The organism is Streptomyces aureoversilis (assembly GCF_042657885.1).
Lineage (GTDB): Bacteria > Actinomycetota > Actinomycetes > Streptomycetales > Streptomycetaceae > Streptomyces > Streptomyces aureoversilis.
In genome coordinates this window covers 172,000-285,700 of the sequence record NZ_JBHSKJ010000002.1, presented here as the reverse complement: position 1 = coordinate 285,700, position 113,701 = coordinate 172,000, and the positions used below count along the sequence as shown (strand labels likewise).

General features: G+C 72.7%; 97 protein-coding genes, 2 tRNA genes and 2 pseudogenes (1 of these 101 cut by a window edge). 31 read left to right on the top strand and 70 right to left on the bottom strand.

The window, feature by feature from the left end:
* Positions 1-586: 586 nt before the first annotated feature.
* Both ppdK and dusB read right to left on the bottom strand, forming a co-directional pair.
* Positions 587-3,331 (bottom strand): pyruvate, phosphate dikinase, encoded by a 2,745-nt coding sequence (gene ppdK, locus ACFPP6_RS04100; protein ID WP_382037303.1) that lies wholly within the window; start codon positions 3,329-3,331, stop codon positions 587-589.
* A 380-nt stretch (positions 3,332-3,711) separates the two neighbouring features.
* Complete coding sequence (gene dusB / locus ACFPP6_RS04095) at positions 3,712-4,854, bottom strand: tRNA dihydrouridine synthase DusB (protein ID WP_382037301.1); 1,143 nt, start codon at positions 4,852-4,854, stop codon at positions 3,712-3,714.
* 102 nt (positions 4,855-4,956) lie between these two features.
* Between dusB and ACFPP6_RS04090 the strand changes: the two genes are divergently transcribed.
* Both ACFPP6_RS04090 and ACFPP6_RS04085 read left to right on the top strand, forming a co-directional pair.
* Positions 4,957-6,375, top strand: a complete 1,419-nt coding sequence (locus ACFPP6_RS04090) for an MFS transporter (protein ID WP_382037299.1) — start codon at positions 4,957-4,959, stop codon at positions 6,373-6,375.
* Positions 6,372-6,821 carry a MarR family winged helix-turn-helix transcriptional regulator gene (locus ACFPP6_RS04085; RefSeq protein WP_382037297.1) on the top strand — a complete coding sequence of 150 codons (450 nt, stop codon included), beginning with the start codon at positions 6,372-6,374 and terminating at the stop codon, positions 6,819-6,821. Before ACFPP6_RS04090 ends, ACFPP6_RS04085 begins: the two co-directional genes overlap by 4 nt.
* 327 nt (positions 6,822-7,148) lie before the next feature.
* On the opposite strand, the gene ACFPP6_RS04080 is transcribed toward ACFPP6_RS04085, so the two are convergent.
* The gene (locus ACFPP6_RS04080) at positions 7,149-8,069 is read right to left on the bottom strand and encodes a helix-turn-helix transcriptional regulator (RefSeq protein ID WP_382037295.1); all 921 of its coding nucleotides are present in this window, start codon (positions 8,067-8,069) and stop codon (positions 7,149-7,151) included.
* A 101-nt stretch (positions 8,070-8,170) separates the two neighbouring features.
* Between ACFPP6_RS04080 and ACFPP6_RS04075 the strand changes: the two genes are divergently transcribed.
* The 3 genes from ACFPP6_RS04075 to ACFPP6_RS04065 all read left to right on the top strand — a co-directional run bounded on the left by ACFPP6_RS04075 (position 8,171) and on the right by ACFPP6_RS04065 (position 12,320).
* Positions 8,171-9,643, top strand: coding sequence for an MFS transporter (locus ACFPP6_RS04075; protein WP_382037293.1), 1,473 nt, complete (start codon positions 8,171-8,173; stop codon positions 9,641-9,643).
* A gap of 115 nt (positions 9,644-9,758) precedes the next feature.
* Positions 9,759-10,763 (top strand): aldo/keto reductase, encoded by a 1,005-nt coding sequence (locus tag ACFPP6_RS04070; RefSeq protein ID WP_382037291.1) that lies wholly within the window; start codon positions 9,759-9,761, stop codon positions 10,761-10,763.
* 975 nt (positions 10,764-11,738) lie between these two features.
* A complete protein-coding gene (locus ACFPP6_RS04065) occupies positions 11,739-12,320 on the top strand; it encodes a TetR/AcrR family transcriptional regulator (RefSeq protein ID WP_382037289.1) in 582 nt (193 codons plus the stop codon).
* Between the two features lie 38 nt (positions 12,321-12,358).
* Here the strand turns inward: ACFPP6_RS04065 and ACFPP6_RS04060 are convergent, their stop codons facing one another.
* The 3 genes from ACFPP6_RS04060 to ACFPP6_RS04050 all read right to left on the bottom strand — a co-directional run bounded on the left by ACFPP6_RS04060 (position 12,359) and on the right by ACFPP6_RS04050 (position 15,753).
* On the bottom strand, positions 12,359-13,003 hold the full coding sequence (locus ACFPP6_RS04060) for a response regulator transcription factor (protein ID WP_382037287.1): 645 nt from the start codon (positions 13,001-13,003) through the stop codon (positions 12,359-12,361).
* A complete protein-coding gene (locus ACFPP6_RS04055) occupies positions 12,991-14,193 on the bottom strand; it encodes a sensor histidine kinase (protein WP_382037285.1) in 1,203 nt (400 codons plus the stop codon). Before ACFPP6_RS04055 ends, ACFPP6_RS04060 begins: the two co-directional genes overlap by 13 nt.
* Before the next feature lie 177 nt (positions 14,194-14,370).
* Complete coding sequence (locus tag ACFPP6_RS04050; protein ID WP_058044533.1) at positions 14,371-15,753, bottom strand: glycine--tRNA ligase; 1,383 nt, start codon at positions 15,751-15,753, stop codon at positions 14,371-14,373.
* A gap of 164 nt (positions 15,754-15,917) precedes the next feature.
* Between ACFPP6_RS04050 and ACFPP6_RS04045 the strand changes: the two genes are divergently transcribed.
* The 4 genes from ACFPP6_RS04045 (at position 15,918) to ACFPP6_RS04030 (ending at position 19,157) form a co-directional block, all read left to right on the top strand.
* Positions 15,918-16,973: a metal ABC transporter substrate-binding protein gene (locus ACFPP6_RS04045; protein ID WP_382037283.1), complete on the top strand. Its 1,056-nt coding sequence runs from the start codon at positions 15,918-15,920 to the stop codon at positions 16,971-16,973.
* A 20-nt stretch (positions 16,974-16,993) separates the two neighbouring features.
* Positions 16,994-17,761, top strand: coding sequence for a metal ABC transporter ATP-binding protein (locus ACFPP6_RS04040; protein ID WP_382037281.1), 768 nt, complete (start codon positions 16,994-16,996; stop codon positions 17,759-17,761).
* A complete protein-coding gene (locus ACFPP6_RS04035) occupies positions 17,761-18,651 on the top strand; it encodes a metal ABC transporter permease (protein ID WP_382037279.1) in 891 nt (296 codons plus the stop codon). Before ACFPP6_RS04040 ends, ACFPP6_RS04035 begins: the two co-directional genes overlap by 1 nt.
* A gap of 95 nt (positions 18,652-18,746) precedes the next feature.
* On the top strand, positions 18,747-19,157 hold the full coding sequence (locus ACFPP6_RS04030) for a Fur family transcriptional regulator (protein ID WP_179080809.1): 411 nt from the start codon (positions 18,747-18,749) through the stop codon (positions 19,155-19,157).
* 68 nt (positions 19,158-19,225) lie between these two features.
* Here ACFPP6_RS04030 and ACFPP6_RS04025 read toward each other — a convergent pair whose 3' ends face one another.
* The 3 genes and pseudogenes from ACFPP6_RS04025 to ACFPP6_RS36560 form a co-directional block, all read right to left on the bottom strand.
* Positions 19,226-20,059: an isoprenyl transferase gene (locus ACFPP6_RS04025; RefSeq protein ID WP_382037277.1), complete on the bottom strand. Its 834-nt coding sequence runs from the start codon at positions 20,057-20,059 to the stop codon at positions 19,226-19,228.
* Between the two features lie 30 nt (positions 20,060-20,089).
* A complete protein-coding gene (recO, locus tag ACFPP6_RS04020) occupies positions 20,090-20,836 on the bottom strand; it encodes a DNA repair protein RecO (protein WP_168092173.1) in 747 nt (248 codons plus the stop codon).
* Between the two features lie 181 nt (positions 20,837-21,017).
* Positions 21,018-21,092 (bottom strand): annotated as a pseudogene (locus ACFPP6_RS36560) (DNA repair protein RecO); the annotation flags it as partial.
* Positions 21,093-21,189: 97 nt separating this feature from the next.
* Here ACFPP6_RS36560 and ACFPP6_RS04015 point away from each other — a divergent pair.
* Entirely contained in the window at positions 21,190-22,314 is a 1,125-nt protein-coding gene (locus ACFPP6_RS04015; RefSeq protein WP_382037275.1) for a hypothetical protein, read from the top strand.
* Between the two features lie 28 nt (positions 22,315-22,342).
* On the opposite strand, the gene ACFPP6_RS04010 is transcribed toward ACFPP6_RS04015, so the two are convergent.
* On the bottom strand, positions 22,343-23,080 hold the full coding sequence (locus ACFPP6_RS04010) for a tellurite resistance TerB family protein (RefSeq protein WP_382037711.1): 738 nt from the start codon (positions 23,078-23,080) through the stop codon (positions 22,343-22,345).
* Positions 23,081-23,300: 220 nt separating this feature from the next.
* Positions 23,301-25,070 (bottom strand): 2-isopropylmalate synthase, encoded by a 1,770-nt coding sequence (leuA, locus tag ACFPP6_RS04005; RefSeq protein WP_382037272.1) that lies wholly within the window; start codon positions 25,068-25,070, stop codon positions 23,301-23,303.
* Between the two features lie 329 nt (positions 25,071-25,399).
* On the opposite strand from leuA, the gene ACFPP6_RS04000 reads away from it, so the two are divergent.
* Together ACFPP6_RS04000 and ACFPP6_RS03995 are read left to right on the top strand one after the other, a co-directional pair.
* Positions 25,400-26,458, top strand: a complete 1,059-nt coding sequence (locus ACFPP6_RS04000; protein ID WP_382037269.1) for a M4 family metallopeptidase — start codon at positions 25,400-25,402, stop codon at positions 26,456-26,458.
* A gap of 29 nt (positions 26,459-26,487) precedes the next feature.
* A complete protein-coding gene (locus tag ACFPP6_RS03995) occupies positions 26,488-26,760 on the top strand; it encodes a protealysin inhibitor emfourin (protein ID WP_382037266.1) in 273 nt (90 codons plus the stop codon).
* Positions 26,761-26,929: 169 nt separating this feature from the next.
* Here the strand turns inward: ACFPP6_RS03995 and era are convergent, their stop codons facing one another.
* The 4 genes from era to ACFPP6_RS03975 form a co-directional block, all read right to left on the bottom strand.
* Entirely contained in the window at positions 26,930-27,871 is a 942-nt protein-coding gene (gene era / locus ACFPP6_RS03990) for a GTPase Era (protein ID WP_382037263.1), read from the bottom strand.
* 189 nt (positions 27,872-28,060) lie between these two features.
* Positions 28,061-28,411, bottom strand: coding sequence for a cytidine deaminase (locus ACFPP6_RS03985; protein WP_382037261.1), 351 nt, complete (start codon positions 28,409-28,411; stop codon positions 28,061-28,063).
* Between the two features lie 44 nt (positions 28,412-28,455).
* The gene (locus ACFPP6_RS03980) at positions 28,456-29,247 is read right to left on the bottom strand and encodes a hypothetical protein (RefSeq protein ID WP_382037258.1); all 792 of its coding nucleotides are present in this window, start codon (positions 29,245-29,247) and stop codon (positions 28,456-28,458) included.
* A gap of 90 nt (positions 29,248-29,337) precedes the next feature.
* Complete coding sequence (locus ACFPP6_RS03975; RefSeq protein WP_382037255.1) at positions 29,338-30,204, bottom strand: helix-turn-helix transcriptional regulator; 867 nt, start codon at positions 30,202-30,204, stop codon at positions 29,338-29,340.
* 81 nt (positions 30,205-30,285) lie between these two features.
* Here ACFPP6_RS03975 and ACFPP6_RS03970 point away from each other — a divergent pair, with 81 nt between their 5' ends.
* Positions 30,286-31,743 (top strand): MFS transporter, encoded by a 1,458-nt coding sequence (locus ACFPP6_RS03970; protein WP_382037252.1) that lies wholly within the window; start codon positions 30,286-30,288, stop codon positions 31,741-31,743.
* Between the two features lie 187 nt (positions 31,744-31,930).
* Here ACFPP6_RS03970 and ACFPP6_RS03965 read toward each other — a convergent pair whose 3' ends face one another.
* The 4 genes from ACFPP6_RS03965 to ACFPP6_RS03950 form a co-directional block, all read right to left on the bottom strand.
* Positions 31,931-33,226: a hemolysin family protein gene (locus tag ACFPP6_RS03965; RefSeq protein ID WP_382037250.1), complete on the bottom strand. Its 1,296-nt coding sequence runs from the start codon at positions 33,224-33,226 to the stop codon at positions 31,931-31,933.
* Complete coding sequence (ybeY, locus tag ACFPP6_RS03960) at positions 33,223-33,720, bottom strand: rRNA maturation RNase YbeY (RefSeq protein WP_030368892.1); 498 nt, start codon at positions 33,718-33,720, stop codon at positions 33,223-33,225. Before ybeY ends, ACFPP6_RS03965 begins: the two co-directional genes overlap by 4 nt.
* A 7-nt stretch (positions 33,721-33,727) precedes the next feature.
* A complete protein-coding gene (locus ACFPP6_RS03955; protein WP_168095636.1) occupies positions 33,728-34,729 on the bottom strand; it encodes a PhoH family protein in 1,002 nt (333 codons plus the stop codon).
* 151 nt (positions 34,730-34,880) lie between these two features.
* Positions 34,881-36,062: a carbohydrate kinase family protein gene (locus ACFPP6_RS03950; protein ID WP_382037247.1), complete on the bottom strand. Its 1,182-nt coding sequence runs from the start codon at positions 36,060-36,062 to the stop codon at positions 34,881-34,883.
* A gap of 71 nt (positions 36,063-36,133) precedes the next feature.
* Here ACFPP6_RS03950 and ACFPP6_RS03945 point away from each other — a divergent pair, with 71 nt between their 5' ends.
* Positions 36,134-37,501, top strand: coding sequence for a 6-phospho-beta-glucosidase (locus ACFPP6_RS03945; RefSeq protein ID WP_382037244.1), 1,368 nt, complete (start codon positions 36,134-36,136; stop codon positions 37,499-37,501).
* 87 nt (positions 37,502-37,588) lie between these two features.
* Positions 37,589-38,392, top strand: coding sequence for an HAD family acid phosphatase (locus ACFPP6_RS03940; protein ID WP_382037241.1), 804 nt, complete (start codon positions 37,589-37,591; stop codon positions 38,390-38,392).
* A 9-nt stretch (positions 38,393-38,401) separates the two neighbouring features.
* Here the strand turns inward: ACFPP6_RS03940 and ACFPP6_RS03935 are convergent, their stop codons facing one another.
* From ACFPP6_RS03935 to ACFPP6_RS03915, 5 genes are all read right to left on the bottom strand, one after another.
* The gene (locus ACFPP6_RS03935; protein ID WP_382037239.1) at positions 38,402-39,310 is read right to left on the bottom strand and encodes a ribonuclease Z; all 909 of its coding nucleotides are present in this window, start codon (positions 39,308-39,310) and stop codon (positions 38,402-38,404) included.
* A gap of 11 nt (positions 39,311-39,321) precedes the next feature.
* The gene (locus ACFPP6_RS03930) at positions 39,322-39,678 is read right to left on the bottom strand and encodes a histidine triad nucleotide-binding protein (protein WP_382037236.1); all 357 of its coding nucleotides are present in this window, start codon (positions 39,676-39,678) and stop codon (positions 39,322-39,324) included.
* 42 nt (positions 39,679-39,720) lie between these two features.
* On the bottom strand, positions 39,721-40,875 hold the full coding sequence (locus tag ACFPP6_RS03925) for a tetratricopeptide repeat protein (RefSeq protein WP_382037233.1): 1,155 nt from the start codon (positions 40,873-40,875) through the stop codon (positions 39,721-39,723).
* An 88-nt stretch (positions 40,876-40,963) separates the two neighbouring features.
* On the bottom strand, positions 40,964-42,325 hold the full coding sequence (locus ACFPP6_RS03920) for an ATP-binding protein (protein ID WP_382037230.1): 1,362 nt from the start codon (positions 42,323-42,325) through the stop codon (positions 40,964-40,966).
* 55 nt (positions 42,326-42,380) lie between these two features.
* The gene (locus tag ACFPP6_RS03915) at positions 42,381-42,893 is read right to left on the bottom strand and encodes a hypothetical protein (RefSeq protein ID WP_382037227.1); all 513 of its coding nucleotides are present in this window, start codon (positions 42,891-42,893) and stop codon (positions 42,381-42,383) included.
* A gap of 398 nt (positions 42,894-43,291) precedes the next feature.
* Between ACFPP6_RS03915 and ACFPP6_RS03910 the strand changes: the two genes are divergently transcribed.
* The 4 genes from ACFPP6_RS03910 to ACFPP6_RS03895 all read left to right on the top strand — a co-directional run bounded on the left by ACFPP6_RS03910 (position 43,292) and on the right by ACFPP6_RS03895 (position 49,924).
* Complete coding sequence (locus tag ACFPP6_RS03910; protein ID WP_206329644.1) at positions 43,292-44,500, top strand: glycosyltransferase; 1,209 nt, start codon at positions 43,292-43,294, stop codon at positions 44,498-44,500.
* Entirely contained in the window at positions 44,497-46,224 is a 1,728-nt protein-coding gene (locus ACFPP6_RS03905; protein WP_382037224.1) for an ArnT family glycosyltransferase, read from the top strand. The genes ACFPP6_RS03910 and ACFPP6_RS03905 overlap by 4 nt, the downstream gene beginning before the upstream one ends.
* 71 nt (positions 46,225-46,295) lie before the next feature.
* The gene (locus ACFPP6_RS03900; RefSeq protein ID WP_382037709.1) at positions 46,296-47,486 is read left to right on the top strand and encodes a glycosyltransferase; all 1,191 of its coding nucleotides are present in this window, start codon (positions 46,296-46,298) and stop codon (positions 47,484-47,486) included.
* Positions 47,477-49,924: a galactose oxidase-like domain-containing protein gene (locus tag ACFPP6_RS03895; protein WP_382037221.1), complete on the top strand. Its 2,448-nt coding sequence runs from the start codon at positions 47,477-47,479 to the stop codon at positions 49,922-49,924. The genes ACFPP6_RS03900 and ACFPP6_RS03895 overlap by 10 nt, the downstream gene beginning before the upstream one ends.
* An 84-nt stretch (positions 49,925-50,008) precedes the next feature.
* Here ACFPP6_RS03895 and ACFPP6_RS03890 read toward each other — a convergent pair whose 3' ends face one another.
* The 4 genes from ACFPP6_RS03890 to ACFPP6_RS03875 form a co-directional block, all read right to left on the bottom strand.
* Positions 50,009-50,386, bottom strand: coding sequence for a hypothetical protein (locus ACFPP6_RS03890; protein ID WP_382037219.1), 378 nt, complete (start codon positions 50,384-50,386; stop codon positions 50,009-50,011).
* Positions 50,386-51,372, bottom strand: coding sequence for a GlxA family transcriptional regulator (locus ACFPP6_RS03885; RefSeq protein ID WP_382037217.1), 987 nt, complete (start codon positions 51,370-51,372; stop codon positions 50,386-50,388). The genes ACFPP6_RS03890 and ACFPP6_RS03885 overlap by 1 nt, the downstream gene beginning before the upstream one ends.
* Positions 51,373-51,534: 162 nt before the next feature.
* The gene (locus ACFPP6_RS03880; protein WP_382037707.1) at positions 51,535-51,675 is read right to left on the bottom strand and encodes a DUF6255 family natural product biosynthesis protein; all 141 of its coding nucleotides are present in this window, start codon (positions 51,673-51,675) and stop codon (positions 51,535-51,537) included.
* A 23-nt stretch (positions 51,676-51,698) separates the two neighbouring features.
* On the bottom strand, positions 51,699-52,148 hold the full coding sequence (locus ACFPP6_RS03875) for a hypothetical protein (protein ID WP_382037214.1): 450 nt from the start codon (positions 52,146-52,148) through the stop codon (positions 51,699-51,701).
* Between the two features lie 161 nt (positions 52,149-52,309).
* Here ACFPP6_RS03875 and ACFPP6_RS03870 point away from each other — a divergent pair, with 161 nt between their 5' ends.
* Genes ACFPP6_RS03870 through ACFPP6_RS03860 form a run of 3 tightly spaced genes read left to right on the top strand, consistent with a single transcriptional unit; the run spans position 52,310 to position 53,573 of the window.
* The gene (locus tag ACFPP6_RS03870; RefSeq protein ID WP_382037211.1) at positions 52,310-53,161 is read left to right on the top strand and encodes a helix-turn-helix domain-containing protein; all 852 of its coding nucleotides are present in this window, start codon (positions 52,310-52,312) and stop codon (positions 53,159-53,161) included.
* An 11-nt stretch (positions 53,162-53,172) separates the two neighbouring features.
* Entirely contained in the window at positions 53,173-53,367 is a 195-nt protein-coding gene (locus tag ACFPP6_RS03865; RefSeq protein ID WP_382037208.1) for a DUF397 domain-containing protein, read from the top strand.
* A gap of 14 nt (positions 53,368-53,381) precedes the next feature.
* Positions 53,382-53,573 (top strand): DUF397 domain-containing protein, encoded by a 192-nt coding sequence (locus ACFPP6_RS03860; RefSeq protein ID WP_382037206.1) that lies wholly within the window; start codon positions 53,382-53,384, stop codon positions 53,571-53,573.
* Between the two features lie 123 nt (positions 53,574-53,696).
* Here the strand turns inward: ACFPP6_RS03860 and ACFPP6_RS03855 are convergent, their stop codons facing one another.
* The 5 genes from ACFPP6_RS03855 to hrcA form a co-directional block, all read right to left on the bottom strand.
* Positions 53,697-54,443: a helix-turn-helix transcriptional regulator gene (locus tag ACFPP6_RS03855; RefSeq protein WP_382037203.1), complete on the bottom strand. Its 747-nt coding sequence runs from the start codon at positions 54,441-54,443 to the stop codon at positions 53,697-53,699.
* A gap of 55 nt (positions 54,444-54,498) precedes the next feature.
* Positions 54,499-55,251: a 16S rRNA (uracil(1498)-N(3))-methyltransferase gene (locus ACFPP6_RS03850; protein WP_382037201.1), complete on the bottom strand. Its 753-nt coding sequence runs from the start codon at positions 55,249-55,251 to the stop codon at positions 54,499-54,501.
* A complete protein-coding gene (locus ACFPP6_RS03845; RefSeq protein WP_382037706.1) occupies positions 55,248-56,378 on the bottom strand; it encodes a nitronate monooxygenase in 1,131 nt (376 codons plus the stop codon). The genes ACFPP6_RS03850 and ACFPP6_RS03845 overlap by 4 nt, the downstream gene beginning before the upstream one ends.
* A 162-nt stretch (positions 56,379-56,540) precedes the next feature.
* Complete coding sequence (gene dnaJ, locus ACFPP6_RS03840) at positions 56,541-57,677, bottom strand: molecular chaperone DnaJ (protein ID WP_382037198.1); 1,137 nt, start codon at positions 57,675-57,677, stop codon at positions 56,541-56,543.
* Positions 57,678-58,694: a heat-inducible transcriptional repressor HrcA gene (hrcA, locus tag ACFPP6_RS03835; protein ID WP_058046900.1), complete on the bottom strand. Its 1,017-nt coding sequence runs from the start codon at positions 58,692-58,694 to the stop codon at positions 57,678-57,680.
* 196 nt (positions 58,695-58,890) lie between these two features.
* On the opposite strand from hrcA, the gene ACFPP6_RS03830 reads away from it, so the two are divergent.
* Both ACFPP6_RS03830 and ACFPP6_RS03825 read left to right on the top strand, forming a co-directional pair.
* Complete coding sequence (locus ACFPP6_RS03830) at positions 58,891-59,643, top strand: MBL fold metallo-hydrolase (protein WP_382037195.1); 753 nt, start codon at positions 58,891-58,893, stop codon at positions 59,641-59,643.
* Between the two features lie 5 nt (positions 59,644-59,648).
* Positions 59,649-60,479: a DUF3097 domain-containing protein gene (locus ACFPP6_RS03825; protein WP_382037193.1), complete on the top strand. Its 831-nt coding sequence runs from the start codon at positions 59,649-59,651 to the stop codon at positions 60,477-60,479.
* Between the two features lie 85 nt (positions 60,480-60,564).
* Here ACFPP6_RS03825 and hemW read toward each other — a convergent pair whose 3' ends face one another.
* The 3 genes from hemW to lepA all read right to left on the bottom strand — a co-directional run bounded on the left by hemW (position 60,565) and on the right by lepA (position 65,941).
* Positions 60,565-61,797, bottom strand: coding sequence for a radical SAM family heme chaperone HemW (hemW, locus tag ACFPP6_RS03820; protein WP_382037190.1), 1,233 nt, complete (start codon positions 61,795-61,797; stop codon positions 60,565-60,567).
* A gap of 128 nt (positions 61,798-61,925) precedes the next feature.
* Positions 61,926-63,815 (bottom strand): AMP-dependent synthetase/ligase, encoded by a 1,890-nt coding sequence (locus tag ACFPP6_RS03815; RefSeq protein ID WP_382037187.1) that lies wholly within the window; start codon positions 63,813-63,815, stop codon positions 61,926-61,928.
* Positions 63,816-64,078: 263 nt separating this feature from the next.
* Positions 64,079-65,941: a translation elongation factor 4 gene (gene lepA, locus ACFPP6_RS03810; RefSeq protein WP_382037185.1), complete on the bottom strand. Its 1,863-nt coding sequence runs from the start codon at positions 65,939-65,941 to the stop codon at positions 64,079-64,081.
* 213 nt (positions 65,942-66,154) lie between these two features.
* Between lepA and rpsT the strand changes: the two genes are divergently transcribed.
* Positions 66,155-66,421 (top strand): 30S ribosomal protein S20, encoded by a 267-nt coding sequence (gene rpsT, locus ACFPP6_RS03805; RefSeq protein ID WP_168097138.1) that lies wholly within the window; start codon positions 66,155-66,157, stop codon positions 66,419-66,421.
* Between the two features lie 300 nt (positions 66,422-66,721).
* On the opposite strand, the gene holA is transcribed toward rpsT, so the two are convergent.
* Positions 66,722-67,708: a DNA polymerase III subunit delta gene (gene holA, locus ACFPP6_RS03800; RefSeq protein ID WP_382037181.1), complete on the bottom strand. Its 987-nt coding sequence runs from the start codon at positions 67,706-67,708 to the stop codon at positions 66,722-66,724.
* 72 nt (positions 67,709-67,780) lie between these two features.
* Between holA and ACFPP6_RS03795 the strand changes: the two genes are divergently transcribed.
* Positions 67,781-68,053, top strand: coding sequence for a hypothetical protein (locus ACFPP6_RS03795; protein WP_079110497.1), 273 nt, complete (start codon positions 67,781-67,783; stop codon positions 68,051-68,053).
* 1 nt (position 68,054) lies between these two features.
* Here the strand turns inward: ACFPP6_RS03795 and ACFPP6_RS03790 are convergent, their stop codons facing one another.
* The 6 genes from ACFPP6_RS03790 to ACFPP6_RS03765 all read right to left on the bottom strand — a co-directional run bounded on the left by ACFPP6_RS03790 (position 68,055) and on the right by ACFPP6_RS03765 (position 77,646).
* Positions 68,055-68,924, bottom strand: a complete 870-nt coding sequence (locus ACFPP6_RS03790) for an arylamine N-acetyltransferase family protein (RefSeq protein WP_382037178.1) — start codon at positions 68,922-68,924, stop codon at positions 68,055-68,057.
* A gap of 7 nt (positions 68,925-68,931) precedes the next feature.
* Complete coding sequence (locus ACFPP6_RS03785) at positions 68,932-71,493, bottom strand: ComEC/Rec2 family competence protein (protein ID WP_382037704.1); 2,562 nt, start codon at positions 71,491-71,493, stop codon at positions 68,932-68,934.
* A 353-nt stretch (positions 71,494-71,846) separates the two neighbouring features.
* The gene (locus ACFPP6_RS03780; protein WP_382037175.1) at positions 71,847-72,578 is read right to left on the bottom strand and encodes a ComEA family DNA-binding protein; all 732 of its coding nucleotides are present in this window, start codon (positions 72,576-72,578) and stop codon (positions 71,847-71,849) included.
* Positions 72,579-72,829: 251 nt separating this feature from the next.
* Positions 72,830-73,675, bottom strand: coding sequence for a DegV family protein (locus ACFPP6_RS03775; protein ID WP_058044487.1), 846 nt, complete (start codon positions 73,673-73,675; stop codon positions 72,830-72,832).
* 165 nt (positions 73,676-73,840) lie between these two features.
* Positions 73,841-74,590 carry a hypothetical protein gene (locus ACFPP6_RS03770; protein WP_382037172.1) on the bottom strand — a complete coding sequence of 250 codons (750 nt, stop codon included), beginning with the start codon at positions 74,588-74,590 and terminating at the stop codon, positions 73,841-73,843.
* Between the two features lie 167 nt (positions 74,591-74,757).
* A complete protein-coding gene (locus tag ACFPP6_RS03765) occupies positions 74,758-77,646 on the bottom strand; it encodes a leucine--tRNA ligase (protein ID WP_382037169.1) in 2,889 nt (962 codons plus the stop codon).
* Positions 77,647-77,965: 319 nt separating this feature from the next.
* On the opposite strand from ACFPP6_RS03765, the gene ACFPP6_RS03760 reads away from it, so the two are divergent.
* Both ACFPP6_RS03760 and ACFPP6_RS03755 read left to right on the top strand, forming a co-directional pair.
* A complete protein-coding gene (locus ACFPP6_RS03760) occupies positions 77,966-78,094 on the top strand; it encodes a hypothetical protein (RefSeq protein ID WP_382037166.1) in 129 nt (42 codons plus the stop codon).
* Entirely contained in the window at positions 78,091-79,626 is a 1,536-nt protein-coding gene (locus ACFPP6_RS03755; RefSeq protein ID WP_382037164.1) for an NADH-ubiquinone oxidoreductase-F iron-sulfur binding region domain-containing protein, read from the top strand. Before ACFPP6_RS03760 ends, ACFPP6_RS03755 begins: the two co-directional genes overlap by 4 nt.
* A gap of 77 nt (positions 79,627-79,703) precedes the next feature.
* Here the strand turns inward: ACFPP6_RS03755 and ACFPP6_RS03750 are convergent.
* Positions 79,704-79,776, bottom strand: a tRNA-Ala gene (locus tag ACFPP6_RS03750).
* 183 nt (positions 79,777-79,959) lie between these two features.
* On the opposite strand from ACFPP6_RS03750, the gene ACFPP6_RS03745 reads away from it, so the two are divergent.
* Positions 79,960-81,384, top strand: coding sequence for a glycosyltransferase 87 family protein (locus tag ACFPP6_RS03745; RefSeq protein ID WP_382037161.1), 1,425 nt, complete (start codon positions 79,960-79,962; stop codon positions 81,382-81,384).
* Here the strand turns inward: ACFPP6_RS03745 and phsA are convergent.
* From phsA to ACFPP6_RS03700, 9 genes and pseudogenes are all read right to left on the bottom strand, one after another.
* Positions 81,350-82,966: pseudogene (gene phsA, locus ACFPP6_RS03740) on the bottom strand (O-aminophenol oxidase PhsA); the annotation flags it as partial. The gene ACFPP6_RS03745 and the pseudogene phsA overlap by 35 nt on opposite strands.
* Positions 82,967-83,303: 337 nt before the next feature.
* Positions 83,304-83,537, bottom strand: a complete 234-nt coding sequence (locus tag ACFPP6_RS03735) for a hypothetical protein (RefSeq protein ID WP_058044482.1) — start codon at positions 83,535-83,537, stop codon at positions 83,304-83,306.
* Between the two features lie 124 nt (positions 83,538-83,661).
* Positions 83,662-83,734, bottom strand: a tRNA-Ala gene (locus tag ACFPP6_RS03730).
* A gap of 111 nt (positions 83,735-83,845) precedes the next feature.
* Complete coding sequence (locus ACFPP6_RS03725; protein WP_382037703.1) at positions 83,846-84,502, bottom strand: histidine phosphatase family protein; 657 nt, start codon at positions 84,500-84,502, stop codon at positions 83,846-83,848.
* Complete coding sequence (rsfS, locus tag ACFPP6_RS03720; RefSeq protein ID WP_382037158.1) at positions 84,499-84,948, bottom strand: ribosome silencing factor; 450 nt, start codon at positions 84,946-84,948, stop codon at positions 84,499-84,501. The genes ACFPP6_RS03725 and rsfS overlap by 4 nt, the downstream gene beginning before the upstream one ends.
* A 145-nt stretch (positions 84,949-85,093) precedes the next feature.
* Entirely contained in the window at positions 85,094-86,776 is a 1,683-nt protein-coding gene (locus ACFPP6_RS03715; protein ID WP_382037155.1) for an LCP family protein, read from the bottom strand.
* 34 nt (positions 86,777-86,810) lie between these two features.
* The gene (nadD, locus tag ACFPP6_RS03710) at positions 86,811-87,416 is read right to left on the bottom strand and encodes a nicotinate-nucleotide adenylyltransferase (protein WP_179080859.1); all 606 of its coding nucleotides are present in this window, start codon (positions 87,414-87,416) and stop codon (positions 86,811-86,813) included.
* Between the two features lie 55 nt (positions 87,417-87,471).
* Entirely contained in the window at positions 87,472-87,636 is a 165-nt protein-coding gene (locus ACFPP6_RS03705) for a hypothetical protein (protein WP_173864780.1), read from the bottom strand.
* A 128-nt stretch (positions 87,637-87,764) separates the two neighbouring features.
* Positions 87,765-87,932 (bottom strand): hypothetical protein, encoded by a 168-nt coding sequence (locus ACFPP6_RS03700; RefSeq protein ID WP_382037151.1) that lies wholly within the window; start codon positions 87,930-87,932, stop codon positions 87,765-87,767.
* Positions 87,933-88,008: 76 nt separating this feature from the next.
* Between ACFPP6_RS03700 and ACFPP6_RS03695 the strand changes: the two genes are divergently transcribed.
* A complete protein-coding gene (locus ACFPP6_RS03695) occupies positions 88,009-89,133 on the top strand; it encodes a M48 family metallopeptidase (protein ID WP_382037149.1) in 1,125 nt (374 codons plus the stop codon).
* On the opposite strand, the gene ACFPP6_RS03690 is transcribed toward ACFPP6_RS03695, so the two are convergent.
* The 5 genes from ACFPP6_RS03690 to proB form a co-directional block, all read right to left on the bottom strand.
* Positions 89,130-90,224, bottom strand: coding sequence for an SCO2583 family membrane protein (locus tag ACFPP6_RS03690; RefSeq protein ID WP_382037145.1), 1,095 nt, complete (start codon positions 90,222-90,224; stop codon positions 89,130-89,132). The genes ACFPP6_RS03695 and ACFPP6_RS03690 overlap by 4 nt on opposite strands.
* A 155-nt stretch (positions 90,225-90,379) precedes the next feature.
* Positions 90,380-91,009: an SCO2584 family spore wall biosynthesis protein gene (locus tag ACFPP6_RS03685; RefSeq protein WP_382037143.1), complete on the bottom strand. Its 630-nt coding sequence runs from the start codon at positions 91,007-91,009 to the stop codon at positions 90,380-90,382.
* Positions 91,010-91,059: 50 nt separating this feature from the next.
* Complete coding sequence (locus ACFPP6_RS03680; RefSeq protein ID WP_382037140.1) at positions 91,060-92,379, bottom strand: glutamate-5-semialdehyde dehydrogenase; 1,320 nt, start codon at positions 92,377-92,379, stop codon at positions 91,060-91,062.
* Between the two features lie 106 nt (positions 92,380-92,485).
* On the bottom strand, positions 92,486-92,977 hold the full coding sequence (locus ACFPP6_RS03675; RefSeq protein WP_382037138.1) for a hypothetical protein: 492 nt from the start codon (positions 92,975-92,977) through the stop codon (positions 92,486-92,488).
* Positions 92,978-93,224: 247 nt separating this feature from the next.
* Positions 93,225-94,325 (bottom strand): glutamate 5-kinase, encoded by a 1,101-nt coding sequence (gene proB / locus ACFPP6_RS03670; protein WP_382037701.1) that lies wholly within the window; start codon positions 94,323-94,325, stop codon positions 93,225-93,227.
* Positions 94,326-94,595: 270 nt separating this feature from the next.
* Here proB and ACFPP6_RS03665 point away from each other — a divergent pair, with 270 nt between their 5' ends.
* Positions 94,596-96,632 (top strand): hypothetical protein, encoded by a 2,037-nt coding sequence (locus tag ACFPP6_RS03665; protein WP_382037135.1) that lies wholly within the window; start codon positions 94,596-94,598, stop codon positions 96,630-96,632.
* A 331-nt stretch (positions 96,633-96,963) separates the two neighbouring features.
* Here ACFPP6_RS03665 and obgE read toward each other — a convergent pair whose 3' ends face one another.
* From obgE to ACFPP6_RS03605, 12 genes are all read right to left on the bottom strand, one after another.
* A complete protein-coding gene (obgE, locus tag ACFPP6_RS03660) occupies positions 96,964-98,400 on the bottom strand; it encodes a GTPase ObgE (protein WP_382037133.1) in 1,437 nt (478 codons plus the stop codon).
* A gap of 150 nt (positions 98,401-98,550) precedes the next feature.
* A complete protein-coding gene (rpmA, locus tag ACFPP6_RS03655) occupies positions 98,551-98,805 on the bottom strand; it encodes a 50S ribosomal protein L27 (protein WP_030366504.1) in 255 nt (84 codons plus the stop codon).
* A 14-nt stretch (positions 98,806-98,819) separates the two neighbouring features.
* Entirely contained in the window at positions 98,820-99,140 is a 321-nt protein-coding gene (gene rplU / locus ACFPP6_RS03650) for a 50S ribosomal protein L21 (protein WP_030366503.1), read from the bottom strand.
* Between the two features lie 280 nt (positions 99,141-99,420).
* A complete protein-coding gene (locus ACFPP6_RS03645; RefSeq protein ID WP_382037129.1) occupies positions 99,421-103,659 on the bottom strand; it encodes an Rne/Rng family ribonuclease in 4,239 nt (1,412 codons plus the stop codon).
* Between the two features lie 221 nt (positions 103,660-103,880).
* Positions 103,881-104,666, bottom strand: a complete 786-nt coding sequence (locus ACFPP6_RS03640) for a TIGR03936 family radical SAM-associated protein (RefSeq protein ID WP_382037126.1) — start codon at positions 104,664-104,666, stop codon at positions 103,881-103,883.
* A gap of 140 nt (positions 104,667-104,806) precedes the next feature.
* Positions 104,807-106,732 carry a TIGR03960 family B12-binding radical SAM protein gene (locus ACFPP6_RS03635; protein WP_382037123.1) on the bottom strand — a complete coding sequence of 642 codons (1,926 nt, stop codon included), beginning with the start codon at positions 106,730-106,732 and terminating at the stop codon, positions 104,807-104,809.
* Between the two features lie 88 nt (positions 106,733-106,820).
* Positions 106,821-108,374 (bottom strand): CYTH and CHAD domain-containing protein, encoded by a 1,554-nt coding sequence (locus ACFPP6_RS03630; protein ID WP_382037120.1) that lies wholly within the window; start codon positions 108,372-108,374, stop codon positions 106,821-106,823.
* Between the two features lie 43 nt (positions 108,375-108,417).
* Positions 108,418-109,617 carry a rod shape-determining protein RodA gene (gene rodA, locus ACFPP6_RS03625; protein WP_382037117.1) on the bottom strand — a complete coding sequence of 400 codons (1,200 nt, stop codon included), beginning with the start codon at positions 109,615-109,617 and terminating at the stop codon, positions 108,418-108,420.
* Complete coding sequence (mrdA, locus tag ACFPP6_RS03620) at positions 109,614-111,746, bottom strand: penicillin-binding protein 2 (protein ID WP_382037699.1); 2,133 nt, start codon at positions 111,744-111,746, stop codon at positions 109,614-109,616. The genes rodA and mrdA overlap by 4 nt, the downstream gene beginning before the upstream one ends.
* Positions 111,747-111,751: 5 nt before the next feature.
* On the bottom strand, positions 111,752-112,381 hold the full coding sequence (gene mreD, locus ACFPP6_RS03615) for a rod shape-determining protein MreD (RefSeq protein ID WP_382037114.1): 630 nt from the start codon (positions 112,379-112,381) through the stop codon (positions 111,752-111,754).
* A gap of 2 nt (positions 112,382-112,383) precedes the next feature.
* The gene (mreC, locus tag ACFPP6_RS03610) at positions 112,384-113,316 is read right to left on the bottom strand and encodes a rod shape-determining protein MreC (RefSeq protein WP_382037112.1); all 933 of its coding nucleotides are present in this window, start codon (positions 113,314-113,316) and stop codon (positions 112,384-112,386) included.
* A gap of 215 nt (positions 113,317-113,531) precedes the next feature.
* Positions 113,532-113,701, bottom strand: the final stretch of a protein-coding gene (locus ACFPP6_RS03605; protein WP_058046895.1) for a rod shape-determining protein. Its footprint extends 850 nt past the window's final position; only the last 170 of its 1,020 coding nucleotides appear in the window; the start codon falls outside the window, past its right edge; the stop codon is at positions 113,532-113,534.

Here is a 113,701-nt window from a genome sequence, read left to right as displayed (position 1 = left end):
GGGGGTGGCGAGCGAAAAAGCGGCCGCTGAGTATGCGAGTTGCCGCCCGAGCCGATGCGGGCGGCAACAACTCCCGGTGGGGGAGTAAAGAGGGGCGGCGCTCCCGCACGGGCGCCGCCCCTTCGCCCTGTCCGGCTCCGGCATGACCACAGGTCAGCCACATGTCGGGCACATCTCGGGCGCAGGACCACCACAGGATGATCACCTGCCGGTAACCCCTGCGTCATGTGCCGGAGACACTGCCGCCCAGCCGCGCGCCCCGCGGGCGCCGGGCGAGGGGCGGTTTTCCGCCACCGCCCTTCGGGCCGAGGGGGCTTGGTACGTACCGACCGGTCAGTCCCGGCCCGCCTCCGGCGGTGCGCCGGGCCGTTCGCCCGGCCGTCCGCAAAGCCGTCCGGCGGCCCACCGGGCCACCGTTCACCCGTCCACCGTACGCAACCACCCCACAGGGGCGAAGGGGCGGCCCCCCGCACGGGTGCCGCCCCTCCATGGATCGGGAGCCGTCGCCGGGTTGAGGGTCGGGGTCGCCCCGGCGACGGCTCCGCCGCGCCGGCCCGGTTCGTGCCGGGCCGGCGCGGCCGCCGCATCAGCGGCTGTCGGAGCCCCCGTTGCCGAGCGCGGCGGCACGGCCCGCCTCAAGGCGCGCAACGGGGATGCGGAAGGGGGAGCAGGAGACGTAGTCCAGCCCCACCTCGTGGAAGAAGTGCACCGACTCGGGGTCGCCGCCGTGCTCGCCGCAGACGCCGAGCTTGAGGTCCGGGCGGGTGGCCCGGCCGGCCTGGGCGGCCGCGCGCACCAGCGAGCCGACGCCGTCCTTGTCGATGGTCTCGAAGGGGCTGACGCCGAAGATGCCCTTCTCCAGGTACGCGGTGAAGAAGCTCGCCTCCACGTCGTCGCGGGAGAAGCCCCACACCGTCTGGGTCAGGTCGTTGGTGCCGAAGGAGAAGAACTCGGCGGCCTCGGCGATCTGGCCCGCCGTGAGCGCGGCCCGCGGCAGCTCGATCATGGTGCCGAGGGTGAGCCGCAGGTCGGTGCCGGTGGCCTGCTCGACCTCGGCGATGACCCGCTCGGCCTCCTCGCGGACGATCTCCAGCTCCTGGACGGTGCCCACCAGCGGGATCATGATCTCGGCGCGCGGGTCGCCGCCGGCGGTGGCGCGCTCGGCGGCGGCCTCGGCGATGGCCCGCACCTGCATGGCGAACAGGCCCGGGATGACGAGGCCGAGGCGCACGCCGCGCAGGCCGAGCATCGGGTTCTGCTCGTGGAGCTTGTGCACGGCCTGCAGCAGGCGCAGCTCGTTCTCGTGCGGCTCGCGGCGGGCCTCGGCGAGCGCGACCCGCACCGACAGCTCGGTGATGTCGGGGAGGAACTCGTGCAGCGGCGGGTCGAGCAGGCGGACCGTGACCGGCAGCCCGTCCATGGCCTCGAAGAGCTCCACGAAGTCGGCCTTCTGCAGCGGCAGCAGGGCCCCGAGGGCCTCGTCCCGCTCGTCCTCGGTGTCGGCGAGGATCAGGCGCTCGACCATCTCGCGGCGCTCGCCGAGGAACATGTGCTCGGTGCGGCACAGGCCGATGCCCTGGGCGCCGAAGCGGCGGGCGCGGGCGGCGTCCTCGGCGTTGTCGGCGTTGGCCCGGACCTGCAGACGGCGCTTGCCGTCCGCGTAGGACATCATCCGGTGCACGGCCTGGACGAGCTCGTCGCCCGCCGCGGCAGCGGCTTCATCGGACACAGCGGCCGCGTCGGCCTGCATGCGGCCCTCGAAGTACTCGACGACCGGGGAGGGCACGACGGGCACCTCGCCGAGGTAGACCTTGCCGGTCGAGCCGTCGATGGAGACGACCTCGCCCTCCTCGATGACGACCCCGCCGGGGGCGGTCATGCGCCGGCGCTTGGTGTCGACCTCCAGCTCCTCGGCGCCGCAGACACAGGTCTTGCCCATGCCGCGGGCGACGACGGCCGCGTGCGAGGTCTTGCCGCCGCGCGAGGTGAGGATGCCCTCGGAGGCGATCATGCCGTCGAGGTCGTCGGGGTTGGTCTCGCGGCGGATGAGGATGACCTTCTCGCCCGAGCGCGACCACTTCACGGCGGTGTAGGAGTCGAAGACGGCCTTGCCGACGGCGGCGCCGGGCGAGGCGGCGATGCCGCGGCCCAGGAGCTCGGTCTTCGCCTTGTCGTCGAACCGCGGGAACATCAGCTGCGCGAGCTGCCCGCCGGTGACGCGCTGCAGCGCCTCGGCCTCGTCGATCAGGCCCTGGTCCACCAGCTGCGTGGCGATGCGGAAGGCCGCTCCCGCGGTGCGCTTGCCGATGCGGGTCTGCAGCATCCACAGCTTGCCGCGCTCGATGGTGAACTCGATGTCGCACAGGTCCTTGTAGTGCGTCTCGAGCGTCTCCATGATCTGCATCAGCTGGTCGTAGGACGCCTTGTCGATGCGCTCCAGGTCGGCCAGCGGCACGGTGTTGCGGATGCCCGCGACGACGTCCTCGCCCTGGGCGTTCTGCAGGTAGTCGCCGTAGACGCCCTGGTGGCCGCTGGCGGGGTCGCGGGTGAAGGCGACGCCGGTGCCGGAGTCGGGGCCGAGGTTGCCGAAGACCATGGAGCAGATGTTGACGGCGGTGCCGAGGTCGCCGGGGATGCGCTCCTGGCGGCGGTAGAGCTTGGCGCGGTCGCCGTTCCACGAGTCGAAGACCGCCCGGATGGCGAGGTCCATCTGCTCGCGCGGCTCCTGCGGGAAGTCCCGGCCGGTCTCCTTGGCGACGATGCCCTTGAACTCCTCGACCAGGCGCTGCAGGTCGGCGGCGTCGAGCTCGACGTCGGTGGTGACGCCCTTGGCGCGCTTGGCCTCGTCGAGGGCCTCCTCGAAGAGGTCGCCGTCGACGCCGAGGACGGTCTTGCCGAACATCTGGATGAGACGGCGGTAGGAGTCCCACGCGAACCGCTCGCCACCGGCCTGGGCGGCGAGCCCGGCCACGGAGGCGTCGGAGAGCCCGATGTTGAGGACGGTGTCCATCATGCCGGGCATGGAGAACTTGGCACCGGACCGGACCGAGACCAGCAGCGGGTCGTCCGCCTGCCCCAGCTTCTTGCCCATCTGCTTCTCGAGGGCGTCGAGGTGGGCGGAGACCTCGTCGCGCAGGGCGACGGGCTCGGTGCCGCTCTCGAGGTAGACCTTGCAGGCTTCGGTGGTGATGGTGAAGCCGGGGGGTACGGGCAGGCCGAGGTTGGTCATCTCGGCGAGGTTGGCGCCCTTCCCGCCGAGCAGGTCCTTCAGGTCCTTGTTGCCCTCGGTGAAGTCGTAGACGAACTTCTGCTGATCTGTGGTTTCCGGCACGGGACTCGACTCCTCACTGGGGTCCCCCCGTACACAGTTGGGGGAAGGCGTGCTCAAACGTGCTGACGGCGGGGAGCGTACCCAGATCGAAGGCTTATGAGGAGGTCCACCCCCCGGCCATATGGGCGTAACCGCCTGTCAGCCAGCAGATCGAAAGTCACGCCCCGGTAAAGGGCCCGAAAGTCGATCGTTCGACTTCTGAAGACAGAATGACAAAAAGAAGTCGGCAGATCACGCAGGGTCGACGAACGGCGAGGTGAGCCGTCGACTTGTGAAAGCAAGAGGGGTGGCACGCAGTGCCACCCCTCAAGAGATGCACCCCTGGATCAGACGCTCATCTGAGCGGACCCCTGATCAGGGGTGGCGAGAATCACGCCTTCTCAGCCGCCGGATGTGTCGAGTTCGGCATCCGCGCCGACGGCCGCGCAGTCGTACGGGTCGTCCAGCCAGCCGTCCGGGAGCACCACGCGGTTGCGGCCGGACGTACGGCCGCGGGGGCCGTCGGCGCCGACCGGCCAGGACTGGTCCAGATCCAGCTCGCTCAGATGAGCGTCCAGCTCGTCCAGGGACGAGGTGATCGCCAGCTTCTTGCGCATGTCCGAGCCGATGGAGAAGCCCTTGGTGTACCAGGCCACGTGCTTGCGGAAGTCGATGACGCCGCGCTCCTCGCTCTCCAGCCACTCGCCGAGGAGCGTGGCGTGGCGCAGCATCACGCGGGCCACCTCGCGCAGGGTGGGCGCGGTGAAGGCGTCGCCGCCCTCGAAGGCCGTGACCAGGTCGCCGAAGAGCCAGGGGCGCCCCAGGCAGCCGCGGCCGACGACGACGCCGTCGCAGCCGGTCTCGCGCATCATCCGCACGGCGTCGTCCGCCGACCAGATGTCGCCGTTCCCGAGCACGGGGATCTCCGGCACGGCCTCCTTGAGGCGGGCTATGGCCTCCCAGTCGGCGGTGCCGCCGTAGTGCTGGGCGGCCGTGCGGCCGTGCAGGGCGACGGCGGTGACGCCCTCCTCGACGGCGATCCGGCCGGCGTCGAGGAAGGTGATGTGGTCGTCGTCGATGCCCTTGCGCATCTTGATCGTCACCGGGAGGCTGCCGGCGTTGCCGACGGCCTCGCGCAGGATCGAGCGCAGCAGGTTGCGCTTGTAGGGCAGGGCCGAGCCGCCGCCCTTGCGGGTGACCTTGGGGACCGGGCAGCCGAAGTTGAGGTCGATGTGGTCGGCCAGGTCCTCGTCCACGATCATGCGGACGGCCTTGCCGACGGTGACCGGGTCGACGCCGTAGAGCTGGATCGAGCGGGGCTTCTCGGTGCCGTCGAAGTGGATCAGCCGCATGGTCTTGGCGTCGCGCTCGACCAGGGCGCGGGTGGTGATCATCTCGCTGACGAACAGCCCCTTGCCGCCGGAGAACTCGCGGCACAGCGTGCGGAAGGGCGCGTTGGTGATGCCCGCCATGGGGGCGAGGACCACCGGCGGCCACACGGTGTGCGGGCCGATCTGGAGCGGCGTGGCGGCGTCATTCGTCATGGCCCCATTGTCGCGTACCACGACCGGAAGTTTAGTTGTACTCTTAAAATCATTGGAGATGTACAACTATCTGTTGTGCGCCCACTCCCCAGGGGGTCCCCCGTGCCCGAGCCCTCCCGGCGCCGCCGGCTGCTGATCCTCGCCATCTGCTGCACGAGCCTGCTGATGGTGAGCCTCGACAACACGATCCTCAACGTGGCGCTGCCCTCCATGCAGCGGGAGCTCGGCGCCTCCGTCTCCGGGCTGCAGTGGACGATCGACGCCTACACCCTCGTCCTCGCCTCGCTGCTGATGCTCGCCGGCTCGACCGCCGACCGGCTGGGCCGCAGACGCGTCTTCCAGGCCGGCCTGGTCCTCTTCACCGCCGGCTCCGTGCTGTGCAGCCTGGCGCCGGGGCTCGGCTGGCTGGTCGTCTTCCGCATGGTGCAGGCCGTGGGCGGCTCCATGCTCAACCCCGTCGCCATGTCGATCATCACCAACACGTTCACCGACCCCCGGGAGCGGGCCCGCGCCATAGGCGTGTGGGGCGGCGTCGTCGGCATCAGCATGGCCGCCGGGCCGGTCATCGGCGGCGCGCTCGTCGAGACGACCGGCTGGCGGGCCATCTTCTGGATCAACCTGCCGGTCGGGCTGGCCGCGCTCGCCATGACCGCGCGGTACGTGCCCGAGTCCCGCGCCGCCACGGCCCGCCGGGCCGACCCCGTCGGCCAGCTGCTGGTGATCGCGCTGCTCGGCTCGCTCACGTACGGGATCATCGAGGGCGCCGCCGCGGGGTGGGGCTCGCCCCTCATCCTCGGCTGCTTCGCCGTCGCCGCCGCCTCCCTGGCCGCGCTCGTCCCCTACGAGCGGCGCCGCGCGGAACCCCTGATCGAGCCGCGGCTCTTCCGCAGCGCGCCCTTCAGCGGCGCCACCGTCACCGCGGTGTCCGCCTTCGCCGCGCTCGGCGGCTTCCTCTTCCTCAACACCCTGTACCTGCAGAACGAGCGCGGCCTCTCCGCCCTCGACGCCGGCCTCCACATGCTGCCCATGGCCCTCATGTGCCTGGTCTTCGCCCCGCTGTCCGGCCGGCTCGTCGGGGCCCGCGGGCCGCGGCTGCCCCTGCTGCTCGCCGGGGTGGCCATGACGGCGAGCGGCCTGCTCTTCGCCGCCTTCGGGGCGGGCTCCTCCGACGCCCTGCTGTTCACCGCCTACGTGCTCTTCGGCATCGGCTTCGGCCTGGTGAACGCGCCCATCACCAACACCGCCGTCTCCGGTCTGCCGCGCGCCCGGGCCGGGGTCGCCGCTGCGGTCGCCTCCACCAGCCGGCAGGTCGGCAGCTCGCTGGGCGTCGCCGTCATCGGCGCGGCCGTCGCCGCGGGGCTGCAGGAAACCGGCTGGTGGATCGTCTCCGGCTGCGGTGCGGCCGTCCTCCTGGTCGGTACGATCACCACCGGCCGCTGGGCCGCCCGGACCGCCGAGCGTGCCGCGGCCCGCCCCGACCCCCACGCCGAGCGGAGCAGGAACCCGGTGACGACACCATGACCGCGCACGACACGCACGACGAGACCGCGCAGCGCGCCTGGGGGCAGCTGCGGGAGATCGTCCTCGGCGGCAACGAGCGCCGCAAGGAGGTCGTCGAAGCGCTCGGCATGAGCTTCTTCCGTGTCAAGGCCCTGCGGCGGATCGCCCGGGGCCCGCTCACGCTCCGCGAACTGGCCGAACAGCTGCTCACCGACCGGCCCTACACCACGCTGGTCGTGGACGACCTCGCCGGGCGCGGCCTGGTGGAACGCACCGCGAACCCGGCCGACCGGCGCTCGAAGATCGTCTCCGCCACACCGGCGGGCCACGAGGCGGCGGCCCGGGCCGAAGCCATCCTCGGCACCCCGCCCCCGGCCCTCCTGGCCCTCCCCCCGGAAGACCTCGCGGCCTTGGACCGCATCACGGCCCGCTTGGCGGGAACGCGGGGGCGGCACCCTACGGGGTAAGGGCGCACGCCGGACGGAAGCCGTCCCGCCCCAGGCCCGAGGCCGGCTCGGCACCGCCGGACACCACCATGTCGGCTCACTCACCGCCCCGGCGAAAGAACTCCCGCCGCAACGGCGAGAACCCCGACGGCGCATCCCGGCGGTGCCGTGCAACCCAGGCCCGAGGCCGGCTCGGCACCGCCGGGCGCCACCGCGGGGGTTACTCGCCGCGGCGGCGGCACAAGAATGTCCGCCGTGTCGGCGAGACGTCGGACGCCCCGTTCCGCCGCGATGGGCGCTCGCCACGGCGGCGGCAAGAACATCCGCCGGGCCGGAGGCCATGTCGGCTCAGGGCGTTGCCCCGCGCGTCAGTGCCGCCAGGCGTTCGTGGGTGGTTTCGTCCGCGGGAGTGAACGTCACGAGGCGGCCGCCCGGGTGGGGGCCCGTCCAGAGGCTGGTGTGGTTCAGGCGGAGTTCGCCCGTGCGGGCGTGCCACAGGGTGCGTACGCGGTAGGCGGTGACGGGGGCGACCTCGTGCCGGGCCCACAGCACGCGGAACTCCGGTGACGCCCGCAGCAGCTTCGCCAGCAGGTGCTTCCACGCCGGATCGGCGAGGTGCTCGGCCATGGCCGCACGGAACTTCGCCGCCATGGCCCGGATCGTCTCCTCCCGGTCGACGAACGTGTCCCGCACCTCGGCATTGGTGAACGCGAGCCACATGCAGTTGCGCTCCTCGCGCGGCAGCTTGTCGAGGTCGCACATGAGCGCGCTGTAGGTGCGGTTGTAGGCGAGGATGTCGTAGCGCGAGTTCTGGATGCAGGCGGGGAAGGGCTCCAGCCGGTCCAGCATCATCCGCAGGTCCGCGGAGACCCCGGGGCAGTCGGTCTCCGGCAGCGGGTCGACCGCGTTGGCGAGGGCGAAGAGGTGGCTGCGCTCGCTGCGGTCGAGCTGGAGGGCGCGGGCGACGGCGTCGAGGACCTGCGGCGAGACCTTGATGTCGCGGGCCTGTTCGAGCCACGTGTACCAGGTGACGCCGACGGCGGCGAGGTGGGCGACCTCCTCCCGGCGCAGCCCGGGCGTGCGCCGCCGGGGCCCGCGCGGCAGCCCGGCCTGTTCGGGGGAGACGCGCTCGCGGCGGCTGCGCAGGAAGGCGGCGAGCTCCCCGCGGCGCACGTCGTCGGCGGTGGGCGCGGGCGGGGAGGCGGACGCGGGCGCGGGCGCGGACACAGGCGCGGCGACGGTCCGGGGTTCCTGCAGCATCGTGGTCATGTCTCCAGCGTGCGCGAGGCCGGCGGCCCGTTCCAGGTAGTACGGGTACCAGGATAAGAAGGCTCTGGTACCGGGCTGAACGGGCGGGCATCGTCGGGACGGTGAGCGATACCCGGATAACCTCCTCCACCGAAGCGGCCGTTGCCGCCGCTGCCCCGCATCCCTCCCCGCAGCCCTCCCCGCATCCCGTCCTGACCCCCTTGGGCCTGTTCACCGTGCTGGTCGGCGCGGCGCTGCCCATGCTCGACTTCTTCATCGTCAACGTCGCCCTGCCCGCCATCGACCACGACCTGCACGCGGGCCCGGCGCTCCTGGAGATGGTGGTCGGCGGCTACGGGGTCGCGTACGCCGTGCTGCTGGTGCTCGGCGGGCGGCTGGGCGACACGGTGGGGCGGCGCCGGCTGTTCCTGTGGGGCACGGCCGCGTTCGGGGTGACGTCGGTGGCGTGCGGGCTGGCGCCGGGCGCCTGGGAGCTGGTGATCGCACGGATCGCGCAGGGCGCGGCGTCCGCGCTGATGCTGCCGCAGGTGCTGGCGACGATCCAGGCCACGACGAGCGGGGCGGCCCGGGCCCGGGCGCTCAGCTTCTACAGCGGTACGTCCGGGGTCGCCGCCTCGGTCGGCCAGGTGCTGGGCGGGGTGCTGGTCGCCGCGGACGTCGCGGGCAGCGGCTGGCGGTCGATCTTCCTGGTGAACGCGCCGGTCGCGGCGGTCGCGCTGCTGCTGGCGGGCCGCGCGGTGCCCGAGACCCGCTCGGCGCGCCCGACGCGGGTGGACGGCCTGGGCACGGTGCTGCTGTCGCTGTCGCTGGTCTCCCTTCTGGTGCCGCTGACGGAGGGCCGGGCGACGGGCTGGCCGGTGTGGTCGTGGGTGCTGCTGGCGGTCTTCCCGTTCGCGGCGGTGGCGTTCGCCGTCACGGAGCGGCGCCTGGAGCGGTCCGGCGGTGAGGGGCGGACGCCGCTGGTGCCGCCGTCGCTGCTGCGGGTGCGGTCGGTGCGTACGGGGCTGGCAGTGCTGGTGCCGTTCTCGCTCGGCTGGGGCGGCTTCATGTTCGTCCTGGCGGTGGTGCTGCAGGAGGGGCTGCGGCTGGGGCCACTGGCGGCGGGGCTGTCGCTGGTGCCGATGTGCGTGACGTTCTTCGCGGCCTCGCTGGCCTGCCCCCGGCTGTTCAGCCGGTACGGGCGGCGGGCCGTGACGGCCGGGGCGCTGGTCCAGGGGGCGGGGCTGCTCGGTGTGGCGGCGGCCTTCTACTGGGGCTGGGACGCGGCGGGCCTGTGGGGCCCGTGCGTGGCGCTGGCCGTCCAGGGCCTGGGCCAGGGGCTGCTGCTGCCGCTGACGCTGCGGACGGTGCTGAGCGAGGTGCCGGTGGCGCAGGCGGGCGTGGGCAGCGGGGTCATGGTCACGACGCAGCAGTCGTTCATGGCGCTGGGCGTGGCCACGCTCGGGTCGCTCTTCCTGTCGCTGTCGGACGCGGTGGGGATGCGGGACGCGCTCGCGGTGACGCTGGGGGTGCAGCTGGTGACGGTGGTGGCGACGGTGCTGCTGACGCTGCGGCTGCCGCGCCCGAATGACTGACAGATATTGAAATCTGTCAGTCCATGTGTCACTCTTCAAGGGAGCCCGCAATCCGGCTTACCCGCTTCTGGGTGGATTGCCCCTTTCTGCCCACTTCCCTTTCGGAGGAGCTCCCGTGCAGCACCGCACCCTCGGCACCACCGGCCCCCGGGTCTCCGCCCTCGGCCTCGGCGCGATGGGCATGTCCGCCCTCTACGGCGAAGCCGACCGCGCCGAGTCGATCGCCACGATCCACGCCGCCCTCGACGCCGGCGTCACCCTGATCGACACCGGCGACTTCTACGGCATGGGCCACAACGAACTGCTCATCGGCGAAGCCCTGCGCACGACGAGCGAGGCCAACCGCGCCAAGGCGCTCACCAGCGTCAAGTTCGGCGCCCTGCGCGACCCGGACGGCGGCTGGGCCGGCTACGACGGCCGCCCCGCCGCGGTGAAGAACTTCGCCGCCTACTCCCTGCAGCGCCTGGGCACCGGCCACATCGACGTCTACCGCATCGCCCGCGTCGACCCCGACGTGCCGATCGAGGAGACGGTCGGCGCCATCGCCGAGCTCGTCGAAGCCGGCCACGTGCGCCACATCGGCCTCTCCGAGGTGGGCGCCGACACCCTGCGCCGGGCCGCGTCCGTGGCGACCGTTTCCGACCTGCAGATCGAGTACTCGCTGATCTCCCGCGGCATCGAGGAGGAGATCCTGCCCACCGCCCGCGAGCTGGGCATCGGCGTCACCGCGTACGGCGTGCTCTCGCGCGGCCTCATCAGCGGCCACTTCGGCCGGGACCGGCAGCTCGGCGCGGGTGACTTCCGCGGCATGAGCCCGCGCTTCCAGGGCGAGAACCTGCAGCGCAACCTCGACCTGGTCGACGCCCTGCGCAAGGTCGCCGAGAGCAAGGGCGCGAGCGTCGCGCAGACCGCCATCGCGTGGGTCCTCGCCCAGGGCGAGGACATCGTCCCCCTCGTCGGCGCCCGCCGCCGCGACCGCCTCGCGGAGGCGCTCGGCGCGCTCGACCTGACCCTGGACGCCACCGACCTCGCCGCCATCGAGGCGGCCGTCCCCGCCGGCGCCGCGGCCGGCGCGCGCTACCCGGAGTCCCAGATGGCCCACCTCGACAGCGAACGGTGAGCCCTGCGGGCGGCTCGCCCGACCCTCGGCGGGGGTGGTTCCGGCACCGCCGGACCGCGCCGTCGTGTCCGATCGCCGTCGCGGCGGAACAGAGAGGCACGGCCTCTCGACTCCTCCTGCCGCCGGGCAGGAGAGCCGCCGCGACGGCGGGAAGCCGGACGGCGCTTCCCGGCGGTGCCGGACAGCCCGGGCCACAGGCAAGCACGGCACCGCCGGACTCCACCGCGGTGGCTGCTCGCCGCGGCGGCGGAAGATGTGCCCGCCGCGGCGGAGCCGGGACGCACGGCCTCTCAGCCCTCCCCGCCCCGGCAGGAAAACCGCCGCGGCGGCGCGCAACCCCTACCGACGCGCCCGGCGGTGCCGAGTCGACCGGACCCAAGGCCGGCACGGCACCGCCGGACCCCACCACGGTGGTTGCTCGCCGTCGCGGCGGAAGATGTGCCCGCCGCCGCGGAGCCGGGACGCACGGCCTCTCAGCCCTCCCCGCCCCGGCAGGAAAACCGCCGCGGCGGCGCGCAACCCCTACCGACGCGCCCGGCGGTGCCGAGTCGACCGGACCCAAGGCCGGCACGGCACCGCCGGACCCCACCACGGTGGTTGCTCGCCGTCGCGGCGGAAGATGTGCCCGCCGCCGCGGAGCCGGGACGCACGGCCTCTCGGCCCTCCCCGCCCCGGCAGGAAAACCCGCCGCGGCGGCGCGCAACCCCCACCGACGCACCCGGCGGTGCCGAGCAACCCGGACCCGGGGCCGGCACGGCACCGCCGGACTCCACCGCGGTGGTTGCTCGCCGTCGCGGCGGAATCGAGAGGCAGCGCCTCTCAGCACTCCCTGCCCCGGCAGGAAGAGCCGCCGCCGCGGCGGAAGGATGCGCCCGGCTCCGCCGGAGGGATGCGGTCCGCGCCGGGCAGGTACCGTCCATCTGGGCGTACGTCATTTCCGGACCGCCCGTCCCCAGCCGAAAGGTACGAGCCCGTATGACGCCCGCGCCGCTGACCCCCGAGCGCATCCTCGAAGCCACCGAGGACGTGCTGCGCCGCTTCGGCCCCGCCAAGGCCACCGTGGTCGATGTCGCACGTGCGCTGGGCGTCAGCCACGGCAGCGTCTACCGGCACTTCGGCAGCAAGGCCGCCCTGCGGGAGGCGGTCACGCAGCGCTGGCTCGACCTCTCCCACGCGGAGCTGTCGGCCGTCGCGGACGCGGACGGCCCCGCCGGCCCGCGGCTGCGCTCCTGGCTCGCCGCGCTGTTCGCCGCGAAGCGGCGCAAGGCGGGGGACGACCCCGAGCTGTTCGCCACGTACATGGTCCTCGTGGGCGAGAACAGCGCCACGGTCGACCGGCACATCGAGACGATGATCGGGCAGCTGGCCCGCATCGTGGAGAGCGGCGTCCGCAGCGGCGAGTTCGCCGGAACCGACCCCGCGGCCACGGCACGCGCGCTCTGGGACGCCACGAACCGCTTCCACGACCCCGCGTACGCCGCGGACTGGTCGCTCCCGGGGATCGACGCCGCGTTCGACGCCGTCTGCGGCCTGCTGCTGCGCGGCCTGCAGGGCTGAGAAACCGTCAGCCCACGCCCCCGTCAGCCCACGCCCCGTCAGCCCACGCCGAGGAACCGCAGGACCGCCAGCACCCGCCGGTGGTCCGCGTCCGCCTTAGGCAGGTCCAGCTTCGCCAGGATCGAGTTGATGTGCTTGGCGACGGCGCTCTCGCTCACGACCAGCCCCTCCGCGATCCCCGCGTTCGACCGCCCGGACGCCATCAGCTCCAGCACGTCCCGCTCGCGCGGCGTGAGCCGGTCCAGCGGATCGCTGTGCCGGCGCAGCAGCAGCTGCGAGACGACCTGCGGGTCGAGCGCGGTGCCGCCGCCCGCGACGCGCCGCAGCGCGTCGATGAACTCCTCCACGTCGGCGACCCGCTCCTTGAGCAGGTAGCCGACGCCCCGCGTGTCCCCGGACAGCAGGTCGGCGGCGTAGCGCTCCTCCACGTACTGGGAGAGCAGCAGCACGGCCGTGTCCGGCCACTGCTTGCGGATGACGAGCGCGGCGCGCACGCCCTCGTCGGTGAAGCCCGGCGGCATGCGCACGTCGAGGACGGCGAGGCCGGGCCGGTGCTCCTCCACCGCCGCGAGCAGCGCCTCCGCGTCGCCGGTCTCCGCGACCACGTCGAACCCGGCCGTCTCCAGGACCTTCACCAGGCCGATCCGGAGCAGGACGGAATCCTCGGCGATCACAGCGCGCACGGCAGCTCCACGGTCACAACGGTCGGGCCCCCCACGGGGCTGCTGATCGAGAACGTGCCGTCGACCGACGCGACCCGCTTGGCCAGTCCGGCCAGCCCGCTGCCGCCCGTAGGGTCGGCCCCGCCCACGCCGTCGTCGGTGACGACGACGAGAAGTATCCCCCCTCGCCGCTCGACGCGGACGTCGGCCCGGGTCGCCCGCGCGTGCTTGACGACGTTGGCGAGCGCTTCGGAGACCACGAAGTAGGCGACGGCCTCGACGGTCGGGGCGGGCCGGTCGGCGAGGTCGACCGTCAGCCCCACGGGCAGCGGCGTCCGCTCGGCGATGCCGGACAGGGCGGCGTCGAGGCCGCGGTCCTCCAGCACGGCGGGGTGCAGGCCGCGTACGAGGTTGCCGATCTCGGCGATGGCCTCCTTGGCCTCGCGGTGCGCCTCGTCGATGACCTGGCGGGCCTCGTCGGGCAGGTCCTTGAGCGTCACCTTGGCCAGCCCCAGGTTGACCGCCATCGACACGAGCCGCTGCTGGGCCCCGTCGTGCAGGTCGCGCTCGATGCGGCGGCGCTCGGCGTCCGCGGCGTCCACGACGCCGGCGCGGCTCGCGGCGACCTCCTCGACGCGCTGCTCCAGCACCTCGGCGCGGCTGGGGCCGAGGCGGGCCGTGGCGGCGCGGGTGTCGAGCCGGGCGAGCGCGCGGGAGAGCCATGCCGCGCCGTAGATCCCGGCGAGTCCCGCGGCGGTGAGGTAGGCGGCCTGTACGGCGTAGCCCGCTTGCGCAAGCCGCGTCCCGGGTGGCAGCGCCCACACCCAGACGTAGACCGTGGCGGCCACCGCGGCCGCCGCCCACAGCAGCAGCGTCAGCGCGCCGCCGAGCGCGATCAGCGGCCCCGCCACCAGGTGGTAGCCCAGCTGCCGCCACGACCAGGACCGCCCCGCGACCGGTATCTCCACCCCGAGCCACGCCCGGAACCGCGCCCGCTGCGCCCGCGTCAGCACGGGGCAGGCGGCTCCGAGGACCCCCGTCATCACCGCGAGGGCGAGCAGACAGCTCGACGCCTTCGTCGGCCCACCGTCCAGCCACGGCACCGCCAGCACGAAGAGCGCCCCGAACTGGACGAGCCCGCCGACGGCGAGGAGGACGGCGGCACGGCCGGCCCCGTCGAAGGGACGGCGGAGGGGGGTGGGGATTCGCATGGTCACACGGTAAGTGCGCAGGTCAGGGGCGGGCGATGGTGCTGGTGTCCGACTCGGTGGTGCAGCTGGTGCCACCCTCGGACCGAGACCCTGAGGGAAGGGGGGAACGGGGAAAGGCCGAAGGCCCCGGCCCCCGCCGAGCGGGGAACCGGGGCCTTCGGCCGTTGCGCAAAGACGTCAGCAGCCCAGCAGACGCGAGCCCAGGTAGCCCTCGATCTGGTCGAGGGAGACGCGCTCCTGCTTCATCGTGTCGCGCTCGCGGACGGTCACGGCGTTGTCCTCGAGCGTGTCGAAGTCGACCGTGACGCAGAACGGCGTGCCGATCTCGTCCTGGCGGCGGTAGCGGCGGCCGATCGCGCCCGCGTCGTCGAACTCGATGTTCCAGTTCTTGCGCAGGTCCGTGGCGAGGCCCTTGGCCTTCGGGGACAGCTGCGGGTTGCGGGACAGCGGGAGGACGGCGACCTTGACCGGGGCCAGGCGCGGGTCGAGGCGCATCACGACGCGCTTCTCCATGACGCCCTTGGCGTTGGGGGCCTCGTCCTCGTTGTACGCGTCGAGCATGAAGGCGAGCATGGCGCGGTTCAGGCCGGCCGCCGGCTCGATGACGTACGGGAACCAGCGCTCGCCGGCCTCCTGGTCGAAGAAGGTCAGGTCCTGGCCGGAGGCCTGGGAGTGGGCCTTCAGGTCGTAGTCCGTGCGGTTGGCGATGCCTTCCAGCTCGGAGAACTCGGTGCCGCCGAAGTTGAAGCGGTACTCGATGTCAGTGGTGCGCTTGGAGTAGTGGGAGAGCTTCTCCGCGGCGTGCTCGTACCACCGCATGTTCTCCTCGCGCATGCCGAGGCCGGTGTACCAGCTCCAGCGCTGCTCCATCCAGTACTCGTGCCAGGTCTCGTCCTCGCCCGGCTTGACGAAGAACTCCATCTCCATCTGCTCGAACTCGCGGGTGCGGAAGATGAAGTTGCCCGGCGTGATCTCGTTGCGGAAGGACTTGCCGGTCTGGGCGATGCCGAACGGCGGCTTCTTCCGCGAGGTCTGCTGGACCTGGGCGAAGTTGGTGAAGATGCCCTGCGCGGTCTCGGGGCGCAGGTAGCTGACCGAACCGGAGTCCTGGGTCGGGCCCAGGTGGGTGGACAGCAGGCCGGAGAACAGCTTGGGCTCGGTGAAGGCGCCCTTGGTGCCGCAGTGCGCGCAGTTGAGGTCGGCGAGGCCGTTCTCGGGCAGCTTGCCGTGCTTGGCCTCGTACGCCTCCTCCAGGTGGTCGGCGCGGTAGCGCTTGTGGCAGGAGGTGCACTCGGTCAGCGGGTCGGTGAAGGTCGCGACGTGGCCGGACGCCTCCCAGACCTCACGGGCCAGGATCACCGACGAGTCGAGACCGACGACGTCGTCGCGCGAGGTGACCATGGAGCGCCACCACTGGCGCTTGATGTTCTCCTTGAGCTCCACGCCCAGCGGACCGTAATCCCAGGCGGCACGCTGTCCGCCATAGATCTCACTGCACGGATAGACGAAGCCACGGCGCTTGCTCAGGCTGACGATGGTGTCGATCTTGTCGGCGGCCACGGTGCTCTCTTCATTGCGACGACGAACAGCGAATGACTCAGGTTACCGGCGCTGCCACCCTCCTAATCAAATCGGCTCTGGCCTTGGCTTGACCATGCCCCTCCGCACCCCGCCCCGACCCCCCTTGTTGACAATCGTTTCCATTTTTGTTGAAAATGACTGTCATGAACGTAAGCCGCCCCCACCAGCTCCGCGCCCCCCGAATACGCACCGCCGTCGTCGCCGCGGCCGCCGCACTCGGAGTGCTCGGCCTCTCCGCCTGTTCCCCGGACGAGTCCGCGGGCAAGGCGGCCGACGGCAAGCTCGCCGTGGTGGCGTCGTTCTACCCGATGCAGTACCTCGCCGAGCAGATCGGCGGCGAGCACGTCAGCGTCACCAACCTGACCAAGCCCGGCGTCGAACCCCACGACCTGGAGCTCAAGCCCCGCCAGATCGGCTCCCTCGCCGACGCGGGCGCGATCGTCTACCTCAAGGGCGTCCAGCCCGCCGTGGACGAGGCGATCAAGCAGTCGAAGAACAAGCACGCCGTGGACGTGGCCACCCTCACCCGCCTGGAGGCGCACGGCACCGAGGTCGACGGCAAGCACCACACCACCGGCGACAACCACTCCCGCTCCGAGGAGCCGGAGGAGGCCGGGCACGACGAGCACGGCCACGACGAGCACGGGCACGAGGGCCACGACCACGGGCACGAGGGCGGCGAGGACCCCCACATCTGGCTCGACCCCGTGAAGTACGCCGAGGCCGCCAAGGGCGTCGCGAAGACCCTCGCCGAGGCCGACCCCGAGCACAAGGGCGACTACGAGAAGAACGCCGGCGCCCTGGTGAAGAAGCTCGGCGCCCTGGACGCCAAGTTCAAGGACGGGCTGAAGAACCGCGCCTCGGACACCTTCATCACCACCCACGCGGCCTTCGGCTACCTCGCCGAGCGCTACGGGCTGACCGAGGAGGCCATCAGCGGCCTCGACCCCGAGTCCGAGCCCAGCGCCGCCCGCATCAAGGACCTGCACAAGCTGGCCGAGGAGCACCACGTCTCGACGATCTTCTTCGAGACCCTCGCGAGCCCGGACACCGCGAAGACGCTGGCCAAGGACCTCAAGCTGAAGACCGACGTCCTCGACCCCCTCGAGGGCATCACGGACAGGTCCAGGGGCCACGACTACATCGAGGTCATGGAGGCCAACCTGGCCGCCCTGCAGAAGGCGCTCGGCACCAAGTGAGCGCGGCTGAGGAGATCACCATGGAGCAGCCCGTCATATCCCTGCGGGGCGCCACCGCGAGCCTGGGCGGCCGCCCGGTGCTGCGCGGCGTGGACCTGACCGTACGGCGCGGCGAGGTCGTCGCCCTGCTCGGCGCCAACGGCTCGGGCAAGTCCACGGCCGTGCGCGGCATCGTCGGCCAGGTGCCGCTCACCGGCGGCGAGCTGGAGCTCTTCGGCACGCCCCGGCGGCGCTTCCGCGACTGGGCCCGCGTCGGCTACGTGCCGCAGCGCACCACCGCCGCCGGCGGGGTCCCCGCGACCGTGCGCGAGGTCGTCTCGGCCGGGCGGCTCGCCCGCACCCGGTTCGGGATGATGCGCAAGGCCGACAAGGAGGCGGTCATACGCGCCCTGGGGCTCGTCGGCATGGAGGACCGGCTCGGGGACTCCGTCGACGCCCTCTCCGGCGGCCAGCACCAGCGGGTCCTCATCGCCCGCGCCCTGGCCGGCGAACCCGAGCTGCTGATCATGGACGAGCCGATGGCGGGCGTCGACCTCGCGAGCCAGGAGGTCCTCGCCGACGCCCTGCGCGCCCAGGTCGCCCGCGGAGCCACCGTCCTGCTGGTGCTGCACGAGCTCGGCCCGCTGGAGCCGCTCATCGACCGGGCGGTCGTGCTGCGCGACGGCTGCGTCGTCCACGACGGCCCGCCGCCGGAGGCCGTCGGCCAGCACGCGCTGCCCGGCCACGACCACGTACACCCGCACGCCGGCCCGGCTGCGGAACCGATTCGGACAGGGCTGCTGACCTGATGGACATCCTCGATCTCGCCTTCATGCAGCGGGCCCTGCTCGCGGCGCTCCTCGTGGGCGTCACCGCGCCCGCCATCGGCACCTACCTCGTCCAGCGCCGCCAGGCCCTCATGGGCGACGGCCTCGGACACGTCGCCCTCACCGGCGTCGGCCTCGGCTTCCTGCTGAACTCCAGCCCCGTCTGGATGGCCACCGCCGTGTGCATCGCGGGCGCCGTCGTCATGGAGCTGATCCGCTGGTACGGGCGGACGCGCGGCGACATCGCCCTCGCGATGCTCTTCTACGGCGGCATGGCCGGCGGCGTGATGCTGATGAACCTCTCCGACAACGGCTCCAGCGCCAACCTGAGCAGCTACCTCTTCGGCTCGATCGCCACGGTCTCGGAGGAGGACATCGTCGCGATCTGCATCCTGGCCGCCTTTGTGATCCTCACCACGGTCGGGCTGCGCCGTCAGCTCTTCGCCATCTGCCAGGACGAGGAGTTCGCGCGCGTCACCGGGCTGCCGGTGCGCCTGCTGAACCTGCTCGTCGCCGTCACCGCCGCCGTCACCGTCACCGTCGCCATGCGCGTCGTCGGCCTGCTGCTCGTCAGCGCCCTGATGGTGATCCCGGTCGCCGCCTCGCAGCAGATCGCCCGCAGTTTCAAGGCGACCTTCGCCCTCGCGGTGGGCATCGGCGTCACGGTGACCCTCTCCGGCACCGCCACGTCCTACTACGCCGACGTGCCCTCCGGCGCGACCATCGTGCTCTTCGCCATCGGCCTGTTCGTCGTCCTCACCGCGCTCGCCGCGCCCCTGGCGAAGCGGCGCGCGGGGAAGGCCGCGGCGGCCGGGGAATGCACCCTGGAAGTGCCGGACGCGCGCACGGCGGCGGACGACGTCAAGGTCTGACGCCCGTCCGGGCTTGCCCACCCGCCCGCGCGGACTGGCACAATTGCCGTGCGACATGTGCGGATGGGTGTTCAGGCGAGCTGGAGGAGGCAACTGTGGCGACCGCGGGTCCCCCCGTACGCGGCCGGTCCACCAAGCAGCGGGCAGCGGTGGCGGCCGCGCTCGACGAGGTGGACGAGTTCCGTAGCGCGCAAGAACTCCACGACATGCTCAAGCACCGCGGTGCGTCGGTCGGCCTGACCACCGTCTACCGCACGCTGCAGTCCCTCGCCGACGCGGGCGAGGTCGACGTGCTGCGCACCAGCGAGGGCGAGGCGGTCTACCGCCGCTGCTCCAGCGGGCACCACCACCACCTGGTGTGCCGGGTGTGCGGCAAGGCCGTCGAGGTGGAGGGTCCCGCCGTCGAGAAGTGGGCGGACTCCATCGCCGAGGAGCACGGCTTCGTGGACGTCGCGCACACCATCGAGATCTTCGGCACGTGCGGGGAGTGCGCCGCGAAGCGCTGACCCGGCCGCGTGCACCGAGGGCCCCGGGCGATGCCCGGGGCCCTCGTGCGTACCTGCGGGCGCTCAGCTCACGCGGTGCCCTGCTCCTCCGCGAGCTGCTGCTCGTTGGGGATCGCCCCGCCGAAGCGGCGGTCCCGCGACGCGTACTCCAGGCAGGCGCGCCACAGGTCGCGGCGGTCGAAGTCCGGCCAGAGCACGTCCTGGAAGACCATCTCGGCGTAAGCGCTCTGCCAGATCAGGTAGTTGGACGTGCGCTGCTCGCCCGAGGGGCGCAGGAACAGGTCCACGTCCGGCATGTCCGGGTAGTAGAGGTACTTCGCGAAGGTCTTCTCGCTGACCTTCGACGGGTCGAGCCGGCCCGCCTTCACGTCGGCGGCCAGCGCCTGCGCCGCGTCCGCGATCTCCGCGCGCCCGCCGTAGTTCATGCAGAAGTACAGCGTGAGCTTGTCGTTGTCCTTGGTCTGCTCCTGGGCGACCTGGAGCTCCTTGGCCACCGACCGCCACAGCTTGGGCATGCGGCCCACCCAGCGCACCCGGATGCCGAGCTCGTCGAGCTGGTCGCGGGTCTTGCGGATGAAGTCGCGGTTGAAGTTCATCAGGAAGCGCACCTCGTCCGGCGAACGCCTCCAGTTCTCGGTGGAGAAGGCGTACAGGGAGATGCTGCCGACGCCCATCTCGATCGCGCCCTGCAGCACGTCCAGCACGCGCTCGGCGCCGACCTTGTGGCCCTCGGTGCGCGGCAGGCCGCGGTCCTTGGCCCAGCGGCCGTTGCCGTCCATGACGATCGCGACGTGCTCGGGGACCAGCTCGCCGGGGATCTTCGGCGGCCGCGCCCCGGACGGGTGCGGCTCGGGTGTGCGGTACTCGCGTCGGGAACGGCCCAGAATCCCGCGTCGTGCCATGCGTGCCACTACTCCTTGGTCCCTGTTTCCCTATTTCTCGACATATCGGAGCGAACGGAGGCCGCGCTCCAGGTGCCAGTGCAGATACGCCGCGACCAGGCCGCTGCCCTCCCTGACGTGGCGCGGCTCGCAGGCGTCCGCCGTCGCCCAGTCGCCCGTCAGCAGCGCGCCGAGCAGCCCGATCGCCTCCGAGGAGGGTACGACGCTTCCCGGCACCCGGCACTCACCGCAGACCACGCCGCCGGCGGCCACCGAGAAGAACCGGTTCGGACCCGGCATTCCACACCGGGCGCAGGCCTCGAAGCTGGGCGCGTAGCCGTTGACGGCCAGGGAGCGCAGCAGGAAGGCGTCCAGGACGAGGCCCGGGGCGTGCTCGCCCGCGGCGAGCGTGCGCAGGCCGCCGACGAGCAGCAGGTACTGCTGCACGGCCGGTTCGCCCTCGTGGTCGGTGAACCGCTCGGCGGTCTCCAGCATGGCGGTGCCGGCGGTGTAGCGCGCGTAGTCGGTGACGATCGGGCCGCCGTACGCGGCGATGGTCTCGCTCTGCGTGCACAGCGGCAGGCTCCGCCCGACGAGCTCGCTCCCCCGCGCGAAGAACTGCACGTCGACGTGCGAGAACGGCTCCAGGCGCGCCCCGAACTTCGACTTGGTCCGCCGCACCCCGCGCGCGACGGCGCGCACGCGGCCGTGACCGCGCGTGAGGAGGGTGATGATGCGATCGGCCTCACCGAGCTTTTGCGTGCGCAGGACGACGCCGTCGTCGCGGAAGAGACTCAACGCGCACCCCCACGGGTGTCCGGCCGGGGGTCCGGGGGTTGCCCCCCGGGAGGAAGCAGCATGATGCGATCGGCCTCACCGAGCTTTTGCGTGCGCAGGACGACGCCGTCGTCGCGGAAGAGACTCAACGCGCACCCCCACGGGTGTCCGGCCGGGGGTCCGGGGGTTGCCCCCCGGGAGGAAGCAGCATGATGCGATCGGCCTCACCGAGCTTTTGCGTGCGCAGGACGACGCCGTCGTCGCGGAAGAGGCTCATGCAGTTATTGTCCCGTACCGACGAAGGCTGAACGTCCGCGCCTCCGGAGGCACAATGTGACCCCCATGTCGATCTTCCTCCCCCCAGTGAGTACCCGGTGACCCCCATCCGCCGCCGACGCCGCAGGCGCCACCCCGTCCGTTCCACCGCCGCCGCGGCCCTTCTGTGCGTGCTCGCCGCGCTGTTCCTGCTGTTCGTCACCGTGCCGGACAAGCGTGCCGACAGCCGGGCCTTCGCCACGGCTCCCGCGTGCGTGGGCGACGAGCCGGCCCTGGAGTGCCGCAAGGTGGTCGAGGGCGCGGTGAAGCACACCGAGACCGCTCCGCAGGGCAAGACGACCCACTACTGGCTCACGTTCACGGGGCGTGACGGCTCCACCCACCACGCGGACATGAACGGGCCGCTCTCGGTCTTCGCCAAGGTCAAGCCCGGCGACAAGGTGCGCGCCACCTACTGGCGCGGCAAGATCCGCTTCGTCGACTTCCGCGGCACGGTGCAGCTGACGGCCGACCAGCCGAAGGACGCCTACCGCCTGCCCTTCGCCTGCGGCCTCGGGCTGCTCGTGCTGGGCGCGACGTTCGCCGGGATCGCCTACTGGATGGTCCGGCACTCCCCCCGCGCCCCCGAGCGGTACACCTGGCAGACCACCGTGCCCGCGTGCGCGGGGATCCTGATCGCCGTCGTCGCGTTCGTCGCGGCCCTGGTCACGGACACGGTGCCGACGGCCCTGACGCTGACCGGCGCGGGGGCGGTGCCGGTCGTCCTCGGCGCGTCGTGGCGCGTGCGGGTGCGGCGGCGGCCGGCGGGGACCGGGCTCGCCCCGGTCGTCCCCGGCAAGGAGAAGCGCTTCGAGGGCGGGGTGGCGGCGGACACCCCGTACGGTGCCGAGCTCATCGGCCCGTACCTGGTGGCGGGCCCGGGCCTGCTGGCGGTGACCCCCGATCCGGCGGGCCGCACCCTCCGCAGGGCCCTGCCGCGCACGCTGGTCGTGGAGGGCGTCCGCGTGCCCCACCGGTCGGACCCGGCGCGCGTCACCGCGGAGGCCGGGGGCCGGCGGAAGGCGCTCCGCCAGGTGGTCGTGGTGTGCCGCGACGGCGACGGGGAGGTGCTCATCGGGGTGCAGCGCAAGCACGCGCCGTGGGTCCTCGGCGCCCTCCAGGAGCCGGAGCCGGGCGGGGCGGGCGCTCAGGAGCCCGTCCCGCTGTCCGGGTACGGCTCCTGAGCGGCGGGACCCACCCCTGCGACGGGCCCTACGACGGCGTCCGCGCCGCGGCCAGCAGCCGGTCCGTGTCCTCCGGGCAGAGCGTGAGCGCCCGGCCGACCGTGGCGAGCACCTCGCGCTCGGCGGGCCGGTAGGGGCCGTCGGCGAGGGCGATGCGGGCGCCCTGCAGCAGGATCGATTCGCGGCCGGCGGGGGCGAGGTGGGGGGCGAGGGGCTCCAGCGCCTCGTGGAGCTCGATGGCGAGGGCCGTGCCCCGGGGGTCGAAGCCGTCCCGCCCGGCGTAGGGGGACGGGGTGCCCAGGTCGGTGCCGTAGGCGCCGGGCAGGCGGCCCGTGTCGGCGGCGAGGGCCTCGATCAGGGTGATCAGCTGTTCCTCGCTGCAGTCCGTGAAGCCCGCGGCCCGGACCGCGCCGACGGCCGCCCTGCGGACCGTACGGGCCTCGGTGCCGCCCGCGGCGAGGACGGCGAGCGCGACGGTGTGCACGGCGTCGCGCAGCATCGCGGAGAAGCGGGTGGTGGTGGGGTGGTCGAGGACCTCCGTGCCGTAGCGGGCGCGGCACGCGGAGCACTCCACGACCGGCCCGACGGGGCCGCGCGGCAGCAGCGGCAGGCCGAAGGCCACGAGGCGGCGGCGCCCGGTGCGGCGGCGGTAATTGCGGTCGCCGCCGCAGCCGGGGCAGTAGAACTCGCCGTCGCCGACCGTGCGCCATACGGTGCGTACGCCCACCACACACCGGTCCCGGCCGGGTCGGCCCTGCGCGTGCATCACGGCGCACACCTCCATAACGCCACGGCCTCGTCGCCGCGTTGACGTGATGTTAGCCACATCGATGATGCGACGTCAGTACCCCGTGCGCAGACTGCGGGCGTCATACGGGGGAACCCGCCACGGGGCCACCGGATACGGTGGATTCCCCGTCGCCCCCTTGACGGCAGGTCCGCCGCGGCGACCGCCCCGTACCGGGACGGCCCGTCCGGCCGCGCGCTCAGCCGCGGTACGCCCGGTTGACCGCCGAGACGACGGCCTTGATCGAGGCGCGCGTGGTGTTCGGGTCGATGCCGATGCCCCACAGCACCCGGCCGTCGATCACGCACTCGATGTACGAGGCGGCGCGGGCCGTGGCGCCCTCGCTCATGGTGTGCTCGCTGTAGTCCAGGACCCGGGCGTCGACGCCGGTCGCGGCCAGGGCGTCGACGAAGGCCGAGATCGGACCGTTGCCGGTACCGGTCAGCACCGTGTCGGCGCCGTCCACGACCGCCTCGACGGTCAGCGCGTCGCTGCCCTCGCTCGTGGTGGACGTCTGGGTGGTGCGCAGCGCGATCCGGCCCCACGGGTCGGCCTCGGTGGGCAGGTACTCGTCCTGGAAGACCGACCAGATCTCGGCGGGGGTGACCTCGCCGCCCTCGGCGTCGGTCTTGCCCTGGATGATCTTCGAGAACTCGATCTGCATCCGGCGCGGCAGGTCCAGCTTGTGGTCGTTCTTCAGGACGTACGCGATGCCGCCCTTGCCGGACTGCGAGTTCACGCGGATGACGGCCTCGTAGGAGCGGCCGACGTCCTTGGGGTCGATCGGCAGGTAGGGGACGGCCCACTCGATGTCGTCCACGCTCTTGCCCTCGGCGGCGGCCGTGCCGGCCATCGCCTCGAAGCCCTTCTTGATGGCGTCCTGGTGGGAGCCGGAGAAGGCGGTGTAGACCAGGTCGCCCGCGTAGGGGTGGCGCGGGTGGACCTCCATCTGGTTGCAGTACTCGGCGGTCCGCCGCACCTCGTCGATCTGCGAGAAGTCGATCATCGGGTCGACGCCCTGGGAGAACAGGTTCATGCCCAGGGTGACCAGGTCGACGTTGCCGGTGCGCTCGCCCTGGCCGAACAGGCAGCCCTCGATCCGGTCGGCCCCGGCCATGATCGCCAGCTCGGCGGCGGCGACGGCGGTGCCCCGGTCGTTGTGCGGGTGCACGGACAGGCAGATGTGCTCGCGGCGCGACAGGTGCCGTGACATCCACTCGAAGCGGTCGGCGTGGGTGGAGGGCGTGGAGCGCTCGACGGTGGCGGGCAGGTTCAGGATGATCTCGCGGCCGGCCTCGGGCTGCCAGACGTCCATGACGCCCTCGCAGACCTCCAGCGCGAAGTCCAGCTCGGTGTCGGTGAAGATCTCCGGGCTGTACTGGAAGCCGAAGGCGGTCTCGTCGCCGAGGATCTTCTCCGCGTACTCCACGACCAGCCGGGTGCCGTCGACCGCGATCTGCTTCACCTGCTCGCGCGAGCCGCGGAAGACGACCCGCCGGAAGACCGGCGCGGTGGCGTTGTACAGGTGGACCGTGGCACGGCGGGCCCCCCGCAGGGATTCCACCGTGCGCTCGATCAGCTCCTCGCGCGCCTGGGTGAGGACGGAGATCGTCACGTCCTCCGGGATCGCGTCCTCCTCGATGATCGAGCGGACGAAGTCGAAGTCGGTGGCGCCGGAGGAGGGGAAGCCGACCTCGATCTCCTTGTAGCCCATGCGGACCAGCAGGTCGAACATCTCGCGCTTGCGGGCCGGCGACATCGGGTCGATCAGCGCCTGGTTGCCGTCGCGCAGGTCGGTCGACAGCCAGCGGGGAGCCGCGGTGATCCGCTTGGCGGGCCAGGTGCGGTCCGGGATGTCCACGGCCTCGTAGGGGCGGTACTTGTGCACCGGCATCCCGGAGGGGCGCTGGGTCACCGTCGCCGCGGTGAGGGGGGTGGGACGGCCGACGGAAGCGGAGGTCTCGGGCATCTGCGGGGGCTCCTCGTATGTCCTGAGGTGGGGTTCCCCCGGCTCGGCGGCGAGCTCGGGGGAGGCCGACGGGCAGGTCACCACGGGTGACCGCAACGCCTCACACCGCGGGGAGGGGGTCGGCCGATCGACTACAGACCCTCGCCGCGGCAGCTAAGAAGAAGCAGCCCGAAACGCATGATGCACAGCACGGTAGCCGAGCCGGACGGGATGCGGTACGGGCGTTCCAGCATGCGGGACACGGGCGGAACACGGAACGGTGCCACTCGATTGTGTTAATCGGCGCACCGGGGCCTGACAAGGCCGGGAGCCGCTGCCAGATTCAGGCCATGAGTGACAACGTGAAGAGCGTTTTCTGCACCATCGTCCCGCCGCACGTGCTCGACAAGCTCGCACGGTCCGACGACTCCGCGCGCGCCGACCTCGCGCAGCGCACCCTGGAGCACGACTCGGCGCAGCGCACCCGGCGCCGGGTCACCGCCCTGCGCGGCCTCGCCGCCCCTGCGGGCACCCCCTCCGACAGCCCCCGCCGGACGATCTACGACGCGGAGCACCGGGCGACCCAGCCGGGGAAGAAGGTGCGCGGCGAGGGCGACCCGGCGTCGAAGGACGCCACGGTCAACCGCGCCTACGCCGGGCTCGGCGCCACCTTCGATCTGTACCTCAAGGCGTACGGCCGGCGCTCCATCGACGACGCGGGCCTGCCGCTGGACGCCACCGTCCACTACGGCGAGGGCTACAACAACGCCTTCTGGGACGGCAACCAGATGGTCTTCGGCGACGGCGACGGCGACGTCTTCCTGGACTTCACCATCCCCGTGGACGTCATCGGCCACGAGCTCACCCACGGTGTCACCCAGTACACGGCGAACCTGGAGTACTACGGCCAGTCCGGGGCGCTGAACGAGTCCGTCTCGGACGTCTTCGGCTCGCTGATCAAGCAGTACGCCCTGGGGCAGTCCGCCGACCAGGCCGACTGGCTGATCGGCCAGGGGCTGCTGGGCCCGGGCGTGGACCGCGGGGTGGCCCTGCGGTCCATGAAGGAGCCCGGCACGGCCTACGAGGACGACGTCCTCGGCAAGGACCCGCAGCCCGGCCACATGGACGACTTCGTCCGCACCTCCCGCGACCAGGGCGGGGTGCACATCAATTCCGGCATCCCCAACCGGGCCTTCTACCTGGTGGCCACCCGGCTCGGCGGCAACGCCTGGGAGCGCGCGGGCAAGGTCTGGTACGCGACGCTGACCAGCGGGAAGCTCAAGGAGGACGCCCAGTTCGCGGACTTCTCCCGGCTGACCGTGGCCACCGCCCGCACGCTCTACGGCGACGGCGACGAGGTCCAGGCCGTCCTCAAGGCGTGGGAGGAGGTGGGCGTCCCCACCTCGTAGGGATCGCCCGCCGGGGCGAGAATGACGCCATGCGGATCGTCATCACCCGGACCGGCGGGTTCGCCGGCATCGAGCGGCGGGCCGAGCTGGACACCTCCGGCCGGCCCGACGCCACCCACGTGCAGGCCCTGGCCCACCGCGCCCTCGCCGCGTCGCCCGCCGAGGCGGCGGCCGTGCGGGGGGTGCCGGACGGCTTCCACTACGAGATCGACGTGGACGGCCGCACGGTGCACTGCGCGGACCCTCATGTCAGCCATGATCAGCGCGAGCTGATCAGACTGGTGCTACGGGAGGGCGCGTAGTGCCTGTCCGGCGGATCCGGCGGATCACCGGGGCCCGGTGGCGGCGAATTCCGCCGGACCCTCGCCGCGGGGGTGCGCCGCCGTTGCGGCGGGCATGTCTTTCCGCCGCAGCGGCGGGACACCACGACGTGACAGCCCGGCGGTGCCGGACGGACCTCGGTCCCAGGGCCTAGAAGCCCAGCTTCCGCAGCTGCTTCGGGTCGCGCTGCCAATCCTTGGCGACCTTCACGTGCAGGTCGAGGTAGACCGGGGTACCGAGGAGCGCCTCGATGTGCTTGCGGGACTTCATGCCCACCTCCTTGAGGCGGGCGCCCTTCGGGCCGATGATGATGCCCTTCTGGCTGGGGCGCTCGATGTAGACGTTGGCGTGGATGTCCAGCAGCGGCTTGTTCGCCGGCCGGTCCTCCCGCGGCAGCATCTCCTCGACGACGACGGCGATGGAGTGCGGCAGCTCGTCGCGCACGCCCTCCAGCGCGGCCTCGCGGATCAGCTCGGCCACCATGACCTGCTCGGGCTCGTCGGTGAGGTCGCCCTCGGGGTAGAGCGGCGGGCTCTCCGGCAGCATCGGCGCGATCAGGTCCGCCAGCAGCGACACCTGCTTGTCGCCCACCGCGGAGACCGGGACGATCTCCGCCCACTGGATGCCCAGCTCCTCGCCCAGCTGCTGGATGGCGATCAGCTGCTCGGCGAGCGCCTTGGAGTCCACCAGGTCCGTCTTGGTGACGATGGCGATCTTCGGGGTCTTCTTGATCCCGGCCAGCTCGCCCGCGATGAAGCGGTCGCCGGGGCCGAGCTTCTGGTCCGCGGGCAGGCAGAAGCCGATGACGTCGACCTCGGCCCAGGTGGTGCGGACCACGTCGTTGAGCCGCTCGCCCAGGAGCGTGCGCGGCTTGTGCAGACCGGGGGTGTCGACGAGCACCAGCTGGGCGTCGGGCCGGTGCACGATGCCACGCACGGTGTGGCGCGTGGTCTGCGGACGGTTGGAGGTGATCGCGACCTTCGTCCCCACCAGTGCGTTGGTCAGGGTCGACTTGCCCGCGTTGGGGCGGCCGACGAAGCACGCGAAGCCCGCGCGGTGGGGGGCCCGGGAGGGGGACGAGGCGTTATCCATACCGGCCATTCTCCCCGATCCCGGCCCACCCGCCGACCAGCGGCCCGTCCCGTCCGGACGGTGCCGGGCGCTGCGACGGGCCGTGGCGGGCCATGGGCGGGCCGTAGGGCCTCAGGCCTGCCGCGGGCGCCGCCCGGCCGGCCCCCATGAACCAGGCGAAGCCGGCCGGGTCTCGTTCCGCGCCACGGCTCAGCCCGCGTCGACCCTGGCGCGCAGGGTGCCGTCGGGGCCCGCGAGGAGCACGGGGGTGGCGGGGCCGCCCAGGTCGCGTACGGCCGCGCGGTCCTCCGCGGGGACGGCGTCCGCCTCGGAGACGACGGCCGCGGCCTCCAGGGACTTCGCGCCGCTCGCGACGGCCATGGCGACCGCGGTCCGCAGCGCGCTGAGCCGCAGCGAGTCGAGCGCGACCGTGCCGGCCACGTACGTGCGGCCGGTCTCGTCGCGCACGGCGGCGCCCTCGGGCACGCCGTTGCGGGCGCGCGCGGAGCGGGCCAGCGTGATGATCTTGCGGTCTTCGGGGTCCAGCGTCGTCTCCGTCATACCGGGGAGCATAAGCAGCGCCGGTCCGTCCGACCGCCCCGGGATCAGGCCTTGCCGCCGGCCTTCCGCTGCGCCTGCCGCACCTTCTCGACGGCCTTGCGCAGGGACGCCTCGAAGGCGGCCGTGTCGGCGGTGGTGAAGCTCGCCTGGGAGACGGTCACGACGGTGCCGCCGACGCGGACGGCCGCGATGTCGTGCTGGATGCTCACGCCCTCCTCGGTCGCGGCGAAGGCCACCCGCACGCCGCGCGCCCCGTCGCCGAGCGCGGGCACCGTCAGCTCGCTGCCGGCCGCCTGGTCCGTGGTGCCGTCGGCACCCTTGGCCGCGAACTTCCCGCAGGCACCGAAGTCGATCTTCTGCTGCATGATCTTGACGGCCTCGGCCTCCTGGTAGGAGGTGACGCCCTGGGTCATCTGGATCCCGGTCTCGCCGGCCTGCTTGAGGTCGGTCATGGCGTGGGCCTGCGCCTTGGGGCCGTTGTCCGCGCCGACGAAGACGTCGAGCAGGGGCTGGCACGCGGCCTTGTCGGCCTTGCCGAACTGCATGCCGGTCGCGCCGACGTCGTAGGCCGGGATGTCCTTGTTGACCTCCCAGCCGGACGGCAGGTCGCCGGGCGTGAGCAGGGCCGCCTTGGCCTGCTCGGCGGTCAGGGGACGGGCCCCCTTGTCCTTGCCCGGGGCGCCCGGGGCGGGGGCGGCGCTGCCGCCGGCCGGCCCGCTGCTCTGCGCGGCGGACGGCGGCGCGCCGCCCTCGTCGCCGCCCCCGCACGCGGAGAGGGCCAGGAGGGACGCGGCGGCGACGGCGGCGAGGGCGCCACGGCGCAGGGCAGCGGACACGAGGAATCCTTAGGTAAAGGGAAGGTCTGCCCGAAGTATGCACAGGGCAAAGCCCATGGGACCACGGCGGCCCCGCACCGGCGTCCCGCCTCAGCCCGCGACCGAGTACATGCCGCCCCGCCGGCCCTCCGGCGAGACGAGCCACTCCAGCTTCGCGGCCGTGCCCGTGTCCTGCACCGGGTTGTGCATGACGATCGTCAGGTCCGGCCGGGCCGGCACGCGCAGGTGCGTGCTCTCCAGGTACAGCTGCCCGGCCACCGGGTGGTCGAACTCCTTGACCAGCTGGCCGCCCGCCTGCACGTCGCCCCGCGCCCACAACTCCACGAACTCCGGGCTCGCCGCGGCCACCTCCGCCACGATCTCCTGGAACCCCTCGTCGTCCGGGCGCTCCGAGCACGCGGCGCGGTACTGGGCGACGACCCGCCGGGCGTTCTGCTCCCAGTTCGCCGCGCGGGCGCGGTAGGCGGGGTCGGTGAAGAAGTCGACCAGGCAGTTCGGCCGCGGCTTCCGGCGGAAGCCGATGACCATGCGGGCCGAGTCGTTGAAGGCGACCAGGTTCCAGTACGGGTCCATGATGTGCGCCGGGTACGGCATCCAGCCGTCGATCAGCCGCTGCAGGCCCTCGCACAGGTAGTCCGGGTCGTACGGGGACTGCGGCTGCGGCGGGTTCAGCCCGGCGAGCACGTACAGGTGCCGGCGCTCGTCCCCGCTCAGCTTGAGCACGTTCGCCACGGAGTCCAGCACCTGCGGCGAGACGGTGATGTCCCGCCCCTGCTCCAGCCACTGGTACCAGGAGGCGCCCACGCCCGCGAGGACCGCGACCTCCTCGCGGCGCAGTCCGGGCGTGCGCCGGCGGCCCCCGCCGTCCGGCAGGCCCACGTCGGCCGGGGACACCCGGGCCCGACGGGTCATCAGGAAGTCACGCAGCTCTTGGCGACGACGCGTCTGTACGGTCATCTCTCCCCCTTGCCTGGTGGTGCGGCCACCACCATAAGCACGCTCTCCCCACGTTTCTTCCGCGCGCCGGAAGGTGGGCGCATGGCGATCGACTCCCCTCCCCGTACGACCCCTTCCGGTGCGGCCGCCGCGGCCGGGCCGGGCATGTCCGCCCGCGACAAGCTGGTCCTTCTCGTGCTGTGCGCCGCGCAGTTCATCGTGGCCCTCGACTTCTCCATCCTGAACGTGGCCCTGCCCGTCCTGGGCGACGACCTCGGCATGGGCCAGGCCGACCTGCAGTGGGCGGTCACCGCCTTCGCCCTGCCCTCCGGCGGCTTCCTGCTGCTCTCCGGCCGGATCGCCGACCTCTACGGGCGGCGCCGCGTCTTCCTGGCCGGGCTCGCGCTGTTCACCGCGGCCTCCGTGCTCGCCACGCTCGCCTGGGCACCGGCCGTCTTCCTCGCGGGGCGCGCCCTGCAGGGGCTCGGCGCGGCCGTCATCGTGCCGACCGGCATGTCGCTGCTGACCACGACCTTCGCCGAGGGCCCGCAGCGCGAACGCGCCCTGGGCATCAGCGGCACCCTGCTCTCCCTCGGCTTCACCATCGGCATGGTGCTCGGCGGCGTCATGACCGACACGCTCGGCTGGCGCTCGACGATGGGCCTGCTGGCCGTGGCGGGCCTCGGCATCCTCGCGCTCGCACCTGGTCTGCTCACCGAGTCCCGGCACCCGCAGCGGCCCCGGATCGACGTACCGGGCGCGGTGACCGTCACCGGCGGTCTGCTGGCCCTCATCTACGGGCTGTCGACCGCGGCCCAGCGGGGCTTCGGCGGCGTGGACGTCCTCGTCGCGCTCGCCCTGGGCGCCGGCCTGCTCGTGGCGTTCGTCGTCGTCGAGTCCCGGGCCGCCGAGCCGCTGGTCTCCCTGCCGATGCTGCGGCGGCGGACGGTCGCCTGGGGAAACCTGGCCGGACTGGTCACCTTCGCGATGATGAGCACCGTCGTCTTCCTGCTCACGCTCTACCTGCAGGAGGTGCTGGAGCTCTCGGCCTTCCGCACGGGCCTGGTCTTCGGTGTGCAGGGCGTCTTCGCCGTCGCCGCCGGCATGACCGCGCCGCGGGTCATCGCCCGCTTCGGCACCCGCACCACGCTCATCGCCGGCCTGGCCGTCCAGGCCGTCTTCTCGGCCGCGCTGCTCGCCCTGGGGCAGGACGCCTCGGGTGCGTGGCTGGCCCTGGTGGCGGCGAGCGTCGCCTGCGTCGGGCACCTGTGGGCGATCGTCGCCTACGGGGTGACGGCGACGTCGGGCCTGCCGGACACCGAGCAGGGTCTGGCCACGGGGCTGGTGACCAGCTCGCAGCAGGTCGGGCTCACGATCGGGATCCCGCTGCTGAGCGCGGTGTCCTCGGCCCGGACGGCTTCGCTCCAGGACAGCGGTTCCGGGTTCGCGTCGGCGACGCTGGGCGGCATCCGCCTGGGCCTGGGCGTGGACGCGGCGGTCGTGGCGGCGGTGGCGGTGCTGGTGGCGGTGGGCCTGCGCGGCCGGAGCACAGCACGCTGACCGCGCAGGGCACCCCTTGCGACCGGCGGCCCGTGCCCGGCACGGCACCGCCGGTCAGCCACGTCGTGGCGCCTCGCCGTTGCGGCGGAGGAAGAGGCCGCCGCAACGGCGAGGCACCTCCACGGCGTGAGTCCGGCGGAATGGCCGGCCCGGCGGAACCCGCGCGTACCCCACGAGGCACAGCGCCCTAGCGAACCGGTTCCACCAGCACCGTGACGATCCGGTTCCGGCGCCCCGCCGCCGCCTCCGCCGTCAGGCGGAGGCCCGTGATGCCGCCGGGCTCCCCGAGCCCGTAGTCGGCGAGGTCGACCTCGGCCACGGCGCCCGCGATCGGCACCCGGCCCAGGGACTTGGCCAGCAGGCCGCCGACCGTCTCCACGTCCTCGTCGTCGAGCTCGTCGAAGCCGTAGAGCTCGCCGAGGTCGCCGAGGTCGAGGCGGGCGGTGACGCGGTAGCGGCCCTCGCCCAGCTCCTCGACGGGCGGCAGCTCGCGGTCGTACTCGTCGGTGATCTCGCCGACGATCTCCTCGAGGATGTCCTCGATGGTGACGATGCCGGCGGTGCCGCCGTACTCGTCGATGGCGACGGCGCAGTGGTTGCGCTGCTGCTGCATCTCCCGCAGCAGGTCCCCCGCGTTCTTCGTGTCGGGCACGAAGACGGCCGGCCGCATCGCGGTGGAGACCAGCTCGGACTCCGCGTCCCGGCTGATGTGCGTCTTGCGGACGAGGTCCTTGAGGTAGACGACGCCCACGATGTCGTCCTCGCTCTCGCCGGTGACCGGGATCCGGGAGAAGCCGGAGCGCAGGGCGAGGGTGAGGGCCTGGCGGATGGTCTTGCCGCGCTCGATGACGACGAGGTCCGTGCGCGGCACCATCACCTCGCGCACGAGGGTGTCGCCGAGCTCGAAGACGGAGTGCACCATGCGGCGCTCCTCGTCCTCGATCAGGGACTCCTTCTCCGCGAGGTCGACCATCGCCCGCAGCTCGGCCTCGGAGGCGAAGGGGCCCTTGCGGAAGCCCTTGCCGGGGGTGAGGGCGTTGCCGATGAGGATCAGCAACTGCGGCACCGGGCCCATGACGCGGGCGAGCGGCAGCAGGACGTAGGCGGCCGCGGTGGCGGTGCCCAGCGGGTGCTGGCGCCCGATCGTGCGCGGGGAGACGCCGACGGCCACGTAGGAGACGAGGACCATGACGGCGATGGCGACGGTCAGCGCCTGCCAGGTCTTCTCGAACTCCTGCAGGCAGGCGTAGGTGACCAGCACGCCGGCCGCCATCTCGCAGGCGACGCGGACGAGCAGGGCCACGTTCAGGTAGCGGGTGGGGTCGGCGGCGACGGCCATCAGCTTGGCGCTGCCGCGCCGCCCGGACCGGACGGCCTCCTCCGCGCGGAACCGGGTGGTCCGCGCGAGGCCGGCCTCGGCGCAGGCGGCGAGCCAGGCCACGACCAGGAGGAGGACCGCGACCGCGATCAGCCGGCCGGTCACGTGATCGTGGGCGCCGGGGAGGGCCCCTCGATCCCGCGCTCGGCCCGCCAGCCGTCGACGATGGCGGCCTGGAGGCCGAACATCTCGGCCTTCTCGTCGGGCTCCTCGTGGTCGTAGCCGAGGAGGTGGAGGACGCCGTGGACGGTGAGCAGCTGGAGCTCCTCGTCCATGGAGTGCCCGGTGGGCGCGTCCTCGCCCTGCTTCTTGGCGACCTCCGGGCACAGCACGATGTCGCCGAGCAGGCCCTGGGGGGGCTCGTCGTCGTCCTTGGCCGGGGGACGGAGCTCGTCCATCGGGAAGGACATCACATCGGTCGGCCCGGGCAGGTCCATCCACTGGATGTGGAGCTGCTCCATGGCTTCGGCGTCGACAACGATGACCGAGAGTTCGGAGAGCGGGTGGATGCGCATCCGGGCCAGGGCGTAGCGGGCGATGTCGAGGACCGCCTGCTCGTCGATGTCCGTGCCGGATTCGTTGTTGACGTCGATAGCCATCGTTTTTTTACCGGGGGGTGCTTTCGTTTCGGCTGTCGTACTGCTCGTACGCGTCGACAATACGGCCGACGAGCTTGTGCCGGACGACGTCGTTGCTGGTGAGCAGGGAGAAGTGGACGTCCTCCACCCCTTCGAGGATCTCCCGCACCTGGCGCAGTCCGCTCTTCGTACCGCCGGGGAGGTCGACCTGGGTGATGTCGCCCGTGATGACGATCTTGGAGTCGAAGCCGAGCCGGGTGAGGAACATCTTCATCTGCTCGGGGCTGGTGTTCTGGGCCTCGTCAAGGATGATGAAGGCGTCGTTGAGGGTGCGGCCGCGCATGTACGCGAGCGGTGCGACCTCGATCGTCCCGGCGGCCATCAGGCGCGGGATGGAGTCGGGGTCGAGCATGTCGTGCAGCGCGTCGTAGAGCGGGCGCAGGTAGGGGTCGATCTTCTCGTAGAGCGTGCCCGGCAGGAAGCCGAGCCGCTCGCCCGCCTCGACGGCCGGCCGGGTCAGGATGATCCGGTTGACCTGCTTGGACTGCAGGGCCTGGACCGCCTTGGCCATGGCCAGGTAGGTCTTGCCGGTGCCGGCGGGGCCGATGCCGAAGACGACCGTGTGCTTGTCGATCGCGTCGACGTAGCGCTTCTGGTTGAGCGTCTTGGGCCGGATGGTGCGGCCGCGGCTGGAGAGGATGTTCTGGGTGAGGACCTCGGCGGGGGTCTCGGCCCCCTGCTCCTCGTCCCTGAGCATGGCGATCGAGCGTTCCACCGCGTCCTCCGTCATCGGCGCACCCGTGCGGAGCACCAGCATCATCTCGTCGAACAGGCGCTGTACGAGGGCGACTTCCCGCGGCTCCCCGGTGGCGCTTACCTCATTGCCCCGTACGTGGATGTCCGTCGACGGGAACGCTTTCTCGATGACCCGCAGGAGGGAGTCCCCCGAGCCCAGGACCGTCACCATGGGGTGCTTGGCCGGGACCGTGAACCTCGCCGTCGCCTGCGGTCGTGTGGGTGTCTGCGTCATGGGCCGGCCCGATGGCCTGCTCATCGCCTCTCTTCTGCACTCCTGTGTCCGGACGGGTCCGGAAATCCTTGGAATACCAGGGTACGACGGCAGGCGCACGAGCCCGAGGGCTTTTCCGGCTGCGCGGGGCCCGCCCGCGCGGGCCCCGCGGCTAGGGCCTGCGGAAACCGAGCGTGGGCACGGCCCGGCGCAGCGGCCAGGGCCGGGCGGCCGCGGGCAGCAGGCCGTCGAGGAAGGCGTAGCGGCGGCGGACGGCCGGGCTCTGGTCGTCGTAGGACCGCACGTGCTTCCACCAGGCGGCGATCTCGACCCACCCGGGGGCCGACAGCGACCCTCCGAATTCCTGTACGGACAGGGCGGCCGTCAGCCCGGCGAAGGCGAGCCGGTCGGCGAGCGGCCAGCCGGCCAGGGTGCCCGTGACGAAGCCCGCGACGAAGACGTCGCCGGCGCCCGTGGGGTCGAGCGCCTCGACGGCGATCGCCGGGACCTCCGCGCTCTCCCCCGTGCGGCTGTCGACCGCGAAGGCGCCCTTCTCCCCCATCGTGACGACGGCGACCGGGACCTTCTCGGCGAGCGCGCGGGCGGCGGCCCGCGGGCAGTCGGTGCGGGTGTAGCGCATGGCCTCCTCCGCGTTGGGCAGGAAGGCCTCGCAGTGCTCCAGGCCCGCCAGGTCGGCCGGGTCCCAGCGGCCGGTCTCGTCCCAGCCGACGTCCGCGAAGACCCTGCTGCCGCGGGCCGCCGCCCGGGCGATCCACTCCTCCTCGCGGCCCGGCACCAGCAGGGCCACGCAGGCCCGCGAGGGCGGCGGGCACTCGGGCGCGGGCACCCCTCCGGCACCGGGCGGCGGCGCCTCGTGCCCGTGCGAGACCATCGTCCGCTCGCCCTCGTAGGCCATCGAGACGGTCACCGGCGAGTGCCACCCGGCCACCGTGCGCGACAGGCCGAGATCGATCCCCTCCCCTTGCGCGAGCGCCTCCCAGCAGTACTCGCCGTACATGTCGTCCCCGAAGGCCGCGGCGAGGGAGGTGCGCAGGCCCAGCCGGGCCAGGGCGGTGGCCATGTTGGCGATGCCGCCCGGGCTCGACCCCATGCCCCGGGCCCAGGACTCCGTGCCGCGCACGGGGGCCGAGTCCAGGCCCGTGAAGATGATGTCGAGGAAGACCGTTCCGGTCAGGTACACGTCGGTGGGCGGGTCGTCCGCCGAGCGGACCTCCGCCAGCGGGTCGAGGACGGGAGCCGCCCCCTGGAACTCGAATCCCTCGGTGCGCTCGCCCGGGCAGTGCCCGTTCCGGATGTCCTGCCGGGGCGTCGAGTGGGGCGAAGAGGTCGTCATACGCGCTCGCTGCTCCTCTCACGGGGTGCGGATCCGGACAGTGTGCCCGATGCTGAGGTACCTTCCGGAATATGAGGCTGACGATTCTCGGCGGTGGCGGGTTCCGGGTGCCTCTGGTGCACCGGGCCCTCCTGGACGACGCGCGGCGCGACACCCCGGGCCGCTGTACGGAACTCGTGCTCTACGACACCGATTCCCTGCGCATGAGAGTGATCGCTTCGGTGCTGGCGGCGCAGGCCGACGGGGTGCCCGGCGCCCCCTCCGTGCGCATCGCGCACGGCCTGGACGACGCGCTGCGCGGCACCGACTTCGTGTTCTCCGCCATCCGGGTGGGCGGCACGGCCGGCCGGGTGCTGGACGAACGGATCCCCCTGAGCGAAGGGGTGTTGGGACAGGAGACCGTCGGCGCGGGCGGGGTCCTGTACGGGCTGCGCACGGTGCTGGTGGCCCTGGAGATCGCGGAACGGGTGGCGGCGGTCGCCCCCGACGCCTGGGTCATCAACTTCACCAACCCCGCGGGCATGGTGACGGAGGCAATGTCGGCCGTTCTCGGGCGGCGGGTCATCGGCATCTGCGATTCACCCGTGGGGCTGGTGCGGCGGGCGGCGCGGGCCGCCGGAGCCGACCCGGATCGGGTGACCTTCGACTACGTGGGGCTCAACCACCTCGGCTGGCTCAGATCGCTGTGCGTCGGCGGCGAGGACCTGCTGCCGCGCCTGCTCGCGGACGACGAGGCCCTCGCCTCCTTCGAGGAGGGCAAGCTCTTCGGCGCGGACTGGCTGCGCGCCCTGGGCGCGCTGCCGAACGAATACCTGCACTATTACTACTTCCGCCGCGAGACCCTGCGCTCGGTGCTGGAATCCCCCGAGACCCGGGGCCAGTTCCTCGACCAGCAGCAGAGCGGCTTCTTCACCGAGGCGGCGGCCGCGCCGGAGCACTCGTACGAGCTGTGGGAGCGCACCCGGCTGCAGCGCGAGTCGACCTACATGGCCGAGAGCCGCGCGGCCAGCGGTGGCTGGCAGCGGGACTCCTGCGACCTGGACGGCGGCGGCTACGACAAGGTGGCGCTCGAACTGATGCGGGCCATCGCCCGGGACGAGCCCACGCGCCTGATCCTCAACGTCCCCAACGGCACGACCGTCCCCGGGCTGGCCCCCGAGGCCATCATCGAGACGGTGTGCGAAGTGGACGCCCAGGGCGCCCGCCCCCTGCCGTGCAGGCCCCTGCGCGAGGACCAGCTGGGGCTGATGCTGCAGCTCAAGGCGGTCGAGCGGGCCACGATCGCGGCCGCGGTGCACGAGGACCGCGACGCGGCGCTGCGCGCCCTGGCCCTGCACCCGCTGGTCGACTCGCCGGCGGTCGCGGCCCGCATCCTGGAGCGGGCCGGGCGCGGGCCCGTCCGGCGCCCGGGAGGGGAGACGACGCCCCTACCCGCGTAGACAAGGCTTGACCTGCACTTGCTTGACCTGCCCCTGGCAAGGCCCTAGCTTCGCGCTGCACCGCCCTTGCTACTCAGGAGTCAACACGTGCAGCTCAGCCTTGCGTCCAAGCGCGCCCGCATCGCCGCGGCCGGCGCCGCACTCGCCGTCGGCGCCGGCCTCTACACGGCCGGCGCTGCCGGCGCGGAGAACTCCGTGCCGCGCACGGACAAGGAGATCCCGAACCTCACCAAGGTGACGGACAAGATCAAGGCCTACTACGGGGACACGGTCGACAAGAACGGCCAGCACCACGCCTCGCCCGACAGCAACTACGCCAAGCAGGTCGCCGACATCGAGAAGAAGGCGAAGGCGCAGCTGGAGAAGGTCGTCAAGAACCAGGCGGGCAAGGACAGGAAGGGCGCCGCCAAGCCCGCCATCGTCCTCGACCTCGACGACACGACCCTGCTCACCTACAACTACGAGCTCCAGGTCGGCTTCCACTTCACGCCCGAGTCCCAGGACGCGTACCTGAAGTCCACCGACATGGCCCCGGTCTTCGGCATGCCGCAGCTGGTCAACTGGGCGCAGTCCAAGGGCATCACGGTCTTCTACGTCACCGGCCGCGGCGAGCACCAGCGCGACTGGAGCGTGCGCAACCTCAAGAACGCCGGCTACAAGCCCGCCGCCGACCCCGCGCACTTCTACCTGAAGAACAAGAAGACGCCGCCGGCGTACCTGCCGTGCGGCGCCACGTGCACCACCGTCGAGTACAAGGCGGGCACGCGCAAGCACATCGAGTCCCAGGGCTACCGCATCGTCGCCAACTTCGGCGACCAGCACAGCGACCTGCAGGGCGGGTACGCGCAGCACACCTACAAGCTGCCGAACCCGATGTACTTCCTCCCGTAGGCCCGTTCCCTAGCGCCTTTTCGGCACGGGAACGCGCATCAGGTCCCGGGCGACCGTGAGCTCACCCTCGAAGCCCGCCGCCCGGGCCTGCTGTTCGAAGACCGCCGGGTCGTCGTACCGCTGCGAGAAGTGCGTCAGCACAAGGTGCCGCACTCCCGCCTCCGCGGCGACCCGGCCGGCCTGCCCGGCCGTCAGGTGGCCGTGGTCCGCGGCGAGGGCCGCGTCCTCGTCGGTGAACGTCGACTCGATGACGAGCATGTCGCAGCCCTCGGCGAGCTCGTGGACCCCGTCGCACAGCCGGGTGTCCATCACGAACGCGAACCGCTGCCCGCGCCGCACCTCGCTCACCTCGTCCAGGGTGACCCCGCCGACCGCGCCCTCGCGCTGCAGCCGCCCGACGTCCGGCCCGCCGATGCCGTGGGCGGCGAGCCGCTCGGGCAGCATGCGCCGCCCGTCGGGCTCGACCAGGCGGTAGCCGTAGGACTCGACCGGGTGCGAGAGCTTGCGGGCCTCCAGGCGGTACGAGGGCTCCTCCGCCAGCACCCCGCCCTCGCCGGAGACGGGCTCCTCGGCCAGCTGCACCGTCTCGCGGTAGGCGGTGGCGTACCGCAGGCGCTCGAAGAAGCGCTTGCCGCTGCGCGGGTAGTGCGCGGTGACGGGGTGCGGCACCTGGTCCAGGTTGATGCGCTGGATCACCCCGGCGAGGCCGAGGGAGTGGTCGCCGTGGAAGTGGGTGACGCACAGCCGGTTCAGGTCGTGCGCCGCCACCCCGGCGCGCAGCATCTGCCGCTGGGTCCCCTCGCCCGGGTCGAAGAGCAGGCCGGCGCCGTCCCAGAGCAGGACGTAGCCGTTGTGGTTGCGGTGGCGCGTGGGAACCTGGCTGGCGGTGCCCAGGACGACGAGTTCACGTACGGACAAGGGGGTTCTTCCTACCCGGGGGGCCAGTTGAAGCCGCGGCCGCCGAGGACGTGGGCGTGCGCGTGGAAGACGGTCTGGCCGGCGCCGGCGCCGGTGTTGAAGACGATGCGGAAGCCCTTGTCCCCGTTCTCCTGGAGAGCCACCTCGCCCGCGGTCTTCAGCACGTCGGCGGCGATCACCGGCTCGGCCGCGGCGAGGGAGGCCGCGTCCGGGTAGTGCACCTTGGGGATGACCAGGACGTGCACGGGCGCCTGGGGGTTGATGTCCCGGAAGGCGAGGGTGGTCTCCGTCTCCTTGACGACCGTCGCCGGCACCTCCCCCTTGACGATCTTGCAGAACAGGCAGTCGGCCTGCGGTTCTCCCGCCACCGGTGGGCTCCTCACGCGTCGTCGGCTCGTACCGTCCGGATGTTACCGGGCGGCCTCCGATTCCCTCTCGCGGGCGCTCTTCAGCCGCTTCTCCTTCGCCTTCTCGGCCTCCTCGCGCTCGTTGCGCCGCCGGGCGTTCCCCCACCACATGGCCAGCACCACGGGCACGGCGCCGATCCACACGAGCGCCTGCTCGTAGCCGCGGTCCGTCCACGGCACGGTCACCAGCAGCACCGCGCAGAGCGTTCCCCACAGCGAGTGCGCCACGGCCAGCTTCGCGGCGAAGGCGCGCCGGATCACCGACAGCAGGGTGAGCTGGGCGCCCTTCGGCAGCTTGAAGTACGTGCGCCAGACGCACAGCCCCCAGCCCACGCACATCAGGAAGAAGAACCACATCCGCGGGCCGAGCGGCGCGGGCAGGGAGGTCGGGTCGTCGCCGGTCGGGAAGGCCCGGGAGACGACGGCCGCGTACACGAGGCAGATCAGCGCGACCCAGCGGGTGCGGCGCACCAGGCGCAGGGCGACGTCCTCCAGCTTGGCGGTGATGTACGCGCTCGTGGGGTCGGACCCCAGCGCGGCGGCGTACTCCTTGGCCAGCTCCGGCAGCCTGAGCTCGCGGGCCTCGTCCCTGAGCCCCGCGAGGATCGCGCGCGCATCGGCGTCCTCGGGGGCGAAGCTCAGGACGTCGCGCATCACCTGCTGCGCACCGGCCTGGTCGCCCATGTCCATCAGGACCGAGTACCGGGCGAAGTGCGAGTTCACGGACTCCGGGCTGACGCGCACGGACTCGTTCGCGGCCGCCAGGGCCCCGTCGAGATCACCGGCGGCGCGCAGGGCCGCCGACAGCGACTGGTAGGGCGTCTGGTGGTGCGGCGAGATCCGTACCGCCTCGCGGGCCGCGGTGACGGCCTCGTCCGCACGGCCGAGGCGCCACAACGCCTCGCTGCGGTAGATGTGGCCGTCGGTGTGGGACGGGTTGAGCTTGAGCGTGGACTCCGCCATGACCAGGCACGCCGGCCACGCCTGCTTCCGGTAGAAGCAGCAGGCGAGCAGGGCGTAGACGTCGGCGTCCTTGTGGGAGACCTCCTTCGTGTGCGCGGTGAGGAGGTCACAGGCCTCGTCGATCCGGCCGACGCTCAGCAGCGCCTCGGCCCGGGCCACGTTCGGATGCCCGCCACCGTAGGGGGTATTGCTCACAGTGTTGTTCCGTTCGCTTCTCCGCCCGCGCGGCGCAGCGGTGCGGGTCTCGTCGTCGGCTTCAGCCCGGCGGCCGCGCGTGCGTCGCTCACAGCATCCTCTTCTTCTTCAAGTACGCCAGCAGTTCGTCGTACTGCCCGCCCTCGTTGGCGAACTGGGCGACGCTGCGGGCCGAGTCGAACCACGGGCCCGTCGAGGGCCGGAGCTGGGTGAGGGCCGCGAGCAGGTCGTCGGTCTCGATCATGCGGGCCTGGCCGGTGCGGACCGAGTCCATCAGGGCGCGCTCGGCCGCGCTCTCGCACAGGTGGCGCAGGTCCGCGCCGGAGAAGCCGTCCGTGCGCTTGACCAGCTTGCGCAGGTCGATGCGGGCCACCGGGCGGTCCTTGAGGTGGTGGCGCAGGATCGACTCGCGGGCCGGCTCGTCGGGCGGCAGCACCAGCACCGTGCGGTCGAGGCGGCCGGGGCGGCGCAGGGCGGGGTCGACGTCCCAGGGGTGGTTGGTGGCGGCGAGCACGAACAGGCCCTCGTTGGCCCGGGCGTCCACGCCGTCCAGCTCGGTCAGCAGCTGGTTGACCGTGGTGCGCAGGCCGGAGTGGCGGAGCTGGCTGCGCTTGGCGCCGAGGGCGTCCAGCTCGTCGAGGAAGACGACGCAAGGGGCGTTGCGGCGGGCCGTCTCGAAGAGTTCGCGCAGATTGCGCTCGGAGTTGCCGATCCACATGTCGAGGACGTCGGTGATGCTGACCGTCATGAAGCGGGCGCCCAGCTCGCCGGCGACGGCGCGGGCGATGTACGTCTTGCCGCAGCCGGGCGGCCCGTACATCAGCAGTCCGCCGCGCAGGCTCTTGCCGTAGAGCTTGCGGAGTTCGGGGTTGCGCATGGGGGCGAGGAAGGCGGCCTGGAGGCGCTCCTTGACCTGGTCCATGCCGCCGACGTCGGCGAGGGAGAGGTCCGCGCTCTCGACGTCCCAGGCGCTGACGCCGGCCGGGTCGTCCTCGCCGTCGGCGGACAGCGTCTTCGGCTGCGGCTGCCGGCCCTCCGGCGGCTCCGGCTCCGAGGACTCCACGAAGCGCGGCGGGATGACGTCGGACAGCTCGTCCTCGGCCTGCTTCCAGTCGTAGCGGGGCGGTTCGGCGGGCGCGCCGTCCGGGGCCTCGGCGGGCGCGGGTACGGGCGCGGGGGCGGCCTGGGCAGGGGCCTGCGCAGGAGCCGGGGCCGGTGCAGGAGCCGCGGCCGGGGCCGTCACCGGCGGGGCGACGGCGCGGGCGATCAGCGCCTGCGCCTCCGCGTTGCCCGGTTCCCGCTGCAGGGCCGCGGCGACCTGGGAGATCGCGTCCTGGACGTGCCCCGCGTCGAGGAGCAGCTGGGCGAGGTGCAGGCGCAGGGGCACGTCGTCGGGTGCGGCGTCGACGGCCGTACGCAGGCTCTTGAGGAGCGGGGACTCTTCGGACATGGACCAAGGGTAAGCGGGCGTCCGCGGCGGTTCTCCGGGCGGCTCGGCGATGTCCCTACTTGGACTGGTGATGTCCTTCCTGCCAGTTTTTGTCGTCCTTCTTCCCGTGCTTGCCGCCGTCGTTGCCGGTGCTCCTGTCCCCGCCCCCACCTCCCCCGCCGCCGCAGTCGCCGCCGCCGTTCGTCACGCCGCTGCCCGAGCAGTCGCCGAGGACGCTCGCCGTGAAGACCGACTTCCCGTCGACCTTCGCCGTCAGCCTCCCCTGCACGCACGAGTCGTCGTACAGGCCCGTCACCCGCCCGTAGACGATGATCTTCTGCCCGCCGCTGGTGCGGCCGTCGCAGTCGACGCCGACGGCGTTGACCGGGCGCGCCCCGCCCTTCTCCGTCACGCCGGGGTCCTCGGCCTTGCCCGTGCAGGTCAGCCACTGGACGGGATAGCCGTCGTGCTCCAGGCGGCCGGTGGCCCGCTTGTCGGCGGTCACGGCCACGATCACCGAGTCCAGCCCGCCCGGGCCCTCCTGACGGCAGCCGGTGAGCCCCGCCACGGCCGCGGCCGTGAGCGCCACCGCACCCCCTGCACACAGCACCGATCGTCCCCGTAGGCGCCTCAATGCCCGCATACGCGGCAGTTTCCCACTCTCCGGGGCCCGGCGGAAGGCCCGAACGGTCCGGCAATGCCCCAACTCCCCTGCATCGACCGTAAGTTCGGAAACACAGGATTTATCAATTACGCACCTGAGTTTCACCCGCCCCCCTTACTCTCTCCTGCGAAGGGGGACACACGCGCACTGGGGAGTCGCGTGAGGGGGCATTCAACGCTGCTGTGGCGGCCGGGGGGTCTTGGCCGCCGCGCGGCTCGTGGCTGACTCAGCGCTGCCGGGCGCGCCCACGGCATTCATGTCTAGGGGGGACATCTTTGCTCACGTCCGTATTGGTCTGCGCCGTGTCACTGGCGCTGTTCTGGATGGCCGCCTTCACGCTGTGGTGGCAGATGCACGCCTGGCGCACGCCCGAGACGCTCGCGGCGACCCGCTTCGAGCCGGCCGGTGACACCGGCGCCCTGTCGTTCTCCCTGCTGGTGCCCGCCCGGCACGAGCAGGCCGTCCTCGAACACACCGTCAGGCGCCTGCTGGAGTCCACGCACGCGCGCTACGAGATCCTCGTGATCGTCGGGCACGACGACCCGGAGACCGCGGAGGTCGCCGAGCGGATGGCCGCCGCGGCGCCCAACCGCGTCCGGGTGATCACCGACACCCATGCCGTGAAGAACAAGCCCAAGGCGCTCAACACCGCGCTCCCCCACTGCCTGGGCGACGTGGTGGGCGTCTTCGACGCCGAGGACCAGGTGCACCCGGCGCTGCTCGCGCACGTCGACCACGCCTTCCGCAGCACCGGCGCCGACGTCGTGCAGGGCGGCGTCCAGCTCATCAACTTCCACTCCAGCTGGTACAGCCTGCGCAACTGCCTGGAGTACTTCTTCTGGTTCCGCAGCCGGCTGCACCTGCACGCGGAGAAGGGCTTCATCCCGCTCGGCGGCAACACCGTCTTCGTCCGCACCGAGGTGCTGCGCGAGGCGGACGGCTGGGACGCCGACTGCCTCGCCGAGGACTGCGACCTGGGCGTGCGGCTCTCCAGCAAGGGCAAGCGCGTCGTCGTCGCCTACGACCCCGAGATGGTCACCCGCGAGGAGACGCCGGGCTCGCTGATGAGCCTGCTCAAGCAGCGCACCCGCTGGAACCAGGGCTTCCTGCAGGTCTACCGCAAGCGCGACTGGCACCGGCTGCCCGGCTTCGGTCAGCGGATGCTCGCCCGCTACACCCTGATGACACCGTTCCTGCAGGCCTTCACCGGCGTGGTCGTGCCGCTCAACATCGCCGTGACGCTCCTGCTCCACGTCCCCGTGTACGTCGCGGTGCTCACCTTCCTGCCGGCCGTCACCGCCTTCGTCACCTTCGTCTTCGAGATCGTCGGCCTGCACGACTTCGGCGTGCAGTACGGCCTGCGCGTGCGCTTCGCGCACTACCTCAAGCTCGTCCTCGGCGGGCCCTTCTACCAGCTGCTCCTCGCCGGCGCCGCGATCCGCGCGGTCTGGCGCGAGCAGCGGGGCCGCAACGAGTGGGAGCTCACCGCCCACGCCGGCGCGCACCTCACCCGAGAGGACGTCACGACGTGACCGCCACCTTCCCCGCCGCCCCGGCCCGCCCGGAGGCGGCCCCTCACCACGCCACGGCCCGGATCACCGCCCGCCCCGTGCTGCGCCTGCGCCGCTCCCGCCCCGACCTGCTGCTGTGCGGCCTGCTGGTGGCGGCCGTCCTGCTCGTCCAGGGCTGGAACATCACCGGTTACCCGGGCCTGAGCGACGACGAGGGCACGTACCTGGCCCAGGCGTGGGCCGTCCAGCAGGGCAAGGGCCTAGCCCACTACACCTACTGGTACGACCACCCGCCGCTGGGCTGGATCCAGATAGCCGCGCTGACGTGGCTGCCGTCGCTCCTCTCTCCCGAGTCGCTGACGGTCGCCCCGATGCGCTGCGCGATGCTCGTGGTGACCGCGGCGAGCTGCGTCCTCCTCCACGCGCTCGCGCGCCGGCTCGGCCTGCAGCTGTGGGCCGCGGGCCTGGCCACGGCCCTGTTCGGGCTGTCCCCGCTCGCCGTCGTCCTGCAGCGGGAGATCTTCCTCGACAACCTCGCCGTGATGTGGATGCTGCTGGCCTTCTGCCTCGCGGCCTCACCCCGCCGGCACCTGTGGCACCACTTCGGCGCGGGCGTGGCCGCCGCGGTCGCCGTGCTGTCGAAGGAGACCATGCTGGTCGTCCTGCCCGCGCTGCTGGTGACCATGTGGCGGCACAGCCACCGCGACACCCGCAAGTTCGCGGTGACGGGCGCGATCACCGTGTGCGCGCTGCTCGGCCTGGCGTACCCGCTGTTCGCGCTGCTCAACCACGAGCTGTTCCCCGGGCCCGGGCACGTCTCGCTCGTCGACGGCATCACGTACCAGATGAGCCGGGCCGGTTCGGGCTTCCTCCTCGACCCCTCGTCCGCCGCGCACGACGTGCTGGGCTCCTGGCTCTACTACGACCGGGTGCTGCCCATCGGCGGCCTCGCCGCGGCCGTGGTGCTCCTGGCCTCCTTCCGCCGCTCCGTGACCGGCCGGGCGCTCGCCGGGCCCGCGCTGGCCGTGCTGATCCTGGCGGTCGTGGCCATGCGCCCCTCGGGCTACCTGCCCGCCATGTACATCATCCAGGCCCTGCCGTTCCTGTCCCTGGCCCTCGCCGGAGCGGCCGCGTCCGTGGGCTGCGCGCTGCTGCGCACCCGGCCCGGCTTCCGCCGGCGCTGGTACGCGGCGCGCTGGACCGCGCTCGTCCTGCTCGCGGTGACGGCCGCCGCGTACGTGGTGCCGCGCTGGTACGACGGCGACCGCGCCGCCCTCACCACCGACGTCAACGGCCCCTACCGCGCGGCGAAGGCCTGGCTCGCCGACCGGGGCAACGTCCCCGACCCCGCCCGTACGCGCATCCTCGCCGACGACGCGATCTGGCTCGACCTGGTCCACGCCGGCTACGCCCCCGGCACGGGCGCCATCTGGTTCTACAAGGCCGACCTGGACCCGGCCGTGAGCAGGACGCTGCCGCGGGGGTGGCAGGACCTGGACTACGTGGTCGCCTCGCCGACGGTGCGGCGCGACGCCTCCCATCTGCCGGTGGTCAAGGGGGCGTTGGAGCACTCGGAGGTGGTGGCGGCCTTCGGGCGCGGAGAGGACCGGATCGAGATCCGGCGGGTCGGGGTCGCGGCCGCCCGGGCGGGCACGTCGCAGGCCGGCACGTCGCAGGCCAGTCCGCAGCCGTCCGGTCCGCAGCCGTCCGGTCCGCGGGTCGCACTGCTGGAGGCCGCCCCGTGACGCTCTTCGAGACCGGCCCGCGCCGGGGGGCCGAGGCCTCTGCCGGGGTTCCCGCCGAGGTTTCCCCCGAGGTGACCACCGGCGCCCCGCGCGCCGTCACCGAGGCGGTCACCGTCCTCGTCCCCACCTTCAACGAGGCCGGGAACGTCGGGGAGTTGCTGCGCCGCCTCGGCGCGGCCCTGCCCGCCCGCCTCTCCTCCTGCGAGGTCGTCTTCGTCGACGACTCCACCGACGACACCGCCGAGGCGATCCGGGAGGCCGCGCGCACCTGCCCGTACCCCGTCACGGTCATCCGGCGCCGGGAACCCGTGGGCGGGCTGGGCGGAGCCGTCGTCGAGGGCATCCGGGCGGCGGGCACGCGGGAGCCCGGCTGGATCGTCGTCATGGACGCCGATCTGCAGCACCCGCCCGAGCTCGTGCCGGACCTGGTCGAGGCGGGGGCGCGCGTGGGCGCCGACCTCGTCGTCGCCAGCCGCTACCGCCCCGGTGGCAGCCGGGCCGGGCTCGCCGGCGGCCGCCGCGTCGCCGTCTCGCGCGCCGCGACCTGGCTGGCCAAGGGGGCCTTCCCCCGGCTGCTGCGCGGCATCAGCGACCCCATGAGCGGCTTCTTCGCCGTCCGGCGCGAGACGGTCGCGACGACGGAGGAGCTGCGCCCCCTGGGCTACAAGATCCTCATGGAGCTGGCGGTGCGCTGCCGCCCGGCCTCCGTCACCGAGCTGCCGTTCGCCTTCCAGGACCGCTTCTCCGGCGAGTCCAAGTCCTCGGCCCGCGAAGGATTCCGCTTCCTGGGACACCTCACGACGCTGCGCACCTCCGCCCCCTGGGCCCGCATGCTGGTGTTCGGCCTCATCGGCCTCACCGGCTTCCTGCCCAACCTGCTGGGCCTGCACCTGCTGACGGGCGCCGGGCTGCACTACGTACCGGCGGAGATCGCCGCCAACCAGCTCGGCGTGCTGTGGAACTTCCTCCTGATCGAGGTGCTGCTCTTCCGCGACCGGCGCCGCCACCGCCACTGGGCGGACCGGGTGGGCCGCTTCGCGCTCCTCGCCAACGCCGATCTGCTGCTGCGGATCCCGCTCATCGCGCTGTTCGTCGGCGTGCTGCACCTCGAAGTGCTGCACGCGACGGTCATCGCCCTGCTGACGACCTTCGTGCTGCGCTTCGCGGCGACGGAGGCCCTGGTCTATCTGCCGCGCAAGGCCCCCAGGGGCCCGGAGAGCCGCGAGCGGCATTGTGGAGAAGGGACGGACGGATGCCACTGACCACGGGACGGAACCCGCTGAGGGGACGCCGCAGACGCGGCAGACGCGCACGCTTGGCGACGGCGGTGCTCGTGACCTGCACGGCCTCCGCCGGCCTGCTGCTGTCGGCCCCGGGCCCGGCCAGCGCCGGCTCGAACCTGCTGGTGAACCCCGGCTTCGAGTCCGTCCGCGCGAACGGCGAGCCGACGTGCTGGCAGAAGTCCGGCTGGGGCGACAACGACTTCACGTACGCGCTCACGGGCGCCGCCGAGGCCCACAGCGGCGGGCGGGCGATGTCGGTGACGCTCACCCGGCGGCTGAGCGGGGACCGCAAGGCCCTGATGCTGGAGGACACTTCCTGCGCGCCGAACGTGAGCCCGTCCCACCAGTACGACCTGTCCCTCTGGTACAAGTCGACGACCCCTGACGCGTCCGTCACCGTCTTCCGGCACGACGTGAAGGACGGCTGGCAGTACTGGACCGACCTCAAGACGCTGCCGGTGAGCGCGGGATACACGCGCGCGCAGGTCCGCACGCCCGTCGTCCCGCCCGGAACGGACCAGATCACCTGGGGCGTCTCGGTGTACGGCACGGGCACCGTCACCACCGACGACTACGTGATGGAGGACGCCACCCAGCCGGCGCCCGGGGACGTCTGCACCGCGGGCGCCGCCTGCACCAAGGGCAGCTGGGCCGTGATGCCGTTCAAGAACCCCGTCCGCAGCATGCACTCGGTCGTGCTCCGCAACGGCAAGGTGCTGCTCGTCGCGGGCTCCGGCAACGACCCGGAGATGTTCAAGGCGGGCACGTTCACGTCGGCGGTCTACGACCCGAGGACCGGGGCGATGAAGACCATCCCGACCCCGGTGGACATGTTCTGCGCGGGCCACGTGCAGCTCTCCGACGGCCGCGTCCTGATCATGAGCGGCAACAAGGCCTACCCGGCGGCGGACGGCAGCCACGGCTACGAGGGCTTCAAGGACTCGTACCTCTTCGACCCGTCCAGCGAGTCGTACGTGAAGACGAACGACATGAACGACGGCCACTGGTACCCGTCCGCGACGATCCTCGGCAACGGCGACGTCATCTCCTTCGGCGGGCTGCGCGAGGACTCCACGGGCAGCGTCACCACCGAGAAGTTCAGCCAGGCGCAGCAGAAGTGGCTGCCGATGAACGAGGTCAACCAGACCTGGTCGTACTGGGGCCTGTACCCGTCGATGATCCTCATGCAGGACGGGCGGCTGTTCTACTCCGGCAGCCACGTCTTCGGCAACGGCACGCCGGGCACGGGGGCGTCGGTCTACGACTACGGCACCAACAAGATCACGGACGTGCCGGGGCTGCAGGACAAGGACCACCGCGACCAGTCCGCGAGCGTCCTGCTGCCGCCCGCGCAGGACCAGCGCGTCCTGACGATGGGCGGCGGCAACGTCAACACGAACCCCGAGGCGAACCGCCACACGGACATCATCGACCTGAAGAAGCCGAACCCGGCGTACACGCCCGGCCCGCTGCTGCCGCAGGGCGAGGTCGACCAGGGCCAGGGCCGCAAGCCGCAGACGGGCGGCCAGGGCAAGATGTACGTCTCGGCGGTCCTCCTCCCGGACGGAAAGGTCCTGGAGACGGGCGGCGGCCTGCACGACCGGGCCGACCCCGTCTACGAGGCGTCGATGTTCAACCCGGCCGCGAACACCTTCCAGCCGGGCCTGGCGACGGACCCCATCCCGCGGACGTACCACTCGTCGGCGTTCCTGCTGCCCGACGGCCGGGTGATGGCCGTCGGCGACAACCCCGGCAACGGCACCTTCGACGACCACGTGTCGATCTACACCCCGCCGTACCTCTACAAGGGCGCGCGCCCGCAGATCACGTCGGTCGCGACGGACCGGTGGAGCTACGCGAGCACGCAGCGGATCACGGTGGACCGCCCGGTGGTCAAGGCCCAGCTGATCCGCCCGGCGGCCGTCACCCACTCCTCCGACCCCAATCAGCGCTTCGTCGACCTGCCGATGAGCGTCGGCTCGGACGGGAAGACGATCGACCTGAACGTCACCAGCAACCCGAACCTGGCGCCGCCCGGCTGGTACATGCTCTTCGCGGTCGACGCGGCCGGCGTCCCGTCCGTGGCGTCCTGGGTGCACCTGGGCGGACCGCAGGCGACCGCGGCGGATGCGAGCCCGATGGTGCACGGCTTCGCGGGCGGCATGCCGCACTCCGCGGAGAAGAAGCAGGAACCGAAGCGGACGTCGGCGAAGGTGGACCCGCAGATCGCGGGCTGCGACCGCCACTACGGCGCGGAGAACGTGTGCGTGCCGGCGGTGTTCCCGGCGAAGGTCGCGCCGACGACGAAGGCACGGTGCGAGTGGCTCGGGCAGCACGGCTACAGGAACCTGAGGGTGAACGGGAAGGACGACCCGCTGAGGCTGGATCCGGACGGGAACGGGAAGGCGTGCGGGTGAGCGCGTAGGACGCGCGGAGCGCGTCCAGGAGGACGGAGCCCTGCCGCCGGGCGAGGAAGGAACCGACCCGGCGGCAGGGCTCGTTCACTCAGCGGGCTCGGCCGCACGCCTCTCCCCTGCGGTCGCTGCCGGCGCGACGGCCAGCAAACCGAACACCGGTGGCGTTTCCCGGTACTCCCAGGTGGACGGATGGCGCAGCAGCGCCCCCAGCGCGTCGCCGGTCACGCGCTGCCCGCCCTCGTGCGCGGGCCAGGCATCCCCCCGGTGGACCTCCAGGCGGCCGGCCCTCTCCCACCGGCCGATGATCTCGGCGAAGACAGGGGCAAGAGGCGCCCACTCCGCTTCATCCTCGCTGTCGGCCCAGTCGGCCAGGACGGACCACAGGGGCGACATCTCGCGTGCGTTCACGAGAACGCACTCCTCTTCCTCGGAGAGCCGGTCCATGTCCATGTCCGTGATCATCACACCGACCCTACGGGCCTCCCGGCCTCGCGGCGGAGCCGGCCCGGGGTGGTGCCGAGGCGTTCGCGGAGGAGGGTGGTGAGGGTGGTGGCGTTCTCGTAGCCGACGCGGCGGGCCACGGCGTCGGTGGGCAGGCCGGTCGTACGGAGCAGGTGAGCGGCCTGTTCGAGCCGGATGCGCTGGGCGAAGCGCAGCGGCGACATGCCGAGGACGCGGTCGACGGCACGCTGCAGGGTGCGCTCGCTCACGCCCAGGCCGCGGGCGACGTCCGCGATGCGCAGCGGCTGTTCGAGGTGCTCGCGCACCCAGCGCTCGTAGCCTGCGACCAGCGGGTCGGTACGGGCCAGGTGGCTGGGCACGGCGTAGCCCGCCTGGGCGGGGCGGGTGTCGATGAGCAGGTAGCGGGCGGTGAGCTCCGCGAGGGCCGGGCTGCGGTCCCGCACGAGCGACAGCGCGAGGTCCAGGTGCGCCGTGGCGGCGCCGGCCGTGGTCACGCCCGGGGCGTGGGCGAGCATGCGCGTCTCGTCCAGCAGGACCTTGGGGTAGCGCTGCCGGAAGCCGGGCGCGAGCCACCACGTGGTGGTGGCGGGCTGCCCGTCGAGCACCCCGCTCTCCGCGAGCAGGAACGTGCCCGTGCAGGCGGCCGCGAGGGCCGTACGGGTGGCGCGGGCCTGCCGCACGAGCTCCCGCTCGGGCTCCCTGTCCGGCGAGGCGACCCACTCGGCCAGCGGCCCCGCCTGCCTGGGCCCGGCCCCGGGCACGACGAGCACGTCGGGCACGGCGGCCGCGTCCGGGGCCACGGCATCGACCCGGTGCCCGGCGGCGGTCCGCACGGTCGTCCCGTACGGGCTGACGCATGCCACGTCCCACGGGGGCGGCGGCTGCGGCACCTCGTGGCGCAGTTCGCCGGCCGTGTGCAGCACGTCGAGCACGGACGCGAGCCCGGAGTCGAACACGCCGTCCACGACCAGAACGGAGATCTTCACGCCGGAAACGCTAAGGGACGCGCCGCGTCCGCCAGGGGGGCGGCGTGGCCGGTGGGCGGCAAATTCGCCGGGTTGCGGGTTCCCCCCGTCGTGGGAGCCGACTGCCCCTGAGTGGGGGCGGGTGAGGCGAGAGGGGGCCGCACAAGCCGCCCCGACCGCCCGCTACCTGCCGCTGCCCGGCTCCCACTGCGGCAACTCCGGGATCAGCAGCGCCCCATAGCCCGTGAAGCGCCGGGTTCCGCAGCGGTCGCACCTCGCCGCGTCCCCCTCCTGCGTCCACCCCGTCGCGTGCGCACACCTCACCACGAGCCTGCCCACCACGGTGGTCACCCGATCGCCCCTTCGGCCGGCCGGTGCGCGTTGCGGAAGTGCCTGCGCACGGCGATCGCCGCGTCCACCGCCTTGTCCCCGCCGCACGCTTCCGCCTCGCGGCGGGCCGCCTCCAGCTCGGCGCATTCCTTGCAGCCGACCAGGGATACGGACGACGCTGCGCGGGCGTGCTGCTCGGCCACCTCCGTGATGTGCCCGCCCACGCTCACCTGCAGTCGGCCACCGCCTTCACCCCCACGCAGCCTCAGCCGCAGCGTTGCCCCTGCGGGTGCCGGGGCGGTGGCGATGAGCTCGGCCGTCAACGTCTCGGCGGAGGCCGCCAGTTCCGTCATACCCCGCTCCCCGAGGACGGCCCGCAGCACGGCCCGAGCGACCGCCTGTGCGGATGCATCGCGTGGCAGTTCGAGGGTGTACGTCCACGGCTGCGATACGGATACGGTTGCCACGAGGCCTCCCGACGAAGAGGTGGGTTCGGGCCATTCGGGGTGGCCCACGTCACACCGTAGCGCGAGACGTATAAGTTATTCGCCGAGTTGGGCGCATAACTTACTTGAGCACCCGCACGGGCGACGAGTGCTCAGCGTGTTCGAATAAGGAGAGAGTGCGGATGCCCGTGAGAGACAGATCAACTGCCCGCCAACTTCGCCTCGGCAGCGAACTGCGCAAGCTCCGCGAGGCAGCTGGGGTGTCCTCGACCGATGCGGGTCGGCTCCTCGGCACCAGCCAGGCGCAGATCAGCAACATCGAAGCGGCCCGTGTGGGTGTGAGCTCTGAACGCGTACGGGCCTTGGCCAAGAACTATCACTGCACGGATCATGCATTGGTCGAGGCGCTGGCAGCTATGGCTGCAGAGCGGCACAAGGGCTGGTGGGAGGAGTACCGCGGCGTACTCCCAACCAGCCTGCTCGACCTTGCAGAGGCCGAATACCACGCAGCCTCATTGCGCGTTACGCAGTGCCTCACTGTTCCAGGACTGCTCCAGACCGCGGAGCATGCCCGCGCAGTCTTCCGCGAGTTCGTCCCGGAGCTCAAGCCGCACGAGCTCGAATATCGCGTCTTGCACCGCATTAGACGACAGGAGATCCTCTTCCGCGGCGAGCCGCCTGCCTACACGGCCATCATTCACGAGGCCGCGTTGAGGATGCAGTTCGGTGGAGCCGCGACGGCAAGGGCACAGCTCGCCCATCTCAGCGCCATGAGCGAACGCGACCACATCACCATTGTGGTGATCCCCTTCGAGGGGACCTCTTTTCCCATCTCTGGTAACGGAGTTGACTACCTATACGGCCCAGTTCCCCCGCTCGACACCGTTCTGCTTGACAACGGTCATGGTGGCGACAGCATCGACTCAGCAGTGCAGCTGGAGCGGTACCGCCTGATGCTGGACCGCATGGAGGGAACCGCACTCGGGGCTGAACAGTCCCGCGATCTCATGCACCGCATCTCACAGGCCATCTGAAAGGTCCGAAGTTGTCCGCGCTGCCATGGCAGAAGTCTTCCTACAGCGAAGCCGCATCCGCGTGCCTCTACCTAGCCGCAACCCCCAGCGGCGCCGTCTTGCTCCGCGAGAGCGACATCCCCGATGCAGTCCTCGCCACCACCCACACCAGACTCCGCCCCCTGATAGCCCGCATAAAAGCGGGAACGCTCTGCCGAGCTCACTAGCGAAGGGCGAGGCTGTGGCCACACTGCACTGGCAGAAGTCCTCCTACAGCGAGCACGGCAACTCTTGCGTCCACCTCGCCGCCACCGCCCCCGGCACCGTTCTCCTCCGCGAAAGCGACGCCCCCGGCGTCATCCTCGCCACAACCCCCGCGGCGCTCCGCCCCCTCGTCACCCGCATAAAAGCCGGAACGCTCAGCGCGAGCTGACCGGGTGGCCGCCGGTACCCCCGTATCCGGCGGCCGGCCCCGGCCGTTTCGTACGAGACAGCTTGGCCCACGCGCGTCCCACCGGGACATAGGAAGATCTTCCTACTCATGCCACCGCGGGCGTCACGCGACGAGCCCGCCCTGCCGGGCGACCATCAGCGTCGACACCCGATTGTTCGTGCCGAGCTTCCGATAGATCCGTTCCAGGTGACGGTTCACCGTGTGGGGCGAGATCGTCAGCCGGCGGGCGATCGCCGCGGCGGTGAGGCCTTCGGCCAGCAGGCCGAGGACCGTCGCCTCCCGCGGCGTCAGATCGCTTCCCACGGCGGGAACGACCGCGCTGCGCAGGCGGCGCAGTTCGTACACGTGGTTGGCCATGGTCTGGATGATCGGCTGCATGCGGGTCAGGAAGGCGAGGTCGCGGTCGCCGAAGTCGCCGCGGCGTCCTACGAGGGCGACGCACATCTTGCCGTCCTCGCAGGCGAGGGGGACGCCCACCTGCTGGGTGACGCCGAAGTCCCGGCGTGCTTCCCGGTACCACTGGGTGTTGCGCCAGTCGTCGCAGATGTCGGTGATCTTCACCGGGGCCTGCTCGGTCATCCCGTACTCCAGGAGCGGGTGGCCCTGGAGGATCCGCCGTTCGACGAGACCGTCGACGATCTTCGTCAGGGCGTCCGGCGCCCAGCCCCGTACCGATCCGGTGCCTTCCGCGATCCGCACCTCCGAGAAGGTCGCCGAGTCGCAGCCCAGCGAGTCCAGCAGTTCCCGGGCGATCAGGTGCCAGGCGGAGCCCAGATCCTCGTGCTCCAGGACCGCGACGACCAGGTCGAGCATGCGCCCGTAGTCCCGTGTGCGGAGTTGTGCTGCCATGGCAGAGCTCGCTCCCCCCTCGTGACCCCCGTCATCCTCATACTTCTCGAAGTCGTCAGGACCAGCGACCCGTACGCCCCAGCAGCAGCGCAGCCGCTGCCGTACCCGCGGTCGACGTGCGCAGGACGCTGGCGCCCAGGCGGTACGGCTTGGCGCCCGCCTCGGCGAACGCCGCGAGTTCCTCGGGGGAGACGCCGCCTTCGGGGCCGACCACGAGGACGATGTCGCCCGTCGCGGGCAGCGCGGCCGTGGCGAGCGCGGCGCTGTGGCCCTCCTCGTGGAGGACGGCGGCGAAGGCGGCACCGGCGAGCAGCCCGGCGACCTGCCGGGTCGTCATCGGCTCGGCGACGTCGGGGAACCGGAGGCGGCGGGACTGCTTGCCGGCCTCGCGGGCGGTGGCGCGCCACTTGCCGAGGGACTTCAGGCCGCGGTCGCCCTTCCACTGGGTGATGCAGCGGGAGGCGGCCCAGGGGACGATGGCGTCGACGCCGGTCTCGGTCATGGTCTCGACGGCGACTTCGCCGCGGTCGCCCTTGGGCAGGGCCTGGACGACCGTGATGCGGGGCTCGGGCTGCGGCTCGGAGCGTACGGACGTCACGGCGACGTCGAGCCGGTCCTTGCCCTCGACGGCGGCCACGGTGCCGAAGGCGCCCGTGCCCTGACCGTCCGTCAGGCCGATCTCCTCGCCGACCCGGAGGCGGCGGACGGAGACCGCGTGCCGCCCCTCGGGGCCGTCCAGGGGGAAGACGGTACCGGGGAAGACCCCCGTCAGGGCGTCCTCCTCGACCAGGAACACCGGCGCTGTCATGACTCGCTCCCTCGCATTTCGCTCCCCCGCGTCTCGCTCCCCCGTACCGTGCCCCGCTCCCCCGGCCCCGATGTGTCCCGTGCCGCGTCGAGTTCGGTGATGAGCGTCTCGATGAGCGCGGCGGCGGGCAGGGGCCGGACGAGGCGGTGGCCCTGGCCGGCCCACAGGGCCATGGCCTGCGGGTCGCCCGCTTCGGCGGCGGCCTTGCGCAGCCCTGCCGTCAGGTAGTGGACCTGGGGGTAGGCGGCGGGGGCGTACGGGCCGTGCTCGTGGATGAAACGGTTCACCAGCCCGCGGGCGGGGCGGCCCGAAAAGGCCCGGGTGAGCTCCGTACCGACGAACATCGGGTCGGTCAGGGCCTGTTTGTGCAGGGCGTGGGCGCCGGACTCGGGGCAGGCCAGGAAGGCGGTGCCGAGCTGCGCGGCGCTCGCGCCCGCGGCGAGGACGGCGGCTATCTGCTCGCCGCGCATCAGCCCGCCGGTGGCGATCACGGGGAGGTCGACGGCGGCGCGGACCTGGGCGAGCAGGGACAGCAGGCCGAGGCCCGCGCCCGCGCCGTCGGCGTGCGGGTCGTCGCGGTGGGTGCCCTGGTGGCCGCCGGCCTCGATGCCCTGGGCGCACACGGCGTGCGCACCGGCGTCGCGGGCGGCCAGCGCCTCGGCGGCCGAGGTCACGGTGACGACGGTCAGCGTGCCGGCGGCGGCGAGGGCGGCGACGGCCTCGGGCGAGGGGCAGCCGAACGTGAACGAGACGACCGGCACGGGGTCGTCGAGGAGGATCGCGAGCTTCGCGTCGTAGGCATCGTCGCCGCCGCGGTCCCGGTCGCCCAGCGGCGTCTCGTACCAGGCGGACTCGCCGGCGAGCTGCTCGGCGTAGACCTCGACGGCGGCCGGGTCGGCGGCGGGGGGCTGCGGCATGAACAGGTTCACGCCGAAGGGCGCGGCGGTGCGGGCGCGAAGCTGCTTGATCTCTTCGTACATCGCCGCAGGCGTCTTGTAACCGGCGGCCAGGAAGCCGAGGCCGCCGGCCTCGGACACCGCGGCCGCGAGGGCGGGCCCGGAGACGCCGCCGGCCATGGGCGCCTGCACGACCGGGTGCCGGCACAGGCCGGTGAGCGCGGAGGCCACCCTGGGTTCGTATGCCATGACCACATCGTGTCACAGACCATGTCAATCACCGGACGGGCTCGATCCGAGCCCGTCCGGTGAAAAAGACCACACAGGTCCGCAGAGGACCAAGGGGGGAAGCAGCCGGGCGCTCAGCGCCCGGAGCGACCCCCGGCCCAGCGCCTACCGCCCGTTGAACGCGTCCTTCAGCCGCGAGAACAGCCCCTGCTGCCCCGGCTTGAACTCGCCCATCGGCCGCTCCTCGCCCCGCAGCTTCGCCAGCTGCCGCAGCAGCTCTTCCTGCTGCGGGTCGAGCTTGTTGGGGGTGATGACCTCGACGTGCACGATGAGGTCGCCGCGCCCGCCGCCACGCAGGTGCGTGACGCCGCGCTGGTGCAGCGGGATCGACTGGCCCGACTGCGTGCCGGGCCGGATGTCGATCTCCTCGACGCCGTCCAGGGTCTCCAGCGGCACCTTCGTGCCGAGGGCCGCGGCCGTCATCGGGATGGTGACCGTGCAGTGCAGGTCGTCGCCGCGGCGCTGGAAGACCGGGTGCTGCTTCTCGTGGATCTCGACGTAGAGGTCGCCGGCGGGGCCGCCGCCGGGGCCGACCTCGCCCTCGCCCGCGAGCTGGATCCGGGTGCCGTTGTCGACACCGGCCGGGATCTTGACCGTCAGGGTGCGCCGCGAGCGGACGCGGCCGTCGCCGGCGCACTCCGGGCAGGGCGTGGGCACGACGGTGCCGAAGCCCTGGCACTGCGGGCACGGCCGGGAGGTCATGACCTGGCCGAGGAAGGAGCGGGTGACCTGCGAGACCTCGCCGCGACCGCGGCACATGTCACACGTCTGGGCGGAGGTGCCGGGGGCCGCGCCCTCGCCGCTGCAGGTGGTGCAGACGACGGCCGTGTCGACCTGGATCTCCTTGGTGGTCCCGAAGGCGGCCTCGTCGAGGGTCACTTCGAGACGGATCATGGCGTCCTGGCCGCGCCGGGTGCGCGAGCGCGGGCCGCGCTGCGACGCCTGTCCGAAGAAGGCGTCCATGATGTCGGAGAAGTTGCCGAAGCCCGCGCCGAAGCCACCGGCGCCGGCACCGCCGCCGGACGCGGAGAGCGGGTCGCCGCCGAGGTCGTAGACCTGCTTCTTCTGCGGGTCCGAGAGCACCTCGTAGGCGGCGTTGATCTCCTTGAACCGCTCCTGCGTCTTCGGGTCCGGGTTGACGTCCGGGTGCAGCTCGCGGGCGAGACGGCGGAAGGCCTTCTTGATCTCGTCCTGCGAGGCGTCGCGCCGTACGCCCAGGACCGCGTAGTAATCCGTGGCCACTTACGACTCCGCCAGGATCTGTCCGACGTAACGTGCCACTGCGCGTACCGCTCCCATCGTTCCGGGGTAGTCCATGCGGGTCGGTCCGACCACGCCGAGTTTGGCGACTGCCTCGTCGCCCGAACCGTAGCCGACGGCGACGACCGATGTGGAGTTCAGTCCCTCGTGAGCGTTCTCATGGCCGATGCGCACCGTCATCCCGGAGTCCTTGGCCTCGCCCAGCAGCTTCAGCAGGACGACCTGCTCCTCCAGCGCCTCCAGCACGGGCCGGATGGTGAGGGGGAAGTCGTGACCGAAACGGGTGAGATTGGCGGTGCCGCCGATCATCAGCCGCTCCTCGGTCTCCTCGACCAGCGTCTCCAGCAGGGTGGCCAGCACCGTAGAAACGGTTCCGCGGTCCTCCTGCTCGAAGGACTCGGCAAGATCCGCCACCAGCTGCGGGACGTCCGTGAACCGGCGGCCCACGACGCGGCTGTTGAGCCGCGCGCGCAGATCCGCGAGGGAGGTCTCGCCGATGGGGGCCGGGCAGTCGATCATGCGCTGCTCGACCCGCCCGGTGTCCGTGATCAGCACGAGCATGACGCGGGCCGGGGCCAGCGAGAGCAGCTCCACGTGGCGCACCGTCGAACGGGTCAGCGACGGATACTGCACCACCGCGACCTGCCGGGTCAGCTGCGCCAGCAGGCGGACCGTGCGGCCCACGACGTCGTCCAGGTCGACGGCGCCGTCCAGGAAGTTCTGGATGGCGCGCCGCTCCGGCGTCGACAGGGGCTTGACGCCCGCCAGGCGGTCGACGAAGAGCCGGTAGCCCTTGTCGGTCGGGATGCGGCCGGCGCTGGTGTGCGGCTGGGCGATGAAGCCCTCCTCCTCCAGCGCGGCCATGTCGTTGCGCACCGTGGCCGGGGAGACGCCCAGCCGGTGCCGCTCGGTGAGGGCCTTGGAGCCGACCGGCTCCTCGGTGCCCACATAGTCCTGGACGATGGCGCGCAACACCTCGAGCCTGCGTTCGCTCAGCATCGCGCGCACCTCCAAGTCCAGACCGTCTTACGGGGCCCGTTCCTGGCACTCAGCAGTCGCGAGTGCCAAAGCCCTCCAGCCAGTGTACGGCCGTGCACCACAGGCAGGGCAAGAGCCGTCCCCGCCGCGTGCCCGCGGCAGGACGCCGGAGGACGCCGGACGGGCAACCGTACCGCGCTCCCGCTAGCGTCCTGGTATGGACAGCGGTCAGCAAGGCCACGGGGATGCAGCACGGTGGGAACGGCTCGCGCCGGGCGTCGCGCGCCGCCGAATGCCGACGTGGGACGCCACCGTCGGGGCCGTCGTGGGCAGTACGGGCGTGCTGCTCGTGGACACCGGCTCGACGGTCGCGGAGGGCGCGGAGCTCGGGCACGAGGTGCGGGAGCTGTTCGGCCGGGGAGTGACGCATATCGCTCTGACGCACCCCCACTTCGATCACGTCTTCGGCACGGCGGCCTTCCCGGGCGCGGAGGTGTACGGGGCCGTGGGCGCCGCCGAGCTGATGCGGCGCGAGCGCGAGGAGCTGCGCCTGGACGCGGAGCGGTACGGGCTCGCGCCCGGGGCCGCCGCGGAGGCCGCCGAGCGGCTCGTCACGCCCCGGCACCCGGTCAGCGGGGAGCTGACGCTGGACCTGGGCGGCGGGCGCCAGGCGCTCCTCGCCAACCTCGGGCCCGGCCACACCGCGCACGACCTGGCGGTCTTCGTCGCGGGCGCGGGCGGGGCGCCGGAAGTCGTCTTCTGCGGGGACCTGGTGGAGGAGTCCGGCGAGCCCCAGGCCGGGCCGGACGCGCTCCCCCACCGGTGGCCCGCGGCCCTGGACCGGCTGCTGGCGCTCGGCGGCGAGGACGCGCTGTACGTGCCGGGGCACGGGGCGGTGGTGGACGCGGCGTTCGTACGGGCGCAGCGGGACGCCTTGGCGGCGCGCTTCGGCGTGTCCCGGGAAGAATGATCGGCATGCGCAGCAGACAGTACGGACCGGACCTGACCCCTCCGTGGAAGCGGAACACGCCCGTGCCCGAGGTGCCGGCCGAGGCCGACCTCGTGGTCGAGGAGGTCACCACGGGTTTCTGCGGGGCGGTGATCCGGTGCGAGAAGACGGCGCAGGGGCCGGTGGTCACCCTGGAGGACCGCTTCGGCAAGCACCGGGTCTTCCCGATGGAGCCCCGCGGCTTCCTGCTGGAGGGGCGCGTCGTCACCCTCGTACGCCCCGCCACGGGCGCGGCACGCGCTCCTCGGGGGCCCGCGCGGACCGCCTCCGGCTCGATCGCCGTCCCCGGGGCGCGGGCGCGCGTCGCCCGGGCGGGCCGCATCTACGTGGAGGGCCGCCACGACGCCGAGCTCGTGGAGCGGGTGTGGGGCGACGACCTGCGCATCGAGGGCGTGGTCGTCGAGTACCTGGAGGGGATCGACGACCTCCCGGCGATCGTCCGCTCCTTCGCCCCCGGGCCGGACGCCCGGCTGGGCGTCCTGGTGGACCACCTCGTGCCGGGGTCGAAGGAGTCCAGGATCGCGGCGGAGGTGACGGGTGAGCACGCGCTGGTCGTGGGTCACCCGTACGTGGACGTGTGGGAGGCGGTGAAGCCGTCGTCCGTGGGCATCCGGGAGTGGCCGCGGGTGCCGCGGGGGCAGGACTGGAAGACGGGGGTTTGCCGGGCGCTGGGGTGGCCGGAGAACACGGGCGCCGCGTGGCAGCGGATCCTTTCGGGCGTGCGCTCGTACAAGGATCTTGAGCCGGAGCTCCTGGGCAGGGTGGAGGAGCTGATCGATTTCGTGACGGCTCCATAGCCGCGGCTCCGCCCGATGCCGGACGGCTAAAGATTTTTAGCCGTCCGGCGATTGAGGACCGGGTCCGGGGCAGAGCCCCGGGACCTCAGTCCACCAGGTCCCGCACCACCGCGTCCGCCAGCAGCCGACCCCTCAGGGTCAGGACCGCACGACCCTCCTCGTACGGCCCCGGCTGCAGCAAGCCGTCCGCCAGGGCGCGCGTGGCCGCCGCCGCCCCCGCAGGGCGCAGGAGGGAGAGCGGGCACCCGTCCACCAGCCGCAGCTCCAGCAGGATCCGCTCGACCCGCTGGTCCTCCTCCGGCAGGACCTCCCGGCCCGCCCCCGGGGAGCGTCCCTCGGCCAGCGCCTGCGCGTACGCGCCCGGGTGCTTGACGTTCCACCACCGCACGCCCCCCACGTGGGAGTGCGCGCCGGGCCCCGCGCCCCACCAGTCCGCCCCGCGCCAGTAGAGCTCGTTGTGGCGGCAGCGGCCGGCGTCGGTCGTGGCCCAGTTGGAGACCTCGTACCAGGAGAAGCCCGCGGCCGTGAGCGCCTCCTCGGCGATGAGGTAGCGGTCGGCGTGGACGTCGTCGTCGGTCATGGGGACCTCGCCGCGGCGGATGCGGCGGGCCAGCTGGGTGCCCTCCTCGACGATCAGCGCGTACGCGGAGACGTGGTCGGGGCCGGCGCCGATCGCCGCGTCGAGGGAGGCGCGCCAGTCGTCGTCCGACTCCCCGGGGGTGCCGTAGATCAGGTCGAGGTTGACGTGCTCGAAGCCGGCCGCGCGCGCCTCGCCGACGCACGCCTCGGGGCGGCCGGGCGTGTGCGTGCGGTCGAGGATCTTCAGGACGTGCTGGCGGGCGCTCTGCATGCCGAAGGAGATCCGGTTGAAGCCGCCCTCGCGCAGCTCCGCGAGGTAGCGCGGGTCGACGGACTCCGGGTTGGCCTCGGTGGTGACCTCCGCGCCGTCCGCGAGGCCGAACTCGTCGCGGATCGCCGCGAGCATCCGCACGAGGTCGGCGGCGGGCAGCAGCGTGGGCGTGCCGCCGCCGACGAAGACGGTCTCGACGGGGCGCGGGTCGTCGCCCAGGACCTTCCGTGCGAGGCGGATCTCCTCGGCGACCGTCTCGGCGTAGTTGTCCCGCGAGGCGAGCGCGCCGCCGGAGCCGCGCAGCTCGCTCGCGGTGTACGTGTTGAAGTCGCAGTACCCGCAGCGCGTCGCGCAGTAGGGCACGTGCAGGTAGAACCCGAGCGGCCGCTGCCCGGCGCCGGCAAGGGCGTGACCGGGCAGGGCCCCGTCCTCGGGCATGGGTTCGCCGTCAGGCAGTACGGAAGGCATGGGTCCATTGTCCGGCATCGCCGGAGCGGACCTGCCGGGCCGGAAACCGCCCCGGTCCGGACCGGCCGGGTCACCGCCCGGAGGGGCCGCCCCGGGACACCTCCCGAGGAGTGATCACCCCGCGGCGGTCACTTCTCGCGAGCCCCCTCGTACATCTCCTCGATCAGGTCCTTGTAGCGCCGCTCCACGACCGGCCGCTTCAGCTTCAGGCTCGGCGTGAGCTCGCCGTGCTCGACGTCGAGGTCGCGCGGCAGCAGCCGGAACTTCTTGATCGTCTGCCAGCGCTGCAGGCCCTCGTTGACCCGCTCGACGTAGCCCTCGACGAGCTCGGTGGTCCGCGGGTCCGCGACGACCTCGGCGTAGGACCTGCCCGCCATGCCGTGCTCGGCGGCCCAGGTCATGAGGGTGGGCTCGTCGAGGGCGAGGAGCGCGGTGCAGTAGTTGCGGTCGGCGCCGTGCACGACGGCGTTGGAGACGAAGGGGCACAGGGCCTTGAAGCGGCCCTCGATCTCGGTCGGTGCGACGTACTTGCCGCCCGAGGTCTTGATCAGGTCCTTCTTGCGGTCGGTGATGCGCAGGTAGCCGTCGGGCGAGAGCTCGCCGATGTCGCCGGTGTGGAACCAGCCGTCGCTCTCCAGGACCTCGGCGGTCTTCTCGGGCAGGCCGTGGTAGCCGGCCATGACGCCGGGGCCGCGCAGCAGGATCTCGCCGTCGTCGGCGATGCGGACCTCGGTGCCGGGCAGCGGCTTGCCGACGGTGCCGGTGCGGTAGGCCTCACCGGGGTTGACGAAGCTGGCGGCGCTGGTCTCGGTGAGGCCGTAGCCCTCCAGGATGTGGATGCCGGCGCCGGAGAAGAACAGGCCGATGTCCACGGGCAGCGCGGAGGCGCCGGAGATGCAGGCGCGCAGCCGGCCGCCGAAGGCCTCGCGGATCTTGGCGTAGACGAGGGCGTCGGCGATCCTGTGCTGCGCGGCGAGGCCGAAGGGGACGGTCTTGCTGCCGGTGCGGCGGAAGTTCTCCTGCGAGACCCTGGCGTACTCGCGGGCGACCTCGGCGGCCCAGCGGAAGATCTTGTACTTGGCCCCGCCGCCCTCGCGGGCCTTGGCCGCGACGCCGTTGTAGACCTTCTCGAAGATGCGCGGGACGGAGGCCATGTAGGTGGGCCGGACGACCTTGAGGTTCTCGGCGATCCGGTCCTGCCGCCCGTCGACGGCGGTGACGTGCCCGGTGCTGATCTGGCTGCAGGTCAGCACCTTGCCGAAGACGTGGGCGAGCGGCAGCCACAGGAACTGCACGTCGTCGGGGCGGACCATCTCGGTGGCCTGGATGGCGCGCGCCATGTACGACCAGGTGTCGTGGGGCAGGCGGACGCCCTTGGGGCGGCCGGTGGTGCCGGAGGTGTAGATGAGCGTCGCGAGCTGCTCGGAGCGCAGGGCCGCGATCCGGTCGCGGACGGTGCCGGGCTCGGCCTCCAGGCGGGCGGCGCCGCGCCGCTCCAGCTCGGCGAGGGAGAGCACCCAGCCCTCGGGGTCGCCGTCGGCGGGGACCGCGTCCTCCTCGTCGATGACGACGACGTGGGCGAGTCCGGGCAGGTCGGCGCGGTGCTCGCGGGCCTTGGCGAGCTGGGCCGCGTTCTCCGCGATGAGCACCCGGCTCTCGGAGTCGGAGAGGATGAACGCCGTCTCCTCGGCGTTGGTGCTGGGGTAGACCGTGGTCGTCGCGGCGCCGGAACAGAGCACTCCGAGGTCGGCGAGGATCCACTCCACGCGGGTGGCGCTGGAGAGGGCGACGCGCTCCTCGGCCCGTACGCCGAGGTCGGCGAGGCCCGCGGCGATCGCGAAGATCCGCCCCGCTGCCTCACCCCAGGAGAGCGAGGCCCAGGTCTCGGCGCCCTGGCCGGAGGGGGCGGGGACCGGGTAGCGGTAGGCCTCCGCGCCGGGGGTCGCCTCGACGCGTTCGAGGAGGATCGTCGCCACGGAGGGCGGCCGGTTCTCGATCAAAGCCTGTGTCTCGGTCACGGCGTCCTCCGGGGCCCGATCGTTGCTGGTGACTCACGAGTAACCTTCCAAGCAGTGATCAGCGTAAGCCGCTCGGGCCCGCTGCGTAAGGGCCTGGGATGGGCTTGTCGAAGCTGTGACCAGCAGGCGCGCCCCCTGCGCGGCCAATGACGCAAAAGCGCCCGTCCCCCGGGGGGAACGGGCGCTTTCGGAGCGCTGCGAGGCCGGTGCCGGCACCTGCCGGCGGGCACCGGCGGGTGTCCGCCGGGCGGGCTCCGCCGGGGTTACTTCTTGCCCTTCTCCCCGGACTCGTCGCTGGACAGCACCGCGATGAAGGCCTCCTGAGGGACCTCCACGCTGCCGACCATCTTCATGCGCTTCTTGCCTTCCTTCTGCTTCTCCAGCAGCTTCCGCTTACGGGAGATGTCACCGCCGTAGCACTTGGCGAGGACGTCCTTGCGGATGGCGCGGACCGTCTCACGGGCGATGACGCGGGAGCCGATCGCCGCCTGGATCGGCACCTCGAAGTTCTGCCTCGGGATGAGCTCGCGCAGCTTGGCGACGAGCCGCACGCCGTAGGCGTAGGCCTTCTCCTTGTGCGTGATCGCGGAGAAGGCGTCGACCTTGTCGCCGTGCAGCAGGATGTCGACCTTGACCAGGTCGGCGGTCTGCTCGCCCGTGGGCTCGTAGTCGAGGGAGGCGTAGCCGCGGGTCTTGGACTTCAGCTGGTCGAAGAAGTCGAAGACGATCTCCGCGAGGGGGAGGGTGTAGCGCAGCTCGACCCGGTCCTCGGAGAGGTAGTCCATGCCCAGCATGGTGCCGCGGCGGGACTGGCAGAGCTCCATGATCGCGCCGACGAACTCGGTGGGCGCGAGGACGGTCGCCTTGACGACCGGCTCGTGCACCTCGGCGATCTTGCCCTCGGGGAATTCGCTCGGGTTGGTGACGACGTACTCGGCGCCGTCCTCCATCCGCACGTTGTAGACCACGTTGGGCGCGGTGGCGATGAGGTCCAGGCCGAACTCGCGCTCGAGCCGCTCACGGACCACGTCGAGGTGGAGCAGGCCGAGGAAGCCGACGCGGAAGCCGAAGCCGAGGGCGGCCGAGGTCTCCGGCTCGTAGACCAGCGCGGCGTCGTTGAGCTGGAGCTTGTCGAGGGCCTCGCGCAGCTCCGGGTAGTCCGAGCCGTCCAGCGGGTACAGGCCCGAGAAGACCATGGGCTTGGGGTCCTTGTAGCCGCCCAGGGCCTCGGTGGCGCCGTTCTGCTGGGAGGTGATCGTGTCACCGACCTTGGACTGCCGGACGTCCTTCACACCGGTGATGATGTAGCCCACCTCGCCGACGCCCAGGCCGTCGGCCGGGAGCATCTCGGGCGAGTTGGTGCCGATCTCCAGCAGCTCGTGGGTCGCGCCGGTCGACATCATCTTGATGCGCTCGCGCTTCTTGAGCTCGCCGTCGACGACACGGACGTAGGTGACCACGCCGCGGTAGGAGTCGTAGACCGAGTCGAAGATCATCGCGCGGGCCGGGGCGTCCTTGACGCCGACCGGCGCCGGGACGTCGCGGACGACGCGGTCGAGCAGCTCGGGCACGCCGACGCCGGTCTTGGCGGAGACCTTCAGGACGTCCTCGGGGTCGCAGCCGACGAGGTTGGCGAGCTCGGCGGCGAACTTCTCCGGCTGGGCGGCAGGCAGGTCGATCTTGTTGAGGACCGGGATGATCGTGAGGTCGTTCTCCATCGCCAGGTAGAGGTTGGCGAGGGTCTGGGCCTCGATGCCCTGCGCGGCGTCGACCAGGAGGATGCAGCCCTCGCACGCGGCGAGCGAGCGCGAGACCTCGTAGGTGAAGTCGACGTGACCAGGGGTGTCGATCATGTTGAGGATGTGGGTGTTGCCCTCGTCCTCGGTGGGCGCCCACGGCAGACGGACCGCCTGGGACTTGATCGTGATGCCGCGCTCGCGCTCGATGTCCATCCGGTCGAGGTACTGCGCGCGCATCTGCCGCTGGTCGACCACGCCGGTCAGCTGAAGCATCCGGTCGGCGAGCGTCGACTTGCCATGGTCGATGTGCGCGATGATGCAGAAGTTACGGATCAGAGCCGGGTCGGTACGGCTCGGCTCGGGCACGTTGGTAGGGGTCGCGGGCACGCAGGATCCATTCGGTGACTTCGGCGCTTGAACGCCAGTCTCGGCGGGAGTCGGGTATACGACTCCCCCATCGTCCCATGACCGGCGGGCTCGGTCCGGTTTGGGCGGCCGGAGGGGCTACTGGTAGCCTGGTCCACTGTGCCTGTCGTGCCCTCTACACGGTGGTCACACCACGCAGTACTCGAAATCCAACGAACCTGAAAAGGCTCTTTCGTGGCGAACATCAAGTCCCAGATCAAGCGGAACAAGACCAACGAGAAGGCGCGCCTGCGCAACAAGGCCGTCAAGTCCGCGGTCAAGACCGCTGTCCGTGCGGCCCGCGAGGCCATCGTCGCCGGTGACGCCGCCAAGGCCACCGCCGCCGTTGCCCTGGCCGGCAAGAAGCTCGACAAGGCCGCCACCAAGGGTGTCCTGCACAAGAACGCCGCCGCCAACAAGAAGTCGGCGCTGGCCAAGCAGGTTGCCGCCCTCAAGGGCTGAAGCCTTTCCGGGGCGTGAGCCCCGGTCCTTCGCCGGCACCGGACCCAGCGGACCCTCTCTACCGCTCCGGTACGGCACCCCGCCGCGCACGGTCGTTCGCCACGCGGGCGCGGCATGAGCCTCACGGCTCGATGAACGAACCCGGGCCCCGGGTCACCCTTTCCCCAAGGGTGGCTCGGGGCCTTCGGGGTTTCCGGGGTTTCAGGGCCTCGAACATCCTTGATCGCCGAAGGGGTCAGAACATGTTCTGACCCCTTCGGCGATCAAGGGGCAGTGCCCGATGACGATGCCCGAGGACGCTCAGCCGCGGCTACGGGCCGCCCGGGCCACCGCAACGACCGCCTTCTCCAAGGCGTACTCGGGATCATCGCCCCCGCCCTTGACGCCCGCATCCGCCTCCGCGACGGCGATCAGCGCCGCGGCCACGCCGTCCGCCGACCAGCCCCGCATCTGCTGCCGCACCCGGTCGATCTTCCACGGCGGCATCCCGAGATCCCTGGCCAGGTCCCCCGGCCGGGCCCCGCGGGGGGCGGAGGCGAGCTTGCCGATGGCGCGGACGCCCTGGGCGAGCGCGCTCGTGATCAGGACGGGCGCGACGCCCGTGGACATCGACCAGCGCAGCGCCTCCAGCGCCTCGGCGGTCCGCCCCTCCACCGCGCGGTCGGCGACGGTGAAGCTGGAGGCCTCGGCGCGGCCCGTGTAATAGCGGCTGACGACGGCGGCGTCGATCGTGCCGTCGATGTCGGCGACGAGCTGCGTGCAGGCGCTGGCCAGCTCCCGCAGGTCGCTGCCGATCGCATCCACCAGGCTCTGGCAGGCCTCGGGCGTCGCGGAACGGCCTGCCGCCCGGAACTCGCCCCGCACGAATGCCAGCCGGTCGGCAGGCTTGGTCATCTTGGGGCAGGCGACCTCGCGCGCCCCGGCCTTGCGCGCGGCGTCCAGCAGGCCCTTGCCCTTGGCGCCACCCGCGTGGAGCAGCACCAGGGTGATCTCCTCGGCGGGCGCGGAGAGATACCCCTTCACGTCCTTGATCGTGTCCGCGGAGAGGTCCTGGGCGTTGCGGACGATCACGACCTTGCGCTCGGCGAAGAGCGAGGGGCTGGTCAGCTCGGCGAGGGTGCCCGGCTGGAGCGCATCGGGGGTGAGGTCGCGGACGTCGGTGTCGGCGTCGGCGGCGCGGGCGGCCGCGACCACCTCCCGGACGGCGCGGTCCAGCAGGAGATCCTCCTGGCCCACGGCGAGCGTGAGGGGGGCGAGCAGATCGTCGGTTGCAGTCTTCCTGGCCATCGCGTCCAGCATCCCACGCGCTACTGACACCTCCCCCCGCGCAGCCGTCCCCCGGTATCGCACAATGTGCGTGTGAGCAGCCGTTATCTCTCTTCAGACACCGATTCCGTACGACACCTCCTGGTGCTTCCCGACCGCGACGCCGCCGAGGAGGCGGCCGAGGAGGCCGCCCAGCGCTTCACCCTGGACGACGACCCGCAGATAGTGCGCGAGGCGCTGGCCGGCGAGGACGACGCCGAGGACGCCCAGTGGCTGGTCGTCCTGGAGGACCCGGAAGGGGAACTCGACCTCGCCGCCCTGCGCGAGCTCGCCGAGGAGTACGACGGCTGGCTCGAAAGGGAGTGACTCACCCCTCCGCGGGGACCGGACCGCCCGGCGGCGTCCCGCCCGCCTGCGCCCCGGCCTCCTGCGGACCGCCCGCCTGCGACGGGCGTGCCTGCGACGGGCCCGCCGGCGGTACGCGCTCCAGCTCGATGCCGAAGTGCTCCCGGAAGGCGGGCAGGATCTCCTCCTCCGTCAGCGCCAGCACCTGACGGCCCGTCGGGCCGGTGGTCACCAGGGTGCGGTCGCTGATGGTGACCCGGCCCTCGCCGGCGAGCATCGAGCAGATCACCGCCCGGGTGAAGAGGGACTCGGGCGAGGTGCGGTGCCACCAGCAGCCGCCCTCGAAGTCCGCCAGCTCCCGGGGCCGGCGTTCGAGGCGGTACTGCAGCTCACCGTCCTTGATGACGTCGAGGTCCCCCTCCTCGGTCTCGGCTATCCGGAAGGTCCCGGCGGGGTCGGACTGTTCCCCCCGCTCGTCGAAGCGCAGCGGGTAGTGGCTGTTCCTTCCGAAGCCGATGTCCACCAGCCACGGCTCCTCGGCGTCGACCCGCAGCGCGAGGTGGTCGAAGGGCGGCCCGAACGAGCCGTCGGGCCCCACCACCCGCCCGGCCAGCAGCGTGACCCGGTAGCCCAGGGCGCTCAGCAGCGCGGCGAAGGCGCCGTTGAGTTCGTAGCAGAATCCGCCGCGCCCGGCGGTCACCTTGGCCACCAGGGCGGCGGGGTCCAGCACGACCTCCTCGCCCAGGTGGACCGAGAGGTTCTCGAAGGGCACCGCCTGCAGGTGGCGGATGTGGAGCTCCCGCAGCGCCTCCAGGTCCGGCGCGGAGGGGCGGGTGACGCCGATGCGGCTCAGGTAGGCGTCGACCGCCTCGCCGCTGATGATCTTGTCCATGGGTCAGTTATCCCTCAGGCCGGGGCTGATGACATCGGGCTGTGGTCCTGCATCTCTGTGTTCTTGCTCTCCCGTCCCTTGCCCTTCCGTCCCTTGCCCTTCCGCACGCTCTTGATCCTGCTCTCCGCCGGCCGGCGGAAGCCCTCGTGACCGCCGCGGCATCCCTCCCCGCGCCCGTCACCGCGACCGGCCCGTCGGCGTCCGTGCGGACGACGGCCGCACCCTGCTCCCGGAGCGCGGCGAGCGTGCGCGGCGACGGGTGCCCGTACGGGTTCCCGGCGCCGGCCGAGACGACGGCCAGGCGGGGGCGGAGCCTGCGTATCAACTGCGGGTCCTGGTGGGCGGAGCCGTGGTGGGCGACCTTCAGGACGTCCACGGTCGGCAGCCCGGGATGCGCCTCCGCGAGCGCCTGCTGAGCGGGCGGTTCGAGATCGCCGAGGAGCAGTGCGGTCAGGCCCCCGCTGCGGACCAGCAGGGTGACGCTGGCGTCGTTGGGGCCCTCCTCCGCCACGGCCGACGTGCCCGCGGGCGGCGGCCACAGCACCTCCCACTCCAGCTCCCCCAGCCGGCCGCGCTCCCCGGGCCGGGCCGTGGTCACGGGCACGTGCGCGCGCCCGGCCTCGCGGCGCACGAAGGCGGCCCGGCCCGGGGGTTCGGCGAGCCACGTCGTCTCGACGGCTCCGACCGCGCGCCCGCGCAGCACCCCGGGCAGGCCGTCGACGTGATCGGCGTGGAAGTGGCTCAGCAGCACGAGCGGCACCCTGTCCACGCCGAGGGCCCGCAGGCACCGGTCGACCGCGCGCGGCTCCGGACCGGTGTCCACGACCACCGCGCTCCCCTCGCCCGCCGCGAGGACCAGCGCGTCCCCCTGCCCCACGTCGCACGCGACGAGTCGCCAGCCGGGCGGCGGCCAGCCCGTCACCGCCCGCGTCAGGGGCGCCGGGCGGACGACCGCCACGAGCAGAAGCAGCGCACAGCCCGCGCAGGCCCAGGGGCTGCGCAGCAGCCCGCGGGCGGCGAGCACGGCAGCAGCCGTCACGGCGGCCAGCAGCAGGCCCCCTGCCCAGCCGCCCGGCCAGCCGAGCTCCGCCCCGGGCAGGTCCGCGCCCGTCCGGGCCACGGCGGCGGCCCACGAAGCGGGCCAGGACGCGAGCCAGGCACACCCCTCCGCGACGGCCGGGGCCACGGGGGACGCGGCCATCGCGGCGAAGCCCAGCACCGTGGCGGGCGCGACGGCCGCCTCGGCGAGGAGGTTGCAGGGCACCGCCACCAGGCTCACCCGCTCCGCGAGCACCGCGATCACCGGCGCGCAGACGGCCTGCGCGGCGGCGGCCGCGGCCAGCGCCTCGGCCGGGCGCGGCGGCACCCCTCTGCGCTGCAGGGCGGCGCTCCAGTGCGGCGCGAGGGTCAGGAGGGCGCCGGTGGCCAGGACCGACAGCAGAAAGCCGGGGCTGCGGGCGAGCCAGGGGTCGTAGAGCACGGGCAGCAGCGCGGCGGCCGCGAGGGCGGGCAGCAGGCTGCGCCGGCGGCCCGTGGCGAGCGCGAGCAGCAGCACCAGGCCGCAGGCTGCCGCCCGCAGCACGCTCGGCTCGGGGCGGCACACCACGACGAACCCCAGCACGAGCCCCGCGCCCAGCACCGCCGTGGCCCGCAGCGGCACCCCGAGCCGGGCCGCGAGCCCGCGGCGCTCGGCCCGCGCGGCCAGGTGCGGCGGGCCGACGAGCACCGCGAGCAGGATCGCGAGGTTGCTGCCGGAGACGGCCAGCAGGTGCGTCATCCCGGCCGCCCGGAACGCGTCGTCGAGGTCCTCCGGAACCCGGGAGGTGTCCCCCACCACCAGCCCGGGAAGCAGCGCGCGTGCGTCCGGGTCCAGCCCCTCCGTGGCGTCCCGCAGACCGGCGCGGAACCGGGCCGCGACCCGCTGGACCGCGCTGGGGCCGCCGACGACGGAGGGTGGCTCCCCGCCGCCGATCCGCAGGACCGCGGCGGGCGGAGGCCCGGAGCCCGCCGCGGTCCCGGACGGCAGGGCCAGGCGCCCCTCCGCCCTGACCCGGGTGGAAGGCAGCAGCCCGGCCCACGAGGGCGGCGCGATCAGCAGCACCGGCGTACGGACGGCGGTGCTGACGCGCCCGGCGGTGACCTCGGTGGCCTCGGCCCCGACCACGACCGCCGGCGCCGCATGCACCGCACCCCGCGCGCGGGGACGCGTGGCCCTGGGATCCGCGGTGACCGTGGCTTCAACGGCGACGTCGACCTGCCTGCGAGCCAGCTCGGGCAACGGCCCACGGCGAACGCCGGCACCGTGCAGGGCGGCCACCGCCGCGCCGGCGACAGCACACAACAGGACGGCGGCGAGGGCGACGACGATCCCGCGCCGCGGGTCCCGTGCGGGGAACGGGGTGTCGCCGTGTGAGCCCGGCGGCCCGTGAAGGCCGTGGCCGAGCGGCCCGGACACCGCACCACCTCGCGCCCCCGCTGCGCCACCGCCTCCCCGGCCCGTCGCGCCACCGCCTCGCAGCCTTGACGGGCCGGAAGTGGTGCCGCCTGGCGGGCCCGATGCTCCTGCCATGGCACCGCCTTGCAGGCCCCGCAGGCTGGACGTGGCGCCGTCCTGCAGGCCCCGCAGGCTGGAAGTGCCGCCGTCCTGCAGACCAGGCAGTCCCGTCGCGCCACCGCCTCCCCGGCCCGTCACGCCCCTGCCCCTGCCCCTCTCGCCAACGGCGACCGCACCCACCATGAGCGCCCCCGCCGCCAGCACTCCGGCCGCCGCCGACAGAACGACCGTCCACCCCGTCGCCGTCAGGGCCGCGGCCGCTGCCGCCCACGCCGCCAGCGCGGGCGCGACCAGCCGTAGGTCCGGCGGGCCCTCGCGGCGGGGCCCCGGTGGGGCTTCGGGCGGCGGTCCGGTGCCGGTGGTGGTCGTCATGGCTGCACCAGGGGGCGGAGGTCGGTGAAGCGGCGGCTGCCGATGCCGTTGACCCGGCGCAGTTCTTCGACGGAGCGGAAACCGCCGTGCTGCGTGCGGTAGTCGAGGATGTGCCGGGCGAGGACGGGCCCGACGCCCGGGAGGGCGTCCAACTGCTCGGCCGTCGCGGCGTTCAGGCTCAGCGGCGTGCCGGGCGCCGGGCCTCCTCCCCCGGCCGCCGGAGCCCCGGAAGCCCCCGCGGTTCCGGAGACGCCGGGAGCAGCCGTGGCCCCCGGCGCGCCCACCACGATCTGCTCGCCGTCCACGAGGACGCGCGCCCGGTTGATGCCCGTCGTGTCCGCCCCCGGCCGGGCTCCCCCGGCCGCGGCCAGCGCATCGGCCACCCTCGATCCGGGCGGCAGGCGCAGCACGCCGGGCCTGCGGACCTTGCCCGCCACGTCCACCACCACCGCCCCGCCCGTACGGACCGCCGAGGGCGCGACCGGCGCGGGAACGGGCTGCGAGGACGGCGGCGCGGCCGCCGCGGCCGGGGTGTCCCGTACGGGCACCCGCACGGTCTGCGGGCGCCCGGCCAGGAAGTGATACGCGGCGAAGGCGCACGCAGCGACCAGCACGACCGCGAGCGCCGCGAGCGTCCTCGGCTCGATGGCGCACCGCAGCTGCACCCACAGCGGCAGCCGCTCCCGCAGCGCAAGACGCCAACTCCCCTGCCCGCGAGGGGCATTCAAGCCGCCGGAGGCTTCCGCGCCCGGGGCGGGCCCCGCCGGCCGCCCCGGAAACAGCTCCCCCGCCCGCTCCCGCAGCGAAGGGCCGCCGGGCTCAACTGCCGCATTTCTCGGGCGATCCGTCATGCGCAAGACCGTAGAGCGATACGCCCGATCCCGCTCGGACGGCCCGATTCCCGTGGATATCCCGGCAGTTGTGGATAACCCTGTCACTCACCCGGGGGAAGAACAGGAGAGCCGCAGCCCCGCTTCGGCTACTTCGGCGCCACCACCACGCCCAGCAACCCCGGCCCGGTGTGCGCCCCGATGACCGCGCCCACCTCGCTGACGTGCAGCTCCTCCAGCGCCGGCAGCCGCTCCCGCAGCCGGTCGGCCAGCAGGGTCGCGCGGTCGGGGGCGGCCAGGTGGTGGACGGCGATGTCGACGGGGGCCGCGCCCGCGCGCTCCACCGCGATCTCCTCCAGCCGGGCGATGGCCTTGGACGCCGTGCGCACCTTCTCGCGCAGCTCGATGCGGCCGCCCTCCAGCTGCAGCAGCGGTTTGACGGCGAGCGCCGAGCCCAGCAGGGCCTGGGCCGCGCCGATGCGGCCGCCCCGCCGGAGGTAGTCGAGGGTGTCGACGTAGAAGAAGGCGGCCGTGCCCTGGGCCCGCTTCTCCGCCGCGGCGACGACCTCGTCGAGGGTGCCGCCGGCGTCCGCCGTCTCGGCAGCGGCCAGCGCGCAGAAGCCGAGGGCCATGGCGACCATGCCGGTGTCCACGACCCGCACCGGCACCGGCGCCTCGCGCGCCGCGAGGACCGCCGCGTCGTACGTACCGGAGAATTCGGCCGACAGGTGCAGCGAGACGATGCCCCGCGCACCGGCCTCGGCCGCCGCGCGATACGCGGCCGCGAAGACTTCGGGGCCGGGCCGGGAAGTGGTCACCGACCTGCGCTTCTGCAGCGCCTGGGCCACGCTGCGGGCCGAGATCTCGGTGCCCTCTTCGAGCGCTTCGTCGCCCAGTACGACGGTCAGCGGTACGGCGGTGATGCTGTGCCGCTCCATCGCCCGCTGCGGCAGATAGGCCGTTGAATCAGTAATGACAGCGACATGGCGGGACATGTTCCGGAGATTACCCGCAGGGGCGCTCCGACGGCAGTACGGGCCCCGTACAGGTGATCATCCCGCGGGACCGCCGGACAGCGGAAGCCCGCATGGGGTACACGCACAGGGCGCACCGGGACGCGAGCACCGGACGCGAGCAGCGGGCACGGCGCCCCCGACCGATCAGGTGGTGCTCTCCGGGCGGCTCGTCTTCTGCCAGGAGTAGCCCGGCTGCCGCCATCCGTCCCGCTCCCGCCCGGTGATCGCGCGAGGCTCGGGCTCGGTCTCGGGCCCGGGCCGCTCCCCCGCCGGCACACCGGCGCCCGGCACAGCGGCGCCCGCGGCCGGCTCCCCGGCAGGCGCACCCGCGGCCCCTCCGGTCACCGGCTCGTCGCTCCAGTGCCGCAGCGCCCCCGCCTCCATGCGGATCTGGCCGCTCAGCGTCTCCAGGTCGTCCTCGGCGAAGCGCCGGGCGCGGTCCTGGGCGGCGAAGCGCAGGGAGTCCGCCGAGTCCTTGACGCGGGCCGTGCGCTCGCGGAGCTCGGGCAGGCAGGCCGCGACGCGGGCCTTGTCCGGCTCGTTCTCCAGGCGCTTGAGCTCGTCGTCCAGCTCGTGACCGTGGGCGCTGAGCCGCTGGAAGAGGGCGAGCGCCTCGGACAGCGAGGCGTCCTCGGGCGCGGCGGTCTGCAGGGCGTCCTGCGTGGCGCGCATCGACGTGCGCAGAGACAGGCGCAGTTGGGCGACTTCCCCGGCCGGTCCCGGCTGGGCGAACTGCCGGGCCTTCAGCCGGGTGTCCTCGACCGTGCGGCGCGCCTGGCCGACGGTGCGGTCCACTCCGCGCTTGACCGCACGGACCGTCCTGACCGTGGCGATCACCCCGAGTGCGACGAGGACCGCGAAGATCAGAACGACGATCACGGCCACGGCTTCCATGACGCTCCTCGGTTGGGGGACGACAGCTTTCCCTACGGATTTTTGCTGCGGTTCTTTCCTGCGGTTTTTCCTACGTCTCCACCGTAAACGGCACGGGCAGGCCAGGGGTTCCGAACGAACCCCCAACCTGCCCGTAGGGAAGAACCCTCAGTAGGCCGGACCGAACCTTACGCCGGGACGATGTTCACCAGCTTCGGCGCCCGCACGATGACCTTGCGGATGCCCGCGCCGCCCAGCGCCGCGACGACCGCCGGGTCGCCCAGCGCCACCTTCTCCAGCTCCTCGTCGGAGATGGACGGCGGGACCTCCAGCCGCGCCTTGACCTTGCCCTTGATCTGGACGACGCAGGTCACGGCCTCGTCGACCAGGTAGGCGGGGTCGGCGACGGGGAAGTCCGCGTGCACCACGGAGCCGGAGCGGCCGAGCTTGTGCCACAGCTCCTCGGCGATGTGCGGGGCCAGCGGCGCGATCAGCAGCACCATGGCCTCGGCGACGGACCGCGGGACCTCGCTCAGCTTGGTCACGTGGTTGTTCAGCTCGGTGATCTTGGCGATGGCGGTGTTGAAGCGCAGGTTCGCCAGGTCCTGGCCGACGCCGTCGATCGCCTTGTGCAGGGCGCGCAGCGTGGCCTCGTCGGCCTCGGCGTCCACGACGGTGACCTCACCGGTGGCCTCGTCGACGACGTTGCGCCACAGGCGCTGCAGCAGGCGGTACTGGCCGACGACGGCGCGGGTGTCCCACGGGCGGGAGACGTCCAGCGGGCCCATCGCCATCTCGTACAGGCGCAGGGTGTCGGCGCCGTACTCGGAGCAGATCTCGTCCGGCGTGACGGCGTTCTTCAGGGACTTGCCCATCTTGCCGAGCAGCCGGCTGACCTTCTCGCCCTGGTAGTAGTACGCGCCGCCGCGCTCCTCCACCTCGGTGGCGGGGACGGCGATGCCGCGGGCGTCGCGGTAGACGTACGCCTGGATCATGCCCTGGTTGTAGAGCTTGTGGAACGGCTCGGCCGAGGAGATGTGGCCCAGGTCGAAGAGGATCTTGGACCAGAAGCGGGCGTACAGCAGGTGCAGCACGGCGTGCTCGGCACCGCCGACGTACAGGTCGACACCACCGTGCGGCCGGCCCTCGCGCGGGCCCATCCAGTACTGCTCGGCCTCGGCGGAGACCAGCTTCTCGTCGTTGTGCGGGTCGAGGTAGCGCAGCTCGTACCAGCAGGAGCCCGCCCAGTTGGGCATGGTGTTGGTCTCGCGGCGGTAGCGCTTGGGGCCGTCGCCGAGGTCCAGCGTGACGTTGACCCACTCCTCGTTGCGGGAGAGCGGGGTCTCGGGCTCGGTGTCGGCGTCGTCGGGTTCGAAGGTCCGCGGCGAGTAGTCCTCGACCTCGGGCAGCTCCAGCGGCAGCATCGACTCGGGCAGCGAGTGGGCCACGCCCTGCTCGTCGTAGACGATCGGGAAGGGCTCGCCCCAGTAGCGCTGGCGGCTGAAGAGCCAGTCGCGCAGGCGGAAGTTGACGGTGGCCTCGCCGATGCCCTGCTCCGTCAGCCACTCGGCCATGCGGGTCTTCGCGTCGGTGACGACCAGGCCGTCCAGGGAGATGCCCTCGCCGGCCGAGTTGATGATCTCGGCGTCGTACGAGTCGAAGGACTCCGCCCAGGTGGACGGGTCGGTGCCGCGGTCGTCGGCCGGCTGCACGACGCAGTGCATCGGCAGGTCGAAGGCGCGCGCGAAGGCGAAGTCGCGGCTGTCGTGGGCGGGGACGGCCATGATCGCGCCGGTGCCGTAGCCCATCAGCACGTAGTCGGCGGTGAAGACGGGCAGCTTCTCGCCGTTGGCCGGGTTGATCGCGTAGACGCCGGTGAAGACGCCGGTCTTCTCCTTGGCGTCGGCCTGCCGCTCGACGTCGGACTTGGCGGCGGCCTCCTTGCGGTAGGCGGCGACGGCCTCGGCCGGGGTGGCGTGCCCGCCGGTCCAGTCCTGGTGCGTGCCCTCGGGCCAGGCGGCCGGGACGACCGAGCGGTGGGCCTCGTCCTCGGTGACGAGCTGGTGCTCGGGGGCGACGACCAGGTAGGTGGCGCCGAAGAGGGTGTCCTGGCGCGTGGTGAAGACGGTGACCTTGGCGTCCGCGTGGCCCTCGACGGCGAAGTCGACGCGGGCGCCGACGCTGCGGCCGATCCAGTTGCGCTGCTGGAGCTTGATGGCCTCGGGCCAGTCCAGGGCGTCCAGGTCCTCCAGCAGGCGGTCCGCGTAGGCGGTGATCCGCATGTTCCACTGGCGCAGCTTGGACTTGAAGACGGGGAAGTTGCCGCGCTCGGAACGGCCGTCGGCGGTGACCTCCTCGTTGGCCAGGACGGTGCCCAGGCCGGGGCACCAGTTGACCGGCGCGTCGGAGGCGTAGGCCAGGCGGTAGCCGCCCAGGACGTCCTCGCGCTCGGCGGCGCTCAGCTCGCTCCACGCGCGCGTTCCCGGCACCTCGCGCTGCCCGCTCTCGAACTGCGCGATCAGCTCGCCGATCGGACGGGCCTTCTTCGCCTCCTCGTCGTACCAGGAGTTGAAGATCTGCAGGAAGATCCACTGGGTCCACTTGTAGTAGGCCGGGTCGATCGTGGCGAAGGAGCGGCGCTTGTCGTGGCCCAGGCCCAGGCGGCGCAGCTGCGCCTTCATGTTGACGATGTTGGCCTCGGTGGAGACCCGCGGGTGCGTGCCGGTCTGCACGGCGTACTGCTCGGCGGGCAGGCCGAAGGCGTCGAAGCCCAGGGTGTGCAGGACGTTGTGGCCGGTCATGCGGTGGTGGCGCGCGTAGACGTCGGTGGCGATGTAGCCGAGCGGGTGGCCGACGTGCAGGCCCGCACCCGAGGGGTACGGGAACATGTCCATGATGAACTTCTCGGGACGGGCCACGACCGCGGGGTCGCCCGCCAGGTCACCGGTGGGGTTGGGCGCCTCGTAGGTGCCCTCGGCGTCCCAGAAGTCCTGCCAGCGTGCCTCGATGTCGGCGGCCAGCGCGGCCGTGTAGCGGTGCGGGGCAGCCACCTCGGCGGCGGTGTTGGTCTCGCTCATCGTCCTCAAAGCTCCATCGATCGTCGTCGTCTCTACCTGCGGCACCTGCGGAAATGAAAAATCCCCTCGCACAGGAGGGGACGCCGCGCCGATGCCGACCGTGGTCACCGGTCGGTACTGATCAGCGCGGCCCGCTAAGCAGAAGGCGTACGGCACGCATGGGGTCAGGTTACCGCAGGGGCCGAAGGGGGCGCATCGAGGTTCGGGCCCTGGTACGGCTGCGCCGAACGAACCGACGTTAGCAGTGGTGAGCCCCTTCGCGCCGGGGTTGCACGAAGCGGACCGCACGCCGCCGGTGGGCTCCCTACGGTGCCGTGCCATGGACCTCCTCGACTTCCCCGACCGCACCGGTGGCGTCCTCGACCCGGCCCCTCTCGCCGCGACGGTGGTCCAAGGGCGCATAGGGGCGGACCGGCCGCGGCCGGGCGCCCCGGGCCGGGCCCGGTGAGCGCCGCGCTCCCCGAGCAGCCGGCGGTCCTCTCCCTGGGGACGCCGCGCCTGCTGGCCGGGCTGGACAGGGCGGCCCGGCTGGACCGCAGCGCGCACCTGTCGGTGCACGGCTCGCTGCCCCGGCACACCGAGGAGCAGCTGACGGCGCTGGCGGAGGCGGTCGCGCTGCGCGGCCGCGGCGGCGCGGGCTTCCCGTTCGCGCAGAAGCTGCGGGCGGTCGGCCGGATGGCACAGCGGCGCAGCGCGCGCCCCGCGGTGGTGGTCAACGGCTGCGAGGGCGATCCGGCCTGCCGCAAGGACGCCGTGCTCCTCGGCCGGGCACCGCACCTGGTGCTGGACGGTGCGCTGCTGGCCGCGGCCGCCCTCGGCGCCGGCTCGGTGGTCGTCGGGGTGACCCGGGCGACGGCCGAGGCCTCGGTCCGGGAGGCGCTGGCCGAGCGGGGCCTCACCGACCGGCACGGGCGGCCCGGGCGCGGCCTGTCCGTGCGCGCCCGGGTGGTCCGGCTGCCCGAGCGGCTGGTCTCGGGCGAGTCCTCGGCGCTGCTGCGGGCCGCCGACGGCGGGCCGCCGCTGCCGCCCGGCCGGCACGGCAGGGCCTCGCAGGACGGGCTGAGCGGAGCGCCGACGCTGCTGTCCAACGCCGAGACCTACGCCCAACTCGCCCTCGCCGCCCGCCTGGGGGCCGAGGGCTATGCGGCCGCGGGCACCCCGGGCGAGCCCGGCACCGTGCTGCTGACCGTCTCGGGCGCGGTGCCGCAGCCGCAGGTCGTGGAGGTGCCGGGCGGGGTGCCGCTCGCCTCCGTCCTGACGGCCTGCGGCGCCGCCCCGGCCCCGCAGGCGGTGCTGACCGGCGGCTACCACGGCGCGTGGCTGGACGCGGCGACGGCGGCCGCGGCCCCGGTGTCGTACGAGGGCCTGGCCGCCCGCGGCGGGGCGCTCGGGGCGGGGGCCGTGCTGCCGCTGCCGGCGGACACCTGCCCGCTGGGCGAGACGGTACGGGTCGCGCACTGGCTTGCCGCCGAGTCGGCCGGGCAGTGCGGGCCGTGCCGGCTCGGGCTGCCCACGCTCGCCGGGGCGCTGGCGGACGTCACGGCCGGCGGCGGGCAGGGTGCGCTGGAGGCCGTACGGGAGGCCGCCGGGGCGGTGCGGGGGCGCGGGGCGTGCGGGCATCCGGACGGTGCCGCGCGGTTCGTCCTGAGCGCGCTGTCGGCCTTCACGGACGACCTCGCGGCGCACGTCCTGGGCGCCGGCTGCGGGCGCCCGACGGCCGGGGTGCTGCCGCTGCCCCCGTCCGGCGGCCCGGACGCCGTCACCGGCGCCCCGCGCCGTGTGGAGCGGCTGGCGGTGGACTGGACGCTGTGCAAGGGGCACGGGCTGTGCGCGGACCTGCTGCCGCAGCTCGTGCGCACCGGACCGGACGGCTATCCCGCGCTCGCGGACGCGGGGGTCCCGGACCACCTGCGGGGCCGGGCGCAGCGGGCCGTACGGCGCTGCCCCGCGCTGGCCCTCCGGCTGGACAAGGAGCGGTAGCCACCGGAGCGCCCGGCAGCCGGGTGCGGAAACGAAAAAGCGGGCCGTCCGTTTCCGGACGACCCGCTTATTTCCTGTGGAGCTAAGGAGAATTGAACTCCTGACCTCCTGCATGCCATGCAGGCGCTCTACCAACTGAGCTATAGCCCCGTGTTCTGTTTTCCACCGGGTTCGGTTCGGGTTGTTTCCCTTGCCGTTCCCCCCGGCGACATCGACAACATTACACGGAGACCCCCGCCGCCTGCCAAATCGGCCGCCCGGTGCCACAGGAAACCGGGGCGAATGGGATAACATCGCCCACTATTCGCCCGATTTGTCACCCGTGGAACCGGAGTGCTCCTCGTGCCAGCCCGGCCCGGCCGCCCCGGCCGCCGCAGCACCCTGGCCGCCGCCGCGGGCTGTCTGGTCTCCTTCTGCCTCGTCCTGCTGGCCCAGCGTGCCGCCCACGTCACCTCCATCGACCTCCTCGTCTACCGCGCCGAAGGGTGGACCGTCCGCACCGGCGGCGACCTCTACGCGATGCGCGCCACGCACCGCGGCCTGCCCGCCACTTACCCGCCCTTCGCGGCACTCCTGTTCACCGCGCTGACCCTGCCCGGCACGACCGCGCTGCGCGTCCTCACCGAGCTCGCCAACCTCGGCCTGCTGCTCGCCCTCGTGCACCTCTCCCTGCGGCTCGTCGACGTCCGCCCGCGCGCCGCCGTGACGCTCACGGTGGCCGCCCTGTGCGTCTGGTGCGAGCCCGTGTGGCAGACCCTGCGCAACGGGCAGATCAACCTCCTCCTCGTCGTCCTGGTGCTGTGGGACCTGACGCGCCCCGCCGCCCACCGCTGGGCGGGCCTGGGCACCGGCCTCGCGACGGGCATCAAGCTCACTCCCGCCCTCTTCGTCGTCCACCTGGCGGCGACCGGCCTCGCCCGGCGCACGGCCGGCGCGGGCGCAGGGGGCGGAGCGGACGAAGCAGGCGGCGCGGGCGCGGCGGGCGGCGGGCCGTGGCTGCGCCGGGCGGCCGTCGCCACCGCCGCCTTCGCCGGGACTGCGGTCCTCGCCGCGCTGGCCCTGCCGTACGACTCGCGCCGCTTCTGGATGGACGCCGTCTTCGCCACCGAGCGGGTCGGCCACGCCGAGGACACCGCCAACCAGTCGCTGCGCGGCGTCCTCGCCCGGCTGCTGCACACCGGCGATCCCGGGACGTGGTGGGCGGTCACGGCGCTGGCCGTCACCGTGCTCGGCCTCACGGTCGCGGTCCGGACGCAGCGGTCCGGGCCGCGGGCGACCGCCTGGGGCGCCCTCTCCTGCGCGGCCACCGCGCTGCTCGTCAGCCCCGTCTCCTGGTCGCACCACTGGGTGTGGTGCGTACCGGCCGGGCTGCTGCTCGCCCGCGAGGCGGCCGCCCGCGGCAGCCTCGCCTGGTGGGCGGGCACCGCGGTGGCCGCCGTGCTGTTCTGCTCCTACGCGCTGTGGCGGGTCCCCCACGACGTGCAGACCCGGCCCGAACTCCGGCAGAACGGCGGCCGGATGCTGCTCTCCGCCGGCTACCCGGCGGCCGGGGCGGCCTTCCTCGCCCTGGCTGCCCTCCGGACCGCGGGCGCCGGGCCGGACCGCCCCTCGCGGGACGGCCTCAGCGGCCGTGCCCCCCGTGACCCCCGTGGCCGCCGTGCTCCCCGTGATGGAACTTCAGCACTTCACCCGGCATCACCACGAACGGACGCATCATCCCCATGTCCTCGTGCTCCAGCAGGTGGCAGTGATACATGAACCGGCCGCGCGCACCGCGGAAACGGCCGATCACGTTGACCATCTGCCCGGCCGGCACCTGGATCACGTCCTTCCAGCCCGCGTCGCCCGCCGACACCGGCGCCCGCCCCCCGAACTCCAGCGGCGCGCGCGTGCCGCCCAGGGCGACGTCGAAGGGGCTCTGCGGGCCCGCGGGGTAGAGGTCGCGGCTGAGGACCTGAAAGTCGATCAGGTGGATGTGCATCGGGTGCGTCGGGCCGCCCAGGTTGAGGAAGCTCCACTGCTCCCAGCCGTCGTAGGTGACCATGAAGCCGAGCGCGTCGTCGAAGGTCTGGGCGGCCCTGCGGTACGTCCGCAGCTTGCCGTCCGCGCCCTTGACCTGGATCACCCCCGCGCCCGGGATCTGCACGTCACCCGGCTCGACCCTCTGCATCTCCCACATGCCCGGGTGGGCGTTGCCGGCCGAGCCGGGCGGGACGAGTGCGATCAGCCGGTGCTCGTGCTCGGGCACCGTGTCGTGGGTGAGCCGCTCGAAGGAGCTGGAGATCACCGACGGCAGCACGAAGGGGTCGCACTCCTCCTCGTCCGCCACCCGGAACTCCATGACCTGCGGGTAGGGCACCCCCGGGGCCTCGTTGACCAGCCGGACGCGGCGGCCCCGCAGCAGCCCGAAGTCGATCAGCAGGTCCATGCGCTCGGCGGGCGCCACGGACAGCGGCCCGTCCAGCGGCAGCGGACGCGGCAGCAGCCCTCCGTCCGTGCCGATCTGCCAGGCCGCGCCCCGCACCGGCGCACCGGTCTCCTCGTCGACCAGCCGCAGCGCGTAGGTCCGCGCGTTGGAGGCGTTGAGCAGCCGGAAGCGGTACCACTGGGCCGTCACGTCCAGGTGGGGCCAGATGACGCCGTTGACAAGGGTGTACGGGCCGTTGAAGGAGCGGGTGACGTTCTTGCCCTGGGCGTCCTTGCCGACGATCACGGTCTTGTGGAGCAGCCTGCCGGTGAGCTTGCCGTCCGGGTCCTGGTCGAGGTTGCGGTCCTGGACGATCAGCGGGATCTCGCGCTCGCCCGAGGGCAGGTGCAGCGCGTCCTCCTCGGCGTCCCGGACGAGGTACATCCCCGCCAGGCCCGCGAAGACGTTCCAGCGGGTGATGTCCATGGCGTGGTCGTGGTACCACCAGGCGACCGCACGGTGGTCGTTGGGATATTCGGAGAGCTGGCTGTCGCCCGGTGAGACGGCGTTCTCCGACCAGCCGTCGTTGCCGCCGCCGGTGGGTGCGCCGTGCAGGTGCGTGACCGTCCAGGCGGGCAGCGCCGCGACGTCGGCCAGCGGTACGGCGCCGCTGCGGCCGGGCACGGTGTCGGGCGCCGGGGCGCCGGGCACCTGCGCCGCCTCCACGGCGGTCACCGGGTGGGGGCCGGTGAGGCGGTTGCTCCAGGTGATGCGCAGCCGGCGGCCGCGGCGCACCTCGATCGTCGGCCCCGGGACGTGGCCCTCGTAGGCCCATACGCGGGTGGGCGGCAGCTGCGAGTGCAGTCGGACCCAGGTGGTGGTCTGTTCGATCTCGATGCCGCGGAGCGCTTCGGTCCGGCCGGGCCGCAGCACCGGCGGGACGCGCAGGGCGTCGAGAAAGGGTGTGAGTTCGGCCACGGCCTCTTCGGAGCCGGCCGGGCCGATGACAGTTTCGGTCACGCGGTGTCCTCCGCATGCTTCCCCCGTGCCGCCGGCCGTTCCCGGCGGCAGCTTCACCCCTCAGGACGCGTGCGTCTCTGGCGGGGGTTGCCGGACATGAAGGAAATCCGGGGAAAAACCGGGAAATCACAGGTTCCGTCGCACCGGGGCGTGCGGTCGTGTGCGTTCCGGTGCGCGGCCGATCCCGGCCGGTGCCGGGGCCCGTTCCGGCTGGGACCGGAGCCCCCTGCCCCGGGCGGGGCCGGCGCCGTCAGGCCGTGGCGAAGGAGTAGAAGCGCTTGAGCGTGCAGTGCTCGTCCAGCAGCCGCCCGTAGATCGGCTCGCCTTCCAGCTCGCGGTAGGTCTCGATGGGGTCGCCTTTTATGATCAGCGCCCGTGCGCACTCCACGCACCAGTACTGGAAGGCGGAGTTGAGCGGTTCCATGTCCCGGACGATCGGCGTGCCGCTGCCGCACCAGTCGCACTTCCGGCTGTGAGCACCCATGGGTCAGCCGTTCCCTCCCCTTCGGCCCGTCCTCCGCTCCCGACGACCGGATTCTGCCACGGGAATGTGCCGGTAAAGCAAACGATCCCGTCTCCGGTGACGGAGACGGGATCGTTTCGAACTGTGGAGCTAAGGAGAATTGAACTCCTGACCTCCTGCATGCCATGCAGGCGCTCTACCAACTGAGCTATAGCCCCGCTGTTCTCAGGTCTTCCGGCGTTTCCCCCGGCGTTCCCCGCGAACAAGAAGAACTTTAGCCTGCCACCTGCCCGGATGTGAAATCCGGGCCCGGGGCACCCCGGGGGCGCTCAGTCGTCGTCGCCGAGCACCGCCTCGGGGAGCGTCCCCGCGTTGTGCTCCAGCAGGCGCCAGCCGCGCGCGCCCTCGCCCAGCACCGACCAGCAGCAGTTGGTGAGGCCGCCCAGCGCCTCCCAGGAGCGGGACTCCAGCTGGAGCAGCCGGCCGATGGTGGTGCGGATGGTGCCGCCGTGGCTGACGACGACGAGCGTGCCGTTCTCCGGCAGCTTCGCGGCCTGCTCCAGGACGACCGGGGCGGCCCGGTCGGCGACCTCGGTCTCCAGCTCGCCGCCGCCGCGCCGGACGGGCTCGCCGCGCTTCCACGCCGCGTACTCCTCGCCGTGCCGCTCGATGATCTCGTCGTGCGTGAGGCCCTGCCACACGCCCGCGTACGTCTCGCGCAGCTCGGCGTGGGTGGTGACCTCAAGGCCCGTGACGGCGGCGAGCTCCGCCGCCGTGGCCGTGGCCCGGCTGAGGTCCGAGGCGATGATCACGTCCGGCCGGAGTCCGGCCAGCAGCCGGGCGGCCCGGCGCGCCTGCGCCACGCCGGTCCCGGTCAGCTCGATGTCCGTGGAGCCCTGGAAGCGCCGCTCCAGGTTCCAGGCGGTCTGGCCGTGCCGCCACAGGACGATGCGGCGGCCCGGGCCACCGCTCTTGGCGCCGCTCAGCTCAGCTCACCGTCCACGCCGTCGGAGCCGGCCTCCGCGGCCTGCGCGCGGGAGTGCTCCTCGCCCTTGCCGCGGGTGGCGACGGCGTCGGCGGGCAGCTCGATCTCCGGGCAGTCCTTCCACAGCCGCTCCAGGGCGTAGTAGACGCGCTCCTCGCTGTGCTGCACGTGGATGACGATGTCGACGTAGTCGAGCAGCACCCAGCGGGCGTCGCGGTCGCCCTCACGGCGCACCGGCTTGGCGCCGAGCTCCTTGGCGAGGTGCTCCTCGATCTCGTCGACGATCGACTTGACCTGGCGGTCGTTGGGAGCCGAGGCCAGCAGGAAGGCGTCGGTGATCGACAGTACGTCGCTGACGTCGTACGCGATGATGTCGTGCGCGAGCTTGTCGGCGGCCGCCTGGGCGGCGGCCTTGATGAGCTCGATGGAGCGGTCCGTGGCGGTCACAAGCCATGCTTTCGTCGAAGAGGATTCGGGTACCCATCAAGGGTCTCACGACCCACCGGCGACCCTCCTGGCCATTACGGCCGGCCTCCGGGCGGCCACCGGCCCCCGCGCCCGCCGCTTCGGCGCTCCTGTGACCGCCCGCCCCTCAGCCCTTGTAGTCCTTGCCCAGGACCACGGTGACGTCGGCCGTCGTCGCGTCCTTCGCCTGCTTCACCGCGCCCGCCGGCAGCCCCAGCGTCTTGGCGACCTCCCTGGCCTCCGCCGCCCGCTTCTCGTCCGCGTAGAGCACTGCCGAGGCCGTCGCCGCGGATCCCGCCGTGCCGCCGTCGATCACGCTGTAGCCGCTGTTGACCAGCGTGATCTGGGCGGAGGTGGCGGCCCCCTTGCCGCCTGTGGCGTTCTTCACGCTCACCCGGGGCGTCGCGTTCCGGTCGCTGTTCTTCACCGTGCCGCCCAGGACCTCCTTGACGACGCCCCCGGTGGCCTTCTCGCCGAGGGTGCCGTCCTTCTCCACGGGCAGCAGCGCGGTGGCGTACGAGCCCTTCCGGGCCAGCGCGGCCATGTGGGCCAGGGAGGCGCCCAGCTGCTCGGTGGAGAGCGAGGGGTCGGGGATCTGCGCGAGCGACTCCACGGTGCGCGTGGCCGAGGCGCTGTCGTCCGGCATCTTCTTCAGCACCGCCTGCATGACCTGACCGAACCGGGCGAGCTGCTTGCCCTCGTCCTCCCCGGGCCCGCGGTGGGTGGCGTAGGCGACGGCCGTGCGGCCGCTCAGGCTCTGCGCGGTGCCGCGCCGGACGAGCGGGCTGTCGCCGGGCTTCTCGCCGGGGACGTCGGTGTCGGTGTCCGCCTCGATGCCGCCGACGAGCTCGACCAGGTTCTCCAGGTAGGGGGTGTCCAGCCGCCAGCTGCCCTTGATGTCGGAGCCCAGCAGCGTGTTCAGGGCGTCGCGGGTGGCCCCGGTGCCGTCGTCCTGCACGGACTTGCCGAGCGTGGTGGAGCCGGCGCCGCCCTCCTTGGCGACGGCCAGGGTGTTCGGCAGCAGGACGGTGGTGGCCTTCTTGGTGGTCTCGTTGTCGACCAGCAGGGCGGTGGAGGAGCCGCCGCCGCGGGTCTGCCGCAGATGGACGACGATCACGTCGCGCTTCTGCCCCCCGCCGGTCGCGGCCGCGCCCTTCTTGCCGTCCGAGCCGGTGAGGAACAGGTAGCCCGCCGCACCGCCCAGCGCGAGGACGAGCACCACGACGATGGCGACGATCCGGTTGCGGCCCTTGCGCTTGCGCTCGTCGCGCCGCTCGGTGCGGCTCTCGCTGAACTTGAGCCAGTCGATGACGTCCTCGGAGTCCTCGTCGGGCTCCTCGATGAACGAGAACTGCTCGGTGCGGTAGTCCGCTGCCGCGGTGGGGACGGGCACCTTGCCGGGTGCCTGCCGACCGGCCGGTGGCGCCTGAGGCTCCGCCTCGTAGGCCCCCGCCTCGTGGGGCCGCGCCCCGGGGGTCTGCGCTTGCCGCTCCCGGGCGCCGGGCTCCTCAGCGTACGGCGGGCCCGCCTGCCGCGGGATCCACTCCTGCTGCTGGGCCTGCTGCTGCGGGGGCTGCTGCGCAGGCACGCCGTACGGGTCGTGGCCGCCCCCCGTGCCGTAGCCGTCGTACCCGCCGTAGCCGCCGCCCCCGTGGCCGGCCTCCTGAGGGGAGAAGGAGTGCTGCTGCACCGGTTGACCGTACGGGTCGTAGACCCGCTCGGGCGCGTCCGGGTGGTACACCGGCTGCCCGTAGGCGTCGTAGCCGTACACCTGCGGCTGATGTGCGTACGGGTCCTGTCGGTCGTTCACCGGTTCCCCTCAGTGCCCCTCGGTTCCGTGCCGCTCAGCGCCGGTAGAGCTTGCGCTTGTTGATGTAGCGCACCACGCCGTCGGGGACCAGATACCAGACCGGGTCGCCCTGCGCCACGCGGGCGCGGCAGTCGGAGGAGGAGATGGCGAGGGCCGGCACCTCGACGAGGGAGACGCCGCCCTCCGGCAGCCCCGGATTGGCCAGTATGTGGCCGGGCCGGGTCACGCCGATGAAGTGGGCCAGGGAGAACAGCTCCTCCGTGTCCCGCCAGGTCAGGATCTGGGACAGCGCGTCGGCGCCGGTGATGAAGAACAGGTCCGAGTCGTCGTTGAGCGCGGCGAGCTCACGGAGCGTGTCCGTGGTGTACGTCGGCCCGCCGCGGTCGATGTCGATCCTGCTGACCGAGAACTGCGGGTTCGATGCCGTGGCGATCACCGTCATCAGATAGCGGTCCTCGGCCGGGGACACCTCCCGGTGGCTCTTCTGCCACGGCTGCCCGGTCGGTACGAAGACCACCTCGTCCAGGTGGAAACGCGCTGCCACCTCGCTCGCGGCGACCAGGTGGCCGTGGTGGATCGGGTCGAAGGTCCCGCCCATCACGCCGAGTCGCCGCTTCACGGGCCCTGTCTGCTCTCCCATGCGTGCAGACCCTACTGGGCGCGGCGGAGCGCCGGACCCGCAGGGACCGGCTCGCTCAGCGGTCGCGGTTGAAGCGCGTGGTGACCCACAGCAGGAGCAGCAGGATGACCAGGGCGGCGCCACCGGTCATGTAGGGGCTGATGCTGGGGTGCGTGTCGACGTGCTCGCCCTCGGAGGCGAGGGTGGCGAGGGCGGTGTGCGCTGAGGCGAAGGCAGTCATCGTCGGCAGGACCAATCCGGGACGGTAGCGGGCAGAGATTTCTGCCACATCGTATGCGGGGGCCGCGGCCGGGCTCACCCCGACTCCGCGCTTGTGGCGCGCGTCGGGGGCGCGGCGCCGGGCTCGCGTCAGTCCTTCTTGTAGCCGCGCAGCAGGAACCAGGCCAGGAAGACGATGCCGACGACACCGACGATGAGCACGGTGCGGAGGACGACGCCCGGGCCCGTGTCGTCCTTGGAGACGGCGAGGAGCTCGGTCACGCCCGGCTGGGCGGCAAGTGCATGCAGATGGGGCATGTCTCCACGGTAGCCCTGTCGGCGGCAGCGCCTAGGGTGGGGTCCGGAAGGTGCATACGCCGCCGAGGGGGTCCCGATGAGTGACAGCAGCAACGGCAGCAACGGCCACGCGCCCGGGGAGCGGCTACCGGGGCGGCAGCGCAAGCGCTTCCCCGGCATCTCCTCGCGCGCCTACGAGCACCCGGCGGACCGTTCCGCCCTGGTGGCGCTGCGCAAGCTGAGCGGCTTCGACACGGTCTTCAAGGCGCTGAGCGCGCTGCTGCCCGAGCGCAGCCTGCGCCTGCTGTTCCTGTCCGACTCGGTGCGCGTCGGCGAGCAGCAGTTCCAGCACCTGCACACGATGCTCCTGGACGCCTGCTACCTCCTGGACCTGCCGAAGGTCCCGCCGATGTACGTCACCCAGGACCCGCAGCCCAACGCCATGTGCATCGGCCTGGACGAGCCCGTCATCGTCGTGACGACGGGCCTGGTCGAGCTGCTGGACGAGGAGGAGATGCGGGCGGTCGTCGGCCACGAGGTGGGACACGCCCTGTCCGGGCACGCCGTCTACCGCACGATCCTGCTGTTCCTGACGAACTTCGCGGTCAAGGTGGCCTGGATCCCGCTGGGCAACGTCGCGATCATGGCGATCGTGACGGCCCTGCGCGAGTGGTTCCGCAAGTCGGAGCTGTCCGCGGACCGGGCGGGCCTGCTGGTCGGGCAGGACGCCCGGGCGTCGATGCGCGGCCTGATGAAGATCGCCGGCGGCAATCACCTGCACGAGATGAACGTGGACGCCTTCCTCGCCCAGGCCGAGGAGTACGAGGCCGGCGGGGACCTGCGCGACTCCGTCCTGAAGATCATGAACATGCTGCCGCGCAGCCACCCGTTCACGACCGTGCGGGCCGCGGAGCTGAAGAAGTGGTCCGAGAGCCGGGACTTCCAGCGGATCATGGACGGGCACTACCCGCGGCGCGAGGAGGACAAGGACACGTCGGTGACGGACTCCCTCCGGGAGTCCGCGAACCACTACGCGGAGTCGGTGCGGTCCAGCAAGGATCCGCTGATGGGGCTGGTGCGGGACATCGCCGGCGGAGCGGGGGACCTGGGCGGTCGGCTCAAGGACGTCTTCACCGGGCGCCCGGCGGGCCCGGGAGGCCCGGCGAAGGACTCCCCGAAGGAGGGCCCCGGAGGCCCCTCGGAGGGCGGCGGGAAGGCCTAGCGGCCCGGCGGTGCCGGCTGGGCGCTTGCCGCCAGGGAGCCGCACACCGCGGCGGTCGCCGACCCCGTGGCGTACGGGTCCGTGTCGCCCGGCACGGATCCGTCCGGCTGCTGGCCGGCCAGCAGCGGCCGCAGGTAGACCTCGTCGTCGGCCGAGCAGGACTCGGGCCCGGCCTGGACGTAGCTCTGCACGACGATCAGGTGGTGCTCCTGCAGCCCTTCCCGGTCGAAGCGGAACTTCATCGCCCGCCGCACGGTGAACAGCGACGACTTGTCCGCGTTCACGCTGCGGTCGGCCGCCTCCTTCGCCGGGCGCAGGGCGTAGACGAAGGTGTGGTCGGACGAGACCTCCAGCGTGGCCGGCCCGCTCTCGGTGATCGAGAAGACGCCGCGGGTGCGCACGGGGGTGTCGACGAGGGCCACCTGGGCGGGGTCGAAGCGCACGAGCCAGCCGGTGGCCGCGTGCCGCCCGTCGTCCGCGGGGCGGTCGAAGCTGCGGTCGAACTGGTCGAGCTGGGCGGGGTCCAGCAGCAGCCGGACGCTCCGCTGGGCGCCGCCGGTGAGCACGGCCGGGTCGAGCGCCGACTTCACCGTGTACTCCTTGGCGGCGGCGAGGGCCGCCATCACCTGGCTCTCGGAGAAGTGCTGGGTGCTGCGCGCGGCGGGCAGGTTGACGCCTTCGGCACCCAGCCGGAACTGCGCGGAGGGGCTGTGGTCGAACAGCTCCTGCGCGCTGCCGCCGGGCACCGGGTCGTGCGGCGCGAGCGGGACGAGCGTGGCCCGCATGGGCTCGGCGGCCGGCACGACCGGGTCCTTGTAGGGATGGCGCAATCCCATGTAGACGGCCGTGCCGAAGGCCAGGGCTATGAGGATCACCAGGACGATCACCTGGCGTGAGGTGCTGACCCGGGACCACAGGTGGCGGTTACGGACCGCGAGCGCGTGGTCACCCATGCGCTCGCTGGCGGAGAGCTCCTGGAGCCGGGCAGCGCGCACGAACGATTCGTCGAAGACGACGGATCGGTATTCGTCGTCCCCACCTGCCGGGACACCCTCGGGCGTGCCCTCAGGTGGGTCTCCAGGCCCGTCCATACATCAAGAGTAGGTCTGCCGGGGCTTCGGTAAACGCCCTGGTACACGACAAGTTCCGAAGAAAATCTGCCTGCCGGGGCCACGCACATATGTGCTGGTCACAGCCGTTGCGGGGGGTGAGCCCGTGGCCCCGGGCCGGTGGTTCCCGGCGTCCTTCAGGGCCGGGGCACCGCCGAGGCCACCGGAGGCTCGGAATCCGCCGATACGGAGGGCAGCGGGCCCGGCCGGGCCCCCGCCGGGGCGTCCACCCCGCTGGTCGCGGGCGGCGGATCGGAGCTCGGCCGATTGCCCGAGGAAGCGCTGCGGTAGACGGCGGCGAAGGCGAGGGCCACCACGCCTATGCCCATCACCACGGCGAGCACCCAGGCCACCGGGCGGTGCCAGCGGGCATGGCCCCGGTAGGGCCGCCGGAGGCCGCCGTGGCGGCCGTACGGCCCGTAGGCGTCGTCGGGGTCGAGGTCGTGGCTGAGGGTGGGCCAGGTGCCCGCACGGCCCGGGTGGTACCCGGGCGCGGCGCCGCCGAAGCCGTCCTCGTAGTCGTCGTAGGGATCGTCGTCGGCGGAGGCGCCGCCGGACCGGGAGCGCTGAGCGGACTGCGAGGTCTCGCTCTCGGCGCGGGCCCGGTCGGCGGCGAGCATCCGCTCGACCGCGGAGGGCTCGTGGATCCTGGCGGACCGCACGAATTCCTCGTCGAAGACCACGGAGGCGAAGGGATCGTCCCCGCTGCGGTAGCTGTCGGGCTCCTCGCCGTCCGGGAACGGCTGGCCCCCCACGTCGTCCGGCACTCGTCCAGCGTAGCCCCGGAAGGGTCAATCCGTGCGGCCCGTAGGGGAATTCAGCTCGCGGGAAGCCCGCCGCCGCGCACGTGGCCGTCGCCCGTGACGATGTACTTCGTCGAGGTCAGCTCGGGCAGGCCCATCGGACCGCGCGCGTGGAGCTTCTGCGTGGAGATGCCGATCTCGGCGCCGAAGCCGAACTGGCTGCCGTCCGTGAACCGCGTCGAGGCGTTGACCGCGACGGTCGTCGAGTCCACGAGCTGGGTGAAGCGGCGGGCGGCGGCCTGCGAGGTGGTGACGATGGCCTCGGTGTGGCCGGAGGACCACAGCCGGATGTGACGGACGGCGGCGTCCAGGTCGTCCACGACCGCCGCGGCGATGTCGTACGACAGGTACTCGGTCTCCCAGTCCTCGACGGTCGCCGGCACCACGGTGGCCGGGCTGCCCTCGGCCAGCGCGAGGACGCGCTCGCAGCCGTGCACCGTCACCCCGGCCTCCGCCAGGGCGGCGAGCGCCTTCGGCAGGAACTCCTGCGCGATGTCCTGGTGGACGAGGAGGGTCTCCGCCGCGTTGCACACGCTCACGCGCTGCGCCTTGGAGTTGACGAGGATCTCGACGGCCATGTCCAGGTCCGCCTGCGCGTCCACGTACACGTGGCAGTTGCCGGTGCCCGTCTCGATCACCGGGACCGTGGACTCCTCGACGACGGTGCGGATCAGGGAGGCGCCGCCGCGCGGGATCAGCACGTCGACCATGCCGCGGGCGCGCATCAGCTCCCGCACCGAGTCGCGGCTCTCGCCCGGCACCAGCTGCACGGCGTCGGCCGGCAGACCCGCACCGCCCACGGCGTCGCGGACGACGCGCACGAGCGCGGTGTTGGAGGCGTACGCGGAGGACGAGCCCCGCAGCAGGACGGCGTTGCCGGACTTCAGGCACAGGGCGGCCGCGTCGACGGTCACGTTGGGCCGGGCCTCGTAGATGATCCCGACGACGCCGAGCGGCACCCGGACCTGGCGCAGGTCGATGCCGTTGGGGAGGGTGGAGCCGCGCACGACCTCGCCCACCGGGTCGGGCAGGGCCACGACGTCGCGGACGTCCTTGGCGATGGCCCGCACCCGCTCCGGGGTCAGGGTCAGCCGGTCGACGACGCTCTCGCTCGTACCGGCGGCACGGGCCTTGGCCACGTCCTCGGCGTTGGCCTCGACGATCTCCTTCGTCCGCACCTCGAGGGCGTCGGCGATCGCCAGCAGCGCCTCGTCCTTCACCGAGCGCGGCAGTGGCGCCAGCTCCGCGGCGGCGGCGCGGGCGCGGTAGGCGGCGCGCAGCACCGGGGACTGCGGCATCGGGTCGGCGAGGGGGGAGGGGAAAACGCTGCTCATGGCTGGAAGCCTAGCCGCGCGCGCCGCCTCGGCGGCGGGCATTCCGGACTGTGGACGGCCGGTCCGGCTCGTGGACGGTCCCCCGCACGGCGTGCCCGCCCCCGGTTCAGAACGGGTGCACCCCCACCGGTGTGGCCGGCAGGGGGCCGTAGCCCTCCGCGATGCGCTGGTGGTAGGTCTCCCGGTCGATGACCTCCAGGCCCACGATCTCCCACGGCGGGAGCCGGGCCGTCGAGCGGTGCTCGCCCCACAGCCGGAGCGCGACCGCCGCGGCGTCGTGCAGGTCGCGCGCCTCCTCCCAGTAGCGGATCTCGGCGTGGTCGTGGGCGTAGCGGCTGGTCAGCAGGAAGGGGTGGTCGTGGGCGAGCTGCTCCAGCGCCCGCCGGACCTCGGCGAGCGGCGCCTCGGCGCCCGAGACGCTCAGGGTGATGTGCCACAGCCGGGACACTTCCACCGGATCGTTCCCGCCCCCGCCCCCGATGCTGGTCAGCGTGCGCGGCTCCCCCACGGCCCCGCGGGCCTGGGCGGAGGAGCCCACAGCCGTGGCTGGAGGCGTGCCTCCAGCGCGGGGCAGCGCCCCTGGGCGCCCTCGTCTCACCGGCGGCCTCCTGTTGCTCGCTGCTCCGCGTGCGTGCGGCGGAGCGGTGGTGCGCGGGAACCCGCCTGCCCGGAACGGCGCCCCGCATGTGCCTCGCATCAAAGTTGACCAGTCTGCGGGCGGCTGCGTGGCGTTTTTACGGAAAGGCCCCATGGAAAGGCTGGACTTACCACACTCTGTCGTCACCCTGTCGCGCCGTGTTCGACGCCCGTCAGCGGCGCAGCACGACTCGGCGACGCAGCACGACTCAGCCGCGCAGCACGACGAGGTCGTCGCGGTGCACGACCTCGCGCTCGTACTCGGGCCCGAGCTCCCGGGCCAGGTCGCGGGTGGAGCGGCCCAGCAGCTGGGGGATCTCCCCGGCGTCGAAGGCCACCAGCCCGCGCGCGACGGCCCGGCCCGCGGAATCGCGCAGCTCGACCGGATCACCGGCGCTGAATTCGCCCTCGACCCCGGCGATGCCGGCGGGCAGCAGCGAGCCGTTGCCGTCGACCACGGCCCGCACGGCCCCGTCGTCGAGCGTCAGGGCGCCCCGCGGCGCGGAGGCGTGGGCGAGCCACAGCAGGCGGTCGGCGGAGCGCCGCCCGGTGCGGTGGAAGAACGTGCCGATGGGGCGGCCCGCGAGGGCGTCCGCCGCCCGGCTGGCCGCGGTCAGCACGACCGGGATGCCGGCGGCGGCCGCGATCCGGGCCGCGTCGACCTTGGTGACCATGCCGCCGGTGCCGACGCCGGCCTTGCCCGCGCTGCCGATCGAGATGCCCTCCAGGTCCTTCGGCCCGGTGACCTCGGCGATCCGCGAGGTGCCCGGCGTGCTGGGGTCGCCGTCGTAGAGGCCGTCCACGTCGGAGAGGAGCACCAGCAGGTCGGCCCGGACGAGGTGGGCCACGAGGGCGGCCAGCCGGTCGTTGTCGCCGAAGCGGATCTCGTCCGTGGCCACCGTGTCGTTCTCGTTGACCACCGGCACCGCGCCCATGGCCAGCAGCTGGTCCAGCGTCCGGCGGGCGTTGCGGTAGTGCGCGCGGCGGCTGGTGTCGTCCGTCGTGAGCAGCACCTGGCCCACGCGCCGGCCGTAACGGGCGAACGACGCCGTGTAACGGGCCACGAGGAGGCCCTGGCCCACGCTCGCGGCGGCCTGCTGGCGCGCCAGGTCGCGCGGGCGGCGGTCGAGGCCCAGCGGGGCCAGGCCGGCTGCGATCGCGCCGGAGGAGACCAGCACGACCTCCTTCTCGCCGGTGGTCTTGGCGAGCGTGTCGACCAGCGCGTCAACGCGGTCGGCGTCCAGCCCCCCGCCCGCGGTGGTGAGCGAGGAGGACCCCACCTTGACCACGATCCTGCGGGCGCCCGCCACCGCCGCCTCACGGGCCCCTTGCTGCTCCCCTGCCCCAGTCACTGCACACACCTCAGGTGATTCGCCGGTCGCCCGCCTCTTCCGGGCTGCCTCAGGCCCGCAAATCTACCGTCTGGGATTGTGGTCGTTCGGCCCTGTTTTGCGATGATTGCCGTCACGGAAGATTGCTCGTGGACCAGCCCGCGTCATACGGTCGGTAGTCGACCGTTGCCCAGGCACGGTTCCCCCACGCCCACAGTCCCCCTAGTCCGCCTGCCAGGAGCCCTCCCAGTGCCTTCTGCCGGAACAGCCTCCCGACGCGCCGTCCAGGCCGCGGCGCTCCTCGCGATGCTGGTGTTCTTCGCCACGCAGCTCGTCGGCGCGCTGCTGCCCGACGTGGCGCTGCTGATCGCCGCCTCCGCGGCGGGGCTCGCCCTCGATCTCTACCTGCAGCACCGCGACCCCGGTCTCGTCGCCGTCCTCGGCAAGGTCCGCTTCGACGTCATGGTCCGGCAGCTGCTGCGCGACATGCTGATCCTCCTCGGGCTCCTGCGGCTCCAGGGCGACGGCTCGCTGCGCGGATACGCCCCCGTCTTCGTCGGGCTCGTCCTCTTCTACGCCGCGCACCTCGCCTGCCAGGCCACCGCGATCATGGTCCGCCGCAGCCGCACGCTGCCCTTCGTGACCCGCAACATCGACACCTCCGGCCTGAGCCTGACCGCCGCCCCGCCGCGCCTGCTGGCCCGCCAGCACGGCCGCCGGCTGCTGCGCTTCGCGATCCCGGCCACCGCGGGCCTGCTGGTCACCGTCGGCACCGAGAAGCCCCTGTGGGGCATGCTCGGCGTCGGCCTGGCCCTTCTGCTCGCGGCCGGCGGCACCGTCCACCTCGCGGGCTGGCTGCGGCCGAAGAAGCGCATCGCCAACGAGCAGCGCGCCCTGGAGTGGCTCGACCGCTGGCTGGCCGACTACAACCCCACCGCCGGCATGTACTTCTCGGGCGGCACCACCTCGGCCTACCAGGCCAACATGTGGCTCTCCACCCTCGCCGCGCTCGACGGCAACCCCGTGATCGTGCTCCGCGAGCGCTTCATGGTGCAGAAGATCGAGGCCACCGACGTGCCGATCATCTGCATCCCCAAGGTCGTCCACCTGATGGCCCTGGAGAAGTCCTCGCTGAAGATGATGATCCACCCGGCGAACTCCGGTAAGACCTCGCAGGTCCTGCGGATGCCGTCGATCAAGCACGCCTTCATCAACCACGGCGAGAGCGACAAGCTCTCCAGCTGCAACCCCTACTCCAAGGCGTACGACGAGATCTGGGTCGCCGGCCCCGCCGCCCGCGAGCGCTACCAGCTCGCCGACATCGGCGTCGACGACCGCGACGTGGTCGAGGTCGGCCGCCCGCAGCTGGCCCCGATCCGGCCGTACACGGGCGCGCCCGCGCGCGAGCTGACGACCGTGCTCTACGCCCCCACCTGGGAGGGCTGGGACGGCAACCCCGGCAACACCTCGGTGATGCTCGCCGGCGAGAACATCGTCCGCGCGCTCCTCGCCGACCCCAAGGTGCGCCTGCTCTACAAGCCGCACCCGATGACCGGCTCCGTCGACCCGCGCGCGGGCCGCGCCAACGAGCGCATCCAGGCCATGATCCGCGAGGCCAACGCCGCCCGGAACGGCGCCCGTCCGGGCCCGGAGACCGCCGCCGAGCTGGAGCGCCGCACGGCCGAGCTGGACCGCCTCACCACCAGCACCTTCCGTGACAGCGCGGACGAGATCGAGCGGATGATGCTGCAGGGCACGCCCGAGCCGGGCCGCGCCGCGACCGTCGAGGCCGCCACCACCGCCTGGGAGAGCGCCTACTGGGCCTCCCTGCCGGAGTGGGAGCACCAGATCATCACCACCGCCCGCCCGGCGCTCTTCAGCTGCTTCAACGAGGCGGACGTCCTGATCAGCGACGTGTCGAGCGTCGTCTCGGACTACCTGATCAGCGAGAAGCCGTACGCCGTCGCGAACACCAGCGGCATGACCGAGGAGGAGTTCCGCACGAACTTCCCGACCGTCAGCGCGGCGACCATCCTCACCCCGGAGGCCGGCGAGGTCGCGGGGCTGCTCGCGGCCGTCCGCGACCCCCGCCTGGACGGCCTCGCCGAGGCCCGCGCCGAGCTCAAGGTCCAGCTGCTCGGCCCGTCCGACCCGCCGTCGCTCGTCCGCTTCAACGCGGCCGCGCTCGCGCTCGCCGCCGAGGCCGACGCCCGGCGCGCGCGGATGGAGGCTCGCGCCTCCGAGATTCCGACGCAGCGCGAGGCGGATACGGCTGCGGCGGTGTAAGACTGCGTCAGCATGACGAAGGCCCCGGGAGGTTCCTCCCGGGGCCTTCGTCATGCCCCGTCAGGGGCGCGGGGAACTGCGCGAGCAACCACAGCCGGCCCGCAGCCGACGGAGCGTGCGGCCTCCGGCCCTACGGCACGGCGCAATTGAGACAGCACGCTGTGCCAGTCGGGCGGCTGCGGGCCGCCTTCGGCTGGTCGCGCAGTTCCTCGCGCCCCTGAAGGGGCGTGTGCCACACGCCAGCTGGGCGGCTGCGGGCCGGTGGTCGCGCCCACGCGGCGGAGCCGCAGAATGACGCTGCCCCGCGCCCCTTGCGGGGCGCAGGTACCCGTTAGAACGGGTTGAACTCGTCGTACTCGCGGTCCGCCTCGTCCCGCTCCGCGTCACGGTCACGGCGCCGCTGCGCCGCCGGCCGCGGGGCCTCCAGGCGGTGGTCCTCGCCGCGGCGGCCCAGCATCTCCGCACCGGCGGCCATCGACGGCTCCCAGTCGAAGACGACGGCGTCGTCCTCGGAGCCGATGGCGACGCCGTCGCCCGCGCGGGCACCGGCCTTCATCAGCTCGTCCTCGACACCGAGGCGGTTGAGGCGGTCGGCCAGGTAGCCGACGGCCTCGTCGTTGTTGAAGTCGGTCTGGCGCACCCAGCGCTCCGGCTTCTCGCCGCGCACGCGGTAGAGGCCGTCCTCCTCCAGGGTGACGGTGAAGCCCGCGTCGTCGACGGCCTTCGGCCGGATGACGATACGGGTCGCCTCCTGCTTCGGCTTGGCGGCGCGCGCCTCGGCGACGATGCCGGCCAGCGCGAAGGACAGCTCCTTCAGGCCCTGCCGGGAGACGGCGGAGACCTCGAAGATGCGGTAGCCGCGGGCCTCCAGGTCGGGGCGGATCATGTCCGCGAGGTCCTGGCCGTCGGGGATGTCGACCTTGTTGAGGACGACGATGCGCGGCCGGTCCTCCAGGCCGCCGTACTCCCGCAGCTCCGCCTCGATGACGTCGAGGTCGGTCAGCGGGTCGCGCTCGGACTCCAGGGTCGCGGTGTCCAGCACGTGCACGAGCACCGAGCAGCGCTCGACGTGGCGCAGGAACTCCAGGCCGAGGCCCTTGCCCTGGCTGGCGCCGGGGATCAGACCGGGCACGTCGGCGATGGTGTAGACGGTCGCACCGGCCGTGACCACGCCCAGGTTCGGGACGAGCGTGGTGAAGGGGTAGTCGGCGATCTTCGGCTTGGCCGCGGAGAGCACCGAGATCAGCGAGGACTTGCCGGCGCTCGGGAAGCCGACGAGGGCCACGTCGGCGACGGTCTTGAGCTCCAGGACGACGTCGCCGGTCTGGCCGGGCTCGCCCAGCAGCGCGAAGCCGGGCGCCTTGCGGCGGGCGGAGGCCAGCGCGGCGTTGCCGAGGCCGCCGCGGCCGCCCTGGGCGGCGATGTAGGTGGTGCCCTCGCCGACGAGGTCGGCCAGGACGTTGCCCTTGCCGTCGAGGACGACGGTGCCGTCCGGGACGGGCAGGACCAGGTCGGAACCGTCCTTGCCGGAGCGGTTGCCGCCCTCGCCGGGCTTGCCGTTGGTGGCCTTGCGGTGGGGGCTGTGGTGGTACTCGAGCAGGGTCGTGACCGACTGGTCCACGACCAGGATCACGTCGCCGCCACGGCCGCCGTTGCCACCGTCCGGGCCGCCGAGCGGCTTGAACTTCTCACGGTGTACGGAGGCGCAGCCGTGGCCTCCGTTACCCGCGGCGACGTGCAGCTCGACGCGGTCCACGAAGGTGGTCATAGCGGTGTGCCTCCTGGGGGTCCCCCGGCCGGAGGCTGGGAGAAGTACGGAATTGTCTCTGTTGTAACGCAGCGAGGGCGGCCCCACTTCCCGGCAGGGAAGGGAGGTCCGCCCTCGCTTATCGCTCTACGGTGCGGCTGATCCGAAAGATCAGGCAGCCGGAACGATGTTGACGACCTTGCGGCCGCGGTGGGTGCCGAACTGCACCGCACCGGCCTCAAGCGCGAACAGCGTGTCGTCGCCACCGCGACCGACACCGGCGCCCGGGTGGAAGTGGGTGCCACGCTGGCGGACCAGGATCTCACCGGCGTTGACGAGCTGACCGCCGAAGCGCTTCACGCCGAGCCGCTGAGCGTTGGAGTCGCGACCGTTCCGGGTGGACGATGCGCCCTTCTTGTGTGCCATGTCTTCTCAGTCCCTTACTTCGCAGCCGTGGGGATGCCGGTGATCTTCACCGCGGTGTACTGCTGGCGGTGACCGATGCGCTTGCGGTAACCGGTCTTGTTCTTGTACTTCAGGATGTCGATCTTGGCACCCTTGTGGTGGTCGACGATCTCGGCCGAGACCTTGATGCCGGCCAGGACCCACGGGTCGCTGGTGACGTTCTCGCCGTCGACGACGAGCAGCGTCGAGAGCTCGACCGCGTCGCCCACCTTGCCGGTGGAAATCTTGTCAACCTCGACGATGTCGCCGACAGCAACCTTGTGCTGGCGACCACCGCTACGCACGATTGCGTACACGCGGATCTCACTCTCTCGCTAGTAAAGGAACCTCTGATGCCAGCCGCTCGCACGGGCCGGGCCCGTGACTGTCCGAGTGGACGAGCGGCCTCTCCCGGCGGGGCCGGAAGGTGTTTGCTCAGTGGCGTGGTGCCGTAACAGACACCGACCGTCAAGATTACGTGCCCTTGACGAACGGGTCAAACCGGCCCCTTGACGGGGAGCCGGTCACCGTCGTGCAACCACGGCCTGGCTGCACGACGGCGGTGCCGGGCCCGGTCCGGGCCCGGCACTGCGCCACTCAGTCCTCCGAGGAGGACACCGCTTCCGCGGCCGCCTTCTTCGTCGCCCGCTTGGCCGGGGCCTTCTTGGCCGCCGTCTTCGTGGCGGCCTTCTTGGCCGTGGCCTTCTTCGCGGTCGTCGTCTTCTTGGCCGCCGTCTTCTTGGCGGCGGCCTTCTTCGCCGGCGCCTTCTTGGCGGTGGCCTTCTTCGCGGCCGTCTTGCGGGCGGGCTTCTCGGCGGGGGCCGCGGCCTCCGCCTCGCCGACGCCCTCGGCGCCCTCGGCGGCCGGCTCCGCGGCCGGGGTCTCCACCGGCGCGGGCTCCGGCTCCGCGGCCGGGGCCACGGACGGGACGACCAGGACGGCGGCCTCGGTGTCCGACGGGGAGCCCGCGGGCGCGGAGGCCCGGCGGCGCGGCCGGGCGGGCGCGGCCGGGGCCGCCTCCGCCACGGGCTCCGCCACCGGCTCGGCGACGGCCTCGGCGGCCTCGGCCTTCGGCTCCGCGACCGGCTCGGCGACGGCCTCCGGGGCGGCGGCCTGCGGCGCAGGCGCCTCCACGACGACCTCGGGCTCCGCCTCGGCGGCCCGCGGCGCACCCGCCGGAGCCGACGCCTTACGGGTCGCCCTGCGGCGCGTACGGCCACGCTTGGAGGAGGAAGCCGCAGCCTCCGCTTCCGCGGCGCTGCCGAACCACTCCTCGTCACCACCGACCGACGGCTGCAGCTGCGCCTCCGTGACGGCCACCGGCTCCAGCTCGGGCGCCTCGTCGGCCGGCTCGACGGCGGCGGCCGCGGGGGCCTCCACGATCGAGGGGGCCTCCTCGGCGGCCGGAGCGGCCTCGTGCACGTGCTCGTGCTCGGGCGCGGCACCCGCGCCCTTGCCCTTCTTCTTGCCGCGCTTGCCGCCACCGCCGCCGCCGACGGACGCCGGCTGGTCCATGTGGACGATCACGCCGCGGCCGTTGCAGTGCACGCAGCCCTCGGAGAAGGACTCCAGCAGGCCCTGGCCCACCCGCTTGCGGGTCATCTGGACCAGACCCAGCGACGTCACCTCGGCGACCTGGTGCTTCGTACGGTCCCGGCCCAGGCACTCCAGCAGGCGCCGCAGCACCAGGTCCCGGTTGGACTCCAGCACCATGTCGATGAAGTCGATCACGATGATGCCGCCGAGGTCGCGCAGCCGCAGCTGGCGCACGATCTCCTCGGCCGCCTCCAGGTTGTTCCTGGTGACCGTCTCCTCCAGGTTGCCGCCCTGGCCGGTGAACTTGCCGGTGTTGACGTCGACGACGACCATCGCCTCGGTCCGGTCGATCACCAGCGAACCGCCGCTCGGCAGCCAGACCTTGCGGTCCAGCGCCTTCATCAGCTGCTCGTCGATCCGGTACGTGGCGAAGACGTCGACGTCCGACGTCCACTTCTGCAGCCGGTCGGCCAGGTCGGGCGCGACGTGCGAGACGTAGCCGTGGATGGTCTCCCAGGCCTGGTCACCGCTGACGATGACCTTGGAGAAGTCCTCGTTGAAGATGTCGCGGACGACGCGGACGGTCATGTCCGGCTCGCCGTAGAGCAGGCTCGGCGAGCTCGTCGAGATCTGCTTCGCCTTCTTCTGGATCTCTTCCCACTGCGCCTGCAGACGCTCGACGTCGCGGCGCAGCTCGTCCTCGCTCGCGCCCTCGGCGGCGGTGCGCACGATCACGCCCGCGTCCTCGGGGACGATCTTCTTGAGGATGGTCTTCAGACGCGCGCGCTCGGTGTCGGGCAGCTTGCGGCTGATGCCGGTCATCGAACCCTCGGGCACGTACACGAGGTAGCGGCCCGGGAGGGAGACCTGGCTGGTCAGACGCGCGCCCTTGTGGCCGATCGGGTCCTTGGTGACCTGGACGAGCACGGACTGGCCGGACTTCAGCGCGGTCTCGATGCGGCGCGGGCCGTTGCCCATGCCGAGCGCCTCGAAGTTGACCTCGCCGGCGTAGAGGACGGCGTTGCGGCCCTTGCCGATGTCGACGAAGGCGGCCTCCATCGACGGCAGCACGTTCTGGACCTTGCCCAGGTAGACGTTGCCGACGTAGCTGGTGGCCTGCTCCTTGTTGACGAAGTGCTCGACGAGGACGTTGTCCTCCAGCACGCCGATCTGGGTGCGCTCGCCGCTCTGGCGGACGACCATCACCCGCTCGACGGCCTCGCGGCGGGCCAGGAACTCGGCCTCCGTGATGATCGGCACGCGGCGGCGGCCCTGCTCGCGGCCCTCGCGGCGGCGCTGCTTCTTCGCCTCCATGCGGGTCGAGCCCTTGATGGACTGCACCTCGTCGAAGCCGGTGCCCGGCTCGCGCTCCTCGCGCTTGCGCGGCTCGCGGACCTTGACGACCGTGCGCTCGGGCTCGTCCGCACCCGGCTCGGTGTCGATGGCCTCACCGCTGCGGCGGCGACGGCGACGGCGGCGACGGCTGCTGGAGCTGCCCTCGGCCTCCTCGCCCTCCTCGGCCTCCTCCTCGCGGGCCTCGGCCTCCTCGGCCTCGGCGGCCTGCTCGTCCTCGAGCTCGCCCTCGGCGTCCGCGGCCTCGCCACGGCGACGGCGACGGCCACCCCGGCGACGGCGGCGCGACGGGCGCTCGCCCTGCTCCTCGTCCTCGGCGGCGGCCTCGGCGGCCTCCTCGGGCTCGGCCTCCGGCTCCTCCTCGGCAGCGGCGGCGGCCGGGGCCTCCACCTGCTCGGCCTCGGCGGGCTCGCCGCGGCGGCGGCGACGGCGGCGGCCGGCGGGCTGCGCCTCGACGACGCGCTCCTCCACGACCTCGGCCTCGGGCTGCTCCTCCTCGGCGGCCGCGGCGGCGGCAGCAGCGGCGGTCTCCGGGGTCTGGAACATCGGCTCGGTGAAGACGGGCGCCTGGAAGACGGCCGTCGGGGGGCGCACGGCGCGGCGGCGGCCACGCGCGGGGGCGGCGGGCTCAGCGGCCGGTGCGGCCTCGGCCTCGCGGGCGCGGCTCGCCTCCTTGGCGGCCTCAAGGGCCGCGGCGGCCTGCTCGGCGTCACCGGCGGCGACACGACGGCGCGACCGCGTACGGGCCGGAGCCGGCTCGGCGGCGGCCTCGGCGGGCTGCTCGGCCTCGGCGGCCGTGGCGGGGGCGGTGGCACGGCGGCGCGTGCGGCGGCCACGGGGCTCGGCGGCGGGGGCCTGCTCCTCGGGCGCGGCGGCGGCCTCGGCCTCGGCGGGCTCGGTCACCTGCTCGGCGGCCTGCGGGGCACCCGCCGGAGCGGTCGCCTTGCGCACGGCACGGCGGCGCGTACGGGCCGGGGCGGCCGGGGCCTCCTGCGGCTCCTCGGCCACGGGCTCGGCGACCGGCGCGGACGGCTCCACGACGGCCTCGGCGGCCTCCGGCGCACCGGCCGGAGCGGAGGCACGGCGCGTGGCACGGCGACGCGGGCGGGCCGGGGCAGCGCCCTCGGCGGCCTCAGGGGCGGCCTCGGCGACCGGAGCCTCCACGGTCTCGGCGACGACCGGCTCGGCGGCCTCGGCAGCCTGCGGCGCACCGGCCGGAGCGGAAGCACGGCGCGTGGCACGGCGGCGCGGACGCGCGGGGGCAGCGGCCTCGGCGGCCTCAGGAGCGGCCTCGGCGACCGGAGCGGCGGCCGGAGCCTCGACGGGCTCGGCGGCCTCGTCGGCCTTCGGGGCACCGGCGGGTGCAGTGGCCTTGCGGGTGGCGCGGCGGCGCGGGCGGGCGGGGGCGGCAGGGGCCTGCAGCTCCTCGGCCACCTCCTCGGCCTCTTCCTCCACGGCGGCGGCGACGGCCGGCTCGACCGGCTCGACGACGGCCGCGGCGCCCTTGGGCGAACCCGCCGGGGCGGTGGCCTTACGGGTGGCGCGGCGGCGCGTACGGGGAGCGGGCTCGGCCGCGGGCTCCTCGGTGGGCTCGGCGGTCGGCTCGACCGGCTGCGGGGACTCGGCCACCTCGGGGGCGGTCGCCACGGCGGGCTCGGCGGCCTTCGGGGCACCGGAGGGCGCAGCGGCCTTGCGGGTGGCGCGGCGGCGCGGGCGGGCGGGCGTCGAAGGAGCGGCCGGGGCCTCGGCCTCCGGCGTCGCAGGGGCCTCCGCCGCGGGTGCGGCGGCGGCTTCGGGGGCCTCGGAAGAGGCGGTGGCCGCGGCCGGCGGGCCCGCGGGGCGGGAAGCCGCACGGCGGCGGCGACGTGCCGGCAGCGTGTCGCTGGGGCTGTTGTTGTCCTCGGTCCCGGCGGAGCCGGGCTCGGTGGGCTCAATGGATTCGAGCATGCGGGCGGTTCTCCCGTCACGCTCCCGGGCGCCGCGCCGGTTCCGGCCCGCCGGCCCGCGTGATGTGCGCGGTACCGCCGTCCGGGGCGCGGTCGCCGCACGGGAGCTGTCGTCTCGCTCGCCGGGTCCGATGCTCATCGGCACCGGCGAAAGTCTCCTGGTCAGTGCGCCTGCCGCACCGGGTGGCTCCCTGGTGTCCGGCGGCGCTTCGACGGCCGTCCTTACGCGGAACCTTCCGGCACCTGCGCATCGCCTGCGGGGCTCGGCCCGGCGGCCGTGGTGGGGAAGGCCGGGGCGGCTTCGCGGTCAAGCGCGAGCGGGTCGGTCACCGTGCCGGACTCCTCATCGAGCAGCCCCTGCGCCAGCCTGGTCACCGCAGCGGGGACCGGCGGCGCCAGGTCGGCCGTAGCGCGGAGACCGGACAGGACGTCGTCGGGTCGAACGGCGGGTGTGGCATGCCGAACAACCAGCCGCAGTATCGCACAGGGACCGTCGCCGGGCCTATCGGCCGCGGCGTCCCGCGCTTCGAGCCGGATCACGGCGCCACGGGCGTCGAAGGTCCGCAACCCGTTTTTGGTGCGGCGCTGGACGTCCACCTGCTCGGCCGCCATGAACGCCGCGACGGCGCCCTCGGCGTCCGCGGCCTCGACGCCGTCCAGCCGCAGCTCCCATACGGAGGCCTCCAGCCGGTCGGCGAAGGAGGACGTACGGGCCTCCACGGCGTCCGTGATGTCCAGCCCGTCCGGCAGCGACTCGTCGAGCAGCTTGCGCAGCTGCTCCACGTCGCGGACCTCGGCGAGCTGGATCTCCAGGTACTCGGCCTCACTGCCCGTGCCGGTGGGTGCGGCATTGGCGTACGACACCTTGGGGTGCGGGGTGAAGCCCGCCGAGTACGCCATGGGCACCTCGGCGCGCCGCAGGGCGCGCTCGAAGGCGCGCTGGAAGTCACGGTGGCTGGTGAACCGGAGGCGGCCGCGCTTGGTGTAGCGCAGGCGAATGCGCTGCACCGCGGGAGCGGGCGGGGGGCCTTCGGGCTGTCGCTTGCCCAGTGGTCTGATTCCTTCGTGAGTGCGGTCGTACTGCTACCTAGAGTACGTGCAGCGGGGGCCCTGCCAACCCGGCAGGGCCCCCGCTCGAACAAACGTCCTTACTTGACGACGGAGAGCGGAAGCAGCTTCTTGCCCGTCGGGCCGATCTGGATGGACGTGTCCATCTGCGGGCACACGCCGCAGTCGAAGCACGGCGTCCAGCGGCAGTCCTCGACCTCGGTCTCGTCCAGCGCGTCCTGCCAGTCCTCCCAGAGCCAGTCCTTGTCCAGACCGGAGTCCAGGTGGTCCCAGGGCAGGACCTCCTCGTAGGTGCGCTCGCGCGTCGTGTACCAGGCGACGTCGACGCCCTGCTCGGGCAGCGTCCGCTCGGCGCACTTCATCCAGCGGTCGTACGAGAAGTGCTCGCGCCAGCCGTCGAAACGGCCGCCGTCCTCGTAGACCGCACGGATGACGGCGCCGACCCGCCGGTCACCGCGCGAGAGCAGGCCCTCGATGATGCCGGGCTTGCCGTCGTGGTAGCGGAAACCGATCGAACGGCCGTACTTCTTGTCGCCGCGGATCTTGTCGCGCAGCTTCTCCAGGCGGGCGTCCGTCTCCTCCGCGGAGAGCTGCGGGGCCCACTGGAACGGGGTGTGCGGCTTGGGCACGAAGCCGCCGATGGAGACGGTGCAGCGGATGTCGTTGGAGCCGGAGACCTCGCGGCCCTTGGCGATCACGTTGACCGCCATGTCGCCGATCTGCAGCACGTCCTCGTCGGTCTCGGTCGGCAGGCCGCACATGAAGTACAGCTTCACCTGGCGCCAGCCGTTGCCGTACGCCGTGGCGACGGTACGGATCAGGTCCTCTTCCGAGACCATCTTGTTGATGACCTTGCGCATGCGCTCGGAGCCGCCCTCGGGGGCGAACGTCAGACCGGAGCGGCGGCCGTTGCGCGTCAGCTCGTTGGCGAGGTCGACGTTGAAGGCGTCCACGCGGGTGGAGGGGAGGGACAGACCGATCTTGTCCTCCTCGTACCGGTCCGCCAGGCCCTTCGCGATGTCACCGATCTCGGTGTGGTCGGCGGAGGACAGCGACAGGAGGCCGACCTCCTCGAAGCCGGTCGCCTTGAGGCCCTTGTCCACCATCTCGCCGATGCCGGTGATGCTCCGCTCCCGCACGGGGCGCGTGATCATGCCGGCCTGGCAGAAGCGGCAGCCGCGGGTGCAGCCGCGGAAGATCTCGACGGACATGCGCTCGTGCACCGTCTCCGCGAGCGGCACGAGCGGCTGCTTCGGGTACGGCCACTCGTCCAGGTCCATGACGGTGTGCTTGGACACGCGCCACGGCACGCCGGACTTGTTGGGCACGACGCGGCCGATGCGGCCGTCCGGCAGGTACTCGACGTCGTAGAACGCCGGGACGTACACCCCGCCCGTCCTCGCGAGGCGGAACAGCACCTCCTCGCGGCCACCGGGGCGGCCCTCGGCCTTCCAGGCCCGGATGATCTCGGTCATCTCCAGGACGGCCTGCTCGCCGTCGCCGATGACCGCGCAGTCGATGAAGTCCGCGATCGGCTCGGGGTTGAAGGCGGCGTGACCACCCGCCAGCACGATCGGGTCGTCGATCGTGCGGTCCTTGGACTCCAGCGGGATGCCCGCCAGGTCGAGCGCGGTGAGCATGTTGGTGTAACCGAGCTCGGTGGAGAAGCTCAGGCCGAAGACGTCGAACGCCTTGACCGGCCGGTGGCTGTCCACGGTGAACTGCGGCACCTTGTGCTCGCGCATGAGCTCCTCGAGGTCCGGCCACACGCTGTACGTGCGCTCGGCGAGGACGCCCTCGCGCTCGTTGAGGACCTCGTAAAGGATCATGACGCCCTGGTTGGGCAGACCGACCTCGTAGGCGTCCGGGTACATCAGGCACCAGCGGACGTCCGCGCTCTCCCACGGCTTGACCGTGGAGTTGAGCTCTCCACCGACGTACTGGATGGGCTTCTGCACATGCGGGAGCAGGGCTTCGAGCTGTGGGAAGACCGATTCGGCAGTCATCTGGGGGGACCTTCGTGAGCTGGCAAGGGGCGACTCTCAAGCGTAACGTGCCGCGAATCGCCCCTTGCACGCGATCTTGACTACCGGGTCACGCCCCCAGGTCCGCCCGGTACCGCTTGCGGGACGCCTTCGCCCACACCTCCGGCAGTTCCCTCTCGTCGTCGGCCGCCTGCTGTTCCTCCCGGCCGTACAGCAGTCCCAGGGTGAACGTGCTCTCCCCCGCCGCGTGCGCCTCGGCCGCCAGGGTGCGCAGGGCCGTGCGGGTCATGACGCTGTCCTGGTGGTCGCCGAGGAGCGTCTGGACGTCCTTCATCCGGGACCTGAAGCGCTTGGCGGGCTTGCCGAGCGCGGGCATCGCGGCCTCGGCGGCGTAGCGGGCCCGCTTGGCGGCCTTGCGGGCGTCGTGGAGAGCGGTGTCGCGCTCCGGGCCGCGGTCCGTGGCGAGGGCGTGCTCGACGCGGCCGGCCAGGCGCTCGTAGTCGTGCAGGACGGCCCCGGCCAGGACCTCCGGCGCCGGGAGCGCGGCGGCCCGGCGCAGGGGCGGGTCGGCGAGGAGGGCGTCGAGCGCGTCGAGGAGGGTGAGGTAGCGGTCGCTGCCGAGGAGGGCGGCGAGGCGCTTGCGCGTGCTCTGGGCGCGGCCGGCGGCGTAGATCCGCAGCCGGGCGCGGACGGGCCCGAGGACGAGCGTGCCCGGCAGCACGCCCAGGGCGTCCTTCAGCCGCTCGGCGACGACCTCGCGGTCCCGGTCGGCGCCGAGCTCCTCGGCGAGCCACTTCAGCTCCGCGCCCAGCGGGTCGGTGACCTTCCGGTCCAGGACGTCGCGGTACGTGCGGAAGGCGCTGCGCAGCCGGCGGGTGGCGACGCGCATCTGGTGGACGGAGTCCTCGGCGTCGCGGCGGACGGCGGTGTCGTAGGCGAGGAGGGCGTCGCTCTGGCGGCGGACGTAGGCGAGGACGTGGTCCCCGGCGGTGACGGGTTCTCGGTCGCCCTTCTTACGGGGCTTCTTCGTCTCCTTCTCCCCCGCCTTCTTCCCGTCCCCCGTTTCCTGCAGCGCCCTCGCCAGCTTCGACGGCGCGTCGGAGGGGCGCAGGCCCTTCTCCAGGAGGCACTCCTCGACGGTGTCGAGGAACGCGGGGTCGGTGCCGCTGCCGAGTTCCACCTCGAACTCGGTCCAGCGGGCGCTGCGGCCGCCGTCGCCGATCCGGTCGGCCCGGACCTCGTCGGCGCTGGCCTCGGCGAGGAGCGTGCCCTGCGGGCCGAGCAGGCGGCTGACCTCGCGGCGCGAGCGGATGCGGACGAGGGGGACGAGCCCGGCGCGCCGGATGCGGGCCCGGACGAGGGAGACGAGGGCGCGCGGCACGTCCGGCGAGAGGGGCGCCCGGATCTCGTCCCGCACCCCGGGAGCGACGGGCAGTTTGAGGTGCCAGCCCTCGTCGGAGCCGCCGGTGCGGCGGCGCAGGGTGATGCCGGCCGCGGCGAGGCGCCGGTCGGCGGTGTCGTAGTAGACGGCGTCGAGTTCGTGCGTGCCTTCGTCGGTGACGGTCGCGACGCCCGCGACACGGCTCAGGTCGGGCAGGGAGGCCGCTGCCGCCGGGCTGCCGGCTTCGTACTTCCGCTCGATCTCACGCACAGTGTCCGCCATGGTGCCGAATCTAGTGCGCGCCCGCCCCGGAGGGCAGCCCTGTTTACGCCGACACCGGCCGTTGCACCTTGATCGATTGCAGGAGCCCGATCGCGATCCACGCCGCGAACATCGACGACCCCCCGTAGGAGACGAAGGGCAGCGGCAGGCCCGTCACCGGCATGATCCCGAGCGTCATCCCGATGTTCTCGAAGGACTGGAAGGCGAACCAGGCGATGATCCCGGCCGCCACGATCGTCCCGTAGAGCTCGGTGGTCTCGCGGGCGATGCGGCAGGCGCGCCAGATGACGACGCCGACGAGGAAGATGATCGCGCCGGCGCCGACGAAGCCCAGCTCCTCGCCGGCGACGGTGAAGATGAAGTCGGTCTGCTGCTCGGGCACGAACTGCCCGGTGGTCTGGGAGCCGCGGAAGAGGCCGGAGCCGAGGAGGCCGCCGGAACCGATGGCGATACGGGCCTGGTTGGTGTTGTAGCCGACGCCGGAGGGGTCGAGCGCGGGGTTGGCGAAGGCGGCGAAGCGGTTGATCTGGTACTCGTCGAGGACGCCGAGCTGCCAGATGAGGACGCAGCCGAGGACACCGGTGCCGATCAGCCCGGCGACCCAGCGGTTGGAGGCGCCGGAGGCCAGGAGCACGGCGAGGACGATGACGACGAGCACCATCACCGAGCCGAGGTCGGGCATCAGCAGGATGATGACGATGGGCAGGGCGGCGAGGCCGAGGGCCTCGACGACGGTGCGGTGGTCGGGATGGAGCCGCTCCCCCGCGTCGACCTTGCCGGCGAGCAGCATCGCCATGCCCAGCGCGATGGTGATCTTCGTGAACTCGGAGGGCTGCAGGGAGAAACCGCCGCCGAGCTGGATCCAGGACCGGGCGCCGTTGATGGTGGCGCCGAGCGGGGTGAGGACGGCGACCGTGAGCAGGACGGAGATGACGTAGAGGATGGGCACGGCGCCGCGCAGGGCGCGGTGGCCGACCCAGACGGCGCCGATGGCCAGGCCCAGCCCGATGCCGGTGTTGAGGATGTTGCGGAGCAGGAAGTAGTACGGGTCGCCCTGGTTGAGCTCGGTGCGGTTGCGGGTGGCCGAGTAGACGAGCAGGGTGCCGATGCCGGAGAGGGCGAGGGCGGCCCAGACCATCACCCAGTCCAGGCGGCGGAGGACGGAGTCGCGGGCGGTGAGGCGGCCCCAGGCGGAGCGCTCGGGGCTGTATCGGCGGGCGCGGTAGCCGTCGGTGGCGGTCACGTGTCCTTCTCCTCCTCCTTCCGGGCCGACGGGCTGGGCGGGGGCGGCTCGATGGGCTGGGCCTCGATGGTGCCGTCCTTCTCGACCTTCGGCAGGCCTGCCTGGGGGTGCGGCAGGAGCGCCTTCCTGGCGTCGATCTTGCCCTTCCCGTCGACGCCGTAGAGGGCGTTGTAGATGTTGCGCACGGCGGGGCCGGAGGCGCCGGAGCCGGTGCCGCCCTGGGCGATCGTCATGACGACGGCGTAGTCGCCGGTGTAGGTGGCGAACCAGGAGGTCGTCTGCTTGCCGTAGACCTCGGCGGTGCCGGTCTTGGCGTGCATCGGGATCTCCTTCTGCGGCCACCCCTCGAAGCGCCAGGCGGCGGTGCCCTGGGTGGCGACGCCGGCGAGGGCGGCGTCGATCTGGTCGCGCGTCCTGCCGTCGAACGGCAGCCTGCCGTGCGACTTCGGGGCGATCTCCTGGACGGTCCTGCCGTCGGGGCTGATGACGGCCTTGCCGACGGTGGGGTTCCAGAGGGTGCCGCCGTTGCTGATGGCGGCGTAGATGGTGGCCATCTGGAGGGGGGTGACGAGGGTGTCGCCCTGGCCGATGGAGTAGTTGACGGAGTCACCGGCGCGCATGCGCATGCCGGACTCGCAGTTCTCCTTGGCGATCTGCCCGGCGTAGCTGTCGTCGGTCTTGCCCTGCTTGCACCAGGAGTCCTTGTTGGCCTCCCAGTACTTCTTCTTCCACTCGCGGTCGGGGATGCGGCCGGTGACCTCGTTGGGGAGGTCGATGCCGGTCTCCTTGCCGAGGCCGAACTCGTGGGCGGTCCTGTAGAACCAGTCCGCCGGGTGCTTGGGGTTGTTGCCGCCGTCCTTCTGCCACTGGCGGTAGGCCAGGTCGTAGAAGACGGTGTCGCAGGAGACCTCCAGGGCCCGGCCGAGGTTGATGGGGCCGTAGCCCTTGGACTCGAAGTTCTTGAAGACCTGGTTGCCGATGCTGTACGAGGCGGAGCAGTTGTAGTTGTCGTTGAAGGCGTAGCCCGCCTTGACGGCGGCGGTGGCGGAGATGACCTTGAAGATCGAGCCGGGGGCGGCCTGGCCCTGGATCGCCCGGTTGAGCAGCGGGAAGCCGGAGTCCTTGCCGGTGAGGTTCTGGTAGTCCTTGGCGGAGATGCCGCCGACCCAGGCGTTGGGGTCGTAGGTGGGGTTGGAGGCCATGGCCACCACGCGGCCGGTCTTCGCCTCCATGACGACGACGGCTCCGGCGTCGGCCTTGTAGTTGGTGCCGGTGTTGCGGTCGACCTCCTTGCGGGCGTCCTTCATCGCCTGGTCCAGCTCCCGTTCCGCTATGGCCTGCACGCGGGCGTCGATGCTGGTGACGACGTTGGAGCCGGGGACGGCCTTGTCGCTCCTGGCCTTGCCGATGACGCGGCCGAGGTTGTCGACCTCGTAGCGGGTGACGCCGGCCTTGCCGCGCAGCTGGGAGTCGTACTGCCGCTCCAGGCCGGAGCGGCCGACCTGGTCGGAGCGGAGCAGCGGGGAGCGGCCGGCCTTGGCCTTGATGATCTCTTCGTCGGTGACGGGCGAGAGGTAGCCGAGGACCTGGGCGGTGTTGGAGCCGCCGGGGCCGGCGTAGCGGCGGACGGCGGTGGGCTCGGCGGTGATGCCGGGGAAGTCCTCGGCGCGCTCGCGGATCTGCAGGGCCTGCTGGGTGGTGGCCTCGTCGGTGATGGGGATGGGCTGGTAGGGCGAGCCGGCCCAGCAGGGCTTGGGCGTCTTGGCGTCGCACAGCCGGACCTTGGCGGCGACGTCCTCGGGCTTCATGCCGAGCACTCCGGCGAGGCGGGTGAGGACGGTTCTGCCCTTGTCCTTCATCTTCATCAGGTCGGTGCGGCTCGCGGAGACGACGAGGCGGGTCTCGTTGTCGGCGAGGGGGACGCCGCGGGCGTCCAGTATCGAGCCGCGGGTGGCCGGGGCGACGACCTGCTGGATGTGGTTGTCGGCGGCTTCGGCGGTGTACTCGTCGCCGTTGCGGATCTGGAGGTACCAGAGGCGGCCGGCGAGGGTGAGCAGGAGGGAGAAGACGAGGATCTGGATGACGATGAGGCGGATCGCGACCCGCGAGGTGCCCCCGCCGTCGGACATGTTGCTCACAGGCGCTTCACCCCCTTGAGCCGGCTCGGCCGGCGCAGGCCGGTGCGCATACCCGTGCGCTGCCCGCCGACGCGGTTCGTGCGGGAGCCGCCCATCGTGCTGGGGCCGTCGGCGGACAGCGGGTCGGGCTGCACGCGCCTGGCCATGGCCATGACGAGCGGCACGACGAAGGGCGCGAGCAGGAGGTCGTAGAGGGCCGCGGTGAACACGAGGCTGGTGAGGCCGACGTTACGGGCGGCGGTGTCGCCGACGAGGGAGCCGACGCCCGCGTAGAGCAGGGTGGAGCCGACGGCCGCGGCGACGACGACGAGCATGGGCACGGTGGCCGAGCGCAGCTTGCCCGTCTCGGGCCGGGCGAGGCCGACGAGATAGCCGATGACGCACAGGACCAGGGCGTAGCGCCCGGTGGCGTGGTCGGCGGGCGGGGCGATGTCGGCCAGCAGGCCGGCGCAGAAGCCGATGGCGGCGCCGTTGGTGTGGCCGTGGACGAGGGCGAGCCCGACGACGACGAGGAGCAGGGGGTCTGGCACGGCTCCCGGCAGGTGGAGCCGTGCCAGGACGGTCACCTGCACGACGAGGGCGACCACCACGAGCGCGGTCGAGAGCAGGATCCGGTTGAGGCGCATCGTCAGTCCTCGGGTTTGGCGCTCGCGGAGGGCGTGACCGTGACGGTCACGGTGGGCGTGGGCTTGGGCGCTTCCGGTTTGGGCGGGAGCACGGTGTCGCGGGGGTCCGTCCGCGGGGGTTCGACGACGACGCCGACGATGTCGAGCTTGCTGTAGCCGACGAAGGGACGGACCTGGAGGGTGCGGGTGAGGCTGCCGCCGGCGGGTTCGACGCGGGTGACCTCGCCGACGGGGACGCCGGGGACGAACGGCTTGTCCTTGCTGGAGCCGAAGGTGACCAGGCGGTCGCCGGGGCGGACGGCCGCCTTGCCGTTGAGCAGTTCGACCCGCAGGACGCCGGCGCCCTGGCCGTTGGCGAAGCCGAGCTCGCCGCTCTTCTCCATGCGGGTGCCGACGGTGAACTTGGGGTCGTTGGCGAGCAGGACGGTCGCGGTGTCGCGGGCGACGGTGGTGACGCGGCCGACGAGGCCGTCGCCGTTGAGGACGGTCATGTCGCGCTTGATGCCGTCGCGGCTGCCGGCGTCGATGGTGACGGTCCAGGAGAAGCCCTGGGCCGCGCCTATGGCGATGACCTGGGCGCCCTTGATGCCGTACTGGCCGCGGCCGGCGGTCTTGAGCATGGCGTCGAGCTCGGCGGCCCGGCCGCGGTTGCGGTCGTCGCTGCCGAGGCGCTGCTTGAGGCTGGTGTTCTCGCGCTCCAGGGCGCTGATGCGGTTGTGCCGCTCGTCGGAGTCACGCACGGCCGCCACGGCGTTGCCGACGGGGTCGACCGCGGAGGCGACGCCCTTCTCGACGGGCCCGAAGACGGAGGCTGCCGCGTGCCGGACGCCGTCGAGCGGGGACCGCTCGCCGCCACGGATGTCGACCGTGATCAGTGCGAAGGCGATGGCGACCAGCAGCACCAGCAGCAGCCGGCTCTCTCGTGTGTCCCTCACGTGCGGCGGCGTGCCCTTCTCGTAGGACCGGCGGGCTGCGGGGCGGGCCGGTCATCCGGAGCGTTGTGCCTGTATATCAGGTTGTTTCCCGGCGACGGCGGTACGCCGGTGGCGTCGGCGCCGGCCGCTGCCGAGGGGGTGGGGCGGCGTCCCCCGGCAGGTGGAACGGCGCCCCTCGACGGCACCCCGGAAGGCCCGCCCGGAGGGCGGGCGCGTCAGCGGCGCGGCTGGGCGTCGAGGACCTGCTGGAGGGCCTCGAACTCCTCGACGCACTTGCCGGAGCCCAGCGCGACGGAGTCCAGCGGGTCCTCGGCGATGTGGATCGGCATGCCGGTCTCCCGGCGCAGCCGCTCGTCGAGGCCGCGCAGCAGGGCGCCTCCGCCTG

What these genes read in the sequence shown, in the direction of transcription:
- dusB (WP_382037301.1), bottom strand. Translation starts at nt 4,854, where the DNA reads ATGACGAATGACGCCGCCACGCCGCTCCAGATCGGCCCGCACACCGTG.
- ACFPP6_RS04085 (WP_382037297.1), top strand. Translation starts at nt 6,372, where the DNA reads ATGACCGCGCACGACACGCACGACGAGACCGCGCAGCGCGCCTGGGGG.
- ACFPP6_RS04080 (WP_382037295.1), bottom strand. Translation starts at nt 8,069, where the DNA reads ATGACCACGATGCTGCAGGAACCCCGGACCGTCGCCGCGCCTGTGTCC.
- ACFPP6_RS04065 (WP_382037289.1), top strand. Translation starts at nt 11,739, where the DNA reads ATGACGCCCGCGCCGCTGACCCCCGAGCGCATCCTCGAAGCCACCGAG.
- ACFPP6_RS04055 (WP_382037285.1), bottom strand. Translation starts at nt 14,193, where the DNA reads ATGCGAATCCCCACCCCCCTCCGCCGTCCCTTCGACGGGGCCGGCCGT.
- ACFPP6_RS04045 (WP_382037283.1), top strand. Translation starts at nt 15,918, where the DNA reads ATGAACGTAAGCCGCCCCCACCAGCTCCGCGCCCCCCGAATACGCACC.
- ACFPP6_RS04040 (WP_382037281.1), top strand. Translation starts at nt 16,994, where the DNA reads ATGGAGCAGCCCGTCATATCCCTGCGGGGCGCCACCGCGAGCCTGGGC.
- ACFPP6_RS04035 (WP_382037279.1), top strand. Translation starts at nt 17,761, where the DNA reads ATGGACATCCTCGATCTCGCCTTCATGCAGCGGGCCCTGCTCGCGGCG.
- ACFPP6_RS04025 (WP_382037277.1), bottom strand. Translation starts at nt 20,059, where the DNA reads ATGGCACGACGCGGGATTCTGGGCCGTTCCCGACGCGAGTACCGCACA.
- ACFPP6_RS04010 (WP_382037711.1), bottom strand. Translation starts at nt 23,080, where the DNA reads ATGCACGCGCAGGGCCGACCCGGCCGGGACCGGTGTGTGGTGGGCGTA.
- leuA (WP_382037272.1), bottom strand. Translation starts at nt 25,070, where the DNA reads ATGCCCGAGACCTCCGCTTCCGTCGGCCGTCCCACCCCCCTCACCGCG.
- ACFPP6_RS04000 (WP_382037269.1), top strand. Translation starts at nt 25,400, where the DNA reads ATGAGTGACAACGTGAAGAGCGTTTTCTGCACCATCGTCCCGCCGCAC.
- ACFPP6_RS03995 (WP_382037266.1), top strand. Translation starts at nt 26,488, where the DNA reads ATGCGGATCGTCATCACCCGGACCGGCGGGTTCGCCGGCATCGAGCGG.
- era (WP_382037263.1), bottom strand. Translation starts at nt 27,871, where the DNA reads ATGGATAACGCCTCGTCCCCCTCCCGGGCCCCCCACCGCGCGGGCTTC.
- ACFPP6_RS03985 (WP_382037261.1), bottom strand. Translation starts at nt 28,411, where the DNA reads ATGACGGAGACGACGCTGGACCCCGAAGACCGCAAGATCATCACGCTG.
- ACFPP6_RS03975 (WP_382037255.1), bottom strand. Translation starts at nt 30,204, where the DNA reads ATGACCGTACAGACGCGTCGTCGCCAAGAGCTGCGTGACTTCCTGATG.
- ACFPP6_RS03970 (WP_382037252.1), top strand. Translation starts at nt 30,286, where the DNA reads ATGGCGATCGACTCCCCTCCCCGTACGACCCCTTCCGGTGCGGCCGCC.
- ybeY (WP_030368892.1), bottom strand. Translation starts at nt 33,720, where the DNA reads ATGGCTATCGACGTCAACAACGAATCCGGCACGGACATCGACGAGCAG.
- ACFPP6_RS03955 (WP_168095636.1), bottom strand. Translation starts at nt 34,729, where the DNA reads ATGACGCAGACACCCACACGACCGCAGGCGACGGCGAGGTTCACGGTC.
- ACFPP6_RS03950 (WP_382037247.1), bottom strand. Translation starts at nt 36,062, where the DNA reads ATGACGACCTCTTCGCCCCACTCGACGCCCCGGCAGGACATCCGGAAC.
- ACFPP6_RS03945 (WP_382037244.1), top strand. Translation starts at nt 36,134, where the DNA reads ATGAGGCTGACGATTCTCGGCGGTGGCGGGTTCCGGGTGCCTCTGGTG.
- ACFPP6_RS03920 (WP_382037230.1), bottom strand. Translation starts at nt 42,325, where the DNA reads ATGTCCGAAGAGTCCCCGCTCCTCAAGAGCCTGCGTACGGCCGTCGAC.
- ACFPP6_RS03910 (WP_206329644.1), top strand. Translation starts at nt 43,292, where the DNA reads ATGGCCGCCTTCACGCTGTGGTGGCAGATGCACGCCTGGCGCACGCCC.
- ACFPP6_RS03895 (WP_382037221.1), top strand. Translation starts at nt 47,477, where the DNA reads ATGCCACTGACCACGGGACGGAACCCGCTGAGGGGACGCCGCAGACGC.
- ACFPP6_RS03890 (WP_382037219.1), bottom strand. Translation starts at nt 50,386, where the DNA reads ATGATCACGGACATGGACATGGACCGGCTCTCCGAGGAAGAGGAGTGC.
- ACFPP6_RS03870 (WP_382037211.1), top strand. Translation starts at nt 52,310, where the DNA reads ATGCCCGTGAGAGACAGATCAACTGCCCGCCAACTTCGCCTCGGCAGC.
- ACFPP6_RS03855 (WP_382037203.1), bottom strand. Translation starts at nt 54,443, where the DNA reads ATGGCAGCACAACTCCGCACACGGGACTACGGGCGCATGCTCGACCTG.
- ACFPP6_RS03850 (WP_382037201.1), bottom strand. Translation starts at nt 55,251, where the DNA reads ATGACAGCGCCGGTGTTCCTGGTCGAGGAGGACGCCCTGACGGGGGTC.
- hrcA (WP_058046900.1), bottom strand. Translation starts at nt 58,694, where the DNA reads ATGCTGAGCGAACGCAGGCTCGAGGTGTTGCGCGCCATCGTCCAGGAC.
- ACFPP6_RS03830 (WP_382037195.1), top strand. Translation starts at nt 58,891, where the DNA reads ATGGACAGCGGTCAGCAAGGCCACGGGGATGCAGCACGGTGGGAACGG.
- ACFPP6_RS03825 (WP_382037193.1), top strand. Translation starts at nt 59,649, where the DNA reads ATGCGCAGCAGACAGTACGGACCGGACCTGACCCCTCCGTGGAAGCGG.
- hemW (WP_382037190.1), bottom strand. Translation starts at nt 61,797, where the DNA reads ATGCCTTCCGTACTGCCTGACGGCGAACCCATGCCCGAGGACGGGGCC.
- holA (WP_382037181.1), bottom strand. Translation starts at nt 67,708, where the DNA reads ATGGCCAGGAAGACTGCAACCGACGATCTGCTCGCCCCCCTCACGCTC.
- ACFPP6_RS03790 (WP_382037178.1), bottom strand. Translation starts at nt 68,924, where the DNA reads ATGGACAAGATCATCAGCGGCGAGGCGGTCGACGCCTACCTGAGCCGC.
- ACFPP6_RS03785 (WP_382037704.1), bottom strand. Translation starts at nt 71,493, where the DNA reads ATGGCAGGAGCATCGGGCCCGCCAGGCGGCACCACTTCCGGCCCGTCA.
- ACFPP6_RS03775 (WP_058044487.1), bottom strand. Translation starts at nt 73,675, where the DNA reads ATGTCCCGCCATGTCGCTGTCATTACTGATTCAACGGCCTATCTGCCG.
- ACFPP6_RS03770 (WP_382037172.1), bottom strand. Translation starts at nt 74,590, where the DNA reads ATGGAAGCCGTGGCCGTGATCGTCGTTCTGATCTTCGCGGTCCTCGTC.
- ACFPP6_RS03765 (WP_382037169.1), bottom strand. Translation starts at nt 77,646, where the DNA reads ATGAGCGAGACCAACACCGCCGCCGAGGTGGCTGCCCCGCACCGCTAC.
- ACFPP6_RS03760 (WP_382037166.1), top strand. Translation starts at nt 77,966, where the DNA reads ATGGACCTCCTCGACTTCCCCGACCGCACCGGTGGCGTCCTCGACCCG.
- ACFPP6_RS03735 (WP_058044482.1), bottom strand. Translation starts at nt 83,537, where the DNA reads ATGGGTGCTCACAGCCGGAAGTGCGACTGGTGCGGCAGCGGCACGCCG.
- nadD (WP_179080859.1), bottom strand. Translation starts at nt 87,416, where the DNA reads ATGGGAGAGCAGACAGGGCCCGTGAAGCGGCGACTCGGCGTGATGGGC.
- ACFPP6_RS03705 (WP_173864780.1), bottom strand. Translation starts at nt 87,636, where the DNA reads ATGACTGCCTTCGCCTCAGCGCACACCGCCCTCGCCACCCTCGCCTCC.
- ACFPP6_RS03700 (WP_382037151.1), bottom strand. Translation starts at nt 87,932, where the DNA reads ATGCCCCATCTGCATGCACTTGCCGCCCAGCCGGGCGTGACCGAGCTC.
- ACFPP6_RS03695 (WP_382037149.1), top strand. Translation starts at nt 88,009, where the DNA reads ATGAGTGACAGCAGCAACGGCAGCAACGGCCACGCGCCCGGGGAGCGG.
- ACFPP6_RS03690 (WP_382037145.1), bottom strand. Translation starts at nt 90,224, where the DNA reads ATGGACGGGCCTGGAGACCCACCTGAGGGCACGCCCGAGGGTGTCCCG.
- ACFPP6_RS03680 (WP_382037140.1), bottom strand. Translation starts at nt 92,379, where the DNA reads ATGAGCAGCGTTTTCCCCTCCCCCCTCGCCGACCCGATGCCGCAGTCC.
- obgE (WP_382037133.1), bottom strand. Translation starts at nt 98,400, where the DNA reads ATGACCACCTTCGTGGACCGCGTCGAGCTGCACGTCGCCGCGGGTAAC.
- rpmA (WP_030366504.1), bottom strand. Translation starts at nt 98,805, where the DNA reads ATGGCACACAAGAAGGGCGCATCGTCCACCCGGAACGGTCGCGACTCC.
- ACFPP6_RS03645 (WP_382037129.1), bottom strand. Translation starts at nt 103,659, where the DNA reads ATGCTCGAATCCATTGAGCCCACCGAGCCCGGCTCCGCCGGGACCGAG.
- ACFPP6_RS03635 (WP_382037123.1), bottom strand. Translation starts at nt 106,732, where the DNA reads ATGACTGCCGAATCGGTCTTCCCACAGCTCGAAGCCCTGCTCCCGCAT.
- ACFPP6_RS03630 (WP_382037120.1), bottom strand. Translation starts at nt 108,374, where the DNA reads ATGGCGGACACTGTGCGTGAGATCGAGCGGAAGTACGAAGCCGGCAGC.
- mrdA (WP_382037699.1), bottom strand. Translation starts at nt 111,746, where the DNA reads ATGTCCGACGGCGGGGGCACCTCGCGGGTCGCGATCCGCCTCATCGTC.
- mreD (WP_382037114.1), bottom strand. Translation starts at nt 112,381, where the DNA reads ATGCGCCTCAACCGGATCCTGCTCTCGACCGCGCTCGTGGTGGTCGCC.